General features: G+C 60.5%; 99 protein-coding genes. 56 read left to right on the top strand and 43 right to left on the bottom strand.

Features of this window, described 5'->3' with window-relative positions; all coding sequences use genetic code 11:
* Window positions 1-59: 59 nt before the first annotated feature.
* A complete protein-coding gene (locus ACQ4MY_RS10545) occupies window positions 60-1,337 on the bottom strand; it encodes an acetyl-CoA C-acetyltransferase (RefSeq protein ID WP_440094997.1) in 1,278 nt (425 codons plus the stop codon).
* Window positions 1,338-1,569: 232 nt separating this feature from the next.
* Here ACQ4MY_RS10545 and ACQ4MY_RS10540 point away from each other — a divergent pair, with 232 nt between their 5' ends.
* The 4 genes from ACQ4MY_RS10540 (at window position 1,570) to ACQ4MY_RS10525 (ending at window position 7,515) form a co-directional block, all read left to right on the top strand.
* Entirely contained in the window at window positions 1,570-2,922 is a 1,353-nt protein-coding gene (locus tag ACQ4MY_RS10540; RefSeq protein WP_440094996.1) for a 3-oxoacyl-ACP reductase, read from the top strand.
* Window positions 2,923-2,924: 2 nt separating this feature from the next.
* Window positions 2,925-3,779 carry a MaoC family dehydratase gene (locus ACQ4MY_RS10535; RefSeq protein ID WP_440094995.1) on the top strand — a complete coding sequence of 285 codons (855 nt, stop codon included), beginning with the start codon at window positions 2,925-2,927 and terminating at the stop codon, window positions 3,777-3,779.
* A 369-nt stretch (window positions 3,780-4,148) separates the two neighbouring features.
* Window positions 4,149-5,711: a collagen-like triple helix repeat-containing protein gene (locus ACQ4MY_RS10530; protein ID WP_440094994.1), complete on the top strand. Its 1,563-nt coding sequence runs from the start codon at window positions 4,149-4,151 to the stop codon at window positions 5,709-5,711.
* A 133-nt stretch (window positions 5,712-5,844) separates the two neighbouring features.
* On the top strand, window positions 5,845-7,515 hold the full coding sequence (locus ACQ4MY_RS10525) for a ShlB/FhaC/HecB family hemolysin secretion/activation protein (RefSeq protein ID WP_440094993.1): 1,671 nt from the start codon (window positions 5,845-5,847) through the stop codon (window positions 7,513-7,515).
* A 101-nt stretch (window positions 7,516-7,616) separates the two neighbouring features.
* Here the strand turns inward: ACQ4MY_RS10525 and ACQ4MY_RS10520 are convergent, their stop codons facing one another.
* The 11 genes from ACQ4MY_RS10520 to cpaB form a co-directional block, all read right to left on the bottom strand.
* Complete coding sequence (locus ACQ4MY_RS10520; RefSeq protein WP_440094992.1) at window positions 7,617-9,998, bottom strand: autotransporter outer membrane beta-barrel domain-containing protein; 2,382 nt, start codon at window positions 9,996-9,998, stop codon at window positions 7,617-7,619.
* A gap of 174 nt (window positions 9,999-10,172) precedes the next feature.
* Window positions 10,173-10,550: a DUF6124 family protein gene (locus ACQ4MY_RS10515; protein WP_440094991.1), complete on the bottom strand. Its 378-nt coding sequence runs from the start codon at window positions 10,548-10,550 to the stop codon at window positions 10,173-10,175.
* Window positions 10,551-11,039: 489 nt separating this feature from the next.
* Window positions 11,040-11,402: a DUF6124 family protein gene (locus ACQ4MY_RS10510; protein WP_440094990.1), complete on the bottom strand. Its 363-nt coding sequence runs from the start codon at window positions 11,400-11,402 to the stop codon at window positions 11,040-11,042.
* Window positions 11,403-12,697: 1,295 nt separating this feature from the next.
* A complete protein-coding gene (locus tag ACQ4MY_RS10505) occupies window positions 12,698-12,976 on the bottom strand; it encodes a DUF3613 domain-containing protein (RefSeq protein ID WP_440094989.1) in 279 nt (92 codons plus the stop codon).
* A gap of 11 nt (window positions 12,977-12,987) precedes the next feature.
* A complete protein-coding gene (locus tag ACQ4MY_RS10500; protein WP_008078264.1) occupies window positions 12,988-13,677 on the bottom strand; it encodes a tetratricopeptide repeat protein in 690 nt (229 codons plus the stop codon).
* Window positions 13,678-13,687: 10 nt separating this feature from the next.
* Window positions 13,688-14,578 carry a type II secretion system F family protein gene (locus ACQ4MY_RS10495; protein ID WP_440094988.1) on the bottom strand — a complete coding sequence of 297 codons (891 nt, stop codon included), beginning with the start codon at window positions 14,576-14,578 and terminating at the stop codon, window positions 13,688-13,690.
* Window positions 14,575-15,459 (bottom strand): type II secretion system F family protein, encoded by an 885-nt coding sequence (locus tag ACQ4MY_RS10490; protein WP_008078260.1) that lies wholly within the window; start codon window positions 15,457-15,459, stop codon window positions 14,575-14,577. Before ACQ4MY_RS10490 ends, ACQ4MY_RS10495 begins: the two co-directional genes overlap by 4 nt.
* A 10-nt stretch (window positions 15,460-15,469) precedes the next feature.
* A complete protein-coding gene (locus ACQ4MY_RS10485) occupies window positions 15,470-16,741 on the bottom strand; it encodes a CpaF family protein (RefSeq protein WP_008078257.1) in 1,272 nt (423 codons plus the stop codon).
* On the bottom strand, window positions 16,738-17,928 hold the full coding sequence (locus tag ACQ4MY_RS10480; RefSeq protein ID WP_008078255.1) for an AAA family ATPase: 1,191 nt from the start codon (window positions 17,926-17,928) through the stop codon (window positions 16,738-16,740). The genes ACQ4MY_RS10485 and ACQ4MY_RS10480 overlap by 4 nt, the downstream gene beginning before the upstream one ends.
* Complete coding sequence (locus ACQ4MY_RS10475) at window positions 17,925-19,172, bottom strand: type II and III secretion system protein family protein (protein ID WP_158829581.1); 1,248 nt, start codon at window positions 19,170-19,172, stop codon at window positions 17,925-17,927. Before ACQ4MY_RS10475 ends, ACQ4MY_RS10480 begins: the two co-directional genes overlap by 4 nt.
* Before the next feature lie 21 nt (window positions 19,173-19,193).
* Entirely contained in the window at window positions 19,194-20,144 is a 951-nt protein-coding gene (cpaB, locus tag ACQ4MY_RS10470; RefSeq protein ID WP_440094987.1) for a Flp pilus assembly protein CpaB, read from the bottom strand.
* Window positions 20,145-20,482: 338 nt separating this feature from the next.
* Between cpaB and ACQ4MY_RS10465 the strand changes: the two genes are divergently transcribed.
* Together ACQ4MY_RS10465 and ACQ4MY_RS10460 are read left to right on the top strand one after the other, a co-directional pair.
* The gene (locus ACQ4MY_RS10465; RefSeq protein ID WP_008078249.1) at window positions 20,483-20,683 is read left to right on the top strand and encodes a Flp family type IVb pilin; all 201 of its coding nucleotides are present in this window, start codon (window positions 20,483-20,485) and stop codon (window positions 20,681-20,683) included.
* Window positions 20,684-20,754: 71 nt separating this feature from the next.
* A complete protein-coding gene (locus ACQ4MY_RS10460) occupies window positions 20,755-21,162 on the top strand; it encodes a response regulator (protein WP_008078246.1) in 408 nt (135 codons plus the stop codon).
* A 36-nt stretch (window positions 21,163-21,198) separates the two neighbouring features.
* Here the strand turns inward: ACQ4MY_RS10460 and ACQ4MY_RS10455 are convergent, their stop codons facing one another.
* Window positions 21,199-21,975: a response regulator transcription factor gene (locus ACQ4MY_RS10455; RefSeq protein WP_440094985.1), complete on the bottom strand. Its 777-nt coding sequence runs from the start codon at window positions 21,973-21,975 to the stop codon at window positions 21,199-21,201.
* Window positions 21,976-22,100: 125 nt separating this feature from the next.
* Window positions 22,101-22,571 (bottom strand): A24 family peptidase, encoded by a 471-nt coding sequence (locus ACQ4MY_RS10450; protein WP_440094984.1) that lies wholly within the window; start codon window positions 22,569-22,571, stop codon window positions 22,101-22,103.
* A gap of 75 nt (window positions 22,572-22,646) precedes the next feature.
* Between ACQ4MY_RS10450 and ACQ4MY_RS10445 the strand changes: the two genes are divergently transcribed.
* Window positions 22,647-23,087, top strand: a complete 441-nt coding sequence (locus ACQ4MY_RS10445; RefSeq protein WP_008078239.1) for a TadE/TadG family type IV pilus assembly protein — start codon at window positions 22,647-22,649, stop codon at window positions 23,085-23,087.
* Complete coding sequence (locus ACQ4MY_RS10440) at window positions 23,084-25,819, top strand: PAS domain-containing protein (protein WP_440094982.1); 2,736 nt, start codon at window positions 23,084-23,086, stop codon at window positions 25,817-25,819. The genes ACQ4MY_RS10445 and ACQ4MY_RS10440 overlap by 4 nt, the downstream gene beginning before the upstream one ends.
* Here the strand turns inward: ACQ4MY_RS10440 and ACQ4MY_RS10435 are convergent.
* The 5 genes from ACQ4MY_RS10435 to ACQ4MY_RS10415 form a co-directional block, all read right to left on the bottom strand.
* The gene (locus ACQ4MY_RS10435) at window positions 25,816-27,804 is read right to left on the bottom strand and encodes a hypothetical protein (RefSeq protein ID WP_440094981.1); all 1,989 of its coding nucleotides are present in this window, start codon (window positions 27,802-27,804) and stop codon (window positions 25,816-25,818) included. The genes ACQ4MY_RS10440 and ACQ4MY_RS10435 overlap by 4 nt on opposite strands.
* 231 nt (window positions 27,805-28,035) lie before the next feature.
* Window positions 28,036-28,593 (bottom strand): DUF4136 domain-containing protein, encoded by a 558-nt coding sequence (locus ACQ4MY_RS10430; RefSeq protein ID WP_008078236.1) that lies wholly within the window; start codon window positions 28,591-28,593, stop codon window positions 28,036-28,038.
* A gap of 54 nt (window positions 28,594-28,647) precedes the next feature.
* A complete protein-coding gene (locus tag ACQ4MY_RS10425; protein WP_440094980.1) occupies window positions 28,648-29,262 on the bottom strand; it encodes a DUF4136 domain-containing protein in 615 nt (204 codons plus the stop codon).
* Window positions 29,263-29,274: 12 nt separating this feature from the next.
* Window positions 29,275-30,024, bottom strand: a complete 750-nt coding sequence (locus ACQ4MY_RS10420; protein WP_440094979.1) for a methyltransferase — start codon at window positions 30,022-30,024, stop codon at window positions 29,275-29,277.
* Window positions 30,024-30,326, bottom strand: coding sequence for a MazG-like family protein (locus ACQ4MY_RS10415; protein ID WP_053116915.1), 303 nt, complete (start codon window positions 30,324-30,326; stop codon window positions 30,024-30,026). Before ACQ4MY_RS10415 ends, ACQ4MY_RS10420 begins: the two co-directional genes overlap by 1 nt.
* Before the next feature lie 238 nt (window positions 30,327-30,564).
* Between ACQ4MY_RS10415 and ACQ4MY_RS10410 the strand changes: the two genes are divergently transcribed.
* Window positions 30,565-30,858: a hypothetical protein gene (locus ACQ4MY_RS10410; protein WP_007914623.1), complete on the top strand. Its 294-nt coding sequence runs from the start codon at window positions 30,565-30,567 to the stop codon at window positions 30,856-30,858.
* A gap of 245 nt (window positions 30,859-31,103) precedes the next feature.
* Window positions 31,104-32,453, top strand: a complete 1,350-nt coding sequence (locus ACQ4MY_RS10405; RefSeq protein ID WP_008078221.1) for an MATE family efflux transporter — start codon at window positions 31,104-31,106, stop codon at window positions 32,451-32,453.
* Here ACQ4MY_RS10405 and ACQ4MY_RS10400 read toward each other — a convergent pair.
* The 7 genes from ACQ4MY_RS10400 to ACQ4MY_RS10370 form a co-directional block, all read right to left on the bottom strand.
* Window positions 32,447-33,322, bottom strand: a complete 876-nt coding sequence (locus ACQ4MY_RS10400; RefSeq protein WP_440094976.1) for an alpha/beta hydrolase — start codon at window positions 33,320-33,322, stop codon at window positions 32,447-32,449. The two genes, ACQ4MY_RS10405 and ACQ4MY_RS10400, sit on opposite strands and share 7 nt — an antisense overlap.
* Window positions 33,323-33,340: 18 nt before the next feature.
* A complete protein-coding gene (locus tag ACQ4MY_RS10395) occupies window positions 33,341-34,135 on the bottom strand; it encodes a DUF4123 domain-containing protein (protein ID WP_440094974.1) in 795 nt (264 codons plus the stop codon).
* Window positions 34,132-35,478, bottom strand: a complete 1,347-nt coding sequence (locus ACQ4MY_RS10390; protein WP_440094973.1) for a contractile injection system protein, VgrG/Pvc8 family — start codon at window positions 35,476-35,478, stop codon at window positions 34,132-34,134. The genes ACQ4MY_RS10395 and ACQ4MY_RS10390 overlap by 4 nt, the downstream gene beginning before the upstream one ends.
* 232 nt (window positions 35,479-35,710) lie before the next feature.
* Window positions 35,711-37,624, bottom strand: a complete 1,914-nt coding sequence (gene speA / locus ACQ4MY_RS10385; protein ID WP_440094972.1) for an arginine decarboxylase — start codon at window positions 37,622-37,624, stop codon at window positions 35,711-35,713.
* 219 nt (window positions 37,625-37,843) lie between these two features.
* Window positions 37,844-38,215: a translation initiation factor Sui1 gene (locus ACQ4MY_RS10380; RefSeq protein ID WP_007914613.1), complete on the bottom strand. Its 372-nt coding sequence runs from the start codon at window positions 38,213-38,215 to the stop codon at window positions 37,844-37,846.
* Window positions 38,216-38,522: 307 nt separating this feature from the next.
* Window positions 38,523-39,080 carry an NUDIX hydrolase gene (locus ACQ4MY_RS10375; RefSeq protein WP_440094971.1) on the bottom strand — a complete coding sequence of 186 codons (558 nt, stop codon included), beginning with the start codon at window positions 39,078-39,080 and terminating at the stop codon, window positions 38,523-38,525.
* A 3-nt stretch (window positions 39,081-39,083) separates the two neighbouring features.
* On the bottom strand, window positions 39,084-40,151 hold the full coding sequence (locus tag ACQ4MY_RS10370) for a DUF2333 family protein (protein WP_008078193.1): 1,068 nt from the start codon (window positions 40,149-40,151) through the stop codon (window positions 39,084-39,086).
* Window positions 40,152-40,587: 436 nt separating this feature from the next.
* Between ACQ4MY_RS10370 and gcbA the strand changes: the two genes are divergently transcribed.
* The 13 genes from gcbA (at window position 40,588) to ACQ4MY_RS10305 (ending at window position 57,480) form a co-directional block, all read left to right on the top strand.
* Window positions 40,588-42,258 (top strand): diguanylate cyclase GcbA, encoded by a 1,671-nt coding sequence (gene gcbA, locus ACQ4MY_RS10365; RefSeq protein WP_440094970.1) that lies wholly within the window; start codon window positions 40,588-40,590, stop codon window positions 42,256-42,258.
* Between the two features lie 51 nt (window positions 42,259-42,309).
* Window positions 42,310-44,256 carry a methyl-accepting chemotaxis protein gene (locus ACQ4MY_RS10360; protein ID WP_440094969.1) on the top strand — a complete coding sequence of 649 codons (1,947 nt, stop codon included), beginning with the start codon at window positions 42,310-42,312 and terminating at the stop codon, window positions 44,254-44,256.
* 248 nt (window positions 44,257-44,504) lie between these two features.
* The gene (aroQ, locus tag ACQ4MY_RS10355; RefSeq protein WP_008078187.1) at window positions 44,505-44,957 is read left to right on the top strand and encodes a type II 3-dehydroquinate dehydratase; all 453 of its coding nucleotides are present in this window, start codon (window positions 44,505-44,507) and stop codon (window positions 44,955-44,957) included.
* A 48-nt stretch (window positions 44,958-45,005) separates the two neighbouring features.
* Window positions 45,006-45,464: an acetyl-CoA carboxylase biotin carboxyl carrier protein gene (gene accB / locus ACQ4MY_RS10350; RefSeq protein WP_008078186.1), complete on the top strand. Its 459-nt coding sequence runs from the start codon at window positions 45,006-45,008 to the stop codon at window positions 45,462-45,464.
* A gap of 17 nt (window positions 45,465-45,481) precedes the next feature.
* The gene (gene accC, locus ACQ4MY_RS10345) at window positions 45,482-46,840 is read left to right on the top strand and encodes an acetyl-CoA carboxylase biotin carboxylase subunit (protein WP_102899385.1); all 1,359 of its coding nucleotides are present in this window, start codon (window positions 45,482-45,484) and stop codon (window positions 46,838-46,840) included.
* A gap of 246 nt (window positions 46,841-47,086) precedes the next feature.
* Window positions 47,087-47,965 carry a 50S ribosomal protein L11 methyltransferase gene (gene prmA, locus ACQ4MY_RS10340; RefSeq protein ID WP_008078183.1) on the top strand — a complete coding sequence of 293 codons (879 nt, stop codon included), beginning with the start codon at window positions 47,087-47,089 and terminating at the stop codon, window positions 47,963-47,965.
* Between the two features lie 30 nt (window positions 47,966-47,995).
* A complete protein-coding gene (locus tag ACQ4MY_RS10335) occupies window positions 47,996-49,285 on the top strand; it encodes a DUF3426 domain-containing protein (protein WP_440094968.1) in 1,290 nt (429 codons plus the stop codon).
* Window positions 49,286-49,470: 185 nt separating this feature from the next.
* Entirely contained in the window at window positions 49,471-50,481 is a 1,011-nt protein-coding gene (gene dusB, locus ACQ4MY_RS10330; protein WP_008078180.1) for a tRNA dihydrouridine synthase DusB, read from the top strand.
* Complete coding sequence (gene fis, locus ACQ4MY_RS10325; RefSeq protein WP_003221275.1) at window positions 50,478-50,798, top strand: DNA-binding transcriptional regulator Fis; 321 nt, start codon at window positions 50,478-50,480, stop codon at window positions 50,796-50,798. Before dusB ends, fis begins: the two co-directional genes overlap by 4 nt.
* Before the next feature lie 83 nt (window positions 50,799-50,881).
* Window positions 50,882-52,489 carry a bifunctional phosphoribosylaminoimidazolecarboxamide formyltransferase/IMP cyclohydrolase gene (gene purH, locus ACQ4MY_RS10320; protein WP_440094966.1) on the top strand — a complete coding sequence of 536 codons (1,608 nt, stop codon included), beginning with the start codon at window positions 50,882-50,884 and terminating at the stop codon, window positions 52,487-52,489.
* Between the two features lie 174 nt (window positions 52,490-52,663).
* Complete coding sequence (gene purD, locus ACQ4MY_RS10315; RefSeq protein ID WP_008078169.1) at window positions 52,664-53,959, top strand: phosphoribosylamine--glycine ligase; 1,296 nt, start codon at window positions 52,664-52,666, stop codon at window positions 53,957-53,959.
* A 99-nt stretch (window positions 53,960-54,058) separates the two neighbouring features.
* Window positions 54,059-56,836: a response regulator gene (locus ACQ4MY_RS10310; RefSeq protein WP_440094965.1), complete on the top strand. Its 2,778-nt coding sequence runs from the start codon at window positions 54,059-54,061 to the stop codon at window positions 56,834-56,836.
* Window positions 56,837-56,883: 47 nt separating this feature from the next.
* Window positions 56,884-57,480, top strand: coding sequence for a MarC family protein (locus ACQ4MY_RS10305; protein WP_008078162.1), 597 nt, complete (start codon window positions 56,884-56,886; stop codon window positions 57,478-57,480).
* A gap of 35 nt (window positions 57,481-57,515) precedes the next feature.
* Here the strand turns inward: ACQ4MY_RS10305 and ACQ4MY_RS10300 are convergent, their stop codons facing one another.
* Together ACQ4MY_RS10300 and ACQ4MY_RS10295 are read right to left on the bottom strand one after the other, a co-directional pair.
* On the bottom strand, window positions 57,516-58,199 hold the full coding sequence (locus ACQ4MY_RS10300) for a hypothetical protein (protein ID WP_008078158.1): 684 nt from the start codon (window positions 58,197-58,199) through the stop codon (window positions 57,516-57,518).
* A 52-nt stretch (window positions 58,200-58,251) separates the two neighbouring features.
* Window positions 58,252-59,070, bottom strand: coding sequence for a hypothetical protein (locus ACQ4MY_RS10295; protein ID WP_440094964.1), 819 nt, complete (start codon window positions 59,068-59,070; stop codon window positions 58,252-58,254).
* 99 nt (window positions 59,071-59,169) lie between these two features.
* Between ACQ4MY_RS10295 and ACQ4MY_RS10290 the strand changes: the two genes are divergently transcribed.
* The gene (locus tag ACQ4MY_RS10290; RefSeq protein ID WP_440094962.1) at window positions 59,170-59,970 is read left to right on the top strand and encodes a hypothetical protein; all 801 of its coding nucleotides are present in this window, start codon (window positions 59,170-59,172) and stop codon (window positions 59,968-59,970) included.
* A gap of 64 nt (window positions 59,971-60,034) precedes the next feature.
* On the opposite strand, the gene ACQ4MY_RS10285 is transcribed toward ACQ4MY_RS10290, so the two are convergent.
* The 5 genes from ACQ4MY_RS10285 to cobG form a co-directional block, all read right to left on the bottom strand.
* Entirely contained in the window at window positions 60,035-67,156 is a 7,122-nt protein-coding gene (locus ACQ4MY_RS10285; protein ID WP_440094961.1) for a TcdA/TcdB pore-forming domain-containing protein, read from the bottom strand.
* Between the two features lie 432 nt (window positions 67,157-67,588).
* Window positions 67,589-69,289 carry a precorrin-3B C(17)-methyltransferase gene (gene cobJ, locus ACQ4MY_RS10280; protein ID WP_008078152.1) on the bottom strand — a complete coding sequence of 567 codons (1,701 nt, stop codon included), beginning with the start codon at window positions 69,287-69,289 and terminating at the stop codon, window positions 67,589-67,591.
* Entirely contained in the window at window positions 69,289-70,023 is a 735-nt protein-coding gene (locus ACQ4MY_RS10275) for a precorrin-2 C(20)-methyltransferase (protein ID WP_008078151.1), read from the bottom strand. Before ACQ4MY_RS10275 ends, cobJ begins: the two co-directional genes overlap by 1 nt.
* Window positions 70,020-70,646, bottom strand: coding sequence for a precorrin-8X methylmutase (locus ACQ4MY_RS10270; protein WP_440094959.1), 627 nt, complete (start codon window positions 70,644-70,646; stop codon window positions 70,020-70,022). The genes ACQ4MY_RS10275 and ACQ4MY_RS10270 overlap by 4 nt, the downstream gene beginning before the upstream one ends.
* A complete protein-coding gene (gene cobG, locus ACQ4MY_RS10265) occupies window positions 70,639-71,937 on the bottom strand; it encodes a precorrin-3B synthase (RefSeq protein WP_440094958.1) in 1,299 nt (432 codons plus the stop codon). Before cobG ends, ACQ4MY_RS10270 begins: the two co-directional genes overlap by 8 nt.
* 132 nt (window positions 71,938-72,069) lie before the next feature.
* Here cobG and cbiE point away from each other — a divergent pair, with 132 nt between their 5' ends.
* From cbiE to ureC, 21 genes are all read left to right on the top strand, one after another.
* Window positions 72,070-73,281 carry a precorrin-6y C5,15-methyltransferase (decarboxylating) subunit CbiE gene (gene cbiE / locus ACQ4MY_RS10260; RefSeq protein WP_440094957.1) on the top strand — a complete coding sequence of 404 codons (1,212 nt, stop codon included), beginning with the start codon at window positions 72,070-72,072 and terminating at the stop codon, window positions 73,279-73,281.
* Window positions 73,274-74,371 carry a cobalt-precorrin-5B (C(1))-methyltransferase gene (locus ACQ4MY_RS10255; protein WP_440094956.1) on the top strand — a complete coding sequence of 366 codons (1,098 nt, stop codon included), beginning with the start codon at window positions 73,274-73,276 and terminating at the stop codon, window positions 74,369-74,371. The genes cbiE and ACQ4MY_RS10255 overlap by 8 nt, the downstream gene beginning before the upstream one ends.
* Complete coding sequence (locus ACQ4MY_RS10250; protein ID WP_440094954.1) at window positions 74,368-75,093, top strand: cobalt-precorrin-6A reductase; 726 nt, start codon at window positions 74,368-74,370, stop codon at window positions 75,091-75,093. Before ACQ4MY_RS10255 ends, ACQ4MY_RS10250 begins: the two co-directional genes overlap by 4 nt.
* Before the next feature lie 56 nt (window positions 75,094-75,149).
* Entirely contained in the window at window positions 75,150-75,476 is a 327-nt protein-coding gene (locus ACQ4MY_RS10245; RefSeq protein ID WP_440094953.1) for a type II toxin-antitoxin system RelE/ParE family toxin, read from the top strand.
* Window positions 75,477-75,495: 19 nt separating this feature from the next.
* Window positions 75,496-75,819 (top strand): helix-turn-helix domain-containing transcriptional regulator, encoded by a 324-nt coding sequence (locus ACQ4MY_RS10240; RefSeq protein ID WP_008078139.1) that lies wholly within the window; start codon window positions 75,496-75,498, stop codon window positions 75,817-75,819.
* Between the two features lie 113 nt (window positions 75,820-75,932).
* Entirely contained in the window at window positions 75,933-76,331 is a 399-nt protein-coding gene (locus ACQ4MY_RS10235; RefSeq protein WP_440094951.1) for a DUF2946 domain-containing protein, read from the top strand.
* 48 nt (window positions 76,332-76,379) lie between these two features.
* Window positions 76,380-76,859, top strand: a complete 480-nt coding sequence (locus ACQ4MY_RS10230; protein WP_440094950.1) for a copper chaperone PCu(A)C — start codon at window positions 76,380-76,382, stop codon at window positions 76,857-76,859.
* A 21-nt stretch (window positions 76,860-76,880) separates the two neighbouring features.
* On the top strand, window positions 76,881-77,327 hold the full coding sequence (locus ACQ4MY_RS10225) for a DUF2946 domain-containing protein (RefSeq protein ID WP_440094949.1): 447 nt from the start codon (window positions 76,881-76,883) through the stop codon (window positions 77,325-77,327).
* A gap of 84 nt (window positions 77,328-77,411) precedes the next feature.
* Window positions 77,412-79,532, top strand: coding sequence for a TonB-dependent copper receptor (locus tag ACQ4MY_RS10220; RefSeq protein WP_440094948.1), 2,121 nt, complete (start codon window positions 77,412-77,414; stop codon window positions 79,530-79,532).
* Window positions 79,533-79,633: 101 nt separating this feature from the next.
* Window positions 79,634-81,013 (top strand): PepSY-associated TM helix domain-containing protein, encoded by a 1,380-nt coding sequence (locus tag ACQ4MY_RS10215; protein ID WP_440094947.1) that lies wholly within the window; start codon window positions 79,634-79,636, stop codon window positions 81,011-81,013.
* Window positions 81,014-81,311: 298 nt separating this feature from the next.
* A complete protein-coding gene (urtA, locus tag ACQ4MY_RS10210) occupies window positions 81,312-82,577 on the top strand; it encodes an urea ABC transporter substrate-binding protein (protein ID WP_397482639.1) in 1,266 nt (421 codons plus the stop codon).
* 238 nt (window positions 82,578-82,815) lie between these two features.
* The gene (gene urtB / locus ACQ4MY_RS10205; RefSeq protein ID WP_440094946.1) at window positions 82,816-84,318 is read left to right on the top strand and encodes an urea ABC transporter permease subunit UrtB; all 1,503 of its coding nucleotides are present in this window, start codon (window positions 82,816-82,818) and stop codon (window positions 84,316-84,318) included.
* Window positions 84,318-85,397 carry an urea ABC transporter permease subunit UrtC gene (gene urtC, locus ACQ4MY_RS10200; protein ID WP_008078130.1) on the top strand — a complete coding sequence of 360 codons (1,080 nt, stop codon included), beginning with the start codon at window positions 84,318-84,320 and terminating at the stop codon, window positions 85,395-85,397. Before urtB ends, urtC begins: the two co-directional genes overlap by 1 nt.
* Window positions 85,394-86,263 carry an urea ABC transporter ATP-binding protein UrtD gene (gene urtD, locus ACQ4MY_RS10195; RefSeq protein ID WP_008078129.1) on the top strand — a complete coding sequence of 290 codons (870 nt, stop codon included), beginning with the start codon at window positions 85,394-85,396 and terminating at the stop codon, window positions 86,261-86,263. The genes urtC and urtD overlap by 4 nt, the downstream gene beginning before the upstream one ends.
* A gap of 135 nt (window positions 86,264-86,398) precedes the next feature.
* The gene (urtE, locus tag ACQ4MY_RS10190; RefSeq protein ID WP_158830422.1) at window positions 86,399-87,097 is read left to right on the top strand and encodes an urea ABC transporter ATP-binding subunit UrtE; all 699 of its coding nucleotides are present in this window, start codon (window positions 86,399-86,401) and stop codon (window positions 87,095-87,097) included.
* Between the two features lie 43 nt (window positions 87,098-87,140).
* Entirely contained in the window at window positions 87,141-87,980 is an 840-nt protein-coding gene (locus tag ACQ4MY_RS10185; RefSeq protein WP_440094945.1) for an urease accessory protein UreD, read from the top strand.
* A gap of 143 nt (window positions 87,981-88,123) precedes the next feature.
* On the top strand, window positions 88,124-88,426 hold the full coding sequence (ureA, locus tag ACQ4MY_RS10180) for an urease subunit gamma (RefSeq protein ID WP_008085431.1): 303 nt from the start codon (window positions 88,124-88,126) through the stop codon (window positions 88,424-88,426).
* Between the two features lie 9 nt (window positions 88,427-88,435).
* Window positions 88,436-88,969, top strand: coding sequence for an N-acetyltransferase family protein (locus tag ACQ4MY_RS10175; protein ID WP_440094944.1), 534 nt, complete (start codon window positions 88,436-88,438; stop codon window positions 88,967-88,969).
* A gap of 5 nt (window positions 88,970-88,974) precedes the next feature.
* Entirely contained in the window at window positions 88,975-89,508 is a 534-nt protein-coding gene (locus ACQ4MY_RS10170) for a GNAT family N-acetyltransferase (protein ID WP_053116839.1), read from the top strand.
* Window positions 89,508-89,816: an urease subunit beta gene (locus ACQ4MY_RS10165; RefSeq protein ID WP_440094942.1), complete on the top strand. Its 309-nt coding sequence runs from the start codon at window positions 89,508-89,510 to the stop codon at window positions 89,814-89,816. The genes ACQ4MY_RS10170 and ACQ4MY_RS10165 overlap by 1 nt, the downstream gene beginning before the upstream one ends.
* A 132-nt stretch (window positions 89,817-89,948) precedes the next feature.
* Complete coding sequence (ureC, locus tag ACQ4MY_RS10160; RefSeq protein ID WP_008085435.1) at window positions 89,949-91,649, top strand: urease subunit alpha; 1,701 nt, start codon at window positions 89,949-89,951, stop codon at window positions 91,647-91,649.
* A 48-nt stretch (window positions 91,650-91,697) separates the two neighbouring features.
* Here the strand turns inward: ureC and ACQ4MY_RS10155 are convergent, their stop codons facing one another.
* Window positions 91,698-96,599 (bottom strand): NEL-type E3 ubiquitin ligase domain-containing protein, encoded by a 4,902-nt coding sequence (locus tag ACQ4MY_RS10155; protein ID WP_440094941.1) that lies wholly within the window; start codon window positions 96,597-96,599, stop codon window positions 91,698-91,700.
* 415 nt (window positions 96,600-97,014) lie between these two features.
* On the opposite strand from ACQ4MY_RS10155, the gene ACQ4MY_RS10150 reads away from it, so the two are divergent.
* Window positions 97,015-98,142: a sensor histidine kinase gene (locus ACQ4MY_RS10150; RefSeq protein ID WP_440094939.1), complete on the top strand. Its 1,128-nt coding sequence runs from the start codon at window positions 97,015-97,017 to the stop codon at window positions 98,140-98,142.
* A gap of 81 nt (window positions 98,143-98,223) precedes the next feature.
* Here the strand turns inward: ACQ4MY_RS10150 and ACQ4MY_RS10145 are convergent, their stop codons facing one another.
* The gene (locus ACQ4MY_RS10145; RefSeq protein WP_053116834.1) at window positions 98,224-98,529 is read right to left on the bottom strand and encodes a chaperone modulator CbpM; all 306 of its coding nucleotides are present in this window, start codon (window positions 98,527-98,529) and stop codon (window positions 98,224-98,226) included.
* 23 nt (window positions 98,530-98,552) lie between these two features.
* Window positions 98,553-99,503, bottom strand: coding sequence for a DnaJ C-terminal domain-containing protein (locus tag ACQ4MY_RS10140; RefSeq protein WP_440094937.1), 951 nt, complete (start codon window positions 99,501-99,503; stop codon window positions 98,553-98,555).
* Window positions 99,504-99,794: 291 nt separating this feature from the next.
* Here ACQ4MY_RS10140 and ACQ4MY_RS10135 point away from each other — a divergent pair, with 291 nt between their 5' ends.
* Window positions 99,795-101,069: an Hsp70 family protein gene (locus ACQ4MY_RS10135; protein WP_008085447.1), complete on the top strand. Its 1,275-nt coding sequence runs from the start codon at window positions 99,795-99,797 to the stop codon at window positions 101,067-101,069.
* A 123-nt stretch (window positions 101,070-101,192) separates the two neighbouring features.
* On the opposite strand, the gene ACQ4MY_RS10130 is transcribed toward ACQ4MY_RS10135, so the two are convergent.
* The 3 genes from ACQ4MY_RS10130 to ACQ4MY_RS10120 all read right to left on the bottom strand — a co-directional run bounded on the left by ACQ4MY_RS10130 (window position 101,193) and on the right by ACQ4MY_RS10120 (window position 103,533).
* A complete protein-coding gene (locus tag ACQ4MY_RS10130; RefSeq protein ID WP_008084262.1) occupies window positions 101,193-102,206 on the bottom strand; it encodes an AI-2E family transporter in 1,014 nt (337 codons plus the stop codon).
* A gap of 164 nt (window positions 102,207-102,370) precedes the next feature.
* Window positions 102,371-102,676, bottom strand: a complete 306-nt coding sequence (locus ACQ4MY_RS10125; protein ID WP_008086206.1) for a PsiF family protein — start codon at window positions 102,674-102,676, stop codon at window positions 102,371-102,373.
* Between the two features lie 62 nt (window positions 102,677-102,738).
* Entirely contained in the window at window positions 102,739-103,533 is a 795-nt protein-coding gene (locus tag ACQ4MY_RS10120) for an AraC family transcriptional regulator (protein WP_440094935.1), read from the bottom strand.
* Window positions 103,534-103,629: 96 nt separating this feature from the next.
* Here ACQ4MY_RS10120 and ACQ4MY_RS10115 point away from each other — a divergent pair, with 96 nt between their 5' ends.
* Entirely contained in the window at window positions 103,630-104,517 is an 888-nt protein-coding gene (locus tag ACQ4MY_RS10115) for a DMT family transporter (RefSeq protein ID WP_440094934.1), read from the top strand.
* A 116-nt stretch (window positions 104,518-104,633) separates the two neighbouring features.
* Here the strand turns inward: ACQ4MY_RS10115 and ACQ4MY_RS10110 are convergent, their stop codons facing one another.
* The 3 genes from ACQ4MY_RS10110 to ACQ4MY_RS10100 all read right to left on the bottom strand — a co-directional run bounded on the left by ACQ4MY_RS10110 (window position 104,634) and on the right by ACQ4MY_RS10100 (window position 106,548).
* Window positions 104,634-105,512 carry an alpha/beta fold hydrolase gene (locus ACQ4MY_RS10110; protein ID WP_440094933.1) on the bottom strand — a complete coding sequence of 293 codons (879 nt, stop codon included), beginning with the start codon at window positions 105,510-105,512 and terminating at the stop codon, window positions 104,634-104,636.
* Between the two features lie 91 nt (window positions 105,513-105,603).
* On the bottom strand, window positions 105,604-105,909 hold the full coding sequence (locus ACQ4MY_RS10105; RefSeq protein ID WP_008086196.1) for a DMT family transporter: 306 nt from the start codon (window positions 105,907-105,909) through the stop codon (window positions 105,604-105,606).
* Complete coding sequence (locus tag ACQ4MY_RS10100; RefSeq protein ID WP_440094931.1) at window positions 105,910-106,548, bottom strand: FMN-dependent NADH-azoreductase; 639 nt, start codon at window positions 106,546-106,548, stop codon at window positions 105,910-105,912.
* A gap of 121 nt (window positions 106,549-106,669) precedes the next feature.
* Between ACQ4MY_RS10100 and ACQ4MY_RS10095 the strand changes: the two genes are divergently transcribed.
* Together ACQ4MY_RS10095 and ACQ4MY_RS10090 are read left to right on the top strand one after the other, a co-directional pair.
* Entirely contained in the window at window positions 106,670-107,614 is a 945-nt protein-coding gene (locus ACQ4MY_RS10095) for a LysR substrate-binding domain-containing protein (protein WP_440094930.1), read from the top strand.
* A gap of 90 nt (window positions 107,615-107,704) precedes the next feature.
* Complete coding sequence (locus ACQ4MY_RS10090; RefSeq protein WP_008086191.1) at window positions 107,705-108,238, top strand: ferritin-like domain-containing protein; 534 nt, start codon at window positions 107,705-107,707, stop codon at window positions 108,236-108,238.
* An 89-nt stretch (window positions 108,239-108,327) separates the two neighbouring features.
* Here the strand turns inward: ACQ4MY_RS10090 and ACQ4MY_RS10085 are convergent, their stop codons facing one another.
* On the bottom strand, window positions 108,328-110,403 hold the full coding sequence (locus ACQ4MY_RS10085) for an AsmA family protein (protein WP_440094929.1): 2,076 nt from the start codon (window positions 110,401-110,403) through the stop codon (window positions 108,328-108,330).
* A gap of 389 nt (window positions 110,404-110,792) precedes the next feature.
* On the opposite strand from ACQ4MY_RS10085, the gene ACQ4MY_RS10080 reads away from it, so the two are divergent.
* The 6 genes from ACQ4MY_RS10080 (at window position 110,793) to ACQ4MY_RS10055 (ending at window position 114,656) form a co-directional block, all read left to right on the top strand.
* Complete coding sequence (locus ACQ4MY_RS10080; protein WP_440094928.1) at window positions 110,793-111,209, top strand: hypothetical protein; 417 nt, start codon at window positions 110,793-110,795, stop codon at window positions 111,207-111,209.
* Between the two features lie 168 nt (window positions 111,210-111,377).
* A complete protein-coding gene (locus ACQ4MY_RS10075; protein ID WP_008086186.1) occupies window positions 111,378-112,010 on the top strand; it encodes a TetR family transcriptional regulator in 633 nt (210 codons plus the stop codon).
* A gap of 248 nt (window positions 112,011-112,258) precedes the next feature.
* A complete protein-coding gene (ureE, locus tag ACQ4MY_RS10070; protein ID WP_008087160.1) occupies window positions 112,259-112,759 on the top strand; it encodes an urease accessory protein UreE in 501 nt (166 codons plus the stop codon).
* Window positions 112,756-113,430, top strand: a complete 675-nt coding sequence (locus ACQ4MY_RS10065) for an urease accessory protein UreF (RefSeq protein WP_440094926.1) — start codon at window positions 112,756-112,758, stop codon at window positions 113,428-113,430. Before ureE ends, ACQ4MY_RS10065 begins: the two co-directional genes overlap by 4 nt.
* Before the next feature lie 11 nt (window positions 113,431-113,441).
* A complete protein-coding gene (ureG, locus tag ACQ4MY_RS10060) occupies window positions 113,442-114,056 on the top strand; it encodes an urease accessory protein UreG (RefSeq protein ID WP_007939066.1) in 615 nt (204 codons plus the stop codon).
* A gap of 27 nt (window positions 114,057-114,083) precedes the next feature.
* On the top strand, window positions 114,084-114,656 hold the full coding sequence (locus tag ACQ4MY_RS10055; protein WP_440094924.1) for a HupE/UreJ family protein: 573 nt from the start codon (window positions 114,084-114,086) through the stop codon (window positions 114,654-114,656).
* The last annotated feature ends 60 nt before the right edge of the window (window positions 114,657-114,716 follow it).

Genomic DNA, 114,716 nt, shown 5'->3' with positions numbered 1-114,716 from the left:
AATACAGAGATCGAATCTGATGGCCTCATCGCGGGCAAGCCCGCTCCCACAGGTCCGATTCATCTTTCGATAATGGCGGTGACGCCTTGGCCGCCTGCCGCGCAGATCGAAATCAGGCCTCGGCCCTTGCCTGCTGCATCGAGCAGTTTGGCCAGGTTGGCGACGATACGTCCCCCCGTAGCGGCGAATGGGTGCCCTGCCGCCAGCGAACTGCCTTTGACGTTGAGGCGGCTGCGGTCGATCGAACCCAGCGGCGCCTCCAGGCCCAAGCGGGCTCTGCAGTATTCAGGATCTTCCCAGGCTTTCAACGTACACAGCACCTGCGCGGCGAACGCCTCATGAATTTCGTAGTAATCGAAATCCTGCAAGGTCAGCCCGTTGCGGGCCAACAAGCGCGGCACCGCGTACACCGGCGCCATCAGCAGGCCCTCGGCGCCGTTGACGAAATCCACCGCCGCCGCCTCGCCATCGCGCAGATACGCAAGGATCGGCAAACCGCGCTCCCTGGCCCATTCCTCACTGCCGAGCAGCACCACTGAAGCACCATCGGTGAGCGGCGTGGAGTTGCCCGCCGTGAGCGTGCCCTTGGCGCTTTTTTCGAACGCTGGCTTGAGCGAAGCGAGCTTTTCCAGGGTCAGGTCAGGGCGCAGATTGTTGTCGCGGGTCAGGCCGAGGAACGGAGTCATCAGGTCGTTGTGCCAGCCTTCGCTGTAGGACGCGGCCAGTTTGTGATGACTGTCGAGGGCCAGTTGATCCTGCTCTTCACGCGGGATGTTCCAGGTTTGCGCCATCAGCTCGCAATGCTGGCCCATCGACAGGCCGGTACGCGGCTCGCCGTTGCGCGGGAATTCCGGGATCAGGTGTTTCGGGCGCAGTTGCAGGAAGGTTTTCAGTTTGTCGCCGGTGGTCTTCGCGCGGTTGGCTTGCAGGAGGATTTTGCGCAGGCCTTCACTGACGCTGATCGGCGCGTCCGAGGTGGTGTCGACGCCCCCGGCAATGCCGCAATCGATCTGCCCGAGGGCGATTTTGTTGGCCACCAGCAGGGCCGCTTCAAGCCCCGTGCCGCAAGCCTGTTGAATGTCATAGGCCGGGGTGTCCGGCGACAGGCGCGAGCCGAGCACGCATTCACGGGTCAGGTTCATATCTCGTGACAATTTCAGCACCGCGCCTGCCACCACTTCGCCGATGCGCTGGCCGTGCAAGTTGTAGCGTTCGATCAGGCCTTCAAGGGCGGCGGTGAGCATCACCTGATTGCTGGCCGTAGCGTACGGGCCGTTGGAGCGGGCGAAAGGGATACGGTTACCGCCAATGATCGCGACGCGGCGCAGCTGACTCATGAATGACTCCTTTTCAAATTTCACATAGAACCCTGTGGGAGCTGGCTTGCCAGCGATGGGGCCAGCACCTCCAATATCTTCAGTGGCTGACACTCCGCCATCGCGGGCAAGCCCGCTCCCACAGGGACGGTGGTCTACTCTGCTGTTCTAGCGTAGGCCTTATTGCGTGGATCGAACGATTGATTGCCGTCGGTAGTCCACACTTTGAACCCCAACTTCTGGAGAGCGTTCCATGTCTGACCGCTATATCGACTTCGCCAACTCGTCCATCGGCCATCGCCTGGTCGGGGCACTGGGCCTGCCGTCGCCGGTGCGACTGGAGCGCTGGCAGGCCGGACGCCTGCGGCCGGTGGAAGGCGCGCTGCTGATTGGCGGGGGGCCGCTGGCCGAACGCGTCAGTGCCTTCGCCAACCGTTTGACCGAGAGCATCTACCGCTATGGCGAGCAGCCCGCGAGCGCCACCGAATGGATTCCCGGCCACGGTCCGAAACTCAAGGCCGTGGTGTTCGACGCCAGCGAGTTGCAGCACACCGACCAGCTCAAACAGTTGCGTGAATTCTTTCAGCCGTTGATGAAAAACCTTGAGCACAGCGCGCACCTGGTGATTTTCGGCCGCGCTCCGGAAACCCTCGACGATCCGTTTGCGTCCAGCGCACAACGAGCGCTGGAAGGCTTCTCGCGGTCGCTGGCCAAGGAGTTGCGCAGCGGCGGCACACTGCAATTGATCTACGTCGGTGACGGTGCCGAGGATCAACTCGAAGGCCCGCTGCGCTTCTTCCTCTCGCCGAAAAGTGCGTTCGTCTCCGGACAGGTGCTTCGCCTGACCGCCTGCGCGACGCCGGTAACCGACTGGACGCGGCCACTGGCCGGGCGCAAGGCGCTGGTCACCGGCGCAGCGCGGGGCATCGGCGCGTCCATCGCCGAAACCCTGGCCCGCGACGGCGCCGAGGTGATCCTGCTCGACGTGCCGCCGGCGAAAACCGATCTCGATGCCCTCGCCGCGCGTCTTGGCGGACGCAGCATCACCCTCGACATCTGCGCCGAAGACGCGGGCGCCCAACTGATCGAACAGTTGCCCGACGGCCTCGACATTCTGGTGCACAACGCCGGGATCACCCGCGACAAGACTCTCGCCAACATGACTCCGGAATTCTGGGACGCGGTGCTGGCCGTCAACCTCAACGCCCCGCAAGTGTTGACCAAAGCCCTGCTCGACAGCGGCACATTGCGCGACAACGCGCGGGTGATCCTGCTCGCCTCGATCAGTGGCATCGCCGGTAACCGTGGGCAAACCAATTACGCTGCGAGCAAGGCCGGCTTGATCGGCCTGGCCCAGGCGTGGGCGCCGACACTGCTGCCACGCGGCATCAGCATCAACGCCGTGGCGCCGGGTTTCATCGAAACGCAGATGACCGCGCACATCCCCTTCGGCCTGCGCGAAGCCGGGCGCCGTATGAGTTCGCTGGGCCAGGGTGGCTTGCCGCAAGACGTTGCCGAGGCTGTCGCATGGTTGGCGCAACCGGGCACCGGCGCGTTCACCGGGCAGGCGCTGCGGGTCTGTGGGCAAAGTGTTCTGGGGGCGTAAGCATGAGCATCGAATGGCACACGCTGGACCGTGAACCGAGTCTGCCCGGGCTGTACGCGCGGGCCGCGACACGGCGCAAAATAACCGGCACGCAACTGCCCTACAGCGGCTTGCGCTGTTGGGTCGACGTCGACGGCAAGCGCTTGGCGGACTATCGCAAAGTCTGTGGCTTTGCCGACGATGGCCTGCTGCCGCCGACGTATCCACACATCCTCGCCTTCGCCCTGCAAATGCAATTACTCACGGCGAAGGACTTCCCCTTTCCGCTGCTGGGGCTGATTCACCTGAGCAACCGCATTCGCGTGTTGCGGCCGATGGGCGCGATCAGTCGAGCGCAGGTCAGAGTGCGCGTGCATAACCTGCAACCGCACCCCAAAGGCGCGACGTTTGATCTGCTGACCACGCTGGACGATCAACTCGGGCCGTTGTGGGAGGCCGAAAGCCAGATGCTTTGTCGCGGCGTCAAGCTTGAGGGCGAGGCCGTCGAGCAGGCCTGGGAACCTGCGCAGTCGCTGGTGGAAGTGGCGCACTGGAAAGCCCCGGCGGACATCGGCCGGCAGTACGCCAAGGTTGCCGGCGACTACAACCCGATCCACCTCAGTGCGGCGAGCGCCAAACTGTTTGGTTTTCCGACGGCGATTGCCCATGGCTTGTGGAACAAGGCCCAAACACTCGCGGCGCTGGCCGATCATTTGCCCAAGGCCAACGTCGAGATAACGGTGCACTTTCGCAAACCGGTGCGTTTGCCGAGTGAGGTGACTTTACTGGCGAGTGCGCCGGGGTCCAGTGGTGAATTGCGACTGATCGGCGCGAAGGATCTGGAACACATGGTCGGCCAATGGCAGCCGATTGCCTGATCCCTCCACTCAGCTCTTTGTGGCGAGGGAGCTTGTGCCCTCGCCACAGGTTTACCTTAGCCATCGGAAGAGTGATGCGGCTGACCTGTTAATTGTGTGTATATCACTTAAGTTTTTCCCCACCCTGCCCCGGCAGATGGAAAACACCCAGCCTTGATTCTCAAGGCTTTTTTTTGCGCGTTTATATCTTGGGTATTAGTCCTTAGGCGTTGCACTGCGCCTTATATATAAAGGCGTTAATACCAACTTGAGAATGGTGGGATTCGCACCATCGGCTGAGATTGCAGCAACGGGCGAGGCATTGCCGGCGACAGATCGGCAGGCCATCGAAGGCAACGAACGTTGCGACAGGTGCAAGGAATCTCAATCATGAAAACTCAAGACGTGTGGTGCAAATCAGCAATCGCGCTGGCATTGATTCTCTCCCTCGGCCTTACCGGTTGCAGCAGCGGCGGTGGCGGCCATCACAGCAGCTCCGGCAGTTCTGCGCCGTCCAGCGATACTGCGGGCACAGGTGGAACCGGTGGTACTGGCGGCACCGGTGATACCGCAGGCACCGGCGGAACCGGTGGTACTGGCGGCACTGGCGGCACCAACCCAACTGATCCGACCAATCCAACCAACCCGACGGATCCTACCGATCCGACCAACCCAACCAATCCAACCCCGACACCGCTGGTGACCACCACGCTGGTGCAGGATGTCGGCACCACGGTTGCCGGCGTCGGCGATGGCGTTGGCCAGATCGGCGACTCTCTGAGCACCGTTCCGGTGGTCGGTGGCGTGGTGCAAAGCGCCGCCAACACTGCTGGCAACGTGGTCACCACCCTGGGTGACGGCGTGGCCAACGGCATTGGCAAACTGGCGACCGATCCTAAAGGCCTGACCACTACGGTTGCATCGGTTGGCGGAGTGGTCACCGATGTCGGCAACGGCGTGTCCGATCTCAGCGGCAAACTGGCGACGGCGACCGGCAGTGTTCCCGTGGTCGGTGGCGTGGTCACCAAAGTGGCGCCGCTGCTCGACGGCGTCGGCGAAAAAGTCACCATGCTCGGCAATACCCTCGACACCACCCTGACCAATGGCCCGACCAGCCAACTGACCAACAAACTTGGCAGCAGCCTGGTGCCAGTGATCGCCATGGTGGAGAGCACCACCGACAAACTCGGCAGCGCAACCGGTCTGGGCGATCCACTCAAAGGTGTGATTCAGAAAGTCGGCGATACCGTCAACGGCGTGGGTGACAAAGTGACTGACGCTGGCAACGGCAATGCCCTGACCAACACCCTCGGCGGAGCACTGAGCAATGCCGGTACTGCGGTCGGCAAGGCTGGAGGTCTGGTATCCAACGGCACTGGTTCCGGCTCTGGCGGCGGAGTTGGCGGAGGCCTCGGTGGTGGCCTCGGCGGCACCGGTCTGCTGCAAACTGTCGGTGGCGCAGTGGTCAACGTCGGCGCAGGCCTGAATGCCGGCAACACCAACGGCGTGGTCAGCGCCGGCGGCGTCAGCGCTGTCGGTCTGGGTAATACCGTCGCTTCGCTGAACACTGTGCTGGGCGGCTCGGGCTCACCGATCACCGCTACGACTTCACCACTGGCCACCGTGGGCGCCACTTTGGGCACAGCGCTGAACCCGGTTACCAGCGGCGTCACCAACGTGACCCAACAATTGGGCGCCGCCACCGGTATCGGCTCGCCAGTCGCCGGTCTCACCAGCCAGGTTGGCGGTGCGGTGGGCAACCTCGGTGGCGCGATTGCCGCCACCAACAATCCGGTTACTACCGCCGTCGGTGGGCTGGTAACCAACGTCGGCAGCACCGTCACCGCGGTCGGCGGGCTGGTCAACGGCGGTGCCAGCGGGGGCACCACCGGTGGCGGTCTGGGCGGTGTGCTCGGTGGTCTAACCGGCGCCCTTGGTGGCAACAAACGCTAAATTGCACCTGGCCGATTCGACGGCCTCACCTACAGCGCCTACGCTTGGTTGAGGGCGGAAGATTCCCACGAGTCTTCCGCTTTTTTCTTAGGAAAAAACAGCCCCGAGCTGCGACCTGACCATGGAGTGTCCTATGCGCGTTATGGCGTCCCTGCTGTTCCTCAGCCTCAGTTCCGCTGCCCTCGCCGACACCCTGCCCAGCTTCCTCAACAGCAACGAAACCATCCGCAACCTGCCCGTACCCAACTTGCCGGCCGACGCCTATCGCCCCAGCGCCGCCCCGGTGCAAGTACCGGATGCCGGTGCGACCGCGGCGCAGCCGTTGATGATGAGCACCAAAATCAGCCTCAAGACCGTGCAAATCGAAGGCGGCACGATCTACCCACTGAACGAACTGGCCGACAATTACAAACCGCTGATTGGCCACGAAACCAGCCTCGCCGACCTGATCGAAGCCACGCGCAACATCACCCGGCGCTATCAGCAGGACGGCTACCTGCTCTCCTACGCGTTTCTGCCACAGCAGAATTTTGATGACGGCGTAGCTCGCGTGGTGCTGGTGGAAGGCTATGTCCGCGATATCCAGATCCAGGGTGACATCGGCCGGGTCAAAGGCCTGCTCGACAAACTGGCGGCGAAAATGCAGGCCGAGCGGCCGCTGACGCGCAAGACGTTCGAGCGCTACACCACGCTGATGACGCGCATCCCCGGCGTGACCGTTCAGGCCCAAGTGCCACCACCGGGCACCACCGACGGCGCGACGACCCTGGTGGCCGAAGCCAGCCGCAAGCCGTTTACCAGCACGCTGAGCACCACTGAAGACAACCGCAACGGCACGCAGGCGCTGCTCGGTGTCAGCAGCAATTCGCAGACGTCGATGGGCGAGCAGTTGTCCCTCAGCGGACTGTTTCCGCCGGGCGACGACAAAGAACATTACTACCGTCTGGACTACAACCAGTTCTTCAACGACGAAGGCGCGCAACTGGCGTTGTCGGCTTCCCGTTATCGCGCCGACCCCGGCACCAACGTGCTGCTCAACAATGGCCTGGAGCTCAAACCACATCGCGAGAACGACCGCTATTCGATCGGCTTCACCCTGCCATTGATTGCCGCCTCCAACGAACTGCTCACCGCCGGTTCGCGGCTGTATGCGGTCAACGACAAGACCCGCTACAACGTCATCGGCTACCCGCTGAGCGTCGAAGAGCGCACCGACATCCGCGCCCTCGCCTTCGAAAGCGACTGGCGCAAAGCCGACGCCCGGCAACTGCGGATTTTGAGTGGCGGCGTGTATCAGGGCCTGGACAGCATGGGCGCAAAAACCAACAACAGCGCCATCGATCTGGACTTCTTCCGCGTGCGCCTGTCCGGGGTACAGAGCGACAAGTTCTTCGACAACTGGCAGGGCGTGTTGTCGGCGGCGCTGTACTGGAGCGACGACAGCTTGCCCGACAGCGAGCGCGCAGTATTCGGCGGGCAGAATTTCGGTCGCGGTTACCCGGATGATCAGGCGTCCGGCGACAAGGGTTGGGGCGTGGCGTATGAGGTCAACTACAGCTTCAACCGCGACGGCAACTGGGTGAGGATTCTGCAGCCGTATGTTGTGCTGGACCGCTCGCGCAGCTGGTTCAATGAACTGCCGGTACAAGCCAACAGCCTGTCATCGGCAGCAATCGGTCTGCGCTTTGGCGATGCCAAGTACTACAACATCGCCCTGGAAGCGGCGAAAGCCATGTCCGACGAAGCGCTCGACACCTTCAACCGCCGGCCGCGTTACAGCATCAGCTTCAGCTACCAACTCTAAAACCCTCCCCTGTAGGAGCTGCCGAAGGCTGCGATCTTTTGATGTTGTTTTTTTACAAAGCCAGATCAAAAGATCGCAGCCTGCGGCAGCTCCTACACCGGTTAGAAGGCGTAGCGCACTTTTGCCGTGAAACCGTCGGAATCAAAGCCGCTGGCCGTCACGTAGTTGTACGAGCCGCCGACACTCCAGGCGCCGACGCGATAGTTGGCCCCCAGACCCAGTTCATAACTGTCACGCACTGGAGTGGTGCCACGGCTGCTGAACGAATCGCCGCCCAGTACAAACGACGATGTAGTGCCGACCTTGTCACCGATAAAATCGTGCCAGGCCATAAGTTTCGCTTCAGGCTCAAGGCTGCCGTTGCCGACCGCAAACGCCGCCGCCAGACGTGTACCCATACCCATTTCAGCGACTTCGTAACGCTGGCTGCCGACATTCAACGACGCCGAACTGCCCTTCTCGCGATAAGCATCCATACCGACGTTGGCATAACGGGCACCGACCTGCGGCTCGATTACCACAGCAGGCAGCAGGTGCCAGCTGTAACCGGCCAGCGCGCTCACGCCGAACACGTCACTGTCGTAATCGCCCTTGGCGCGTGTGCCGGCGATGTAGCGTTTCGATTGGTTGTCGTTCCAGCCGTACATCAGCGACGAGTCGACGAACCAGTTGTCGTGCACCCAGTTGCTGTACACGGTCAGCGCATGCCCGGTGACTTGGGTCTTGTTGCCCAGATCGGATTTCACGTCGGTATCGAGGTAGCTGTACGCCAGGCCGAGTGTCGTATCGGCGTTCAACTGACCGTCGGCCCCCACCGCGATCCCGTGACTGTCGGCGTCGTACCCGCTCACGCCACGACGTTCATCCTGGTCGGCATCACTGCTCAAGGCTTGCAGCCAGACCCCTTTTTCACTGGAGCCCGATTGTGCGCGCGCGCGTGTGGAGCGCTCGTTGATCACAGCGGAAACCAGCGTCTGGCTGCTGGTTGCGGCATGCAGAACGCCACGGCTGACGTCCGGGCTGAGGGTCTCGGACAGGCGCGCCAACTCAGCATCGGTGTCGGCATTGGCGAAAGCCTGGTACACCGGATCCTGCTCGTCGAGTCGACTCATCAGCGAACTGGACAGACGACCGATCGCCCTGGCTGCGTTGACACTGCCGCCGACGGCCAGCGTGTTGTCTGCCAGTTCTTCAGCGGACTTGGTCGTCACCACTGTGGTGATGTCATTGCCTTCGACACCGAAGCTTTTCACATCCAGCAGCGCGGAGCTGGAGGTCACGGTCAGGTTGTTACCGCCGAGCAGATTACCCGAGCTGATCAAGGTGTAATGCGTGCCGCCGGGGGTCACACGGAAGTCACTGGAACGTGCGAGCAAACGTAACTGCGCGCCAGGCGCAATGTCGGTCGTCCCGGTAACTTTCAATACCGGCAGCGCAGAATTGGTGTCATTGCCCAGGTACAGCTCCAGCACCGAGTTGGCTTCTTCCATGTCGAAATCGCCGATGATCGTGGTGTGCGGGCGCACCAGCGTCAGGGTGCCTTCCTCGATCGTGACGTAACCGGACTTGATGGTCGAACCGTCGAAAGTTGCGTCGCCATCGACCAGCACGCCGGCCAAACCAAGCATATCGCCCTTGACGGTACCGCCGAAGAAGTCGAAATACGTTTGCCCGTCATCGACCTTGATCGCCGCCGTACCGCCCTCGATCAACCCCGTCAGTTGATAAATCCTCGACAGACCGCTGCCGGCTGTCTGGTCACTGACGTGAACACCAATCGACTCACCGGAAATGGTACCGCTGTTGTACAGCCAGCCACTGGAGGTGAACTTCACACCTTCCAGCGTCAGCGCTTGGGCATTGCTGCCGCTGGCGCGGATCACGCCAGCGTTGTAGATCGGGTTGGTGAGTGTGGCGCCGTCGAAAAACACGCCTAGCGCATCTGTACCGCTGGCGCTGATCGTGCCGCTATTGTTGATTCCGCCTAACGTGGTGTGCACCAGCATGACGCCGCTGGCGCGCTCGCCACTGACGTCGATAACACCAGTGTTTGAGATCGCCCCACCTATCGTGCTGCCGATATCGCCAATACCGGTGGAATCGCCGGAACCGCTCAATCCGTGAACCGAGATCGAGCCAGCGTTAATCAGGTTATCGGTAATTTTGCTTGGCACGGCGCCCGAGGAACCCAGGCTGATACCCACACCATGGTTGGCACCCTCAATGCGGATAGCACCGTTGTTGCGCAACTGGGTGGCCGTCAGTCCCGCGAACTGAGCGCCATAAGTGAACGTTGACGGCGCCCCGGGAGCCATCGTCCCGTTGCCGTTAAGCTCGATCAGGCCCCAGGTCTGCAGGTTACTGTTCAGCGGTCCGCCGCTGAGATCGTAGTTCAGGTCGGCGGCCACGGCGGCAGAGGTGTGCAGCGTCGCAGCGGCAATAGAGAGCGCCAGCAACGATTGGCGCAAGCGTGCGGTATTCAAGCGTGATTCCCTTCCAAAACTTTATGAAACAGTTTCAGCAGGGCTCACATACTTAACTGGCATCCCTACCGACCCTCCAGTAGGCCTGGTTCGGGCGCGGGGAATGTACATGAGCCATCATTTTGACACCACTTAAAAGTCAAAATGATGGCATCCGCTTGACCGACGGCATCCTTATCCAGGCAATCGACAGGTTTGCGTATCAATCCGATCCAGCGCTCGGCTCACCGCCAACTCAGCAAGCATCACAATCTGCTGAATCGCCAGCGCCGTGTTGCGCTGCGGGCGGCTGAGCTGGTCGGCGAAATCGCTGGCCATGACGTTGGCCGACGCCAGCGATTCACAGGCGTGGGCGAGCAGGCTTTCGGTGTCGATGTTTGGCTGCACGAGGAACATCGTGCTCGGCTGGTAGGGTTTTGCAGGGGTGGGGCACAGGTAGAAGTCGAGGGCGCGTTTGATCGCTTCGCGGTTTTTGACTTGATCGTCGATGCGGATGGCGTCTTCGAGTGGGGTGGTGAAATCTTGGGGTGGGTCGGGAATCAGCTTGTCCATTAAAACAATCTCCACAGTCTTTGGTGCTACCCATGGCCGTTCTCACGCAGCCCAAAGGTGGCAGCTATATGCGGGGTGAGAATACCGGTTATGGACACCCGGCCAGACCGAAGCCTGCCCGCACACAGCCGCCATGACGCATTACAGACAGCGGATAAGCTGGCGGCGATTATGCGTGCACAGACACTGGATGACCATAAGTTGCCGGATTCTCACACCCGATCGCTGAGTGTTCAGCGACGACCCAAGCCTAGAGAGCGCACGTCCGACGGACAACCTGAAAAGCTTGTGGGAAGGTTCCGGTAATTTCAAACACGCTTAAACAAGCGTAAGTGATGAGGTGCCTGGGCTGGCCCCTCGCGGGCGAGCCCGGCTCCGAAATTGACCGCGATCCATGTAGGAGCTGCCGCAGGCTGCGATCTTTTGACGTTGATTTTTAAAAAGCCAGATCAAAAGATCGCAGCCTGCGGCAGCTCCTACAGGGGTGGTTCAGGTTTGCGGATCAATCCGGTCGAGTGCGCGGCTCACTGCCAGTTCGGCGAGCATGACGATTTGCTGAATCGCCAGCGCCGTGTTGCGCTGCGGGCGGCTGAGCTGGTCGGCGAAATCGCTGGCCATGACGTTGGCCGACGCCAGCGATTCACAGGCGTGGGCGAGCAGGCTTTCAGTGTCGATGTTTGGATGGACGAGGAACATCGTGCTCGGCTGGTAAGGTTTTGAAGGGGTGGGGCACAGGTAGAAGTCGAGGGCGCGTTTTATGGCTTCGCGGTTTTTGACTTGATCGTCGATGCGGATCGCGTCTTCGAGTGGGGTGGTGAAATCTTGGGGCGGGTCGGGAATCAGCTTGTCCATGAAAAACTCCTACTTGGCTGTGGGAGCCAGCTCTTGTCGTTTCCACACGACAAAAGGTGGCAGCTATGCGCAGGGTGGAAATACCGATAAGTAGGCAACCGGCCAGACCGAAGTCTGCCCACGCACAGCCGCCGCGACACAGTTTGCAGACGAAAGAAGTCGCCGACAACGATTACGGTGATGGTGCTGTGCATCTACTTGAATTTCAGGTTTCCACACCTGGCCGCTGCAATGGCAGCGACGACCCAAGACTAGAGAGCGCACGTCTGACGGACAACCTGAAAAGCTTGTGGGAAGGTTCCGTGAATTTGAAACACGTTTAAACAAACGCAAACGATGAAACCGGGGACGGCTACTGTATTGGGAGAGGGGCATTCAGTTGGAGATTGGTTGGGTGTAAGGCCGCCTTCGCTGGCAAGCCAGCTCCCACAGGGATTGCATGCTGGCTGCAAGAAATGGGTGGGCCGGTAGGCGCCATCGCGAGCAGGCTCACTCCTACAGTTGGATCGGGTACATCAGTTGGAGATTGGTTGGCTGTCAGGCCGCCTTCGCGAGCAAGCTCAGCTCCTACAAAAAGCGAGAGCAGAACGCGCATCGCTTGTGCTTCTCACCACTCAACAGGATGAGCGTTAGCTCGGCTGCTGCTCTTGATCTTGATCTCCCACAGGGATTGCATGCTGGCTGCAAGCAATCGGTTGGCCGGTAGGCGCCATCGCGAGCAGGCTCACTCCTACAGTTGGACTGGGTTCATCCAGGCAGAAAATGGTCGTCCGTCAGGCCGCCATCGCTGGCAAGCCAGCTCCCACAGGGATTGCATGCTGGCTGCAAGGAATGGGTTGGGCGGTAGGCCGCCTTCGCGAGCAAGCTCAGCTCCTAAAAAAAGCGAGGGCAGAACGCGCATCGCTTTTGCTTTTCACCACTCAACAGGATGAGCGTTAGCTCGGCTGCGGCTCTTGATCTTGATCCACGGGCGACGTCGGAAGGCTGAGTGGAGGGATTGATTCGGGGGTGGGAGCGCAGCGACCGTTTGGCGCAGCCAAACACATCGAGAGGAGGTGCAGCGAAGCAAACCGTAGGCGATGCTCCCCGGATCGATCCCGGAGCGAAGGAACCCCGAGCTTTAGCGAGCGGGCCGTACGTAGGAGCAAGCCTTTTGGGTTACCTTTTCGGCGTTTGGAAAAGGTGACCCGCCGTAAGGGCGGAACCCAGAGCGGCCGTTACCGCAGCAACGGATATGTACTCGGTTCCCCTCCAAAAAGAGCAAAGATCGCAGCCTTCGGCAGCTCCTACATAGGTCAACCGCCGCTGCCGGAACCGCTGTCGACCTTACCCCCCTGCTCCTGATCGAAAAACTGCGGAATCTCATGTTGATAACTTTTCAGCCAGCGCTGCATGGCCAACTCGCGCTCGGTCGAAGTCACCGTTTGCGGTTTCGGCGAGGCAACCTTATTGCGCGCCTGCAATTGCAACCAGCCTTCAGTCTCCTGTTGCTGGGCCGAAGCCGGGCCCGCATCGATGGCATGACTGATCAACGGCACAGCGAGCAAACCAAGACAGACAAGGATGGCTTTCATCATCGCGCTCCTTACTTGAGCATCGCCGTGACGGCGACAGTGGATCGGTTCGGCAGCTTGAGCTTTTCCGCGCGACCTTGCGCTTCGCTAAATTGCGCAGGACTCAAACCAAGCCGGCTGACCAGTTCGGCAGCACGGTTCCAGTCATCCTGATACAGCAGCAACGTCACCAGATTCAGCGCCGCCAACTGATCGCTCTGCTTGAGCTCCATGGCGGTCAAAAACTCGAAACGCGCATCGTCGATACGCAGTTGATTGAGGTAAACCACGCCAAGGTCATTGCGGATTTTCTCGTCGGTAGGTGCCAGCCGCGCGGCGCGTTGCAAATGCGCCTGCGCCTGACCGTAATCGGATTTGGCCGCAGCGAGTTGCCCCAAACCGTGCTCGGCTTCGGCCGCCAGACACGAACCGAGCAGGCTGCGATACAACGGCTCGGCCTCGCTGCGCCCGAGCAAACGATAGACCTTGGCCTTGCGCAGACGCACGTCGGCGATGTTGTCCGGCAGACTTTGCAGATTCGCGAGGCTGGCGTGCAGCTTGCCATCGTTGGCCATGTCATCGGCGAGGTTCAGCGACAGTTGCTGATCGGAACTCAACTTGCCACAACTGGCCGAATTGGTCAGCGCATCCCACGGCGTTTGTCCGGTGTTGGCACAACCGCCGAGCAGCAAAAAACACGCACCTGCAATCATTGCTTTCATCACGATCCCTCTAGGCTCCCAGCGCTTTCGCCAGGGCGGTGAAGCCCGGGCCGGCCAGAACAATCAATAACGCCGGGAAGAGAAACAGCATCATCACGACGGACATTTTTGCGGACATCTTGGAGATGTATTCCTGCAGGCGCGTCAGGCGCCGGTCATCAAGCAGTTGCTTGAGCGCCAGCAGCGACTTCATCGCCCCGCCCCCCTGATACAGCAACTGCTGGAGAATCACGCAGGTGTCGGTGAACTCATCCACCGCCAGCAACTGCGTGGCTTTGTTCAGCTCTTCACCCAACTCCAGGCCGGAGTCGACACGGCTCAGCACCAGGCGCAATTCATACGTCAGCACCGGCAACAAGGCCTGACCTTCATGGCTGAGAACGCGCAACGCCTGCTCCACGGCCATGCCGGATTCGAAGAGGATGCGCAGCAGCGGAATGAACGTGCCGATCTCGCTGGCCAGTTGTTTTTGCCGACGCACTACGGCAATCACCAGCAGACGCTTGGGCAACAGATAGCCAACACCCAGCGCAAACAACGGCGCGATCCACTGCTTTTCCACCGCCGGGAAAAGCACCGATTGCAGCAACACCGTCAGCGCCAGCAGCAACAGCGGCGAGCCAATCTGGCAGGCCGCGAACAACGAACGCTGACGCGCACTGCGCCAACCGAGCCGATTGAGCAGCGACTGGGTTTCGTTATCGAGTTTGACGCTGCGTTGACCGACCTTGCTGTCGCCAAGCACTTGCAGCAGGTTGCCGAAACGATTTTCGCGAAGCAGATCGCCCTCCAGCCGACGACTGATCTGCCGCGCACGCCGGCGCTGTTCCAGCAGACTGGTGAGGAGTAACGCGGCGGCGCCGAGCAGAAACAACGCGCTGATCATCAAGGGTGTGGTCATAGGCTGCGCAACATCCGCCAGAGCAACAGACTGCCGATCACCTGCATGCCGAACGCCGTGGCCAGCATTCGCTGCCCGGACGGGTCATGCCACATGGCGACCAGATAAATCGGATTGGCCATCAGGAAATAACCGGCCATGACGATGGGCAGCAAGCCCAATACCCATGCAGTGAGGCGGGTTTCGCCGGTCATGGCGCGCAACTGGCGCGAGGCCTGATCGCGCTCGCGGATCATCTTGATGAGGTTTTCCAGCAGCTCGCTGGCGTTGCCGCCGTAACGGTGATTGACCTTGAGGCCGAGGGCGAACAAACGGAATTCATCACGCTCGTACAGCTCGGCCAAGTCCGACACCGCATCCGGCAGACTCACGCCCAACTGCACGTTGCGCTGCACCCGGCCCATGGCGTTTTTCAGCGGATCTTCGCTGGTCTCGATGCCACCCAGCACCGCGTCAGCCAAGGTCCGTCCGGACTTCAAGCTGCGCACGGTGTAGTCGAGCAATTGCGGCAGTTGTTCGATCATCCGCCGCAAGCGCCGTTGGTAACGCCAGCTGACGTACAACCGCACGGCCACTGGCGGCAGCACCAGCATCACCAGTACGCCAATCCATCCGGCGAGCGCCAGACTGAGCACGACGGCGAACATCCAGAGCAAAATCCATGCACCAAGACGCTCGGTCGGACGCCCCAGGCCTGCGCGCAAGAATGCCCGTTCGAGACCCGCCCAACCGGGTCTCGGCAAGGGGTCCTGCGGCTGTCCCTCATTCAATCGTTCCATCACCCGAGTGACGCCGCTCATACGCCATGCTTTATAGAACAAACGCATGGATTGCCCGAGCAAAGCCAGACTGAGCAGGTACAGCAGCAACGGTTTGAGCATGCCGTGGCCCTCAGTGCGCAAGCGTAGATTCGCGACGCAGCTTGTCGCCCGCCGGGTTGACCGCTTCGCGCAGGAAACCGAAGCCGGTGCGCCGGTCGAGGCGGAACAGCGTATTGGTCACATAGACGTCGTCACGCACGCCGACCACCTCGACCACTTCGCTGACGCAGCGCCGCCCATCAGGCATGCGCGTCAGTTGAATCACCACATCAAGGGCAGCGCAGATCATCTGCCGCAGGGTACGTTCGGCGATGGTGCGGCCGGTCAGGCCGACCAGGGTTTCCAGACGCAGCAAGGCATCCTGCGCGTTGTTGGCGTGGACGGTACTCATCGAACCGTCGTGGCCGGTGTTCATCGCGGTCAGCACGTCGACCACTTCGACGCCGCGAATCTCGCCGAGGATGATCCGGTCGGGGCGCATGCGCAGGGCGTTGCGGATCAGGTCGCTGGCCTTCACTTCGCCGTGACCTTCGGCATTCGGCGGACGGGTTTCCAGGCGCACGACGTGCGGGTGGCCGAGTTGCAATTCGGCGACGTCTTCGATGGTTACCAGACGCTCGTGCGGATTGATCAATTGGCTGAGAATGTTCAGCAGCGTGGTCTTGCCGGTGCCGGTACCGCCGCTGATAAGGATGTTGCAGCGCTTGCCCACCGCCTCTTCGATGAAATCGTAGATCGCCTGATCGATGGTTTGCATCGCCATCAGATCGGTGCTTTTGAGCATGTCCTTGCGAAACTTGCGAATCGACAGACAAGGCCCGTCGAGGGCAATCGGCGGGATGATCGCATTGACCCGGCTGCCATCCGGCAGGCGCGCATCGACCATCGGCGACGATTCGTCGAGACGTCGCCCGAGTGGCGCGAGGATGCGTTGCATGACCCGCTCGACATGGTGCGCGTCGATAAAGCGCAGGTCGCTCAAGTGCAATACGCCGTCACGTTCGATGAACACCCGGTGCGGGCCGTTGACCAGAATCTCGGTCACGGCGCTGTCGCGCAGCAGCACTTCGAGCGGGCCGAAACCGGTCAGCTCGTCGACGATTTCTTCAGCCAGACGCTCCATTTCATAACGGGAAATCGCCAGGTGCAGGCGCGCGATGTATTCGGCGACTTTGTCGATGACGAACTGCGAGAGCACCTGCCGCGAGCCTTCCAGCAGGTTTTTCCCCGACTCTTCGATGGCGTCGATGATGTAGCGGTGCAGCACCAGTTTCAGGCCATCGTGGTCGGTGTTGCCGCTCGCAGAGCGCTGCGGGCCACCGAACAGTTGCTCGCCGTTCATGAAGTGCCTCGCAGGCGGTTGAACCAGTTGGCCTTGGGTTTGGCCAAGCCTTCGGAGCGTTTCGCCAGACGTTCGCCGAGGGTGCGCAGGCTTTGGCTGATGGCCTCGCGCGGGGCCAGTTCGAACAGGGTTACGCCCTGGTTTTTCGCGTTGAGACGGACTTCCGGACTGTAGGCCAGCACGGCAATCACTTCCAGGCCAAAGGTCTTGCCGAGGGTCTCGGAATCCGGCGCAACGTTGCGCAAATAGCGGTCGATCAGCAGCCGGCCATGGTCGAGTTTCATGCCTTTCTCGCGCCACAGATTGAGCACCGCGAGATTGCGCCGACAGTCGAGGACGTTCTGATCGGTGTACCACAGCAGCTTGTCGCAATGGCTGACAAACGTGCGCAGCGCTTCGCTGTCGGGCTGGCCCGTGAGGTTGACGACGATGTGCTGGAAATGTTGGCGCAAGGCGCTGAGCAACATGTACAACTCGGCGGCGCTGGTGCGCTCCAGCGGCTCGTCGGACCCGGCGTAAGCAAGGATGCGCAAGCCTGCCTCGGCGCTGGTGAAGGCGCTGTCGATCAGCGTTGCATCGAGCCGGCGCAAGTGGCGCAGCGCGTCGCCGAAATGAAACGAGCTTTCCAGCCCGAGCAGGGCCAGGCTGTCGCCGCGCGGCAAGCCCAGATCGAGCAGCAACGTCTGCTGCCCGCTCTTCTGCACCACCAGCGCCATGTGGTTGGCCAACAGCGCGCCGTCAGCGTTGCTTTGCACGCCATAAAGCACGGTCAAACCACCGAGCTGGGTATTTGGCGTGACGGCTGGCAGGCGCTTGCTCAAGCGCCGCACCAGCCCGGCGACTTCACTGGAGCGCGAGCCGTAAGCGACGAAATCCCGCGCACCGGCACGCATCGCGTTGAGCACCAACTGATTGTCCATGCCGTCGCCAAGGGCGACGATGGCGAGCATCGGTTTGGCTTCAAGTACGCCTTCGATCAACGCGCTCTGCGCCACCAGATGATCGCGATCCAGCCCGACGAACACCAGGCTGGCGAAGGTCACGTCGACCAGCGCGAGCAACTCGTCAAGGCTGCCGCCGCCAGCACTGACCACTTGGCCAAGGGGTGCCAACGCGCCCTGCAACCACTCAAGATCGGTGTCGTTGCGGGTGATGGCGAGGAAGGTCTGACTGAGGCTCTGGCTCATTGCGATAACCCGCTGCGTTTATCGAAGTTGCCGTTTTCGAGGAAGTACAGGCGATACCAGTTCGGGTCGTAGTTGCGCAGTTTTTCCCCTGGCAGCGAAGGCAACGGCGCGTTGACTGCCAATGGCTGGACCAGGTGCGGGGTGACGATCATCAGCAGTTCGCGCTCTTCGCGATTGATCGACGAATTGCGGAAAAACGCGCCGAGCACCGGGATGTCGCCAAGCCCTGGGAACTTGTTCACCTGCGAAGCGTTTTGCGTGCTGATCAAACCGCTGATCACAAAGCTTTCGCCATCGGCCAGCGAGATGCTGGTGTCGGTGCGGCGGATGGTGAACGCCGGCACGGTGGTGCCGCCGATGGTCACGCCATTGTTGTAGTCCAGCTCGCTGACTTCCGGCGCGACCTTGAGGGCGATGCGGTCGCGGCCAACGACGGTCGGCGTCAGGGTCAGGCGAATGCCGAACTCTTTGTACTCGATGGAGTAGCTGTTGCTGTTGGCGCTCGGTACCGGAATCGGAATTTCGCCACCGGCGAGGAAGCTCGCGCTCTGCCCGCTCAACGCCACCAAGCTCGGCCGCGCCAGGGTGTAGGCGAAACCACTGCCTTCCAGCGCATTGACGATGCCGAGGAATTTGCTGCTGCCACCGCCCCAGACAATGTTGAACACATCGTTGGCCAGCGGAATGCTCGGCGCTACGCTCGGCACCAAACCGGGCCTGACACCGCTGCCTGGCACCGTGCCCGGTGCGCCGAACAGAAAGTTGTTCGAGCCCTTGCCGTAAATCGAGGTGCCGGCCTCTTTGAGTTTGGTGCGGCTGACTTCGACAAAGCGAATATCAGTCTGCACTTGCGAAGGCAGAGTCGGGTCATCAGTCGCCGGCAACGAGACCGTCATTGCCGCACTGGCCTTGCCCTGCACAAACACCATGCTCTGACGCGGCGCGCTGGCACAGGCCGTCCAGATCATCAGCGTGGTCGCGCCGGGCCCAACGCCGGTGAGCAACACGCCTTGATCGCCGGTCACGCGCACGTCGGCAATTTTCGGATCGCCCACTGCCACGCGGGTGATCGCCACGGGTGATTGCAATGCCTGTTGCAGACCTTCGCCGACTTCCAGAGCCGCCGGCAAGGGGCCGAGGGCGGCGCAATTGCCGACAGCGGCGACGGCGCTGCCGATCGAAGCAACGCTCAGCAGCGAGGCCCGGAGCAAGCCGTTGAACAGGGGCGTGAAGCGTATGCGCATGTAAAGGCGTCCTTGCTCGAATCAGGGAGTGGGTTGAGCGTTTTCGGCACCGCGGATGACTTCCACGGTCGGTTTGCGCGCCGTCGGCTGACCCGCCACGGCGAGTGGTCGGGGCGGCGGCGAGAGTGACAGTTGGCTGAACTCGATCAACTCGCGTCGTGGCGTATCGAGTTGTCTGGCGACATCGTTTTCACCGGCCCAGTATTTCGCCAGTTGCTGTTCATCGGCGCTGCGCACCGCCAGGCGCAAAACGCCGCTGCCGGACGCCAGCATCAAGCGGCTGAGCAACGGTTCCGGCACCGCCAGAATCACGCTGCGCGCAGCCATTCGTTGTTGTTCCTGTTTGAGTCGTTCATCGTCGCTACGCGCCGGGGTTGCCGGTTGACCGTCATTGGTCAGGCCCATCTGGCTGCCGACACCAAGCACGCGCACCGCCGGCACCACCAACTGCGCTGAAGGCTGTGGATTGTTTTCGTCCTTGCGCAAAAACAGCAGCACATCGACGTAATCGCCCGGCGCCAATTGCCCGCCGGCATTGATCACTTCATCCACGGCCACCGCCAGTGCACGCTCACCGGGGCGAATCATTCGCGCCAGTTGGCTGCCCGGTTCGAAGCTTTCTTCACTCAGCCAACTGCCGGCACTCAACGGCCGCCATGGCGTACGGCCGATGACTTGATCGACAGTGGCGAGGCTGCCGGCAGGAGCGGTGCGCAGTTTTTCCACAGCAACGTCAGCCGCGGTTATTTTCACGAAGGGCGCGATGTCGCGCAGCAACACCACCACCGGTTGGCGGGTCGGATCTTCAACAGGGGGCGCCGGTGCGGCGGCGGGTACCACTGACGTCTCCGCAACCGGTGCGGCAACAGGTTCGACGGCCGGTTGGCGGCTCAACGTCAGCCCCCAATATCCGGCGATGATCGCGCCCAGCAGAAATAATCCGGCCAGGCCCAGAGTGACGCGACTGTTCATGACGGCTCTCCCTTTCCCGCTGCGCGTTCTGTCTTTTGCAATGACCCGTAACTTTCAACGAGATAAATTCGCAATCAGGCAGCTATGAACAAGTAACTATTTCGCTATTTGACGGTAGTCCAGCGCGAACAAAACGCCATTAACAGCGATGAAATATCCAACGAAAGTAGGAGGCTAAAGCGCCAAACATGGTTTTTTAATGTAATTACGCCAACTAATACTTTCGGGTTAATTCGTTCTTACAGTTGTAGGGCCGGGGAATGCCGACAATGCTGATGCTGGCACAGGGAAATCATGTTGCGAACGCGCAACACCTGGCGTGCTCAAGGAGAGTCCTCATGTCGTATTCCCACATTGCGCAAAAAATCAAATCGCAAGTCGCCTTCTTCAAAGGCCTGGCCAAAGACACCGAGGGCGCATCCGCCATCGAATATGCGCTGGTGGTCGGCCTCGTGGCGCTGGTGATCGCAGCCTTCGGTAACGGCATCGGCACTCAGGTCACCGCGATCCTGACCCGGATCCAGACTGCACTCACCTGATCGGACCGATAACTTGTCAATGCGGCCATTGGGTTCTAACGTCAGCACTCAGTCCATTGCAGGTGTTGCCTATGAACTCTCCACACACTTCTCGCCAGCAGTTGCTCCTCGTCGACGATGAAGAGGACGCACTGCTGGAGCTGGCGGAGTTGCTGGAGGGCGAAGGCTTTACTTGTCATACCGCGACGTCGGTGAAACTTGCCCTGCACCATCTCACCCGCCATCCCGATATCGCGCTGGTGATTACCGATCTGCGCATGCCGGAAGAAAGCGGCATGTCGCTGATCAAGCGCCTGCGTGAACACACCTCGCGCCAGCATCTGCCGGTGATCGTGACGTCCGGGCATGCCGATATGGAAGATGTCAGCGACATGTTGCGCCTGCAGGTGCTCGACCTGTTTCGCAAGCCGATTTATCACGTGCGCCTGCTGGAAACCCTAGACAACCTGTTTCCCAAGGCCAAGGCGCATAGCGGTTGAGGGCTGGCACCCCGGCGGTGGCCGGGGTCAATTGAGTTAGTGCGCTGTCACTCGTTGGCGCATGCCAGAGTTGCTGGGCGATAACGCCAGGGCCAATTGAGTGCGGTTATGCATGTGGGTCAGGCGCAGCACTTGCGAGACGTAGAGTTTGACCGTGTTCTCGGTAATCCCCAGCTCACAGGCGATCTGGTAGTTGGTCTGGCCTTTGCCCACCAACCGCGCGACATCGAGCTGACGCGGCGACAACTGATTGAAGATCGCCGGGATCTCCACGCCTTCGCCCTCAGTGGGTACCTCATCGCTCGTTGGCGCCGGGCCACGGCGGACTTTGTCGAGGTCCTGGTAGAGGTCGTCGATCGACTCGGAGAGGTATTGCAGCTTCTGATTCAAATGCCCCAGTTGCAGGGTTTTCTGCCGCTCTTGCAGCACCGCTTCCTGACGACGCAGGCCTTCGAGCAGTTCGTTAAGGTCGACCGGTTTCTGGTAGTAGTCAGCGATGCCGGCACGCAACGCTTTGATCACGTCCTGCTTGTCGGCACGCCCGGTGAGCATGATGGCTTCGAAGATCCGCTGCTTGCCCGCCAGGCGTTGCAACTCCTGCACCAGCTGAATGCCGTCCATGTCCGGCATGTGCAGGTCACACAGCACCAGGCCGATGGCAGGATCTTGAGTGAATTGTTCGATCGCCTGCTGGCTCGATTCGCACGGCACACAGCGGTAACCGCTGCTCTCGATGAATTCGCAGAGTTCTTCGACAATCAGCGGCTGATCATCGACCACCAGAACTTTTACAGCAGACGTAAGCTTGTTCACTTGCTACTCCATGCCCAGGCCAAAGGCTGACCGTTCCTGTACTGACAGCGCGAAGCTGTACAACCGTTGATTTGAAAGTAGACCCACTTTCCGACTATGTACATAGCAGTAGTGGCACCGGACGACTAATGGATCCAAAGCAAAGTCAGGAGCATGCCAACGAGCACGAACGGCGCAAATGGCAGCTTTTTTGACTTTTCAGGGGCCATAAATCGAAGATGATCGCTAAGCCGTTGACGCATATGCAGCCAGAGTTTTGGCGCAAGCAATAGCCAGACGACGCTGGCGAGTGCCGCGCCGATAAACACGCCGAGCAGATGAGTACCGTCCGTCGCAAGGCCCAAAGCTGTCATTAATTTCACATCGCCGGCGCCGAAACGCTTCAGCGCATAGCCGGGCAATGTCAGCAATAGCGCGAGGATGACTGCCCAGCCGCCCTGCGCCGCGTCGGCGCCCAGCCAGGTGTGGCCGGTGACCAGAACATAGATGGCCGCCAACCCGCCCACTCCCAGGGTCAGCGCATTGGCGATATGGCGCTGCCGGGCATCCTGCGCCGCGCACAACGTCAGCCAGATCAGCAGGACAAAGCTGTGCATGCGGTAAAAACCGTCCGTTTTGGCCGAATGATTCTATGCTGATATTACGTAGTGATTGTCAGGGTAGACGCACTCATGAAATCCGGCCTCCCCCGCAAGCAAAAAGGCGCTGTCGCCATCGAGTTCGCCTTGGTGTTCGTCATCTTCTTCGCTGTGTTTTATGGCTTGGTGAGTTACAGCCTGCCGTTGTTGTTGATGCAGTCATTCAACGAGTCCACCTCTGAAGCGGTGCGCCGCAGTGTGGCGCTGGACCCTGCCTCGGCCAATTACTCGACCGCCATCACGGCGAACGCGCGCACCGAGTTGACCCGGCAACTGGCCTGGCTGCCCAACGCACTGAATTTCAATGCCGCCACCGACAGCACCATCACCTTCACCGGGGGGTTGCTGACGGTGACCATCAATTACCCCACGAGCAAATTGAATCAGGCCTTGCCGTTTCTGGTGCTGCCGGGCGTCGGCACAGTGCCGCGCCTGCCCGCGACCCTGCGCGCCTCGTCGAGCCTGCAATTTTGAGTTCCGGTGACAAGCTGTTCAGCCGCCTGCTCAATCGCCCTTCCGGCACCACCCAGCCCCAGCAAAGTCCGCTGCTGCCCAGCGTCGGCCTGCAGCTGTATCTGGACGGCGACGGCCAGGTCAATCACTTGGGCGGGCCGATACGGCATTTACTTGCGCAGCGCATGACCCGTACGCAGCCCGCGCACCTGCTCGATTACCTGTTGCCGCACAGCGGACTGGCCGTCGAAGGCCAACCGGCGGACTGGCAAGGGCAACTGCTCGATCTGGATTTTTTCAGCCTGGCCGGCCCGCCACTGCACTTGCGCGGCTGGCTGCAGGCGCAGGGCGACGGCTGGCTGTTGCAGATGCTCGACATCGGCGATTTGCTCGGCGAACGACGCCAGGCACGCAGCCGCGAACAGGCGCAATTACTGGCCACGCAGGTTCGCGATCAATTGCGCCTGTGCAGCCTCGCGCGTCTGCCAACGGTGTTGGGCGAACAATTGCAGCGCCTCAGTCAGCATCTGCACATCCCTTGTCTGGCAGTGGCGCTGCTCGATGAGCAAGGTCTGGGCTGGCAGATCCATCAGCGCTACACGGGGTTGAACGCGCCGCAGCTGTGGCGTGAACAGCAACAACTGGGCACCGGCCTCGACAGCCTCAACGGTGCGTCACCGCAGCGCTTTCTGGCCAGCGAACAGCCGCGCCTGAGCGCCATTTTCGGTCCGAGCGAAGGGTTTGCCGTGCCCTATCGCGACGCGCAGGGCGTGGCTGCCTGGCTGTTGTGCGCCGACTATAACGCGCCGCAACAGGCGCCCGACCTCAGCGATCACGACTGGCTTCTACTCGCCGCTGCCGTGGCGGCGCCGTTACTGGAACGGCTGCGCGAGCATCGTCATCAGCAACAGCTGGAACGCCTGGAAACCCTGCAAGCGTTGCTCGGCACCGGTTGGTGGGAAGTGTTCAGCGCCAGCAATCAGGTGCAACTGGCTCCGACACTGGCGCAGAGCCTGGGTTTGCCCACGGCGCCGTTACCGCTTCAGGACTGGTTCAATCAGGTCCACCCCGCCGACCGCGATGAACTGCGCAGCCACCTGCAAGCCTTGCAGGATGAAGGCACCCCACTGGAATTGTGCGTGCGCTGGCAAACCGCCGATCAAGCGCTGCCGCTGTGGTATCGCCTGCAAGGACGGTCGCTGGGCATCGGCGCCGAACGTCGGCTGATGGGGTTCATGCTCGACATCAGCGACATCAAGAATCAGCAACAACAGGCGGCCGCCGCCCATGCGCGGCTGGACAACCTGATCGCCAGCTCCCCCGCTGTGATTTATGTACAGCGCTATGCGGAAGGCGCGCTGCAACCGAGCTTTTTCAGCGCCAGCCTGCAAGCGCTTTTAGGCTGGAGTCTCGCCGACTGTGAAGACGGTCGACTGGTTGAACATGTGCACCCCGAAGACCGTCCGCACTATTTCGAACGCACCCGGCAGTTGTTGCGCGAAGGCTCGGTGAGTGCGCGCTATCGAGTGCTCGATCGCCAGGGCAATGTGCACTGGCTGCTCGACGAGGCCAAATTGCTGCGCGATGACCTCGGCCTGCCGGTGGAAGCCGTCGGCCTGTGGCTGGACGTGACAGACGCGACCCTCGCCGCTGAACAGGTCAAGGCCAGCGAAGAGCGTTACCGGATTCTGGTGGAAGACTCACCCGCGATGATTTGTCGTTATCGCCCGGACTTGACCCTGACCTTCGGCAACCGGCCATTGGCGACCTACCTGGAATGCACGCCGGCGCAATTGCCCGGGGTCAACCTGGGCAGCTGGATGTCGGATGAACAGCGCGAAGCCTTCGTCCAGCGTCTGGCGCAACTGACTCCGGAACTGCCCGTGAGCACGGCTGAAATCAACCTGCGCCTGCCCGGCCGTGAACATGCATGGTGGGTCTGGTCGGATCGCGGGGTGTTCGATGAGCACGGCACGCTGGTCGAAGTACAAGCGGTGGGCCGCGACAACACCGAAGTGCGGCGCTCGCAGCAGCAACTGACGCAGAGCGCAAAAATGGCCACCCTCGGCGAAATGGCCACGGGGCTTGCCCACGAAATCAATCAGCCGCTGAATGTGATGCGCATGGCCATCGTCAATGTGCTCAAGCGCCTGAGCAATGGCGATGTGCAGATCGACTACCTGACCGACAAACTCAACCGCATCGACGCGCAAGTGCAACGCGCAGCGCGGGTGGTCGATCACATGCGCGTGTTTGGGCGGCGCTCGGAAATCGAACAACATCCGTTCAATCCGCTCGATGCGATCGAAGGCACGCTGTCGCTGCTGTCGGAAGGCTTGCGCGGCAAAGGCGTTGAGCTGCGGATCAAAGAGGCCGGTTTCCAGGTTCAGGTGCGCGGCTACGTCGATCAACTGGAACAAGTGCTGATCAACCTGATGGTCAACGCCCGCGACGCGTTGCTCGGCAAGCGCGAAGCCAACCGCGATTTCCAGCCGTGGATCGCCCTGCATGCCGAGTGCGACGAGCACGTGGTGCGGCTGTGGGTCGAGGACAACGGTGGCGGCATTGACCCGCGTTTGCTGGAGCGGATTTTCGAGCCGTTTTTCACCACCAAACCGGTCGGCGTCGGCACCGGCCTGGGCTTGTCGGTGAGTTATGGCATCGTCGAGAACATGGGTGGACGCCTGAGCGTGCGCAACGGCGATGAGGGTGCGCGGTTCTGTATCGAGTTGCCGATTGCGCTGGCCGATTAGATCGCCAGCATGGGCTGCCCCGGTGGCTTGCAACTTAGGTTCGCGCCGACGTCGACCTTGTTCAGGGTAATGCCGAGGTTGGCCAGCAAGCCATCGAGAATCGGGTCGAGCACCGGGCTGAGCAGGTTGTCGATGACCACGCCCAGCGTGCTGTTGACGCTCGCCAGTACGTCCGCCGTGGTGCTGAGCAAACCGCCCAGCAGGCTCGAACCGGTGGGTTTGTACGCTTGCACCTGAACCCCGCTCAATGTGCTTTTCAGGCTATTGACCACGCCTTGTGTGCCGAAGCTGTAGTTCAGTGGCGGTTGCTTGATTTCCGGTGGCTGATTGTAAGTATGGATGTTCTGCATGCTCGCCACCGAGGTGTCGACCATCACCCCGAGGCCGCCGCCGTAAAACGGTTTGCGCGTGCTCTGATCGCAGGTTGCCGAGCCCAGCCCGAGCAGCGGAATGGTGCAGGTGATGACGCCAACATCGATCAACGCCAGTGGCTGCACGGTGACATCCGCCGAGGAGGAAAAGGCGTTGGTGGCGTCGATCTTGCCGACCTTGAGTTTGACCAGCGAGGAGTTGGTCTGGGTGGTCAGGCTTTTGCTGGCGTCGCTGACGCAGTTGAAGTCGGTGACATGGCTGTCGGCAGCGGCGGCCTCCAGCAGGATGTCGATGCTGGAGGTGGGCAGGATCTGCAGATTGGTGCGCTGACAGGTGCCGCCCAATGAGCAGAACAGCGAGTTCAGCGTGCCGGCAATGTTCAGGTGCAAGAGGTTGTTGAGGGTATCGGTCAGCCCGCCCACCAGCGGCGTGCTGACAATGGCATTGGCCAGGCCGGCCACCCCGGACAGCACCGGCAGGTTCAGCGAGATCAGTGTGCGTACCTGCGCGGTTTTCACATAGATGCGGTTGGCGCCCATCGGGTCGGCCTTGGCCAGCGCCGGATTGCCCACTGCCGATAACTGCGGCGGCTGGATCACTTTGACTTTGACCGAGCCGTTGACCAGCCCCGGAATGCTCAGCGGCACGGTGGCTGTCAGGGCGTTCTGACTGTTGGCCAGTTGCACGACGGCTTCGAGCAGCTGGAAAACTTGCAGATTGGCATTGAGGGCGGCGGAAGTTGCGCCGGTCTGCAATTGCAACAATTGCCCGAGTACCACTGAGGTGTTGCCGACGATGGCCTTCACCCCGAGCAAGCCACTGACCGCGACGCTGGTGGTAGTGCCGCCCTTGGTCAGCACGGTGATGGCGGTGTCGATCAGTTGTTTGATCTGCACGCTCTGACTCAATACCTGCGTGTAATTGCCGGCGTCCACGTGCAGATCGACGGCCAGTTGGTTGAGGTAACCGAGCAGGCTGATGTTGGTGTCGACCAGGCCTTGCCAACCGGCGACGCTGAGGTTGAGGCTGCCGCCGAGAAGGCCGCCCCACAGCGCATTCAGTGCCGCTGATTTGCTGGCATCGACAGTCAGGGCGGTGGTGCCGATGGTCAGTTGCGCCAATGGCGGCAGGGTGGCCGATGTACCGACCGCCGTCGCGTGCAGGCGCGTGGTGGGCGAGACACTGCCTGGCTGGAACAACGCGTAAAGCGCGGCGGCGACGCTGGTGGTCACGACGCGTGTGGCGACGACGCTGATCGCTGCTTTTTTGCTCGCATCCATGGTGAAGGCGCGAAGATTGTTGGCACCGGTTTGCACGGTGCCGCAGGTCACGGTGAGGGTTGTGTCCGGCGCCACGGCAAATCCGTTGCGCGCGGCGCTGGCGGTGGCATATGCCGCAGCACTGAGACCCGTCAGGCAATCGCCACTGCGTGAAATCGCCTCCAGCGCGGCAACATCGACCACCCGCTGCAAGCGGCGTTGCTCCATATACAGACGACCGCTGTCGACCACCAGCACCATGCACACCAGCGCCAGGCCGAGGGTCAGCGCCGCCATCAGACCGATCGCCCCGCGTTGCCGGGCCGGGCTGTTGAAATGCGAACGAGGCGACATGGCGCACTCCTTTGCCGTGACCTCCATTGATGCAGTTAAGTGTAGACGGGCTCAGTGAAGCTGCTGGCAACGCGCCAGCCATCAACACACATTTTCTGAACAACTCAAAACCTGTGGGAGCGGGCTTGCCCGCGATGGCGGACTGTCTGACACATCAATGTTGGATGTGCCGCCGTCATCGCGGGCAAGCCCGGCTCCCACAGTGACCGAGGCGACCTCAGGATCTGTATTTCAGCGTGGGGGGTAGTTGGTGAGGATGCGGGCGACCGTCTCGCGGATGGCGTTGCTGCGATCCTCGGGGTTGGGCTTGCTGGCGAGCATCTGCTCGTCGCTGCCGCGCCACACCAGTTTGCCGTCCTTGCCGTCGAGCAGGTCGATCTGGATGGTCGCGACCTTGTAGGTGATGTTGCGCGTTTCGTTGTACATCGGCGCGCCCCAGTAGCCATTCCATGGGCCGCCCCAGCCGCCGCCGTAATTGGTCGTCACTTGTTGCTGACGATCCTCGACGATCAGATAAGTCTGCACATTCAAATCACCTTTGGCGCCCGCAGCCGCCGGGCGCAGACCACGCTGATCAAGTTGATCTGTTACCGCCTGGCGAATGCGTTGCTCGGTCAGGTCGCTTTTGATCCGTGGATCATCGGGACGATATTGCAGGGCGGGGTCTTTCCAGCTCCAGCTGCGATAGGCGGCAAAGTCGCGGCTGGCGTCGAAGTCATGATTGACCTGGTTGGCGGCGCAGGCACTGAGCAGTGCGGCCATGGCCAGTAAAGCAAGACGGCGGAACATGATTTTTCTCCGGTTGAAGACATGAACCTGCTAGAGCTTCTCATTTGCAGCAAGCTAACTGGGAGGATACGCCGACATGGCCTTTTCCACAGCCTCGCGAATCGAATCCGTGCGGTCGATCTGACTGCCCTTGGCGCCGGTCTCCGCGCTGGCACTCCACACCGGTTGCCCCGTTCCGGCGTCGAACAGATCGACTTGCACCACCACGACCTGCTCGGAATAGGTGCGCACCACCGGCACGCTGTTGTACATGCCGTAGCCGCGCCCATAACGATCATAGCCGCCGTATCCGCCGCCGTAGTAGCCGTAATCGTCCTGCACCTGACGCAAGCGGGTTTGCAGGCTCAGATGGGCGCTGACCAACAGGTCGGCCGGACGATTGTCGTGCAGCGGGCGCAAACCTCGTTGATCCAGTGCATTGCTGACCGCCTCGGCCACTTGCGCCGAATCCGCCCACGCCGTACCCGGCGGCAGTTGCCCGTCCAGCCAGGCCCAACTGCGGTAGCGCCCGTAATCACGCGGCGGCGCCGGGTAAGCGCTGCGGTCAAAGGTGTTGGCGGCTTGCGGCGGTGCCGGCGGCAACGGCCGCGACTGCGCCACGTAAGGGTTGCTGCCCTGACAGGCGGCCACCCCCAGACAGATCAGCAATAACCCGGATTGAGCTTTCATGTCGCGCTCCGATCAGATCGGCCGGCAGATCCAGTGCAAGTAGCGCCCAAGCCCGGCGAAGCTTGGGTGACGACGATGAGCGAGCTCCATCTCGAGCAAATCGACAAGTTCGGCGCGGGCCTGAAACTCCACCGGCATGTAGTCGTGGAAAACCCGGATCCCGCTTTGAGTTTCGACCTGCCACAACCCTTCGAGTTGCGTTGCCAATTCGCGCGGATCGAGGGGTTGCTGCGGGGTCAGGCTCTGCTTTTCACCGGCCATGTCGTTCTTGCGCATTTTCTTGAAATGGCCTTTGAGCAGGTTGCGGTAGATCAGCGCATCGCGGTTGTAGAACGCCAGCGACAACCAGCCACCGGGCTTGGTCAATTGATGCAGCACCGGCAGGATCGCGTGGGGTTCGGCGAGCCATTCGAGGACGGCGTGGCAGATCACCAGATCGTAGGGTTCGGTGAGTTGCCCAAGCAATTCCTGCCACGGCGCCTGAATGAACGTTGCGGTCTGCCCGGCTTCGGCGAAACGCTGGCGCGCGCCGTCGAGCATCGGCTCGGCCGGCTCGGTGAAGGTCACGTCGTGGCCACGTTCGGCGAGCCACAGCGACATGTGGCCGAGGCCTCCGCCGATGTCGAGCACGCGCAACGGACGATCCGGCAGCGCTTCAGCAAGGTCTGCCTGCAACACCGCGAGGCGAATCGCGCCTTTGGCGCCACCGTAGATTTTTTCGGCGAAACGCGTCGCCAATTGGTCGAAATGCCGGTCGCTCATCAGCTGAACCGCCGTTCGCTGTCGGCGAGCTTGGCGCGCACCACTTCATTCATGTCCAACCCCAACTCGCTGCACAGCAGCAACAGGTACAGCACGATATCGCCGACTTCCTGCCCGGCGTGGGCGAGTTTGTCAGCGGGCAACTGGCGCGACTGGTCTTCGCTCAGCCACTGGAAGATTTCCACCAGCTCGGACATTTCGACGCTGGCGGCCATGGCCAGGTTTTTCGGGCTGTGAAATTGCCGCCAGTCATTGCGGTCGCGAATGGCGTGCAGGCGTTCGGTCAGTTCAACAAGGTTCATCGGGCTCTCCTGAAGGCGTATAGCTTCAAGCGGATATCGACCGAAGGCAAGGCCCATGTAGGAGCTGCCGCAGGTTGCGATCTTTTGACTTTGGTTTTGAAAAACACCATCAAAAGATCGCAGCCTGCGGCAGCTCCTACCGGTTTTCCGTTCGGCGCAGCATGGGCCATACTCGTGACAGGGAACTCGGCCACCTGCGTTGTGGCCCAAGGCTCAGCTCTTTCATCAGGATGAACACATGCAGGTAGAAAGCTTTTTCGAATGGCTCGGCCAGGCACTCGGTTCGGTCATCCGCTTTATCGTCGATGGCCTCAGCGGGCTGTTCAATATTTTGAGTAACGCCGGCGGCAATTTTGTCGACGGGCTGGCGAAGACCCTGGGCATGGACACGTCGATCATCAGCATCATTGCGCTGATCGTCGGGTTGATGCTGTTGTGGTCGGCGATTCGGGCGTTCATGAATGCGTCGATCATTGCCGGGATCATCTGGTTGCTGCTGGGGTTGTGGTTGCTGAGCTGGATCATCCACTGACACCCCAAAACCTTATAGGAGCTGCCGCAGGCTGCGATCTGTTGATCTTTAAGGCAACATCAAAAGATCGCAGCCTGCGGCAGCTCCTACCGGTTTATTCGGGGGCGCATAAATCCTCACCCACAACCTCCCGCACACAACTTCTCCCCTGCAGGAGTGTGGTGCAGTGGAAACATCTCTAGCTGTCCCACCGCCTACAGGGCATAGCGTTAATCGCTACAATGCCGCTCCCCCAAGGAGCCCGCATGTCCAACCTGATCGCCGACTGGCGCGACCGCCCGACTCACCGCAAGGTCTGGGCGCTGGCCGCGCCGATGATTCTTTCGAATATTTCCGTGCCGCTGGTGGCGCTGGTCGACAGCACCGTGATCGGCCACTTGCCCCACGCGCATCAATTGGGCGCGGTGGCAGTCGGCGCCAGCCTGTACACCTTTCTCGCCTGGGCCATGGGTTTTCTGCGCATGGGCACCACCGGTTTTGCCGCGCAAGCGGCCGGGCGCAGTGACGGCGCGGCGTTGCGGCAGATTCTGTTGCAGGGCCTGTTGCTGGCGATGGGCCTGGCAGTGCTGCTCGGCACCCTCGGCGTACCGCTGAGTGGCGTGGCGCTGCACTTCATGCAACCGTCGGCTGAGCTTGATCAGCTCACCCGGGATTTTTTCCATACGCGGCTGTTCGGTTTGCCGGCGGCGCTGGCCAGTTATGCGTTGGTCGGCTGGTTCCTCGGCACGCAAAATGCGCGGGCGCCGCTGGCGATTCTGCTCAGCACCAACCTGATCAACATCGCCCTGAACCTGTGGTTCGTCATCGGTCTGGACTGGGGCGTGGTCGGTTCGGCCCGCGCCTCGGTGATCGCCGAATGGAGCGGCGCCCTGCTCGGCCTGTTCATGACCCGCAAGGCCTTGCGCGCCTATCCGGGCCACATCGTCTGGGCCGCGCTGAAAGTCTGGCAGAGTTGGCGCCCGCTGCTGGCGGTCAACCGCGACATCTTCATCCGCAGCCTCGCCCTGCAATCGGTGTTCTTCATGATCACCGTGCAAGGCGCGCGTCTTGGCGATGCAACCGTCGCCGCCAATGCCCTGCTGCTCAACGGCCTGCTGCTGACTGCGCATGCGCTGGACGGCCTCGCCCACGCCGTCGAAGCCTTGTGCGGGCACGCCATTGGCGCTCGAGATCGCCTCGCGCTGCGCCGTTCGCTGGTGGTGGCCGGCGGTTGGTCACTGATCGCCAGCCTCGGTTTTGCCGCGTTGTTCCTGCTCGGCGGGCATCTGTTCATCGAGATGCAGACCAACATCCAGAGCGTGCGCGACACCGCGTTCATCTACCTGCCCTACCTCGCCGTGCTGCCATTGATTGCGGTGTGGAGTTATTTGCTCGATGGCTTGTTCATCGGCGCCACTCGCGCCCGCGAAATGCGCAACGGCATGCTGATGACGGTGGTTCTGCTGCTGCCGTTCGCCTGGGCGCTGCAAGGCCTGGGCAACCATGGCCTGTGGATATCTTTCCTGTTGTTCATGGTGTTGCGCAGCCTCACCCTCGGCGCGCAAGCCTGGTGGCTCAAGCGCAACGATGGCTGGTTTAGCGGTGCGGCTCACTGAGTCGGGGTGTGTTCGATGAAGCCGACCACTTGATCAAGGACCGGCGCCAGCCGCCGCAGCGGTCGTGAAAGAGTGGCCACCAGGGTGATGTGACTTGGCCGCGAGTAGTACAAATCCTGCACCGGCACCGAGGCTTCGCGCAGCTTGCTGGCGAGGCCGCCGGTGTTGCGCTTTGGGTTGACCAGGTTGTCCTTGCTCGCCGCAATCAACAAGGCCGGCGGCGCGCCCCGGCTGACGTGGTTGATCGGCTGCGATTGCGCTGGAGAATCCGGCCAGAAAAACACCGGACGCACGTCGGGGTTTTCGATCGGCAGAAAATCATACGGCCCGGCCAACCCGATCCAGCCGCTGAGGTCCTTGGGTGACATCCCGACCGCCCCGAGCAAATTGGTATCCAGCGCCAGCATTGATGCGTTGTAGGCACCGGAACTGTGGCCCATCAAATACAGGCGCTGCGGGTTACCGGAATACTCGCTGATGTGCGCCCTGGTCCACGCCACGGCGCGCGCGCCATCTTCCAGAAACAGCGGATAACGCACCTGCGGATACAACCGATAGTCGGCCAGCACCGCGACAATCCCGCGCGACGCCAGCGCCTCGCCGACAAAGGTGTAATCCCCACGATTGCCGCTGTTCCAGCTGCCGCCATAGAAGAACACCACCACCGGCGCGCCCTTGAGCGGATGGCGCGGCACATAGACATCGAGCTTCTGCCGTGGATCATCGCCATAGGCAATGCCCACGGCTTTATCGAAGGTGTCGTCCGGCGTCAGGGCATTGAGCACTTTCACCGGCGAGCAAGCGCCCAGCACCAGGAGCATAAGCCCGCCGATCAGTGCGCCGAACCGTTGCCCAAACGTACCTGCCATAAGCGCCGAACCTCTGTTTCACGGTTGATCGTTCTGCCATTGGCGGCGCACATGATCGAGCCCTGCCTGCTGGGTCAGCCCCGTTGGCGGCGGCACCAGCACAGCCCGCGGATGCAGCAAGCGTAGCCACAGCCAGCCATCGAGCACGTCACGATCGCTGAAACCCAGCGCCAGCCCCTGCTGAACATGGGAGGACAGCGTTACGTAATCGGTTCCCATTGATTGGCACCAGCGCCAGATGTGCTGCTCAAGCAGACAGCTTTGCAGACGCTCGCGTTGCCGCGCCGAGAGGTTTTCCTCAACGGCCAGCGGCGCCACCGCCAGGCCTGGGTTACGCAGTTGCTGCCAGCCCTGACTGCCGATCGCCCGGTCTGCCCACGTGCCGCCGAACCAGCGCAACTGGTCGATCGGCCCGAGCCAGCGGCTCAACTCACGGGCATCACAGGCATCGAAGAAGTAACTGGCAGTCTGCCGGTTGTAATAGCCGAGCATGGCGCGGTGGTGCAGGCCGAAGGACACGGTGAGCATGCGCCGCAAATGCGCGAGCAGCGCCGCTGTCGAAGCGGCGCTCTCCAGCAACAGGCCGCGCCAGAGCTGTGGGTCGCGCAGACATAACGCTTGCAGCGCTTCGCTGTCCTGCAATTCGATCAGCAACGGCCCTTGCTCACGCACGGTCTGAAACTCGGTGCTGTCGAACAGCCAGAAATACTTGAGCCCGACGAATGCCTGCCGCAACACCTTCAGCGCCTGTGGCGACTCCTGGACATCCAGCAACAACCATGACGACATCGGGTCAAGCGCTACGGCGCTCATCCGCGACCGCTCTGATCAAGCGCACTGACCAGCCGACAGCTGCAAACCGACTGCCGACAATGGTTGTAGCTGCCACCGCCAGGCATCAGGCACAACAGCACCAGCGGTTGCGCGCTCTTCAACAGTTGCGGCAAGCCTTCACTGTGCAAATGTTCCGGCAGCGGGGGCGGTTCCTGCGGTTTTTCTTCATCGGCAAGCGGCGCCTGCAGCACGCCACTGATCACCGGTTGATCCGGATCACCCTCAAGAAAACTCACCACCACCTCGACCCCTTCACGCAACCACGGCAATGCCTTGTCGGCCAGTGCTGGCGCCAACGGCAGCCAACAGTGGCTGGCGGCGGCGCCTTCGCCCTGATACAGCCAGTCGAATTGCACCGCCACCGGCCGCGAGCAGTCGGGACGAGGCTCATCCACTTCCACCACCCAGGCGCGTTGCAGGCTGTGCATCCGCGGCTTGACGGGTTGGAGGTCGGGGACACGCGATGGGTTATTAAGGGTGGCGAAAACCCGGTTGCCATACGGCGGGTCCAGCGAAAGATCAGCATGGTGTTCAACCCGCGACAACAGCCACTGGCGATTGCATTCGGCAAACGGATGCCCCGCCAGCGGCAACCAGCGTCCACTGCGCAGGCTCGGCACATCGGTTTCGCCCTCGGCCATTTGCGCAACTGGCACGCCGTGGGCATCGGGCGACCAGACATCCTGCAGGCGCCATCGGCGGACCGCTGGCGCCTCGTTCTCCGCCGCGCCAGCAAAACGCGCCGCCCCTGCGCGCGGCAGGCGCGCGACATCGTCGCCGAACACCAGGCAATGACCGTCGCGTCGATGCTCGAAGTGATAATGGATGCCGGCTTGCGCACACAAGCGCTGCAGCCATTGCAGATCCGATTCCCGGTACTGAGTGCAGAAAGCCAGCGCCGGATAGTCACCCGCCAACTCAAAGCGTCGCTGGGCACCGACGATCCCGTGCTCCTTGAGCACCTGCGCAAGAATGTGCGGTATCGAACAGGCACTGAACACCCGCTGACTGAAGCGCAGGTCCAGGCAGTTCAGCCTCGGGCCAAGCCGCACCCGGCACAGCCTCGAACCCTGGCCGTGCTCGTGCTGGACAACACTGTGCAATAGCCCGTGAACGCCGTTGCACGCGGCGCCGAACTGCAAAAACACCGAACGGTGCAACAAGCCAGCGAGATCCAGTTGCGCATCCTCGACCAACACATCGATGTCGAAGGCGAACGGCTCGCTGAGGGCCTCGCTACCGGAAAACGCCAGCACTTCGAAGGCGTCGGACAAGCCCGCTACATCGAGACGAAACATCGGCTCGTTGACTGGATCAAACATAGGCGGATCTCTACAGGAGGGGCGGCCGGGGATTCTCGCCGAGAGCCATGGCCGAGTAGAGTGCCGAAGTACAACTTAGGAAATGACCTACGAGAAAAGCAGACCAAATGAGTTTGCGGGCGGGGATAAGCGAGGATTTGGCAGGGAATTTAGGAGATATCCCACCGGGTTATCCGAATTTTCCACAGCGTGTGGGAAAAATTCAGACAACCCGGCGAAATCACAGCCGATGTCAGGAAGACAGGTAGGAGGAACGGGTCAGGCCCAGACGCAAGGCATCGAGGAACTGCGTGCGCTCGCTGGCACTGATGCGCGCACTGGCGCACTTGTCGCGGTAGTGGGTCATCAGTTCTTCCGGCGACAAGTGCACGTAACGCAGCATGTCTTCGATGGTGTCGTGGGTCTCGATGCCGGCGTGGTACACGCTGCCATCGGCGTTCTGATAGATGTTCACCGAGTCGGTGTCACCGAACAGGTTGTGCATGTCGCCAAGGATTTCCTGATAGGCGCCGACCAGGAACACGCCCAGCAGGTAGTCTTCGCCTTCGTTCAAACCGTGTACCGGCAGGCTGGTTTCGATGCTCTGCTCGTCGACGTACTGATTGATCTTGCCGTCGGAGTCGCAGGTCAGATCCTGCAGCACGGCGCGGCGCAGCGGCTCTTCGTCGAGACGGTGCAGCGGGATGATCGGCAGGACCTGATCGATCGCCCAAGTGTCCGGCAGGCTCTGGAACACCGAGAAGTTGCAGATGTACTTGTCGGCCAGCTTGTCGTTGAGCTCGTCGAGCACTTGGCGGTGCGAACGCTGACGGGCTTTCAGCGAGTTGTGCAGGCGACGGCACACCGCGAAGTAGCACTGCTCGGCCAAGGCTTTTTCAGCCAGGGTCAGTTTGCCGTCGGCGTACTGCGCGGCCACGTCGCTCATGTAGTGGGTGGCGCGCCAGTAGGTTTCGGTGACCATTTCGATGTCGGTCGGGCCGAGCAGGTCAACCAGCCACTGTACGGTTTCCGGCAGCGATTCCTTGTTTTCGATCTGCGGGATTTCGTCGTTGTGTTTCTCGACGTCGGTCACCTGCACCACCAGCATGGCGTGGTGCGCCGTCAGCGAACGGCCGCTCTCGGAGAAGATGTGCGGATGCGGCAGGGCCTGCGCGTCGCAGAATTCCTTGAGCATGCCGACCACGACACCGGCGTAATCGTCCATGTCGTAGTTGATCGAACTGGCGTTACGCGAGTGCGTGCCGTCGTAATCAACGCCCAGACCGCCACCGACGTCGATGTGATCGACCGGCAGACCGAGGTTGCGCAGTTCGCCGTAGTAACGAATCGCTTCCTTGAAACCGTGCTGATAGTCAGCCAGGTTGGCAATCTGCGAACCCATGTGGAAGTGCAGCAGGCGAATGCCTTGATCCAGGCCAGCCGCGCGGAAGCGCTCGACCACCGACAGCAACTGTGCTGCCGACAGACCGAATTTGGATTTCTCGCCACCGGTGTCCGCCCACTTCGACGACGCCAGCGACGATAGGCGCACGCGCAGGCCAACCTGTGGCTTGACCTTCAGCGAGGCGGCTTCTTCGATCACCAGGGCGACTTCGGATTCCTTCTCGATGACGATGAACACGTTGTGGCCAAGCTTCTGGCCCATCAGCGCCAGACGAATGAACTCGCGGTCCTTGTAACCGTTGCAGACGATGGTACCGCCCTTCGGCGCCAGCGCCAGCACGGCCAGCAGCTCAGGCTTGGAGCCGGCTTCCAGACCGATGGAGACGTCCTGGGTGGCGATGATGTTCTCGATCACCGCTTCTTGCTGGTTAACCTTGATCGGGTACAGCGCGGTGTACTTGCTCTGGTATTCCAGGCGCTCGATGTTCGCATCGAAGGCGCCGGTCAACTGGCGGACACGGTCTTGCAGGATGTCGGGGAAACGCACCAGCAACGGCAAGGACAAACCGCTTTTGCGCAGTTGGTCGACTTGCTCGAACAGGTCGATAGGCGAACTATTCGGGCCGTTCGGACGAACTTCGACGCGACCGGCTTCATTGATCGCGAAATACCCGGCCCCCCAATGGCGAATCCCGTAAACACTGCGGCTGTCCGCAACTGTCCATTGGCTGCCATCGTCTTTACGTGTGCGTCGTACGGACATCGAAGTCCCCTATAAAGAAGTCATAGTGCGTCGCCTGATTGCAGGCCGGCGCAGTCTAAAGAATGAAAATGACGATTCGTCAGCGCGGCGGTAGACCGCGCTGACCGCGTGGAGTTTAGAAACCGGTCATGAACAGGCTCTGTGAAAACCATGGAGACGACGCCGGATCTGAAGTATTTCAGCGCCGGATCAAGCCGCAGATGGATTTCACAGAGGCTGCTAGCCGCCGGACTTCTTCGCTTTGAAACCGTGCTTGATCAGCTCAGCCAAGAGTAGCTCGACATGATCGCCCTGGATTTCGATGATGCCGTCTTTTAACGCCCCGCCGGTGCCACAACGTTTCTTCAACGTTGTCGCCAACTCTTTGAGCGCGTCTTCGGCCAGGGGCACGCCGGTGATGGTGGTCACCGTCTTGCCGCCACGGCCCTTGCTCTCGCGTCGCACGCGGGCAATGCCGTCGCCGGCCGGGATCACGGTTTGTTTGCAGATACAGGCGTCCACCGGCTTACTGCATTCCGGGCAATGACGACCTGCGTCGGTGGAAAATACCAGGCCACCAAGGGCGGCGAAGGATGCGGCTTTTTTGGCCACCGGCAATCCTCTTGGGAGGACAAAGACTGATCGCAACCTTGGGCAAGGTCAGCGACCGCGAAGCCCCACTCAGGCAGGGGCAGCGCTACTGCACCGGATATCGATCATGGACTGCTGACATGTAGGAGCTGCCGAAGGCTGCGATCTTTTGATTTTGATTTTAAAAACCAGGATCAAAAGATCGCAGCCTTCGGCAGCTCCTACAGTGGGTCAGCAGGCCAACCTCAAACTATCCGGTGCAGTTTGAAAAAAGGTCGCGCAGTGTAACGGCAAAAATCCCGATTGCTAAGTGCCAATCGGCGCCAATTTATGTGTTCTTTGCGACGTCGCTTTGCTGCGCCTTCAGATAGCGCTTCAAAGCGGCCAAGGAGTCCGGGCAGTAGGGCTTTTGCTGGATTTCCTGCATCACCTGCCCGACCGGAATAAAGCGCGCTTCCAGCACTTCTTCCGGCTGCAGGATCAGCGGGCCGTCCCACACGGCGGAAAACGCCGAACACCAGAGCCGGTTACCGGTGTCTTCGAAAAAGAAATGGTCGTGCGCCGTGAGTTCCACGCCGCTCACGCCCAACTCCTCTTCCAGCTCACGGGCCGCCGACTCGGCGTAGGTTTCGTCGGCCTGCACCATCCCGCCCGCTGCGACGTCCCAGTAACCGGGATAAATCGCCTTGCTCAAGGTGCGCCGATGCACGCAAAGCTCACCGGCGGAATTGAACAGCATGATGTAAGTGCCCCGCCCGATCAGCCCGCGCTCGCGCAACTCGGAACGCACCAGCGCGCCGAGCAGGTTGTCCTGCTCGTCGACCCAGGCGATCTGTTCGGCATCCGAAGCGGCACGGTGCGCCGCTTCTTTCAGGCTATCGGACATGACTCATCCCTGATTGAGCAGTTGACGCAGATCGATCACAGCGGCGTTGGCACGGGAAATATAGTTGGCCATGACCAACGAGTGGTTGGCCAAGACGCCGAAGCCGCTGCCGTTAAGAATCATCGGGCTCCAGACCGGTTCCTGCGAGGCTTCCAGCTCACGGATGATCTGACGCACGCTGACCGTGGCGTTCTTCTTCGCCAACACATCAGCAAAGTCGACTTCAATCGCGCGCAGCAAATGCGACAGCGCCCAAGCCTGACCGCGTGCTTCGTAGAACACGTTGTCGATCTGCATCCACGGTGTCTCGACGACTTCTTCGTCAACCTGCGGCACTTCGCCGACCGCCGGAACCTCGGTTTTCAGCGCCGTATTGAGCTTGACCCGGCCAACGCTGGCCGACAGCCGTTGCGACAGCGAACCAAGACGAGTGCCGACATCGCCCAGCCAGTTGTTGAGGTTATCGGCGCGCGCATAGAACAGGGCGTTTTTCTGGGTAGGGTCAGACAGACGTGCCTGATAGCGGCTCAGGGAATTGATGCCTTCCTGATATTCCGACTCGCTGGACGGCAGGATCCAGCTCTTGTTGTCGAAGTTGAAGCGCGGCTCGGCCTTGGCCAGATCGGCATCTTCAGCCGACTGCGATTGCGAGCGGGCGAAGTCTTTGCGCAGGGCGCGCGTCAGGTCGCGGACCTGGACCAGCACGCCGTATTCCCAGCTTGGCGTGTTGTCCATCCACAGGCCTGGCGGGAAACGGTCGTTGGAAATATAACCGCCCGGCTTGTCGAGCAAGGTGCCGGCGACGGTCTTCAGGGTTTCCACCGTGGTGTAGCCGACCACCATTTTTTTGCCTTCTTTCTCGGCTGCCGCCTGGGCATTTTGCGCCACCGGAAACAGCGCGGGCTCCTGGCTCCAGTACCAGCCGAGGCCAATGGTCACCAGCAGGTAAATGCCGATCAAGGTGGCCAGTGCGCGGCTGAACAACAGCCCGCCAACGTAGCTGCGGGTGGCCGACTTGGGTTCAGCGGCACGTTCAGGCGCGCTGCCCGCGCGGTTTTTCCAGTCCAGCATGGCGATATCCTTTCAATCACTTGGGTTCAACGGTTCGACCACAACCATACAACAACGTGCCAAGGCCGGGCACCCGCCGGCAAAGATAAGCCGCAAATGATGTGGGCGAATGACGTATCGATCAGAACTAGGGGAATCCCTGAGGCCGCCATGTGTATCCGGGCTGATGCGGACCTTGGAAAATCCGCCAAACGCTCATTCAGCGCATGGATACGAACGCCCGCGAGAAATCACCCTGAGTTAAGCACCTGACCGGGAATACGTCCGGTTAGCGGGGACTTCGCCGACGAACAGGTCGAAAACAAGACTCTTCGGTCAGAAACTGAATTGTGTCGTACTGCAGATTATTGATGTACGACACTCGTCTAAGGGAAAAGAGGTGCTAGCATAGAGCCACCAGTCGATCTCAGCATGCAGCCTAACTAGTAGTCAGGATATGACCGAGCCAGAAGACCCCAGCCGTGAGCGTCTCAAGCACCACTTTGCCCAGCGGGTAATTCATCAGGCACGTCAGATTCTTGAGATATGGCAGCGCCTGCAACGCAGTGAATGGTCCACCGTCGACCTCGCCGAATTGAGCGAGGCGAACTTGCGCCTGCTGCGTTTTGCCGAGCGTTTCGAACAGCCGGAACACACGCAACTCGCGCACCACATCAGCCAGTCGCTGGAAGCGGTGGACGCCAATCGCGGCCGCCTCAGCAGCGGCCTGATCACCGACCTCAATCGCTTGATGCAGCGCTTGTCGCGCACCGGCCTGCGCCATGGCGATCAACTCGACCAGACGTTCCTGCCGCCGCTGCGCAAACCGATCTACGTGATGCTGCAGGATCATGACCGTGCCGAACGGCTGGCCAAGCAACTGGAATTCTTCGGGTTGAGCGCGCAGGCACTGGACAGCGTTTCCGCGTTTCGCTCCTCGATGGTCGAGCGCTTGCCAGCCGCCATCGTCATGGACGTGGACTTCAGCGGGGCCGGCATCGGCCTGAAGCTCGCCGCCGAAGCCCAGGTCGGTCTGGATGAACCGCTGCCGTTGCTGTTCTTCAGCCTGCATGAAACCGACACCCCGACCCGTCTCGCCGCCGTGCGCGCCGGTGGCCAGGAGTTCCTCACCGGCACCCTCGAAGCGTCGAGCCTGCTGGAAAAGATCGAAGTCCTTACCTGCGTCGCCCAGTACGAACCTTACAAAGTGCTGATCATCGACGATTCGCGCGCACAGGCCCTGCACACCGAGCGCCTGCTCAACAGCGCCGGCATCGTCACCCGCACCTTGATCGAACCGATTCAGGCGATGGCCGAGCTCGCGGATTTCCAGCCCGACCTGATCATTCTCGACATGTACATGCCGGCCTGCACCGGCACCGAACTGGCCAAGGTGATCCGCCACAACGACCGTTATGTCAGCGTGCCGATCATCTATCTGTCGGCCGAGGACGATCTGGACAAGCAGCTCGACGCGATGAGCGAGGGCGGCGACGACTTCCTGACCAAACCGATCAAGCCGCGCCATCTGATCACTACCGTGCGCAACCGCGCCGCCCGCGCGCGCAATCTGAAAGCACGAATGGTCCGCGACAGCCTCACCGGTTTGTACAACCACACGCACATTCTGCAATTGCTCGAAGACTGCTCGTTCCGCGCACGCCGCGAGAACAAGCCGCTGAGCTTTGCCATGCTCGACATCGACCACTTCAAACGGGTCAACGACAGCCACGGCCACCCGATGGGCGACCGCGTGATCAAGAGCCTCGCACTGTTCCTTAAACAGCGCTTGCGCAAGACCGACTTCATCGGCCGCTATGGCGGTGAAGAGTTCGCCATCGTCATGCCCGACACCGATATGGAAGCTGCGCACAAAGTGCTCGACGAAATCCGTCAGCGCTTCGCCGAGATCCATTACCCGGCGCAACCGCAGGATTTGTGGTGCACCTTCAGCGCCGGCGTGGTGGAGATGCATGACGATTGCGACAGCCTGATGATGGCCAACCAGGCCGATGAGGCGCTGTACCGTGCCAAGGGTGCCGGGCGCAATCGTGTGCAGACCGCGCGCGAATCAAAGCAAAGTGCCACTTTTTCATCGGATTCCACCGAATCGGTCATAACCCTGTAACAGAACCGCAATAAATTCAGTCGCTTACCATTTCTGCCGTTGGTAGCCGTCATGCGCCTGAAGTTGCTCACCAATCTCAATACGCTGCTGCTGGTCGCCGTGTGCCTCGCACTCGGCGCCACGTTGTGGTGGTCGCAAAAAGCCCTCGAACGCCCGTATCTGTTGATGGAGCGGTATCTGGGGTTGTCGCAGCAATTTCAGAATGAGGTGGCGCGCAACGTCGAGGATTACCTCGCCAGCGGTGACGCCTTGCGCCTGAGCGCCGCCAGCCAAGCCATCGCCGGCCTGCAGACAGAACTGAATGAATTACCGCCAGCGCTGGCCGACACCCTGCGTCCGAGCCTGACTGGCCTGGAAGAATTCAGCAAAACCGACCTGCTCGCTGCCGGCAAACTGGCCGGTGACCCGCAAGCCTTGTTGTTGCAGGCCGAACGTGAACTGAGCGCCAGTCTCGATCAACTCAGCACCTACGCCAATGGCAATGCGGCTTATCTCACGCCGCTGCTCGCCGCTTCGCAGCACCTGGGCAAACTGTCGTTGGCACGGGACAAACTGGTCAGCAGCGGGCGCAGTGAACTGGCCGCCGACGTTGAGCGCGAAGTCACTAATATCCGCTCCCAGGCTCAAGCAATCGATGCCCTGCCCTTGCTCGGCGTCGTCGCCAACAACGAATCGGGCAGCGACGATTTCGCCGCGATGATGGGCATCGAAAGCAGCGAAAAAACCGTCGCCGAAGATGCCGGTGTCGGCCTCAAACGTGAACTCAACAGCCTGCTCGGGCGCTATCCGGCGGAGCTGGCGCGTACCCGGGAGCAGATCCAGAAACGCACTGAGCTCAGTACCGCCACCCACCAGAAAATCACCGCTGTGCAGCAGGCCATCGCCGGCCTGGAACCGGTGGTGCGGGCGCAACATGGGCAAATTCAAGGCGAAGTACGTCTGATGCAAGATGTGATGATCGGCCTGATTCTGCTGATCGCGTTGCTGATCGATACCTTGCAGCGGCGGCTCTCGCGCACCCTGACCAATCTCGCCCCGGCGCTTTCAACCTGGGCCGAGGGCGACTTCAGCCGCGACATTCATTTGGGTAAGACCAACCGTGAACTGCACGACATCGAGGCTTCGCTCAATCGCTTGCGCGCCTATCTGGTGGACCTGGTCGGCACCATTCGTGGCAATGCTGAACAAGTCGCGGGCAGCAGTCGCACCCTCGCCGAACTGAGTAACGATCTGCACAGTGGCGCCGAACATCAGGCCGGCGATACCGCGCTGATCCGCGACTCCCTCGGTGAACTGGAAGCGACCATTCAGCAAGTGGCCGGCGATGCGCAGCAGGCAGCCGATGCCAGCCGTCATGCCGGACTGGCCGTCGAACACGGCCAAACCGTGATCGGCCAGAGCCTGACCGGGCTGCATGCCTTGGTCGGTGAAGTACAAGGCAATGCGCAGATGATCGAACATCTGGCTGAGGAGTCAGCGACCATCGGTGGCGTGCTGACGGTGATTCGCTCGATTGCCGATCAGACCAATTTGCTCGCGCTGAACGCGGCGATTGAAGCGGCGCGGGCTGGGGAAATGGGTCGTGGTTTTGCTGTGGTCGCCGAGGAAGTACGCTCACTGGCGCAGCGCACCGCCGGGGCTACGGCGGAAATTCAGACGCTGATTGCCGGACTGCAAACGGCGGCGCGGCAATCGGTCGAAGGCATGCGCGCACAGGTCGAACACGCCGAAGCCACGGCCAATCAGGCGCAGGCGGCGGATGGCGCGCTGGATAAAATTGTCGGCGCGATCCAAACCATCTCCGACACGGCCATCCGCATTGCCGACGTTACGGCGCAACAAAGTGGCGCAGTCAGCGAGATTCGCAACCACAGCGAGCGGATTCATCAGTTGGGTGGGGATAACTTGCTGCGGATCGGCCAAGGTCGCGAACAGGGCGAGAACTTGCTGGTACTTGGCGGCCAACTGCATACAGCCGTGCAGGCCTTTCGCGTCTGACGAAAATCCCTGTAGGAGCTGCCGAAGGCTGCGATCTTTTGATCTTGCTTCTAAAAATCAACAGATCGCAGCCTTCGGCAGCTCCTACAGGGATTACCGCAAATGACCGGATCTAATCACTCGGTCACATATTTTGCGCAATCATCGGCCATCGTGCTGGCTATTGCATAGAACTGGACAGTCACAAAGTCTTTGCGGCATAGTCGCCGGGTTCTGAACTTTGCTCACCCATAACAAGGACAACGCAGATGGCAACCCTTCTGGTGCTGCACGGCCCCAACCTGAACCTGCTCGGCACCCGCGAACCCGGTACTTACGGTTCTACGACCCTGGCGCAGATCAATCAGGATCTGGAGCGCCGCGCCCGTGAAGCCGGCCATCATCTGCTCTATCTGCAAAGTAATGCCGAGTACGAATTGATCGACCGCATCCACGCCGCGCGCGGCGAAGGTGTGGATTTCATTCTGATCAATCCAGCAGCTTTTACACACACAAGTGTCGCATTACGTGACGCGTTGCTGGGAGTGAGCATCCCATTCATCGAAGTGCATTTGTCCAACGTGCACAAACGCGAACCTTTCCGCCATCACTCTTACTTCTCCGACGTAGCGGTGGGAGTGATCTGCGGCCTTGGCGCCAGCGGTTACCGCCTGGCCCTGGAGGCTGCACTAGAACAGCTTGAAACACCGGCAACGACTTGAAATACAAGCGTTAAGCGCCCCTGACCGACCCTTGGGAGTTGATGATTCATGGATATCCGTAAAGTTAAGAAATTGATCGAATTGCTGGAAGAGTCCGGCATCGACGAGCTCGAGATCAAGGAAGGCGAAGAGTCCGTACGCATCAGCCGTCACAGCAAGACCCCGGCTCAGCAGTACTACGCGCCGGCTCCGATGCAAGCGCCGGCTGCCGCACCTGTTGCTGCTCCGGTAGCGGCTGCAGCCCCGGTTGCCGCTGCTGCGCCAGCGCTGAACGGCACTGTTGCCCGTTCGCCGATGGTCGGCACCTTCTACCGTAAATCTTCGCCAGCCTCGCCAGCCTTCGTTGAAGTCGGCCAGACCGTGAAGAAAGGCGACACTCTGTGCATCGTCGAAGCCATGAAGATGATGAACCACATCGAAGCTGAAACCAGCGGTGTGATCGAGTCCATCCTCGTCGAAGACGGCCAGCCGGTTGAGTACGACCAACCGCTGTTCACCATCGTTTGAACTGCGGAGAGCCTTTGATGACTGCGAAGTTGGAAAAAGTTCTGATCGCGAACCGCGGTGAGATCGCCCTGCGGATTCTGCGTGCCTGCAAAGAGATGGGCATCAAGACCGTCGCCGTTTACTCCAAGGCCGACAAAGAGCTGATGCACCTGGGTCTGGCAGACGAATCCGTCTGCATCGGCCCGGCGTCTGCCGCTCAGTCCTACCTGCACATCCCGGCCATCATCGCGGCCGCCGAAGTGACTGGCGCTACCGCCATTCACCCAGGCTACGGTTTCCTCGCGGAAAACGCTGATTTCGCCGAGCAGGTCGAGAACTCCGGCTTCGCGTTCATCGGCCCGAAAGCCGACACCATTCGCCTGATGGGCGACAAGGTATCGGCCAAGCACGCGATGATCGAAGCGGGCGTTCCTACCGTTCCAGGCTCCGACGGCCCACTGCCGGAAGACGAAGAAACGGCGCTGCGCATTGGTCGTGAAGTCGGCTACCCGGTGATCATCAAAGCCGCTGGCGGCGGTGGTGGTCGCGGCATGCGCGTGGTGCACAAGGAAGAAGACCTGATCGCCTTCGCCAAACTGACCCGCACCGAAGCTGGCGCGGCGTTCGGCAACCCGATGGTCTATCTGGAAAAATTCCTCACCAATCCACGTCACGTGGAAGTCCAGGTTCTTTCTGACGGCCAGGGTCATGCGATCCATCTGGGCGACCGCGATTGCTCGCTGCAACGTCGTCACCAGAAGGTTCTCGAAGAAGCACCGGCACCGGGCATCGACGAGAAAGCGCGCGAAGAAGTACTGGCTCGCTGCGTCAAGGCGTGCATCGACATCGGCTACCGCGGCGCGGGTACTTTCGAGTTCCTGTACGAGAACGGTCGTTTCTACTTCATCGAAATGAACACCCGTGTTCAGGTGGAGCACCCGGTTTCGGAAATGGTCACCGGTATCGACATCGTCAAGGAGATGCTCAGCATCGCCGCTGGCAACAAGCTGTCGTTCACTCAGGATGATGTGGTTATCCGCGGTCACTCGCTGGAATGCCGGATCAACGCTGAAGACCCGAAAACTTTCATGCCGAGCCCGGGCACGGTCAAGCATTTCCACGCTCCAGGCGGCAACGGCGTTCGCGTCGATTCGCACCTGTACAGTGGCTATGCCGTTCCGCCGAACTACGACTCGCTGATCGGCAAGCTGATCACTTACGGCGCGACCCGCGACGAAGCCATGGCACGCATGCGCAATGCCCTGGACGAAATCGTGGTTGACGGGATCAAAACCAACATCCCGCTGCACCGCGATCTGGTTCGTGATGAAGGCTTCTGCAAGGGGGGTGTGAACATTCACTACCTCGAGCACAAGCTGGCTGGCGAGAAGCACTAAGCTTCAGCCCGCACCAGACAAAGCCGCCTTCGGGCGGCTTTGTTGTTTCTGCAGGTTTCAAAAGCCCGCTATGGAAGTCACCGTGCAAGTCACCATGGAAGTCGCTGCACTCCCCCTGTAGGAGCTGCCGAAGGCTGCGATCTTTTGATCTTCAACCATGTTCGTGTTCTGCGCCGCGCTCGCGTAAACTTGCGCGCTTCTCGCCGGCCGCTAGGCTGCAATCAATATTTTTCAAAGGTGCCCGCCATGCCTTGGCTGCAAGTACGTCTCGCCATCAGCCCGGAACAAGCCGAAACCTACGAAGACGCTTTCCTTGAAGTGGGCGCCGTGTCGGTGACCTTCATGGACGCCGAAGATCAGCCGATCTTCGAGCCGGAACTCAATACCACCCCGCTGTGGGCGCACACGCATCTGTTGGCGCTGTTCGAAGGCGGCACTGAACCGGCACCGGTTCTGGCGCATCTGGAACTGCTGACCGGCAGCCCGCTGCCCGAGCATCACAGCGAAGTCATCGAAGATCAGGACTGGGAACGCAGCTGGATGGACGGTTTTGAGCCGATGCGTTTCGGTCAGCGCCTGTGGATCGTGCCGAGCTGGCACGCCGCGCCGGAACCTGACGCAGTCAACCTGCTGCTGGATCCGGGTCTGGCCTTCGGCACCGGCACCCACCCGACCACCGCGCTGTGCCTGGAATGGCTCGACGGTCAGGACCTGAAAGACTGCAACGTGCTCGATTTTGGTTGCGGCTCGGGGATTCTGGCCATCGCTGCCCTGCTGCTCGGCGCGAAAGAAGCTGTTGGCACCGATATCGACGTGCAGGCGCTGGAAGCGTCGCGCGACAACGCCGGGCGCAACAATATTGCCGAAGCACTGTTCCCGCTGTACCTGCCGGAAGATTTGCCGCAAGTGCAAGCCGACGTGCTGGTCGCCAATATTCTCGCCGGCCCGCTGGTTTCGCTGGCGCCGCAACTGTCCAGCCTGGTGAAATCCGGTGGCCGTCTGGCGCTGTCGGGCATCCTTGCCGAGCAAGGCGATGAAGTCGCCGCCGCTTACGCGCAGGACTTCGATCTCGATCCGATCGCCAATCGCGATGGCTGGGTGCGCATCACCGGCCGTCGGCGCTAGAATGACCGCCTGCATAATCCGGATCGCCGCATGACCGACAGCTTCGTCACCCAGTGCCCGCATTGCCAAACCAGCTTCCGTGTCAGCCATGCTCAATTGAGCGTGGCCCGCGGGGTGGTTCGCTGCGGCTCCTGCCTGCAAGTGTTCAACGCGGCCAAACAGCTGCTGGAACAACACGCCGGCAAGGACGCGGTGACAGCGGTCGCGCCGCCGCTTGCCGAGCTGCCTGCCGCCGAGCCGCCGAGCCTGGCCAAGCTTCCCGTTGTCGAGCCGCCAGCTATTGAGCCAGTGGCGCCGCGTGCCATCAGCCAGAAGCAGTGGAGCGCCTCGGAACTGGATCTCGACAGCCTCGATCTGGACGAAGAACTCGCTCGCCTCGAACAACGGGAAATCCAGCCGACCACCGAATTCGGTCGTCAACGCGAAGATTCCCTGAGCGCACGCCGCGATAGCCCTGAACCGGATGAAGCGCTTTGGCGCGACAGCCTGTTCAGCGCACGCTCCGATGAGCACACTGCCGAACACGAAGAAGAAGACGAGCCAGAAACCGTCGACATCGAGCAGGTCAAAGCCGCACGCACTGAGCCTTCGCTGTCGCTGGAACCGGTGGATCTGGACGACGAACCGGCCATTCCGCAACTGCGCCTGCACGATCCGATTGACCCGAAGGCCCGTCGCGAACGCTTCACGGCCAGCGACGAAAGCGATGACGACGACCTGCCGACGATCGAACCGTCGCGCAAAAAACGTGACCGCGCCGAACCGGGCGTCCGCGCTGAAGTATTGCAAGACCTGACCGACGACCCGCTGCAACTGGACTGGCAGAAGCGCCGTTCGCCATGGGGCCGACGCCTGCTGTGGCTATTGTTGGTGCTACTGGCGGCGGGCGGTCTCGTCGCCCAATACGTGTCTTATCATTTCGACGAACTGGCGCGACAGGATCAATACCGTCCGTGGTTCCAACAGATTTGCCCGCAGATCGGCTGCAGCGTGCCGTCGAAGGTAGACATCGCCAGGATCAAGAGCAGCAACCTGGTGGTGCGCAGCCATCCCGAATTCAGTGGCGCCCTGGTGGTGGACGCAATCATCTATAACCGTGCGACGTTCTCCCAGCCGTTTCCGCTGCTGGAGCTGCGTTTTGCCGATCTCAACGGCCATCTGATTGCCAGTCGTCGCTTCAAACCCGGCGAATACCTCAGCGGTGATCTCGAAGGCCTGGCGGAAATGCCGCCGCAGACGCCGATCCACATCGCGCTGGATATTCTCGATCCAGGCCCCAAAGCGGTGAATTACAGCCTGAGTTTCCACTCGCCCGAGTGAATCGCTTCACCGTTTCTGAATTGACGGCAGTTTTCTGACTTTGCAGCGCGCAACCAAACCGCTGGCAATAACAGAATAACTGTTCAGATTTTGTTCAATTCAGCCTTTATCCAGTCATCGAGAGCGGGTATCATGCCAACCCTTTTTCGAACTCTCATGATCCGGCCCCACTTCAGGGAAGTCCTATGTCGGCGGTACGCATCGGCCCATACACATTGCAGAACGGCTTGATTCTCGCCCCGATGGCGGGTGTCACCGATCAGCCCTTTCGTCAGCTGTGCAAGCGTCTGGGCGCAGGGCTTGTTGTCTCGGAAATGGTCACCAGCGACATGAGCTTGTGGAACACCCGCAAGTCGCGCATGCGCATGATCCACGAAGGCGATCCCGAGCCACGCTCGGTACAGATTGCCGGTGGCGACGCGCAGATGCTGGCGGATGCAGCCCGGGCCAACGTAGAGCTGGGCGCACAGATTATTGATATCAACATGGGTTGCCCGGCAAAGAAGGTCTGTAACAAGGCCGCCGGTTCCGCGTTGTTGAAAGATGAAGCACTGGTGACCGAGATCCTGCAGGCCGTTGTGGCTGCGGTTGATGTGCCGGTCACCCTGAAGATCCGCACCGGTTGGGATCGCGACAACAAGAACGGCCTGACCGTGGCGAAGATCGCCGAGCAGGCCGGGATCACCGCGCTGGCCGTGCATGGCCGCACGCGCGCCGATCTGTACAAGGGTGAAGCCGAGTACGACACGATTGCCGCGATCAAGCAGGCCGTGTCGATCCCGGTGTTTGCCAATGGCGATATCGATTCGCCGGAGAAGGCCCGTTACGTGCTTGATGCGACCGGTGCCGATGGCCTGTTGGTAGGCCGCGCCGCCCAAGGGCGGCCATGGATTTTTCGCGAGATCGAACACTTCCTGCGTACCGGCGAGAAATTGCCGGCGCCGAAGCTGATCGAGGTGGAACACATACTGCTTGAGCATCTGGCCGCACTTCACGCTTTCTATGGGGACGTGATGGGCGTGCGAATTGCTCGGAAGCATGTGGGCTGGTATCTCGCAACCTTGCCGGGCGCCAAGGAGTTTCGCGCCCACTTCAATCGTTTGGATGGTACGGAAACACAATGCGCCAATGTTCGGGAGTTCTTCGCCGAGCATTACAAGAGCCTGACAGGGGACGAAGAAGGGGTGGCCGCATGACGATGATGACCGAGACTTTAGTGAGTGGAACAGCACCCGTGAGCGACAACGTGAATTTGAAACAGCACCTCAATACCCCGAGCGAAGAAGGCCAGACCCTTCGCGGGAGTGTCGAGAAGGCGCTGCACAATTATTTCGCCCACCTTGAGGGCGCATCCGTCACGGATGTGTACAACCTGGTGCTCTCCGAAGTCGAGGCGCCCCTGCTCGAAAGCGTGATGAACTACGTCAAGGGCAACCAGACCAAGGCCAGTGAGCTGCTCGGTCTCAACCGCGGCACGCTGCGCAAGAAACTCAAGCAGTACGATCTGCTGTAAGCATTCAATCAAACCAGAAAGGCGCCCGCGTAAAAAACGGTCGCCTTTTTTGCTGACTTCCTTTGCTTTTGATGGAAATTGAGATGACCGACCAGACTACCCGCCTGCCGATCCGCCGCGCCTTGATCAGCGTTTCCGACAAGACCGGGATCCTCGAATTCGCCAAGGAGCTTGAAGCTCTGGGCGTCGAGATCCTCTCCACCGGCGGGACGTTCAAGCTACTGCGTGACAACGGCGTTGCCGCAGTGGAAGTCGCGGATTACACCGGTTTCGCCGAGATGATGGACGGTCGGGTGAAAACCCTGCACCCGAAAATCCACGGCGGCATCCTCGGTCGTCGCGGTATCGACGACGCAATCATGAGCGAGCACGGCATCAAGCCGATCGATCTGGTGGCAGTCAACCTGTACCCGTTCGAAGCCACCATCAACAAGCCAGGCTGCGACCTGCCGACCGCGATCGAGAACATCGACATCGGCGGCCCGACCATGGTCCGTTCGGCAGCGAAAAACCATAAAGACGTCGCGATCGTGGTGAATGCCAGCGATTACGCCAGCGTGCTGGAAGGCCTCAAGGCCGGCGGCCTGACCTACGCTCAGCGTTTCGACCTGATGCTCAAGGCCTTCGAACACACCGCTGCCTACGACGGCATGATCGCCAACTACATGGGCACCGTGAACCAGGCCGCTGAAACCCTGAGCACTGAAGGGCGCAGCGAATTTCCGCGCACTTTCAACAGCCAGTTCATCAAGGCGCAGGAAATGCGCTACGGCGAGAACCCGCACCAGAGTGCAGCGTTCTACGTTGAAGCCAAGCCTGCCGAAGTCGGCATCGCCACCGCGACCCAACTGCAAGGCAAAGAGCTGTCGTACAACAACGTGGCCGACACTGACGCTGCGCTGGAATGCGTGAAGAGCTTCGTCAAGCCAGCCTGCGTCATCGTCAAGCACGCCAACCCGTGCGGCGTGGCGGTCAGCCCGGACGCTGAAGGCGGCATCCGTCAGGCCTACGAACTGGCCTACGCCACCGACACCGAATCGGCGTTCGGCGGCATCATCGCTTTCAACCGTGAACTGGATGCCGAAACCGCCAAGGCGATCGTCGAGCGTCAGTTCGTGGAAGTGATCATCGCCCCAAGCGTCAGCGAAGAAGCCCGCGCCATCGTTGCGGCCAAAGCCAATGTGCGCCTGCTGGCCTGCGGCGAGTGGTCGGCTGACCGCGCTTCGGCTTGGGACTACAAACGCGTCAACGGCGGCCTGCTGGTACAGAGCCGTGACATCGGCATGATCAGCGCTGATGACCTGAAAGTCGTGACCAAACGTGCGCCGACCGAGCAGGAAATCCACGACCTGATCTTCGCCTGGAAAGTTGCCAAGTACGTTAAATCCAACGCCATCGTCTACGCCAAGAACCGTCAGACCATCGGCGTCGGCGCGGGCCAGATGAGCCGCGTAAACTCGGCGCGTATCGCGGCGATCAAGGCTGAGCACGCTGGTCTGCAAGTGGCCGGTTCGGTGATGGCCTCGGACGCGTTCTTCCCGTTCCGCGACGGTCTGGATAACGCCGCCAAGGTCGGCATCACTGCGGTGATCCAGCCGGGCGGCTCGATGCGTGATGCTGAAGTGATTGCCGCCGCTGACGAAGCCGGCATCGCCATGGTCTTCACCGGCATGCGCCACTTCCGTCACTGATTCCCCGCTCCCTCTGCACGCAGGAGCCATGTAGGAGCTGACGAGTAAAACGAGGCTGCGATCTTTTGATCTTGTTTTTGAAAAGCAAGATCAAAAGATCGCAGCCTTCGGCAGCTCCTACAGGGTTTGAATGCTGAGGTTTGGTAGCGCCCACAGAATTTTGAGGTTTTTGAAATGAATGTTTTGATCATTGGCAGCGGTGGCCGTGAACACGCCCTGGCCTGGAAAGTGGCTCAGGATCCGCGCGTGCAGAAGGTTTTTGTCGCGCCAGGCAACGCTGGCACCGCCATTGAAGCCAAGTGCGAGAACGTCGCCATCGACGTGCTGGCCCTTGAGCAACTGGCCGACTTCGCCGAGAAAAACGTTGCCCTGACCATCGTCGGCCCGGAAGTGCCGCTGGTGGCTGGCGTTGTTGACCTGTTCCGCGCCCGTGGTCTGGATTGCTTCGGCCCGACTGCCGGTGCTGCACAGCTGGAAGGTTCGAAAGCCTTCACCAAGGATTTCCTCGCCCGTCACAAGATCCCGACGGCCGACTATCAGAACTTCACCGAGATCGAGCCGGCCCTGGCTTACCTGCGTGAGAAAGGCGCACCGATCGTGATCAAGGCCGATGGCCTGGCCGCCGGTAAAGGCGTGATCGTCGCCATGACTCTGGCTGAAGCCGAGGACGCGGTGCGCGACATGCTGGCTGGCAACGCTTTCGGTGACGCCGGTTCACGCGTGGTCATCGAAGAATTCCTCGACGGCGAAGAAGCGTCGTTCATCGTCATGGTCGACGGCAAAAACGTTTTGCCGATGGCCACCAGCCAGGACCACAAACGTGTTGGCGACGGCGACAGCGGCCCGAACACGGGCGGCATGGGTGCTTACTCCCCTGCCCCGGTGGTCACCGCCGACGTACACAAACGCGTGATGGATCTGGTGATCTGGCCGACCGTGCGCGGCATGGCTGAAGAAGGTAACGTCTACACCGGCTTCCTGTATGCCGGTCTGATGATCGACAAGGCCGGTAACCCGAAAGTCATCGAGTTCAACTGCCGCTTCGGCGACCCGGAAACCCAACCGGTGATGCTGCGTCTGCAATCGAGCCTGGTGCTGCTGGTCGAAGCCGCTCTGGCGCAAGCACTGGACAAGGTTGAAGCGCAGTGGGATCCGCGCCCGAGTGTCGGCATCGTACTGGCCGCTGGCGGCTACCCGGGCGACTACGCCAAAGGCGCGGCGATCAACGGTCTGGATGCTGCAGCGAAGCTGGAAGGTAAAGTCTTCCACGCCGGTACCGCACTGAAAGACGGCAACGTCGTCACCGCCGGCGGTCGCGTACTCTGTGCCACCGCGATGGGTGCAAGCGTGGGTGAAGCTCAGCAGCAAGCGTACAAGCTGGCAGCGGCCATCGACTGGGAAGGCTGCTTCTATCGCAAGGACATTGGCTACCGCGCCATTGCCCGTGAACGTGGCGAAACCCAGGAATAAGCTGTCGATCAAGCCTGGCGGGGGAGGTCATTCCCTGCCGGGCTGTTCCGCCGCCGCGCATCGTTATATTCTGGCATCAACCTACGAAGGGATTTCGCCGTGCGCTGGCTCAGGATTGCCATAAGCTTCACCGTCACGCTGCTGACTTTGCTCTGCATGCTTCCGGCCCAGGCCGCGCAAGGCAGTGGCTGGTCGGTATTGCTTGACGATCAGGGCAATTTGCAACTTAGCGACATCCGTTCCGCCCGCTACACCAATCAATTCAGCCCCATTGAACTTGATCGCCTCACCGCGTCCGAGCCCAATGGCGCACAGTGGCTGCGCTTTCGGTTGGCACCGGGCAAGCATGAACAAGTGCTGCGTATCTTTGCCCCCGACCTGTCGCAGCTCAGTCTGTACGTGCTCGACGGCGACAAGCTGATCGAACAACGCAACACCGGCACCGACCAGCCCCAGGCCGAACGGCCGTTGCCGAGCAGCGACTTCCTGCTGGCGCTGCCGCAAAGCGACAAACCCCTCGATATCTATTTGCGCATGGTCTCCGACCATCAGTTGCGCCCGCACGTCACCCTGCAATCGGCGGTGATGAGCGCAGCCAATCACAACCAGACGCTGATCTTCGGCCTGCTCTTCGGCTGCCTTGGCATGCTGCTGTTGCACAACCTGGTGCGCTACGCCTATTCGCGCTCGCGCAGCAGTCTGTGGCTGGCGATTTGCGAAGGCCTGCTGGGGCTCAGTCTGCTGCTGCTGCTTAACCTCGCCGGCCCCTGGCTGCCGAACTGGCATGCAATCCAGACGCCGGGCGCCTACCTGGCCCTGCTGCTGACGGCCCCGGCCGGGTTGATGTTTGCCTACCGCTTCTTCGCCCCGCTCGGCCCGCACCCGCTGAACAAGCTGCTGTTGGGCGACATCCTGTTTATCGTGACATGCAGCCTGCTGTTGTTATTCGTCAACACGCTGCCGCTGAACATCATCACCTACGCGCTGGTGGCACTGGCCGGGCTGAGCATGTTGTTCGTTGCGTTCTATCACTGGCAGAAGGGCTACCGCCCGGCGCGCCTGTTCGTCGCCGCCATGGTCGTGTTCAACATCGGCACGCTGATCATCCTGCCTGCGCTGCTGGGGCTGACACTGGTGTCGCCACAGGGACTGATCATGACGCTGATGGCGTTCATCTGCATCAGCGGCCTGCTGATGAGCATCGCCCTCGGCGAGCGTCAGCGCAGCATTACCGAAAGCCGCTTCAGCGTCAGCCGCGACCTCGCCGCGAGCAACGCCGAGATCAACGCCAAGGCCGAATTCCTCGCCAAGATCAGCCACGAAATCCGCACGCCGATGAACGGCGTGCTGGGCATGACGGAACTGCTGCTGGGCACGCCGCTGTCGGTCAAGCAACGCGACTACGTGCAGACCATCCACAGCGCCGGCAACGAGCTGCTGACATTGATCAACGAGATCCTCGACATCTCCAAACTCGAATCCGGGCAGATTGAACTCGATGACGTGCAGTTCGACCTCAACGCCCTGATTGACGATTGCCTGAGCATCTACCGCGCCAAGGCCGAACAGCAGAATGTCGAGCTGATCAGTTTCATCCAGCCGCAAGTGCCGCGCGTGATCAGCGGCGACCCGACGCGTCTGCGCCAGACACTGTTGAGCCTGCTGGAAAACGCCCTGAAGAAAACCGAGGAAGGTGAAGTGCTGATCGTCGTCGCCCTCGACGAGCGCAGCACTAAACCGCGTCTGCGCATCGCCGTGCAGGACAGCGGCGCACCGATGGAACAGGAAGAGCGCGACGCGCTGATGCACGCCGAACTGCACAGCAAGCACTTCCTCTCGGCCAACCGTCTGGGCGGTAACCTCGGCCTGGTCATCGCCCGCCAGTTGATTCGTTTGATGCATGGCGAATTCGGCATCAAGAGCGGCGCCACTCAGGGCAGCACCTTGTGGCTGACCCTGCCGCTCGATCCTGATCGCCTCGAACACCCGACCTCTGACCTCGACAGCCCGCTGCAAGGCGCGCGCGTGTTGGTGGTCGACGACAACGACACGTGCCGCAAAGTGCTGGTCCAGCAGTGCAGCGCCTGGGGCCTGAATGTCAGTGCCGTGCCGTCGGGCAAGGAAGCGCTGGCGCTGTTGCGCACCAAGGCGCACCTGCGCGATTACTTCGACGTGGTGCTGCTCGATCAGAACATGCCCGGCATGACCGGCATGCAACTGGCCGCCAAGATCAAGGAAGACCCGAGCCTCAATCACGACATCCTGCTGATCATGCTCACCGGCATCAGCAATGCGCCGAGCAAGATCATCGCGCGCAACTCGGGGATCAAGCGCATTCTGGCCAAACCAGTGGCCGGGTATACCCTCAAGACCACGCTGGCGGACGAGCTCAACCAGCGCAACAAAGGTCAGGTGGTGTTCCAGCCGCAGGTGGTGACCGCCGCCACGGCCGCCAAAGTACCCAGCGACTTCCGCATCCTCGTCGCCGAAGACAACACGATTTCGACCAAGGTGATTCGCGGCATGCTCGGCAAGCTCAACCTGCAGCCGGACACCGCCAGCAACGGCGAAGAAGCCCTGCAAGCGATGAAAGCCCAGCGTTACGACCTGGTGCTGATGGACTGCGAAATGCCGATCCTCGACGGGTTCTCCGCCACCCAGCAACTCCGCGCCTGGGAAGTCAGCAATCAGCGTATCCGCACGCCGATCGTCGCGCTGACCGCGCATATCCTCGCCGAACACAAGGAACGTGCACGCCAGGCCGGAATGGACGGGCACATGTCCAAACCGGTGGAGTTGTCGCAGTTGCGTGAGTTGATCGAGCATTGGGTGGCTGAGCGCGATCAGCAGAATCGAGCGACAACCCAACCGTCGTAGCGCCTGATAGACTCCCCCACGACTACCCTCGCCAGTGAGCCAGCACCATGCTCCACGTGTTGTTCAGTGTTTACCTGAAGATGCTGGTGCTCTACAGCCCGTTCTTCGTGTTGTCGTGCTTCATTACCCTCACCCGTGGTTATTCACGCAAGGAACAACGGCGCCTGGCCTGGAAAGTGGCCCTCGCCACGCTGATCTCCAGTGTCCTGCTGTACTTGTTCGGGCGGGTGATTTTCGACGTCTTCGGCATTACCGTTGACGCGTTCCGGATCGGCGCCGGTAGCGTGCTGTTCATTTCGGCGCTGGGCATGGCGCAGGGCAAATCAGCGGTGCAGGCCGATAACGTGCAGCAGGACGTGACCATCGTGCCGCTGACCATTCCGATCACGGTCGGCCCCGGCACCATCGGGGCGCTGTTGGTGATGGGCGTGAGCCAGCCGCACTGGGACGACAAGCTCACGGCAATTCTGAGTATTGTGCTGGCCAGTTTCACCGTCGGCGTGGTGCTGTACCTGTCGAACCGGATCGAGAGAATTCTCGGCGATCAGGGTCTGCAGATCGTCAGCCGTTTGATGGGCCTGTTTGTCTGTGCGCTGGCCGCGCAAATCATCTTCACCGGGGTCAAAGGCTACCTGGTGCCATAAGCCCCGAACGTCGAGGTGTGTCGTCACGCGACAGGTCAGTGCTTTTCGCTGAACAACGGGCCGATCTCGACCGAGGGTGGATGTAACTCAGCCGCCAGCCACTCCCGCGTGTCGGCTCTGAATTCGTCGTATAAAGCCTGATTGAAACGGGCCGAATAACCACGGCGAATGACGTTGCCGACGGGCGTGTGCCGCGCAGCCCCACTCTCCCAATAACACGGGTCAATTTTGCCTTGCGTGTCGAATGACACGGACACCATGCCGAGAAAACCACCCGCCTCGACCACCCCGGCCATTGCCCTGAACCGCACGCTCCCGGCCTCTGCGGACAAGCAATGACGCTTGAGGCTTTGCATCAGCGCCGCATCGCTGGAGGCTGACGCCAGCCTGCGCAAAGCCGCCGAGATCAACAGCCCCTGCCCGGAAGGCAAATGGGTTTCAGCCAACTCGAGCATTTCCTCCTGGCCTGAAACAGTCGACTCCGGCCCCAAAAGGGCTAGATCAGTCTGCTGCTCGGCGAAAAAACTCCAGCCACAGGCCGACAGGATCCCCGAGTAGATGTCGAACCACCGTGAATCCTGCACCCCCTGCGGCACATCTTCGTCAGCCGCCAGCCGGGCAAATGCCAACGTGTCCAGCACATCCTGTTTGATCGTCGACGGCAAGGCGCTGGATACCACCAGAAGCACGCCCGCATTGACATAAACCGAGTAGTTCATCTATTTGCTCCGATAACTGCCGGCGATAGTGCCGGCAGCCTGTCTCTACGGATTACTTGGTTTTACGGCGCTGGAAGCGTTTGCTCAGTGCGGCCTTGAAGTGCTCGCCCAGGTACTCTTCAAGATCGCCTTTCAAGTCTGCATAACGCAACGGATTGAAAGTGATGTAAGCACTGCCGCGAAAGATGCTGCGATTGGTTGTTTTCCAGTTGAAAAACAACGGCGAAGTTTCATTCCCTCCGCCCACACTGTCGATCGACGACAGCGACGTCAGGATAATTCCATTCTTTAGTTGATCACACGGCATTACCGACAGCCGCACACCTTTATCCTTGGTCACTTCACGGTTCAGCAGATTGATAGCTTCCGGCTCTTTCTTCAAAGCATCCAGTGTTGAATCGGTAATTGCCGAGAGCACTGTTGCCCCGGGAATGGCCGCTTTTGCCGCCGCGACGCCGGCCTTGACGATATCAACAACAATATTATCCATGGTCAGTTGCTGAGTGCTTTTCTTGTACACGGTATAACCCGAGTCGGCGACAAAACAGCCGGCGTCTTCCATGCATTGTACAAAGGCGCGATACCACGCTTCAGGCTCGTTCCCTGGAACTTCAAAGTTGGCTTCAAGCTTGGAGAACTTGATGATGTTTTCGATGATCGCCATGTTCTCCAGAGAGATATTGTCACCGTAACCCACCAGGGTATTGGCCAATACGATAGCGTCCAGATCCTTGGTCGGGCTGTTTGGATCGACGGCGCCGAACGCCTGCACACGGGCGCTACGGAAAACTTCCACAGGCAGCGACTGGCGTTTGCCAATACGTGCCTTGACCAGTGCGTTGCTTTCTTTACACGAAATCTTGCATTCCATAAAAATTCAAACTCCTTTTGATTAATAACGCATCGAAGTGACAGCGCAAAACGAAACTAACCCATCAAACAAAAACCAACAACATCAAGTTAATTCACAATGTTATTAACCACCCTAGAGCGCCAACACAACCAACAAATAATTTCTCACAACAACTTCAAGCCAGAAATAGTAATACTTGCCAATATCAACCACAACAAACAGCCACCACACCGAACAGAACTTAACCCTAAAGAGAAAACAATGAACAACGAAACACCAACGGGCATCCTCGAAAACCACAACTTGATCTCGCTCATCGGAAGCCTGCCGATAGAAGATTATGACTACCTGACGGATTGCACTCGCATCGTAACAATGCTCTCCGAAAGAAGTACCAGTCGTTTTGGCGACTCTCTGGAGTGGGCTCAAGAGTACTATTCCAACCTGCAATATTTTGGATGGAAAGCCTTGGACGGGGGGCGATATACAGAGACCCAAAAACACAATATCTCCGGGACCATCGCCGATCATTTGGTGCAAAATATTGAAGTATTCAATGGTCGCCCTCAGGGAAACGCGATGATTGATACCTTGGACGCATTGAGTTCGGACGAGACGGCCCTGGTTTCATTCGATAAAGAGAGTTCCATGGGGCGGCGCTTTCAAGTGGCCCCCACTCATTATGATTCCAAAGGAAATCTTCATCTGGCGGTCTTCCAACTCGAACTGATCAGCAAAGTGAAGCAAAGCAAGTTTCTATTCTGGAAGTGGGAGGAGACCTCGACGACCCTCCTTCAACGCAAGGCTTTTTTTGTTCTTGATCGAAATATCCTTGATGAACAAAAAATGCGTCTATTTGAAGTTTTACGCAAAAAACTGACTGCGCAGCGCTTTGCCTTGCGCAAGAAACGCTCATAAACCGGCCAGGAAAACCCGGTTTGGCGGCGCTGGCCAAACCGGGGCACGCACAATGGCGTCATTTTCAATCGATCAAGGCATCCAGATCGGCAGGCGCCACCTCGACCGAATTGGTCGCACGCCCCACCAGTTCTTCCAGCGACACGCCTGTTGCGGCGGCCCCCAAATCAGCGATCGCCGCGACCAGCGCAGACACAAGCAGCGAGCGATAGCCGGCAAACGCCAGGACAACCTCGCCACGCAAGCTGACATCAGCTGCGCAGGCTTCCCGGATGATCACCGCGTGACCACTGTCCGGTTCGATCAGCACCAGATGTTCGCCAACGATGCTCAGCAGCAACTTGCCGGGATCATCCAGCTCCCAGATCAACTTGCCGGGAATCGCTGGCTTACCGGCCAAGGCCGGTCGGCAATCGAGCACCAGCGAATCCAGCCTCAGCCAGGCCCCCCGCGACAGTCGATACGTCACGGCGCCCTGCCCCAGGCGCAATACCAGGGTTTTGACATCGTCGGGAAGCAAAGGCAAAACATCGCCGATCAACTGCTGACCTTCCAGCGTCATCACGTCAGTGTCACGTCGAGCATAAGGCAGTGGCCCGATTCGGGTTTCGCCGGGAAAGGCTTGAACCACACCCCGCGCCGGGTCATGAATCATCAGTGCATGGCCTTGCTGCCGCGTCCCAAGCAAAGCACTGGAAGGCTGCAGCAAGGCACGATCAACCCCGAGCAACTGCCCGCTGGCGGCCACGTACCATTGGACTTTCTGCGGCGTGTCGACGGACAGGAAATCCACGTGTCGATGGGAGTTCGCCAGTGCCGCAAGGTCAGCCAGCAACCTGTCTTCATGCGTCGAAACCCACTGGCTTTCGACGCCGGTCAGCAACGCGGGCTGGTCCTGTTGCAAGGTCAACATCAGACCTTGCGCGGTAACGCCTCTAAGCTCTGCACCCTTGGCTGTCACATCGACAAAAGGCCAATCCGCCCATAGCCGTTGGGGTGCCGGCAGTCTGTCAGCCTGTAACAGCCGAGTCCCCTGACCGAACGCTGCTGACAGTCGATCAGCCGCGATGAAACCCTGGCGATAGATGGCGCCGCTATCAACCTCGAACAACCAGGCGGCCTGCCGGTCCGGCGTAACCCCGAGCAGACGCACATGGGCACCCGGCCCCAGGTCGGCGAGCAACAAACGATCGTCGACGTACCAGGCACACAACTTTGCATCACCGGCGGCGTTGCTCAATCCCAGCAGCGCAAAACGGGTAACGGGATGTTGCGCCGCGACCTCTGCCAAGCGCGCCCACCACTCAGGGCGCTGTTTGAACCACGATTCGGCCAGGCCACTGAGCGCCAGCTGACCATCATTCGTCACGTCGAAGCACAGCCCGTTCTCACTCAGCGCCACGTAACCGTGGTCTGAGGCCAGAATGTTTTGCAATCCGTCGACCCAGATATTTGCCTTTGACCAGTGTGCCCCCGCTTGCTCGCTCTGATTGCGCTGCAAGCGCAACAGGCGTTTGTGCAGTTTGTCGTACACGACGAACAGATCCTGCTGTCCGTCTGCGGGCACTATCAACAACAGGTCCTGCATATTCTTGATCAAGTCGGCCCAACCACGGTCATGGTGCCGCCGCGCCGGCGGACGAATGATCAAACGATCCTCATGACGCACCCACGCCATATCGCGCTGGTTCGAATCGATCGCCCAGCAGACCGAGATGATCGGCGCGGGCTGCCAATTGACGACGACAGCGGTTGCGGTGTGTTCGCGCTCGCGCAATTTATAGAATTCACCGAGCACCAGCGACCAGTCGGACAACGTCGGTGTCGCACTGAAAAGCGCCTGCAATGCACTGTCCGGCCCGCGTACCAATGAAGTCAGATACACCTCGCCATCGCGGATCAGGTAGCTCAGCACATCTGCAGCCTGACCGGCGCGAGGTATCTCCTGCGTCACCTGTACGGCGCCACCGGCAACAGGCTCGCAGCGAGTGATGCGGCTACCCGTGACGCTCGCCAGCAGACGGTAGTGATGGCTGATCAGACCGGTGACGACATCGACCTGCCAGACCAGGAAACTGTCGGGTTGATAAAAGAACGCATCCTGGCCCATGACCATACCCAACTGGGCCTCATCGGCTAACGGCAGGTCTTCATCGCGAATGTAGATGAAGCGATCCTCCCGGGCGTCGTAGAACGCCGTCGTGTCGCGCGGTTGGCCAGGGTCTTCGAAGGGCACCCGATAGTTATGCACCGGCGTATAGGGCAACGCCAGGCGATGCTCATGGGCGAGTTTCTTGAAGTGCCCATGCAGCGTGCGCGGGTCCATCATGCCCGGCTGCAGATCTGCTGAAACCAGCAGCAGCGTCTGCTGCGTGAAGTCGATACGCAGGACCTGATCGGCCAGTTTGAGGCTAACCTCATGCAGATTGACGTCGTCGAAGCACAGACTCATCTCACCGATATCCAGCCGGTCGCCGGACAAGCTGACATCAGCTTGCGTCGCCCAACTCGCCAGCAATGTCCAGCGCGTGGTGGCCATATGAGTGCCGGCGAATGACAGGCTGACCCCGGGATTGAGCAACAAAGTACACGGCGCTCCACAGCCCTCAATGTCGTAACTGATCAAGCCGTGCCAGTTTTTCGGCAACACCGGCACCACCAGCGTTCGTTCGACAGTGTCCAGCCGCACTTCAATCGATGAGGGTTTGTAGACCGGCGCCATGTCTGCGACCAGATACTCACTTGGAAACGAGTAGAACGAGAACAAAAACCTGCGTTTTCCATCAGCCCCGGGCTCCTCCAAGCGGCGCGCCAGGTCAAAACCTTCAGCGTGCTTTTCATTGGCGAACGGAAAGGCTTTGTAGCCGTAGCCATACCAGGTTTTCGGGGTACAGGGCAGGACGATCAAGTCGCCTGCCTGCGGCGAAAAAGCCAACGTCTGCGGCAACTCCAGGCCTTGGCGAATATCCACACTACGGGTGAAATCAACCTCGTAGTCCGGAACCCCGAAATGATCACGCAGCGGAAACAGTTGAGGGCTGCCCAGACGTAGCTGACCGGTCAGCAGGTCAACGGACTCGACCACCAACGAGGCGTGGGCCGACCACGCCTTGCTCTGCGGATCCAGACGATAACCGCCCTGCCGCACGGCCTCATCGAACTCATAGAAGAACAACCCGACTTGTCTGGCCCGTTCAAAAATACCGGCGAATCCTTCAACCAATGCGCCGACACCGATGGCCAGTCCGCCCAGAATCACCCCGGCGCCGCCGAGCACCGCCGCCGCCGTGCCTGCGCCGGCGGCTGCCGCGATCAGTCCGGAACCGGTGACCAGCAAACTGGCGGAGTCAAACGCCAGTTGGGTGCCGAAGCGCGCCTTCTCGGCATCACTGCCCGCCTCGCTCAACTGATAGATATCAAACCCGACGTTGGCCAGGCCCAATACCGCGCCAACGCCTTCGCCGGCGGCGTGCCCGAGGGCTTCGCCGATCACCGATGTACTGGTCTGGGCGATGAGTTTTTCCTGCGCCAGCGCCTGACGCACCAATTGGATGACACCGGCGATATCCACCAGGTTGCCGTGCAGCAACTGCGCGTAGTTGATGTAGGCGTGCAAACGCACCGCCATGGTCAGCTCCCGCGTATCACCCTCGCGCGAACGGAGTGCATGCATCAGTGCCTGAATGGTAAACCCGGCGTTGAGGGTGTGGACGCTGCCGGCTTCGGTCGGATCCGGCGGACTGCCAGCGGACACAGGCTGTCGGGCGAGACTGGCAAAACGCTCGCTCAAGAACTGTTTGATGCGCAAGAACCCATGATCGCGGGTGGTGACTTTCACCCACTGCTGCGGATCCTCGAGGTTGACCAGGCTGAGGTGATAGTCACCGGTCGGCGTCACCTCCAGCGAATCAAACACCGGCGCAAAGCTTGCTGTCAGCTGGTTGTCGATTTGCAGTTGGCGGGTGGCCTGCTCGATCTGTTGCGCCCACCAGTGACCGTCCAGATCACGCAGACTGTTGCCCAGATTGATGTTGCTCACCAGCGACTGCCCGCGCGCACTGGTCAGGCGCTGGCGCCCGGGCAACAGCGGCCTTTCGCGCAGTGCTCCCGGCGCCAGCAGTTCGTTCACCTGCAACCCCGACGGCACGACGAGCGCCCCGACGCGTTCAGCATTCAGCTCGATCAGATCAAATGTCGGTGCGGACAATTCGCCGAACGTGGCGTAGTGACGAGCCATTTCATGCTCAATGAAAAAGCGTTCCAGCGCCTCGCGAAACGGCTGCGCCTGGGCAAATTCGAAGACGCCAAAGTTGGGATCGTAAAAGTGATAGGCGCTGCCCTCGCCAGTCCGCGTTTTAGCGACCAGCATGGCGTGATTGTCAGAGTTGAGCATGATCGTGCGAGTAGCATCGGCGTCCTCCAGCAGGCCCACCACCTGCTCCAGCGTGGAACGCTCAAGGGCGCTGCCGGAATCAGCCAGGCTTTCATCGCGCAGTTCTTCAAGTACTTGCAAAAACGCCATCGAGTCGCGATCAGAAGGCTCGATCACGCCCAGGTAGAAACGCTCGCGCAGGGTGTTCATGGCGTCAGCGCCCTGATGCAGGGCAGCCGCCATCACCAGTGCCAGCGGGTAGCAGCGGCCACCGATGGTGTCGCCCGCCCCTTCCAGCAACAGATCCTGAGGCACCAGTTTGGTGTCGGCACCGTGGAAGCTGTCGAGCACATCACTCAGGCGCTCGACGATACGGTCGCGAAACTCGAGCTTCGCCACCTGCTGGATGCGCGCGACATGTTCCCCCCACTGACTCAGTGTCAGTGGTTGCTCCAGCGCATACTTCTTCAACGCCAATGCCGTTTCATCATGGGCCGGAGGCGAGGCCGGCGGGCGTTTCAGCCCGGCGAGAAACGCCGGTGCCTGACGCTTGAACAGCTCACGCTCGATGACCGCATAACGATTTGAGATGCCCAGCTCCGAAACACCGTTGGCGATGTTATCGAGTTCCACGACAAGCGCTTCAAAGCTGTGTTTGTCCAGGCTCGGCGCACCCAGCAACGAGCCGAGCAACAGGCGCTGGCAAGGACTGAGTTGCTCTAGCCCGAACGTGCCCTTGGCGTATCGCTGCAGGAATTCATCCAGTGGCAGATCGCGCGTCTCTGCGGTAGCGCCTGAAGCAGGGGCGAAGACGTTGGCCTTCTGCGCGACAATGGCCTGACGCTGATCAAAACCCAGCGGCACCAGACGGGCAAAGCCCACGGTGCCGGTGAAGCCTTCACGCATCGCCCGCAAGAAAGGTTCGCCAAGCCCTTCGGCGAGGTCCTGAAGGATATCGGTTGCCAGCACATAACGACCTTCGATGACGGGCCAGCCTTCATCGAATTCGATGCTCTGGCGTTTGAGCAGCTCAGCGACATCGCCGACATAGCGGGCCTTGAATACGCCTTCCTGCGATTTTTTCTGTTCACTCAAACGCCACTGTTCGAAGTCAGAAAACTTCTCGTGCCAGCTGTGATCCTGCTCTTCTTCAGTGAAGTAGTTGAACCCGTCCTGCAACTTCGCCTGCTCGCTGAACACCGCTGCAGCGCGGGGCGTGAAATGGGCTGCTTCGTAGACTGACATCCCCGTGCGCATGACGCCCGGCCCGGTCAAATGAATGGTGCCTTTGGCATTGGGTGTCACCCCTTCGCCAAAGTAACCGAGGAGATCTTGTATTCGAGCCTGAAGGTAGTGCTGAATTTCACGAGGTAGCTCATTAAACCCCGGTGCGCCAACGATCACATCAGTAGCAATCCGAATTTGGGTGTCACCGTCGAGCGCAGGTACTCGCTGCTCAATCAATGCATCTCTGTACTGATCCATCAACTCGTACATGAATCGCACACGCGATGTAACAGCCTCCAAACTCGCCGCGCCTGCGTGAGCGATCAAAAAAGCATTGCTCAAAGCGGAATTATCAACGTAAGCAGCCCGCAATGCGTCTGGAATGGCTACACGAGGTTCGGGGGCGGCAAACACGTCCTTCAACAAAGGGCCGCTGGCAGCAAACGCCTCAATTTCAGGTAATAACTCCGCCGGAATATCCTCTGCATAACTGTTGTAGCGGTCGCGTAAAGCCTGACGACCAGGCATAAAATGCGGGTTACGATCAAGGATCAATTGCAGTACCGCCAGCGCGGGCTTATCTCCCCGGATCATATCGACGTGAACTTCGCCCAGCATCTTCTTGAACGGCGGCAAGTAATCTACATCGCTGTAAGTTCCGCCTTCATTGAATAACACCTGGTAGCGTAGAACATCGCCCGCCGCCGCCAGATTGCCACGCATGTTCAATTCACGTTCATAGATATCCACAAGCGGGAATGAATAGTCCTTCTCACGCACATCAACTAACCGCAAAAAATCCTGGTTCATGGCCTGCAGTGTCACCAGGTTCTTCTGCCGCAGCTCTCGTAGCCTTGTTTCGTCCTGACCGTAAGCACGTACCAGCAAGTCTATTCGCGCTTCATCGGCGCCAGATTTTCCCGCCTGCACATGCTCGAACAGTTGTAGTTTCAAAACTTCCAGACGCGCTTCGTAGAGATCGGCCAAATCATATCCCGCGGAAACGCTTGCGCCTCCGGCCGCCATGGCATCAGCCTTTGCCGCTTCCACCACAATCCGATTGGTTTCATGAACCAGCAGTGCATCACTGTCGTACCAAAGCTTGAAGGCATAGCCTTCGGGGCCCAGCACCTGCGTCCAGACATTGATGTAATCACGCTGGATATCGCCGATCCCGCCGCCAAGCCAGACAAAGTGCTGCAACTTCACCACTTCCCTGGCCGAGGCATTCAGTTGCTCGACGCTATTGGCCAGGCGAGTGGCGTATTCATCGATTCTGTTGCTGATAACCGTCAACTCCGCATCAGCCTTGGTTTCTTCCGCTACAGGAGCAGCGGGCTCTGTTGAACGTCGACGGCGACCACCGGGAGAATCAGTCAACGAGGCAAGCGCCTGCTGTAACAATCTCACCGGCTCAAGTAATTCAGAGGCCGTATCTGCCGCAACGCAGCCGGCGTAATAACGCAAGATCGCGTCATGCTGCTTACTGCTTTTATAGGCCGACAATGCATCTTCCAGCGTTTGCAGTTTGAAAAGTTCTAAAAATTCAACATAGCCGTTCGCCGGCGAGACTTCTGACTCACTCATACACTAAAATCCCTTTTATCAACCATTGACTTGAAGTGACACAAGGCCGCTTTGACCTTTTAAACAAGGAAAAACTATTCCTCCCCGCCAATGCGATCAAGCCACAAGGAATTCAATTGTTTTCAGGAACACGGCTACATATCGAATCAATAAACAGCGGCATGGAAATACAATAAACAATATGAATTTCAAACCAGCACGCAAATAGCGCTCACAGCGTAAAACAACAAAAACATTACTTACATCTGCAATCAGTCGGAAACAACTTCAATCAAGGCAGTAAATAGACTGACAACCCAATGTAAAAAAACCTGCACCCGCCAGCTGGCTTTACGTCGGCATTCAGGAAGATGCCTACAGCGATAAGCGAATAAATACCTGAGCGAGGCTGACGCAGGAAGGGATAGGCGGCCCAGCGCGGGCCGCATGATTTCAGGAGGCGGGTTTTTCACCGTACCAGCGTGGGGTGTAAACCCAGCTGCTACCGTCGGCACGCGGGAACGTGCAGGTGGTGGACGAGCCGATCAGCACCATCGTGCGCATGTCCACCTGATCCGGGGTCAGCGCCCCCAGCGTCGTGGCGCGCAGTGTCTGCCCTGGTCGGCCGATGTCGCGCCCCAGTACCACCGGGGTTTGCGCTGTGCGGTGCTGGCCGACGATTTCCAGCGCGCGGCCCAACTGCCACGGCCGAGCCTTGGAGATCGGGTTGTAGAAGGCCAAGGCCAGATCCGCCTCCGCAGCCAGGTCCAGACGTTTCTCGATGATCGACCACGGCTTGAGGTTGTCCGACAGCGACATCACACAGAAGTCGTGCCCCAGCGGCGCACCGGCCTGTGCTGCAGTGGCCAGCGATGCCGAGACACCCGGCAGGATTTCCAGGTCGACGCTGTGCCAGGCCGGATCATCCGACTCGTGCAACGCTTCGAGCACCGCCGCCGCCATGGCGAATACGCCCGGATCACCCGACGACACCACGATCACCGAACGGCCCTCGGCCGCCAGCCTGAAGGCGTGGCGGGCGCGCTGCATTTCTTCGCGGTTGTCGGTGCAATGTTGCACCTGGTCATCGCGGAACGGGCCGGCCATGCGTACGTAGGTTTCATAACCGAGCACGTCAGTGCAGCGCGCCAGTTCGGCTTTGACCGCCGGCACCATCAGTTCGGCAGCACCGGGGCCGAGGCCGATGACGGCGAGACGCCCGCGTCGACGACCGATCGTTGCAACGTCCAGCGGTTGCTCGGCAATCGCGACGGCAAGGTTGTCGGCAGTGACGATCTTTGCGTCAGATACGGCAACGGCTGCCAATGCGGCAAGGTCACTTTGCGCGGCGACAAACCGCAGCGGTACGCCGAGTTCAAGCGCCGCCTCGTGCAAGTTCATCGAGGCCATTTCAGTGTCGGCGGCCAGCAGGCAGGCGAGCGATGGCAGCGCAATGTTCGCGTGCAGCAAAGCCGCGCGAACGGCTTCCGGCAGATCCCCAACGTCGGCACTGATCGCCACCGCCACACTGCGCGGATAGATCAGCAGTTCATTGGCGCTCGCTTGACGCGCGGCACTGCCCACATGAATCGAACGCTGCGCCTGTGGATCTTCCGGCAACTGCGCCTGATCCAGCCACGGCGCCGCGCCTTCGATACGCACGCTGTGCCCGGCCAACAGATCCGAGACAAAGCGCTTGCCCGACTCCAGGTCCGCCAGCGCATAACCGCTGGGCGGGTTGAGCAGGCACGTGCCAAAGCGCAATTCGCCGCTGGTGGTGATGGCGGCGGCGACTTGCAACGCCGCCGCGATTTCCCGCGCCATGACGTTCACCCCGCCCAGGCCACCGAGCAGCGGCACCACAGCGCTGCCATCTTCAGCCACGGCGAGCACGGCAGGCTCGGCGCCCTTCTCCAGCAACAGCGGCGCCAGCGTGCGGATGACAATGCCGGCGGCGCACAAGGCAATGATCGGCGTGTCCTGCTGATACAGCGCGCGCAGGGTTGCGCCGAACTCCTGATAACTGCAATCGGCGCCCTCGACCCGCCCGGCGAGGCCATGGATCTGCGCCGCCGGATAGACTTGTTGAACGCGACGGGCCGTGGCCAGGCTGCCCTGACCGAGAATGACAATGGCTGGCGTTGATTGAGTCATCAGCCTTGCCACCGTTCGCCGGGCACGATGATCAGCGAGAAATACGGCGAGGACATCGGCTCGACCTGATCCATCGGCACAATCTTCTGATTGGCCATGGTCGCGCGTTCGACATACAGCGCACGCTCGGCCAGACCGAGTTCTTCGAGCACCTGACGGACTTTCGGGAAGTTGCGCCCCAGCTTCATGATCACGGCGGCGTCGGCATCGGCCAGACGGCGTTTCAGTTCTTCATGGGGCAACACGCCGGAGAGTACCGACAGGCTCTGGTTGCGATACACCAACGGCGCGCCCAGCACCGAAGCGCCGCCGAGCATCGAACAGACGCCCGGCACCACTTGCGCTTCATAGCGCGTGGCGAGGCGATCGTGCAGGTACATGTAGGAACCGTAGAAGAACGGATCGCCTTCACAGATCACCGCGACGTCGCGACCGGCATCCAGGTGCGCGGCCACCGTTTCGGCGGCTTCATCGTAGAAATCGCTGATCACCTGTTCATAGGAGAGCGGCGCCGGCAGCGCTTCGGTGGTCACCGGGTAGACCAGCGGCAGCAGGTTCTGCGCTTCCTGCAAATGGGCTTCGATGATGCCGAAAGCATTGCCCTTTTTGCCCTTGGCGACGAAGTACGCGACCACCGGCGACTCACGCAGCAAACGCAGGGCCTTGACGGTAATCAGTTCCGGATCACCGGGGCCGACGCCCAGGCCAATCAAACGTCCTTGAGCCTGCATCATTCGATCTCCGTGGCGAGGGCGTTGACGGCAGCCGCAGCCATGGCGCTGCCACCGAGGCGGCCTTGCATGATCACGAACGGCACGCCGCGGCTGTCGGCGGCCAGTGCCGCTTTCGATTCGGCAGCGCCGACGAAGCCCACCGGGAAGCCGAGGATCAGCGCCGGTTTCGGTGCGCCGGCATCGAGCATTTCCAGCAGGTAAAACAGCGCGGTCGGCGCGTTGCCGATCACCACGACGCTGCCTTCCAGATGCGGACGCCAGAGCTCCAGCGCTGCCGCTGAACGGGTGTTGCCCAGTTCACGCGCAAGTTCCGGCACGCTGTCGTCGCGCAGGGTGCAGATCACTTGGTTGTTGGCCGGCAGACGCGCACGGGTCACGCCTTCGGAGACCATCCGCGCATCACACAGGATCGGCGCGCCAGCGGCGAGCGCCTCGCGCCCGGCCTTGCCGGCACCTTCGGAAAATTGCAGACCGTCAATGGCCTCGACCATGCCGCAGGCGTGGATCACCCGCACCGCGAGTTTTTCCAGATCGGCCGGGATTCGCGCGAGATTGGCCTCGCTGCGAATGATCGCGAAGGAGTTGCGATAGATCTCCTGACCGTCGCGGATGTAATCAAGCATCAAGGGGGCTCCGAGCGCGGACGTCGAGCAATATCGCGGCCGCTTCAATAGTAAGGTTGCGTGCGTGCAACGCGCCGAAACCCGGCTGCGTTGCATCGCGAAAATAGAGGTCGTAATGACCGGGGCTGACCGCCAGCAGGGTCACCGGTGCACGATGGGCGGCAGCACAGGAACGCGGGCAACCGCTCAGGTGCACACTGACGCCCGATGGCAACAGCGTGGCCAAATGGCGCGCGTCCTGTTTGGTGTCAGCGAGGCCTTTGCCGCATCCGCTGGCACCGGTGCAGGCGATCAGACGGGTCAGCGGTTCGCTGGTGCGGGTCAGCAGGTTCGACTGTTCAAGCGCCTCAAGCACAGTCGCCGCGTCGGCCGTTTCAACATTCGGCAGCAGCAGGCTTTGCCATGGGGTGAAGCGCAGGCTGCCGTCACCATACTGGCGAGCCAGTTGCGCCGCCGCGCGCAACATCGCCGGATGAAGACGCCCGAGCGCTGGCACGGCGCCGATGTACACCCGCCCCGAGGTATTTTGCGGATGAACGCCAATGTGCAGATCTTGCGCAACGGCGCAGCGCTGCCAATCGCCGATCGGCTTGATCGGCAAGCGCGTTTTCAGTGTGTCGAGAAAGGCCGGCATCGGCCGTTCATCGAGCAAATGCCGCATCCGTGTTTGCTCGGGGCGGGCCAGTTGCAGGAACAACTCCAGCACAGCGACCACCAGCGCATGGCCATGGTCCGCCGCCACCGCACCGATGGCGCGATCTGTCGGGCATCCGGCCAGGCCAAACGCCCACAATCGTTCACCGTCGCGCTCGAACGCCGACAACCACAGGTCATGCGGATGTTCGAGCATCGCCAGCGCTTCGCCGCCGTCCAGTTGCACGGCGAATTTGGCGCTCAACTCCAGGAAGCGTGGATGGCTCTGCAAGGTGTCGAGGATTTGTTCGGCCAGTGCGCGGGTATCGACGCGCATCTGCCGATCGATGCCGGCAGCCGGGCTGAGCATCAGGTTACGCACGTCATCACCGGCGGCGGTGCGCGGGCCGAGCCCGGCGGCGAGCAGACGCTCGATCAGCGCAGCGGATTGCTCACCGATCCCGCGAATCTGCAGATTGGCCCGGTTGGTTGCCTCAATGGCACCGCCAGCAAACTGCTCGGCGGCCTCGGCCACCGCGTCAGCCTGATCGGCGCTGATCGAGCCGCCATTGAGCTTGATCCGGCAGATGCCGCCATCCAGTGCCTGGACGATACGCAGCAACCCCGGGCAGGCCGAGGGGCGTAAGGCGGTGGACATCGGGCGTTCGTTCAAGGGGCGGACCGGCTGCGTGGGAAAGGCGCTTCGCGGGCGAAGGCGCGGTATTATGCCTGCTTTGTCCGGTGGCATGAAAAGTCTGCCCGTCGGAACGGCGTGTTTAGAGGAATATAGATGTCACCCTGGCTGACGGTAGTGGGAATCGGTGAAGACGGCTTCAAGGGCCTGGGCAAAAACGCCCGGCGTGCCCTGATGGGCGCCTCGCGGATCGTCGGTGGCCAGCGTCAACTGGATTTGCTGCCGGTGTGTATTCGCGGCGAGCGGCAGTTGTGGCCGAGCCCGTTTTCTCTCGCGCCGGTGCTGGAGCAACGTGGCGAAGCAGTCTGTGTGCTGGCCAGCGGTGACCCGATGTTCTACGGCGTCGGTGCCAGCCTTGCCCGCCAGGTGCCGAGCGAGGAGATGCTGATTCTGCCGGCACCGTCGTCCTGCTCACTGGCCGCCGCACGTCTCGGCTGGCCGTTGCAGGACCTGGTGACGCTGTCGCTGGTGGCCCGACCACTGGCCGCGCTCAATGCCCAATTGTTCAGTGGCGTGCGGTTGTTGTTGCTGAGCAACGACGGTCAGAGCCCGGCGGCGGTTGCGCAATTGCTCCGCGAGCGCGGTTTCGGTTCGAGTCGCCTGAGCGTGCTGGAACATTTGGGAGGCAGCGCCGAACGTCGCGTCGACGCTAGCGCATCCGAGTGGAATGACCCGTTGATTGCCGATCTCAATGTGATCGCCATCGAATGCCTGGCCGATTCTGGCATTGGCGGCCTGTCGCGCCTCGCCGGGCTGCCCGACTCGGCATTCCAGCATGACGGCCAACTGACCAAACGCGACGTGCGCGCCATCACCCTCGCCCGCCTCGCCCCGAGACCCGGCGAACTGCTCTGGGATGTCGGCGCCGGCAGCGGTTCGATCGGCATCGAGTGGATGCGCGCGCACCCCAGTTGCCGCGCCTTGGCCATCGAAGCCGATGATGGCCGTCAGCAATTGATCGAGCATAACCGCGATGCGCTGGGCGTGCCCGGCCTGCAGCTGATTCGCGGCAAGGCCCCGCAGGCATTGGCCGGACTGGAGCGCCCGGACGCGATTTTCATTGGCGGCGGCGTGACCCGTGAAGGAGTCTTCGAAACTTGCTGGGAACACCTCAAACCCGGTGGCCGACTGGTCGCCAACGCGGTGACCCTGCAAAGCGAAGTCACCCTGATGAGCTGGCGTGAACGTTACGGTGGCGAGCTGACGCGTATCCATATTGCCCAGGCGCAGCCGCTCGGCGAGTTTGACACTTGGCGTCAGGCGTTGCCGATCACCCTGCTCGATCTGGTCAAACCCCTCGATGCGTGACGAAACCGCCGAACAACCCGCGCCTCTGCGCAGCGGCCTGACCACCGGCAGTTGCGCCACCGCCACCAGCCTCGCCGCCGCACGCCTGTTGCTCGGTGGGTTGTCGGCCGATGCCGTGCAAATTGTCTTGCCCAAAGGCAAGCAGGTGCAGATGCGCCTGGAGTTCTGCCGATTGACCGAGGACGGTGCCGAGGCCGGCACGATCAAGGATGCCGGCGACGATCCCGATGTGACCCACGGCGCCCTGCTCTATTCGCGGGTACGGCTGATGGCCGAGCCGGGCATTCGCTTCAATGCCGGTGCCGGCGTGGGCACCGTGACCCGGCCGGGACTGGTGCTCGGCGTCGGTGAGCCGGCGATCAATCCGGTACCACGCAAAATGATCAGCGATCACCTGACACTGCTCGCCGCCGAGACCGGTTATGCCGGCGGTTTCGACGTCACGGTCAACGTCGAGGGCGGCGAAGCGCTGGCACTGAAAACCATGAACCCGCGTCTGGGTATTCTTGGCGGGCTGTCGATCCTCGGCACCAGCGGCATCGTCCGGCCGTTCTCCTGCGCGGCGTACATCGCCTCGATTCATCAGGGCATCGATGTGGCGAAAACCAACGGTTACTTGCACATCGCCGCCTGCACCGGCAACGCCAGTGAAGACACCATGCGTCGGGTCTACGATATGCCGGAAATCGCCCTGATCGAAATGGGCGACTTCGTCGGCGCGGTGCTCAAGCATTTACGCAAAGTACCTGTGGATAAACTCAGCCTGTGCGGCGGCTTCGGCAAGATCAGCAAACTGGCCGCGGGGCACATGGATCTGCATTCGCGGCATTCGAGTATCGATTTGCCGCAACTGGCGGAGTGGGCCGCCGCGATTGGCGCCGATGAGGCGTTGCAGCTAGGCATTCGTGAAGCCAATACCAGTCAGCAGGCGTTGGCGATGGCCAGTGCGGCGGGGATCGCGCTCGGCGATGAGGTCTGTCGACATGCGTTGAATTTCGCCCGCAGCGTGGTGCCGGCGCAGGTGCAGGTCGAGGTGTTTGCGATTGATCGTCAGGGCGGCATTGTCGGGCATGCCGGAGGTTTTGCATGAAGCGGATTCTGCTGCTGGGCGGCGTCACGGAAGCGCTGGCGATTGCCCGGATGCTCGGGCCGGAACATATCTATAGCCTCGCCGGTGTTGGCCGGGTGCCGACAGATCTGACCTGTCAGGTGCGCGTCGGTGGTTACGGTGGCGCTGAAGGTCTGGCGCAGTTCATTCGCGACGAAGGCATCGACCTGCTGCTCGATGCCACACATCCCTATGCCGCACAGATCAGCCAGAACGCTGCGAACGCCGCACAACTGACCGGCATCCCTTGCTGGGCATTGCGCCGTCCGGCGTGGCAGCCGCAGCCCGGAGATGACTGGCGCGAAGTCAGCGACTGGGCTGAGCTGATCACTGCGCTCAAGCCGTTTCGCCGACCGCTGTTCACCCTCGGCCGCGAACCACTGCAGCACCTCAATGAAATCCCTCAGGATCAGTTCTGGACTCTGCGCGCCCTCGACGTCTACCCCGGCAACCAACGCTGCGAAGTCATCGGCGCGCGCGGGCCGTTTCTGCTTGAGGATGAGCGAGCGCTGTTCGAGCGGCGGCAGATCGATGTGTTGATCAGCAAGAACAGCGGCAGCACCGCGACCGAGCCGAAGCTGGAAGTGGCGCGCGAGCGTGGGGTGCCGGTGATTGTGTTGAAGCGGCCGGAGTTGCCGGGGGTTGATCGGGAGTTTCTGTCGCTTCAAGAAACAGTTGCTGCGTTGGCGGAGTTCAACTCATAGGGCAAGATCCACTGCTTGCATGATAAGTAACCTATTTGTTACCTTCAGGGCTAGCCGTGATCACACTCGAAGAATATCTACAAGAAGACGAATCAAGCCCATTTGGTCGGTGGATCTCCACTTTGAGCGTGCAGGCTGCACTGAAGGTCTCAAATGCCATGGTCAGGTTGGAATTGGGCAATACTTCCAATATCAAATGGTTCGATGGCTTGGGTGAATACAAAATCAATTGGGGGCCAGGGTACCGGATCTACCTCATACAAGAAGGAAAACGTCTGATCATTTTGTTTGGTGGCGGCGACAAATCGACTCAAAAGAAAGACATCAAACAGGCGAAAGCCTTGATAGCCGAATTCCGAATTCCGAATTCGAAAAAAAGCTGAACAGAACCGGAGGTAATTGATGGTTCTCACTCGTAGCTACAAACATTCAATCGCAGAACGCGCCCAACGTGATCCGGAGTTTGCTCAAGCATTACTGGATGAGGCCGCGACTCTGTTCCTGAATGGCGAGCCAGAAATGGCCAGAATAATTCTGCGCGATCTCGTCAATGCGACTGTCGGCTTCGAGGAGCTCGCAAGGGAGACCGAAAAACCGAGTAAAAGCTTGCATCGAATGCTTTCAGCCAAAGGCAATCCGAGCATGGATAACTTGGCCAAAATATTTTCGGTAATCCGCGCTACGCTTGGTGTAGATATGCAAGTTCATGCCGTACCCGCGAATTGAGTGAGTAATTGACGAGTTCGCTGCGACACCAAACCGCACGAGGCTTTTTTACTTATCGGCCCTGATCAGGCTAAATAGCCCGCGCCTGATCGCCCACCCAATGGATCTGTCCCATGAACCGACACCGGCTAGCAATTGCCTGGATCGCCTGCTTTGCAGTGCTGTTCAACATGCTCGCCATGCCGATGACCGGGGCGATGGCGCAGGCGGCCAATTCACCGGCCGAACAATTGCTCTGGAGCAGTTTTTGCACCGGCAGCGGGACCAAGATGGTGGCGATCAACATCGGCACCACCGAGCAAAAAGCCCCGGGCAACGACACGCATTCGAACATGCAGCATTGCTGGTGCTGCTCGGGCTCGGCGCCATTGGTGGCGCTGCCGGGGCATTCGCCGCAGCTGTATTTCGCCCGCTACGAAAGCAATCGCAGCGTCGCGCCCGCCTTGCTGCAAACACCCACGCCGCGCCAGCAATGGCCGAGTCTCAATCCCCGCGCCTCCCCTCTGGTTTGATTTGTTCGCGCAATTGACCTGCGTTTCAAATCGTTCTGGAGAACTGCCATGTTGAACAAATTCATCGTAATCGCTGCGCTGCTGCTGCCGGCGTGCTTTGCCCATGCTCACGAATACAAGGCCGGCGAGCTGGAAATCGCTCATCCGTGGTCGCAAGAGCTGCCGCCGAATGCACCGACGGTCGCCGCTTATTTCATCATTCACAACGCCGGCAAGACGGACGACCGCCTGCTCAGCGTCGACTCGCCCATCGCTCCAGAGGCGCAACTGCACGAACACGTCATGCAGGGCGATCTGATGAAGATGCAGCAAGTGCCTAGCGTGGAAATCCCGGCCGGCGGCAACGTGACGTTTGCGCCGATGGCCTATCACGTGATGCTGCTCAACCCGACCGATCGCAGCCTGCTCAGCGACGGCAAACGCTTCCCGCTGACCCTGCACTTCGAGAAGGCCGGTGACGTCACCGTCGAAGTCTCGGTGCAGAAGAAACCGCCGGAAACCACGCAGGCTCACGCGCACGCTCAGTAAGCCCTCCGGCAGACTCCGCCCATGCGCCCGCTGAGCGCCAGGCCGCCACTGCAACGCCGTCAGACTCAAACCCTGACCCGCGGCAGCTGGATCGCCCTGTTCGCCATGTTGATGATCTTCATCGGCCCACTGATTTCTCAGTCGATGCCGATGGATCAGCACGCCTCGACCTCCATGGCGATGAGCATGGACATGTCGATGGCCATGCCGGGCATGGATCACAGTGGCCATGACGCGAAACCAAATGCCGAACACTGCCCGCCGCAATCCTCGCACCACGTGCTGTGGGAAAAGTGCGGCTATTGCAGCCTGCTGTTCAACTGCCCGGCGCTGACCGGTGGCGGCGATTTCGTTGCCTTCAATATTGCGCCGCTGAACACCTTCACCCCACCCTCGCCGCGCCTGGGCCACGCCCGGCGGACCTTCTTCCCCGGCGCCCGCACCCGCGCCCCGCCCATCGCCGCGTAAACACGCACCTTTGATTGCACACGGTTGAGAAGACAGCTCGAGGCTGCCGGCCGTGTCGTTTACGACTGTTTGATGGAAATTGTCATGTCCAGGTTTGCTGCTGTTCCACGCTCGGGTTCTGCCCCGGCGTCCTTCGCTTTGAACGAATCGCGGATTCGTTTCAGGCACGCTACCGCCGTCCTTTGCGGCGTCCTGCTGTCCCCGCTGGTGCTGGCCGATGATCACGCCGGCCACAATGATGAACTCAGTCCGACGGTGATCACCGCGATCGCGCCGAGCTCACCACTGACCATCGTCACCAATCCCAAGGACCCGCGCCAACCGGTGCCGGCCAGCGACGGCGGTGATTATCTGAAGACCATTCCGGGCTTCGCGCTGGTGCGCAATGGCGGCACCAACGGCGATCCAGTACTGCGCGGCATGTTCGGCTCACGTCTGAACATCCTTACCAACGGCAGCATGATGCTCGGTGCCTGCCCGGGTCGGATGGACGCACCGACCTCGTACATCTCGCCGGAGACCTACGACCAACTCACCGTGATCAAAGGCCCGCAAACCGTGCTTTGGGGTCCGGGCGCATCAGCGGGCACGGTGCTGTTTGATCGCGAGCCGGAAAGCTTCGGCGAACTCGGTACTCGAGTGAACGCCAGCGTACTGGCTGGTTCTCACGGACGCTTCGACAAAGTCGTCGATGCTGCTGCAGGCGGGCCGTTGGGCTACGTGCGAGTAATCGGCAACACCGCGCACTCCGACGACTACCGCGACGGCAACAACGACATCGTCGCCTCGCGTTACGACAAGTGGAACGGCGACGTCGCCGTCGGCTGGACCCCGGATGCCGACACCCTGATCGAGCTCACCGCCGGCAAGGGCGACGGTGAAGCACGCTACGCCGGACGCGGCATGGACGGCTCGCAGTTCCTGCGCGAAAGCCTCGGCCTGCGTTTCGAAAAATCCAACATCACTGACGTACTGGAGAAACTCGAAGCGCAGGTCTACTACAACTACGCCGACCACGTGATGGACAACTACACCCTGCGCACACCGTCCGGCACCGGCATGATGGCAGGTCCCATGGCCTCCAACGTCGACCGCCGCACCCTCGGCGCGCGGATCAAGGCGACCTGGCGCTGGGCTGATATTCAACTGATCACCGGCCTCGATGCGCAGACCAACGAACACCGCCAACGCAGCGGCATGGGCATCGATACTTACAAGAATCAGCCGTACACCAAGGACGCCGACTTCCATAACTACGGCGTATTCAGCGAGATGACCTGGTACGCCGCCGACCGTGATCGCCTGATCACTGGCGCCCGCGTCGACCGCGCTTCGGCCAAGGATTATCGGCAGACCTCTGGCTCGGGAATGATGAGCCGACCGAATCCGACCGCCGACGATACCCGCTTCGACACCCTGCCCAGCGGTTTCGTTCGCTACGAGCATGACCTTGCCGGCAGCCCGACCACGCTTTATGCAGGGTTAGGCCACGCGCAGCGCTTCCCGGATTACTGGGAGCTGTTTTCGCCCAAGTCCGGCCCGGCGGGATCGGTCAACGCGTTCGATTCGATCAAACCGGAAAAAACCACGCAGCTGGATTTCGGCGTGAACTACAAGAGCGCCGAACTCGAAGCCTGGGCGTCGGGCTACGTCGGTGTGGTCCGCGACTACATCCTCTTCGACTACACGCCCGGGATGATGGGCATGAGCACCTCGCGCGCCGAGAACATCGACGCGCGAATCATGGGCGGTGAACTCGGTGCCGCGTACAAACTCACCGATCACTGGAAAGCCGATGCGACCCTGGCCTACGCCTGGGGCAAAAACAGCAGCGATGGCAAAGCTCTGCCGCAGATGCCGCCTCTGGATGCACGCTTCGGTCTGACCTATACCAAAGACAACTGGAGCGCCGGCGCACTGTGGAGGGTGGTTGCCGCGCAAAACCGTATCGACCAGAACAAGGGCAACGTGGTCGGCAAGGATTACGACAAGAGTTCGGGCTTCGGCGTGTTCTCACTCAACGGTGCCTACCGGATCAACAAACACTGGAAGGTGAGCAGCGGCGTCGACAACCTGTTCGGCAAGGCTTACGCCGAACACCTGAACCTGGCGGGCAACGCCGGCTTCGGCTACCCGGCCAACGACCCGCAAGCGATCAATGAGCCGGGGCGCACGCTCTGGACCAAGGTCGACATGAGTTTCTAACAAGAAAAGTCAAAAGATCGCAGCCCGCATGCACCCCTGTAGGAGCTGCCGAAGGCTGCGATCGCTTGATCTAAAAAAATTCGCCAAGCGGAGCACACGTGATGAAACAGCCCAAACCGAATTTCTACAACCTGGCCTGGCGTTGGCATTTTTACGCCGGTCTCTTCGTTGCCCCCTTCATGGTGATGCTGGCCCTGACCGGCATCATCTACCTGTTCAAACCGCAGCTCGATTCACTGATGTACAGCAGCCTGCTCAACGTCCCGGCCGGCCATCACACCGTCTCGGCCGATGACCTGCTGCAACGGGTGAAGAGCGCTTATCCACAAGGCCAGGTCACCCAATACCTGCCACCGGTCAACGCCGAACGCAGCGCGCAATTCGTCGTGACCAACGCCGGTCACGAACTCAATGTGTTCGTCGATCCGTACCATGGCGACATCCTTGGCGAACAGGATGCCAAGCAGAACCTGCAAGCCATCGCCCGCGCCATCCACGGCGAATTGATGATCGGCACCGTCGGTGATCGGCTCATCGAAATGGCCGCCGGTTGGGGCGTGGTGCTGGTGGTGTCCGGGCTGTTCCTGTGGTGGCCGCGCGGTCAGGCCGCAGGCATTTTGTGGCCACGGCTGAACAGTCGCGGCCGCGTGCTGTGGCGTGATCTGCACGCGGTCACCGGTTTCTGGGGCGCGACATTGCTGCTGGTGATGCTGCTCAGTGGCATGACCTGGACCGGTTTCTGGGGCAAGCAATACGCGCAAGTGTGGAACGTCTTCCCGGCAGCGATGTGGGACAACGTGCCGACCTCCGATGTTGAAGCGCGAACCCTTAACAGCGCCACGCGTCAGACCGTGCCTTGGGCAATGGAAAACACGCCGATGCCGATGTCCGGCGACCACGCCGAACACATGGCCCACGGTGGCGCCAACGCAGGCCCGGCGGCACCGACCATCAGCCTGCAAAACGTGCAGAACATCGCCGCCGGACGCAACGTCGAACCCGGCTACAGCATCACGTTGCCGACCACCGCCACCGGCGTGTTCACCATCGCCGTGTTCGCCGATGACCCACGCAATGACGCCACCCTGCACGTCGATCAGTACACCGGCAAAGTGCTCGCCGATGTGCGTTTCGAGCAGTACGGCGCAGTAGCGCGTGCCACGGAAATTGGCGTGATGCTTCACGAAGGCAAAATGTTCGGCACCTTCAATCAGATCGTTGTGCTGCTGATCTGCCTGATGATTCTGCTCAGTGCCGTCAGCGGCGTGGTGATCTGGTGGAAGCGCCGGCCACAGGGCAAAGTCGGCGTACCGCCGCTGCGCCATGACCTGCCGAGGTGGAAAACCGGCGTGCTGATCATGCTCGCGCTGGCGGTGATTTTCCCGCTGGTGGGGGCTTCGCTGGTGGTGGTGTGGTTGCTGGATCGCCTGCTGCTGTCGCGCCTGAGCAGGCAAACCGAGTCCACCTCGACTTCATCCTGATCCACCCCATGTAGGAGCTGCCGCAGGCTGCGATCTTTTGATCTTGTTTTAAGAGCAAGATCAAAAGATCGCAGCCTTCGGCAGCTCCTACACATGATTTTTCGCGCCCCAAAGTGGCGCGACCGCATGCACCAACGCGCCCTGCGCGTCCCTTCGTGGTGCAGCGCAAAACCGCGCAAGCGCTCTAACACGACATTTTCCTGCCTGAACCCGACCGGGCACAGCCCTTGCAAAACACACCTTCAGTCGTCCGCATCTGCCAACCATAAAAAACTTTAACGTTCATGGAGATCGCACAATGAAGCGTCGCAGTTTGATCAAGGCTTTCACACTCTCGGCATCGATTGCCGCGATGGGCATGACCTGGACTGTCCAGGCCGCCGAGACCATCAAGGTCGGGATTCTGCATTCGTTGTCCGGCACCATGGCGATCTCCGAAACGTCGCTCAAAGACATGGCGCTGATGACCATCGACGAGATCAACGCCAAGGGCGGCGTCAACGGCAAGATGCTCGAGCCAGTCGTTGTCGACCCGGCATCCAACTGGCCGCTGTTCGCCGAAAAGGGCCGGCAGTTGCTGACTCAGGACAAGGTTGCCGTGGTGTTCGGCTGCTGGACCTCAGTGTCGCGTAAATCGGTGTTGCCGGTGTTCGAAGAGCTCAACGGCCTGCTGTTCTACCCGGTGCAATACGAAGGCGAAGAGATGTCGCCGAACGTCTTCTACACCGGCGCCGCGCCGAACCAGCAAGCGATCCCGGCGGTGGAATATTTGATGAGCGAAGAAGGCGGGAGCGCCAAACGCTACTTCCTGCTCGGCACCGACTACGTCTACCCGCGCACCACCAACAAAATCCTGCGTTCGTTCCTGCACTCCAAAGGTGTGGCCGACAAGGACATCGAAGAGGTCTACACGCCGTTCGGTCACAGCGACTATCAAACCATCGTCGCCAACATCAAAAAATTCTCGGCCGGCGGCAAGACTGCGGTCATCTCGACGGTCAACGGCGACTCCAACGTGCCGTTCTACAAAGAACTGGCCAACCAAGGCCTGAAAGCCACCGACGTACCGGTGGTGGCGTTCTCGGTCGGCGAAGAAGAACTGCGCGGCATCGACACCAAACCGCTGGTGGGCAACCTCGCGGCATGGAACTACTTCGAATCCGTCGAGAACCCGCAGAACAAGAAATTCGTCGCTGACTGGAAAGCCTACGCGAAGAAACACAACCTGCCGGGCGCGGACAAAGCCGTGACCAACGACCCGATGGAAGCCACTTACGTCGGCATCCACATGTGGGCGCAGGCAGTTGAAAAAGCCAAATCCACTGACGTCGACAAGGTGCGTGAAGCGCTGGCCGGGCAGACGTTTGCGGCGCCATCGGGCTACACGCTGACCATGGACAAGACCAACCACCACCTGCACAAACCGGTGATGATCGGCGAGATTCAGGCCGATGGTCAGTTCAACGTCGTGTGGCAAACCGAAGGGCCGATCCGTGCGCAACCGTGGAGCCCGTTCATTCAGGGCAACGACAAGAAGCCGGATTATGCGGTGAAGAGCAACTGAGTCACTGGATGCCGGGCTGACGAGGATTATCGGCCCGACACAATCCCCCTGTAGGAGTGAGCTTTTGTGGTGAGGGGATTTATCCCCGATCGGCTGCGAAGCAGTCGCGAAATCAGTCGACGCGATCAATCTGATACACCGCGACTGCTGGATTAGGGGCTGCTTCGCAACCCATCGGGGATAAATCCCCTCGCCACAAAAGCTCGATCCGACAATGTCCGCGTCAAGGCGACTGACTATGCCCACTGCTCTCTACCGCTTTATCTGTGCCATCGCACTGTTGCTGCCGATGCTCGCCCACGCCGGCGATGCCGAAGACTTTGTCGCGGCCAATCCCGTGCAACAGGCCAAACTGCTGGAAACCTGGGCCGCGCAGCCCGACCCGGCGCGTATCGAGTTGATCAACGCCCTGCAACAAGGCGAGTTGACCATCGACGGCCAACCGAAAACCCTGCGCCTGAACAATCGCCTGCGGGGTCTGATCGACACCGCCATGGCCAGCCATCAATTGCTCGCCGCCGACGCCAAAATCCGTCTGACTGCCGCGCAGCAATTGCAGAAAAGCGCGAAACCCGCGCAGCTCAAATTCCTCGACCAGCAACTCGCGGGCGAAAGAGATGAAAGCGTCCACGCCGCCCTGAGCCTGGCGCTGGCCAACCTGCAACTGGTCGACACTGACCCCGCCGTGCGCCTAGCGGCGGTGAGGTTGCTCGGCGAAACCGGCGATCCACTCGCCCGCACTCGCCTCGAGGGTTTGCTCGAACCCGGCGTCGAAGCCGACACCAACGTGCGCACCGCCGCCGAAACCAGTCTCGCCCAGGTCAAACGCAAACTGCTGATCGGCGAGATCCTCGGTCAGGCCTTCAGCGGCATGTCCCTCGGTTCGATCCTGCTGTTGGCGGCACTCGGTCTGGCGATCACGTTCGGCCTGCTCGGCGTGATCAACATGGCCCACGGCGAGATGCTGATGCTCGGCGCCTACTCGACGTATGTGGTGCAACTGATGTTCCAGCGCTACGCACCGCAAGCGATTGAGTTCTACCCGTTGATCGCGCTGCCGGTGGCGTTCTTCGTCACGGCGGCAATCGGCATGGCACTGGAGCGCACGGTGATTCGTCACCTCTATGGCCGACCACTGGAAACCCTGCTCGCCACGTGGGGCATCAGCCTGATGCTGATTCAACTGGTGCGCCTGTTGTTCGGCGCGCAGAACGTTGAAGTCGCCAACCCGGCGTGGCTGTCCGGCGGTATTCAAGTGCTGCCGAATCTGGTGCTGCCGTACAACCGCATCGTCATCATCGCGTTCGCACTATTCGTGGTGGTGCTGACGTGGCTGCTGCTGAACAAAACGCGCTTGGGCCTCAACGTCCGCGCCGTCACTCAAAACCGCAACATGGCAGCTTGCTGCGGCGTGCCGACCGGGCGCGTGGACATGCTCGCCTTCGGCCTCGGCTCGGGCATCGCCGGGCTCGGCGGCGTGGCGCTGAGCCAGATCGGCAACGTCGGCCCCGACCTCGGTCAGAGCTACATCATCGACTCGTTCCTGGTGGTGGTACTCGGCGGCGTCGGCCAGTTGGCCGGTAGCGTGCTCGCAGCATTCGGCCTCGGCATCGCCAACAAGATTCTCGAACCGCAGATCGGTGCGGTGCTCGGCAAGATCCTGATCCTCGCGCTGATCATTCTGTTTATCCAGAAACGTCCGCAAGGCCTCTTCGCACTGAAAGGACGGGTGATCGACTGATGAACCAGCCTCTGTTAGTCACGGCCACGCAAAAGGCCGGGCCGAAAGTCACCATTGCCATCGGTGCGGTAATCCTCGCCCTGCTGATCGCCTTGCCGCTGCTGTCGTTGTTGTCGCCCGACAATGCGCTGCACATCTCGGCGTACACCCTGACGCTGGTCGGCAAAATCCTCTGCTACGCCATCGTCGCTTTGGCGCTGGATCTGGTCTGGGGTTACGCCGGTTTGCTCTCGCTAGGCCACGGTCTGTTCTTCGCCCTCGGCGGTTATGCGATGGGCATGTACCTGATGCGTCAAGCTGCCGGCGATGGTCTGCCGGCGTTCATGACCTTCCTGTCGTGGAGCGAATTGCCGTGGTACTGGACCGGCACCAGCAGCTTCCTCTGGGCGATGTGTCTGGTGGTGTTGGCGCCGGGTTTGCTGGCGCTGGTGTTCGGTTTCTTCGCCTTCCGCTCGCGGATCAAAGGCGTGTATTTCTCGATCATGACCCAGGCCCTGACCTTCGCCGGCATGCTCCTGTTTTTCCGCAACGAGACCGGGTTTGGTGGCAACAATGGTTTCACCAATTTCCGCACGATTCTCGGTTTCGGCATCACTGAACCGGGCACCCGCGCGGTACTGTTTCTGGCGACGGTGTTGTTGCTGGTAGCGAGCCTGTTCATCGGCTGGCGTTTGGCGCAGAGCAAGTTCGGTCGCGTGCTGACCGCGTTGCGCGATGCGGAAAACCGCTTGATGTTCTGCGGCTACGATCCGCGCGGTTTCAAGCTGTTCGTGTGGGTGTTGAGCGCGGTGTTGTGCGGTCTGGCCGGCGCCTTGTATGTGCCGCAAGTGGGCATCATCAACCCGAGCGAAATGTCGCCGACCAACTCGATTGAAGCGGCGGTTTGGGTGGCTCTTGGCGGTCGTGGAACTCTAATCGGGCCGTTGCTCGGTGCCGGTGTGGTCAACGGCATGAAGAGCTGGTTCACCGTGGCGTTCCCGGAATACTGGCTGTTCTTCCTCGGCGCGCTGTTCATCGTCGTGACGCTGTACCTGCCCAAAGGCGTGATCGGCCTGCTGAAGAAACGAGGTGAACAATGAGAGTCACAGCGAGCGCTGAATTCATGTTGGAACCAGCCTTTTTTCCCGTCGAACCGAACAAGGACGCCGGCACCAGCCGCGATTCCATCGGCCTTGGCCAGCGGGTCGGACCGGGGCTGGATACCCGTCACGGCACGATCCTCACTCTGGAAGACATCAGCGTCAGCTTCGATGGCTTCCGCGCGCTGAACAATCTGAATCTGTACATCGGCGTCGGCGAATTGCGCTGCATCATCGGCCCCAACGGTGCGGGCAAGACCACGCTGATGGACGTGATCACCGGCAAGACTCGTCCGAGTCACGGCAAGGCGTGGTTCGGTGAAACCCTCGACCTGACGCAGATGAGCGAAGTGCAAATTGCTCAGGCCGGCATCGGTCGCAAGTTTCAAAAGCCGACGGTGTTCGAGGCTTTGAGCGTGTTTGAAAATCTTGAACTGGCGCAGAAAACCGACAAGTCGGTGTGGGCCAGTTTGCGCGCGCGGTTGAGTGGTGAGCAGAAGGATCGCATCAGCGAAGTGCTGGAGACGATTCGCCTGACCACCTCGGTCAATCGCCCGGCAGGGTTGTTGTCCCACGGGCAGAAGCAGTTTCTCGAGATCGGCATGTTGCTGATGCAGGATCCGCAATTGCTCCTGCTCGATGAACCGGTGGCGGGGATGACCGATGCCGAAACCGAGTTCACCGCTGAACTGTTCAAGAGCCTGGCGGGCAAGCATTCGCTGATGGTGGTGGAGCATGACATGGGCTTTGTCGGCTCGATTGCTGACCATGTCACCGTGCTGCACCAGGGCAGCGTGCTGGCCGAAGGCTCGCTTGAGCAAGTGCAGGAAAACGAGCGCGTGATCGAGGTCTACCTCGGCCGCTGAAGACCTAGATCGTTCCCACGCTCTGCGTGGGAATGCATCCCGTGACGCTCCGCGTCACACAAAAGCGGACGCAGAGCGTCCATGTCGGCATTCCCACGCAGAGCGTGGGAACGATCACCGGGGGAGATTTTGGACATGCTGCAAGTCGACAAGCTGCATCAGTACTACGGCGGTAGCCACATCCTGCGTGGTCTCTCATTCGACGTGAAAGTCGGCGAAGTCACCTGCCTGCTCGGCCGCAACGGCGTCGGCAAGACCACCCTGCTCAAATGCCTGATGGGCCTGCTGCCAGCCAAACAAGGCGCAGTGAACTGGGAAGGCAAACCGATCACCACGTTCAAGCCGCACCAGCGCGTTCACGCCGGAATTGCCTACGTGCCGCAGGGCCGGGAAATCTTCGGGCGCCTGACTGTGGAAGAAAACCTGTTGATGGGCCTGTCGCGCTTTCCCGGCAGTGAAGCCAAAGAAGTGCCAAGTTTCATTTATGAATTGTTCCCGGTGCTGCTACAAATGAAGCAGCGTCGCGGCGGTGATCTTTCTGGCGGTCAGCAACAGCAATTGGCGATTGGTCGCGCACTGGCCAGCCGTCCGCGTTTGCTGATCCTCGACGAGCCCACCGAAGGCATTCAACCGTCGGTGATCAAAGAGATCGGCGCGGTGATCAAGAAACTCGCGGAACGCGGCGACATGGCGATTTTGCTGGTCGAGCAGTTCTACGATTTCGCCGCGGAGCTGGCCGATCAGTACCTGGTGATGTCCCGGGGCGAAATCGTGCAGCAGGGTCGCGGTGAAAATATGGAGGCCGAGGGTGTGCGCGGGCTGGTAACGATCTAGTACAACGAACTAATCTGTAGCTTCCTAACGATAATTACACACCATGAATTCGACTGTTGCACCTGCCCTGTTTACCCCGAGCTGGCACGCCGAGCTGGAACTCGCCTACGCCCGTTTCGGCGATTGCACACGCCCGGTCATGCGCCGGCACCTCGGCCCGCTGCGGGTGCAAAAGCACCTCTACGCCGAAGGCCCCGAAGTCTGCCAGCACATCATCGTCCACCCGCCGGGCGGGATTGCCGGCGGTGATCGTCTCGATATCAGCGCCCGTGTCGAACCAGGCGCCTGGGCACAGATCACCAGCCCCGGCGCGGCCAAGTGGTATCGCGCAGGCGGGCCGGCCTACCAGAAGCTCGATTTGAAAGTGGCTGCCGGGGCGACGCTCGAATGGCTGCCACAGGAAACCATCGTCTACAGCGCCGCCCAGGCTGAGCTGAGCACGTCGATTGATCTTGAAGGTGATGCGCGGCTGTTTTACTGGGACGTGGTGGCGTTGGGTCGCCCGGCCAGTGGCGAGCGCTTTGATCGCGGACATTTTCAGGCGCATCTGGATATTCGCCGCGACGGCCGATTGCTCTGGCATGAGCGCCAGCGCATTGTCGGCGGTGATGGTTTGCTTGATTCGCCGATCGGGCTGGATGGCCATCCGGTGTTTGCGACGTTGTTGGTCACCAGTGAGGTTGAGGCTGAATTGCTCGAGCGCTGCCGCTCGCTGGACCATGACGTGCGCGGGGATTTGACCCAGTTGCCCGGCCTGTTGGTTGCTCGTTGCCTGGCAGGCGAAGCGCTGTTGGCACGCGCCTGGCTCATCGATTTATGGCGCTTGCTACGCCCGGTGCTACTGGACCGCGAAGCCCAGCCACCCCGAATCTGGAACACCTGAAATGCATTCCCCTGTAGGAGCTGCCGAGTGAAACGAGGCTGCGATCTTTTGATCCTCAACAGCAAGATCAAGAGATCGCAGCCTGCGGCAGCTCCTACAGGGTGTACGACATTATTTTTAACTGCCGATACTGGATTTGCACAATGGACCTGACCCCACGCGAAAAAGACAAGCTGCTGATCTTCACCGCCGGCCTCGTCGCCGAGCGGCGTTTGGCGCGCGGCGTGAAACTCAATTACCCGGAAGCCATGGCCTACATCTCCGCCGCACTGCTTGAAGGCGCGCGTGACGGCCGGACGGTGGCCGAGCTGATGCACTTCGGCACTACCCTGCTCAGCCGCGAACAAGTGATGGAAGGCATCCCGGAAATGATCCCGGAGATCCAGGTTGAAGCGACGTTCCCCGACGGCACCAAACTGGTCACCGTCCACCAACCGATCGTCTGAGGCCGCGCCATGACCTACTCCATTCGCGATGCCCTGCATGCCGATCTGCCAGCGATCCGCGATATCTACAACGATGCCGTGCTCAACACCACAGCGATCTGGAATGAACAGGCCGTCGACCTCGGCAACCGCCAGGCGTGGTTCAGCGCCCGTCAGTCTCAGGCCTATCCGATTCTGGTGATCGTCGACGCCGACAACACTGTGCTCGGCTACGCTTCGTTCGGTGACTGGCGGCCGTTCGAGGGTTTCCGCCACACCGTCGAGCACTCGGTTTATGTGCGCAGCGACCAGCGTGGCAACGGCCTCGGCCCGCAACTGATGACCGCACTGATCGAACGGGCGAAGAACTGCGGCAAGCACGTGATGGTCGCCGCCATCGAAAGTGGCAACGCCGCTTCGATTCGCTTGCACGAGCGAGCCGGTTTCATCACCACCGGGCAGATGCCGCAAGTCGGCACCAAGTTCGGCCGCTGGCTCGACCTGACCTTTATGCAACTGACCCTCAATCCTGGCGCGGAGCCGCCTGAAACAATCAAGGAGTGACACCGATGAACGCCGCCCAACTGCGCCGCGTCAACGCTGAAAGCTTTGCCCATTATCGTCAGGGCCTGATTGATCTGCTGCTGGACGCGGTGGGTTATGGCGCCAGCGTCGGTTTCATGGCCGACCTCGATGCGGTACAGGCGCGCGCATATTTCGATGAGGTTCAGGACAACGTCAACAAGGGCAGCGTGCTGCTCTGGGTGGTGGTCAAAGACGAAGAAGTGCTGGCCAGCGTGCAACTGGGCCTCTGCCAAAAGGCCAACGGCTTGAACCGCGCCGAGGTGCAGAAACTGCTGGTGCGCGAAGACGCGCGGCGTCGCGGCCTCGGTCAGCAATTGATGAGCGCGCTGGAACTCGAAGCGCCGAAGCACAAGCGCGGCATGCTCTACCTCGACACCGAAGCGGGTTCGCCCGCCGAAAATTTCTATCAGGCATTGGGTTACACCCGCGCGGGTGCCATCCCCGATTACGCCTGCGACCCGAACGGCACCTATCGACCGACCGCCCTCTATTACAAGATTCTGCAAGGAGCCCAGTGATGATTCCTGGCGAGTACCAGATCCAGCCCGGCGACATCGAACTCAACGTTGATCGCCGCACTATCCGCCTGAAAGTCGCCAACAGTGGCGACCGGCCGATTCAGGTGGGGTCGCACTATCACTTTTTTGAAACCAACGACGCGCTGGCGTTTGATCGCGCGGCCAGTCGTGGCATGCGCCTGAACATTCCGGCAGGGACAGCGGTGCGTTTTGAACCGGGGCAGAGTCGCGAGGTGGAACTGGTGGATTACGCCGGGCATCGGCGGGTGTTTGGGTTTGCCGGAAGAATCATGGGTGATCTCGACTGATTGATCGTTCCCACGCTCTGCGTGGGAATGCATCCCGTGACGCTCCGCGTCACATAACGGCGGACGCAGAGCGTCCATGGCGGCATTCCCACGCAGAGCGTGGGAACGATCATTGAATCCCAAGGCAAGCACATGAAGATTTCTAAACAAGCCTACGCCGACATGTTCGGCCCCACCGTCGGCGACAAGGTGCGCCTGGCCGACACCGAACTGTGGATTGAAGTCGAAAAAGACTTCACCACCTACGGCGAAGAAGTGAAATTCGGTGGCGGCAAAGTCATCCGTGACGGCCAGGGCCAAAGCCAATTGCTGGCCGCCGAAGTCGTCGACACACTGATCACCAACGCACTGATCATCGACCACTGGGGCATCGTCAAAGCCGACGTCGGCCTCAAGGACGGGCGCATCGCCGCGATCGGCAAGGCCGGTAACCCGGACGTGCAGCCCAACGTGACCATCGCCATCGGCGCCGGCACCGAAGTGATCGCCGGCGAGGGCATGATCCTCACCGCTGGCGGCATCGACACGCACATCCACTTCATCTGCCCACAGCAGATCGAAGAAGCGCTGATGAGCGGCGTCACCACCATGATCGGTGGCGGCACCGGCCCGGCCACGGGCACGAACGCTACAACGTGCACTTCGGGCCCGTGGCATCTGGCGCGCATGCTTCAGGCCGCCGACGCCTTTCCGATGAACATCGGCCTCACCGGCAAGGGCAACGCCAGCCTGCCGGAACCGCTGATCGAACAGGTCAAGGCCGGCGCCATCGGCCTCAAGCTGCACGAAGACTGGGGTACCACACCGGCGAGCATCGACAACTGCCTGACTGTCGCCGACCAATACGACGTGCAGGTGGCGATTCACACCGACACCCTCAACGAGTCCGGCTTCGTCGAAACCACCCTCGGCGCGTTCAAGGGCCGCACCATCCACACCTATCACACCGAAGGCGCCGGTGGCGGCCACGCACCGGACATCATCAAGGCTTGCGGCTTCCCCAACGTGCTGCCAAGTTCGACCAACCCCACCCGCCCGTTCACCCGCAACACCATCGACGAACACCTCGACATGCTGATGGTCTGCCATCACCTCGACCCAAGCATCGCCGAAGACGTCGCATTCGCCGAAAGCCGTATCCGTCGCGAGACGATTGCCGCCGAAGACATCCTCCACGACCTTGGCGCGTTCTCGATGATCAGCTCCGACAGCCAGGCCATGGGCCGCGTCGGCGAAGTCATCACGCGCACCTGGCAGACCGCCGACAAGATGAAAAAACAGCGCGGCCCACTGCCGCAGGACGGCGCAGGCAACGACAACTTCCGCGCCAAACGCTACATCGCCAAATACACGATCAACCCGGCGATCACCCACGGCATCAGCCATGAGGTCGGTTCGATCGAGGTCGGCAAATGGGCCGACCTGGTGCTCTGGCGTCCGGCGTTTTTCGGCGTAAAACCGACGCTGATTCTCAAGGGCGGGGCGATTGCCGCGAGCCTCATGGGCGACGCCAACGCTTCGATCCCGACGCCGCAACCGGTGCATTACCGCCCGATGTTTGCCAGTTACGGTGGCTCGTTGCATGCCACCAGCCTGACCTTTATCAGTCAGGCGGCAGAGGAAGCCGGACTGCCTGAAGCATTGGGACTGAAGAAGAAAATCGCTGTGGTCAAAGGTTGCCGCGACGTGCAGAAAACCGACCTGATCCACAACGACTACCTGCCGAACATCGACGTCGACCCGCAGACTTATCAGGTCAAGGCCGACGGCGTATTGCTATGGTGTGAGCCCGCGGAAACATTGCCGATGGCGCAGCGCTACTTTCTGTTTTGAACCACTGAGGCAAAGCACCTGGAGGCGCCCCAACGCCTCCAGATTTTATTACGGCTGAACCGTAAACGGCGGATACACCGTTTGCAGCTTCGCACGATCAATCGCTTTTTGCGTCAGGCTTTTCTCCAGCGTCTGCAAGGCTTCGAACTGCGCCATATCGTCCTCATCCTTGAGAGAGGTCAGCAACTCATCGAACTCTGTGCGGTAAGTACGCTTGAGGAATTGCTGCCAAAACGGCTGTTCAAGAATTCGTGGCGCCAGCAGCTCTCCCTCCTCCAGCGCGATCACTCGCTGATAAGCATCCTCGATCATCTTCTCGGTGACGCCGGCGACTTTGCGGAACAACATGCCGCGCGACTGCCACGGTAGGTCCAGGCGGTCGGCCAGATCGGTCATGTAGGCCATATGAACCTCCACTTCATCAATGCTGCCGGTAACTCCGTCAGCATTCTCGCGGCGAAATGTCTCGCCAGCTTTCAAGCGATCGGCCACACGCTGTCGGGCGATCAACCCCAACTCGTCGAGGCGCGATTTACCTCGAGCCAGCGCCACCAGTTCGGCCTCCACCAGATCGGTGCTGATCAACCCGTAGGCCTCATGCACCAGCACCTCGACGCCCATTGCATTGAAAAACTGCGCACCGGCATCCGCACAGGTTGTGGAGGCGACGGCCTCGGCGAAAATTTTCTCGCGCAGCGCGGTGTTCTCGTTCATGGCGAAAATCATTCGCCAGACCTTGGCCGTGAGGTCGGTTCGGTAAATCGAATCCGTGGTACCGAAGTCGGCGGAGGCCGTCAGCTTGCGCAACTCGTTAAAGAACGGCTCGGCACCGAACTCATCTTCGACCTCATCCCATAACGGCTGGCGTGCATTCCATTCAGCCTCACTCATGCCTGCATCCCAGTAGGAGCTGTCGATGGTGCCCCGCGACGGATAGGGACGGTCCGGGTCGAGTCCGACAGACTCGATGTACCGCTTGAGCTTCTCGAGATTCTCTGCAGACAGATGGAAGGCGTCACGACTGACGTTGGTGCGCGCGATCAGTTCGGCGTATATCGAACCTGGCGCAACGTCCGGAAGCTCGCTGATCTGATTGAAGCGCAAGTCCAGATACAGATTGCGCGGACGTTGCTTGGCAAACAGCCCGATCGGCCAGGTGTCGATACCGGTACTGTCCAGGGACAGTATCAGCAAGGCCGGCATTTGGCTGATGTCCGGCACTTGCCCAAGTGGATTGCCATCAAGCTTGAGCACATGCAACCGACTCATTGCGCGCAACCTTGCGGCGCTTTCAGCGGTCAGCGAGATCTGATTGTCCGAAAGCGTCAGCACGCGAAGGTACGCCATGTTGCTGATGACCTCTGGAAAATCGCTCAAGCGGTTCTTCCACAGATCGAGGTCGCGCAACTGACGAAAGCTGCCAAGAAAATGTTGCTGGTCGCTGAGAATCTGGCCGTTCTGCAGGCTCAATGAAGTGACATGATCGAAACTGGCGGTGAGCCGGGGCATCGTCAGCAGATGACGGTCCATCGGCAGGCCATTAAGTACCAACGCCTGCGCGCGGATCACTCCCGATGCCGGGGGGCCAGCAGGGCCGGTGCGTTGCCAGCATTGGCGCAGAAGCTGATAGACCCGGTTGCGCGACGTCCACTCCGCCACGCCTTCGGGGCTGAAGCGATAGGCCAGGCTCATGTCGTTCAACCAGCGCTGGAACGCCAGGTTGAACCTGCTGAACTCTTTTTCCAGCGCCGCTACACGCATTTCCATCACGTTGGCGCCGAAGCCGTCGAGCAGGCTTTCCACCTGTGCGTCCGTGAAGGCGGGATACAGCGACCCGACTCGGCGCTTGAGCGCTGACCAGTCTTTAGGCCGTAGCGGATAACCTTGCATACCGCCACGCAAGCGCATGTTTTCGGGATCATAAGCGGGCTTGCGAACAGGGTTTTCCAGCAGCACCTGTTCGAATTGCTCGTGACTCAGAGGCGAACGCTGAATCGCCTGTTTCAGCAAGTCCCCCTGAAAAATGTCGAAACCCAGCGCCTGACGCTGCGCATCGGGCAAGGCGTGCAGTACCGCGCTATAAAGATCCTCGGCACTGTGCAGCTGCAATCCTTGTTCATCGCGTGCACTGTAGAGGCCGTCCTCATCAGCGATCAGCACTTTGCGAATCGGCGCATGCGCCGCGCCAACGCTGGCCTGCAACCGGCCGTCGAAAGCAAGCTCGCGAATGTCGATGCGCACTTGCGCCGACCAGCCCGGCAGGCTCTCCATCGAACGCAGCACCAGGCGATGGCTGTCCGTACTCTCCAGTTGTTCCAGGTACAAACCTTCGTAGGCGCGATTCAGACGAACCTTTTCACCCGCCGTGCGCAGTTGCTGACGCAGCTTGAGGACGACCTGCCCGCTCTCCTCGAACACCCGCACACTCTGCGGGTCGGCGTCCTTGAGCACTTGTTCGATCACACTGCAGGGTAACTCGGGGTAATCGCTGTGCAATCTGCGCACACGCATGTCGGCGGAAACATCCGAGGTTTTGTATTGCGACTCGAACACCCGTGAAGCACGCTTGGTGGCACGCTGCGCCAGCGCTTCACGCAATGCCTGGATACGCACGGTTTTGTCGGTGGAGATGGCGCGGCCGAGCAGCGCTTCGATTTCCGTCTCATCCAGAAACGCCAGTACCCGGCCTTCAAGATTGCCCGTCTGAATGTCTTCCTGGCTGACGATAAGCGTGTCGACCGCAGCGGCGTTGGAGTTGCCGTAGGTGATCGAGTCTCGACCGGTCGGCAGCGGATCTTTCAGGGTGATGGCTTTTGACTCGGGCCAGCGCGGCAACTCAGTCAGCAGCCCCGGCAGATAACCGCTCAGGTGATCGCTGATGTGGCCGTTGCGGATCTGTTCACCGAACTGGCTGATCGAGGCGTAGAGATCGAAGCGATTAAGGGTATCGGTCAACAAGGGCGGCGGCAGCTCATGTTCGACATGCAGGCGGCGCAGCACACCGTCATCGATACCGCTGACCTTGAGCACTTGTGCCAGCGTTGATTCACTGAAGGTGGCGGCCAGCGGATTGAGACGGCGCAACAACTGAATCTGTTCCCACTCAAGCGGACGTTCGACTTCGCTCTTCCAGGCGCCCGCCCGGTTGTGCTCGACCCGAGGCGCATAGGCGTCGGCTCGCGTCGGGTGTTGCATGCGGAACTGGCCGTTGAGTGGATCCTCCTTCACCACGTACTGCCTGCCCTGCAGGTGCAACACTTTTTTTCCTTGATGCGGATACAGCCCGGACTCGTCAGCCCAAGTACCGGCAGGAAGCGCCAGATTGTGCGCATAGGGGGCCAGATCGGGGTTCCACATTTTCGTGCGGCCATCGGCCAGGGGCACCGCCTTGAGGTTGTCGACAAAAGACGAAGGTTTAATGGCTACAGCGCCTTTGGGCAGAATATGCCCGGCGCTCATCAATGCCAGTTGCGTAAAGTTGAGGATCACGCTGTTGATGTGTGCGCACGCCTCCTCCTTGTCACCGTGACTCCAGTCCTCGATGCCCTCGGCAAATTCGGCCAGCAACTGGGCGACCATCACCCCGAGCATTACCTCGCCGACGCCCGGTACCAGCATCACGACGAAGTTGAAGATGTTCCAGCCATAGTCCAGATAGCTGATCAGTCGGTTCCAGCGGCTTTTAGCATCTTCATCCCCCGTAGGCACAGCGATCAGTCGTGCATCGCTGATCGACTTGTCGCGTTTGCGCAGGTACAGGTGCTCCCAGAGACCGCCCTGGATCGGCACGGTGATCGGTTCCGCATGGGGGGTTTCAATCGGTGTCTCCCGCCACCACGGTCCCATGTCGAGAGGCTCGCGCTGATGCCAGGTGATTTCCTTGAGACGCTCATTGACCCGTCTGAAAAATTTCGGCTTGTCCTTCTGCGCCACAAACCGACTGAAAAACTGTTGATAGGATTTTTCCAGCAACTGCGTGGCCAAGGCTTTCATGAACGCGGTCAGCGACGGGTATTCTTTCAATGGATGCAGCGGATCATCCGGGATATAGGCAACCAACGGCCCATTCAGAATACTTTGATCGTAGAAGTCGTTACGCCGGGACATTTCGTCAGTGACAGCACTGGGTCCATTGGCGAACACATCACTGAGCACTTTGTATTTTTCATACAGATTATCGTTGAGGCCGGGGATACGCCGCGACCAGTCAAACAGGAACTGAAGTTCTGGCGATACTAGCCCCAGCAGGAATTTCTCGATCTCGTTTTTTTCTGCAACGGCACTGAACAGCACGATCCCGGACAACTCCAACCCCATGATCCGCAAACGATGCGCCTTCAACGCACGCCCGTGAAAGCTGATCGATCGTTGTCCGCTGATCACGTCGCTGATGACGGCCTGAGCGTGCATGCCCAGATCGGCGTTCATTCCGGCAATGGCCGCGGCGACTTCCAGCGCGGACTTTTCGACCGCCACCGATTGCGTTCTCAATGTCGCTTGCTTCGTCACATCGTCGGGCAGCAACAACGCCTTGAGGTGTTGCTGATATTGCGCGCCAATATCCAGCGAGCGGCAGACGCTGGCAACCTCACCGACCGTGATAGCGTGCTGCACAGGCGCGCCGTCAGGGTCGGCGACGTACACACCGGAGCCACTGCGAAAGTAGCCGTCCTCGGTTTCCGCCTGTTCGAAATTGTGCAACGCCGCGTACAGCAATGTGGAGTGCTGCGAGCGCGTGGCCCCTCGGTCGATGCCGAAGATGATTTTGTCCGGGACGTAAAGCCTGAGCATCGTCGCGTCGACGTCCAGATCGACCTTCAATTGGCTTTTCAGGGCCTCGGTCAGCAAGGGCCGGGCAAAGTCTTCGATGTTCTGTTCAAGGTGCTTCAGGGAGGCATCGACGTCCCCCTGAAGCTGCCAATGGGTGTGTACCAGTTGCTGCAAACGCACGCGGCCTGCTGCTGGCCATGACGAATACTGTTTTGCAACGTTGAGGTTCGCTTCCAGCGATTGAAGCCGATGGGCCGGAGCCTGTTTGATAGCCTCTGGAATAAGCCCGATTAATACATCGTGATGCGGGCCGTTATCTGTCGAAACTGTGTTTGTCACAATATCCATATTGAGAACCTCGTCATCCAATAACTGGCGCTCAGATTACGGATGACGAGAAAAAACAAAAAACCAAAATCCTGCTCAAGAACACGCTGAAAAAGCCATAACCGCGCAGTTATTAAAGAGCCGAAAATACATATGTACCGCACTAAAAAAAATTCCCCGGGAGCCGGGCACCAGCGGTCGTGTATTTCTCGCCAGAGAGGCTAATATGCGAATCGCCGTCCATCGATTCATACGCAGGTAACCGCTTATGCGCCTTTCCGAATTCATCGTATGCAACGTGGATCCCATCGTCGCGGAGTGGGAGCAGTTCGCCGCCTCTATCACTCCCGCTGCCGATTACATGGACGCAGAAGGCCTGCGTGATCACGCCAAAGCCATTCTGTTGGCCGCCGCCCGTGACATGAACAAACCGCAGAGTGCCAACGAACAAGCAGCCAAAGCCAAGGGCGAAGGCCCGGAGAAAACCCCAAGCCTGGATCAGGCCGGCGCCAGTCATGGTGAGTTGCGCCACATCGCGGGCTTTGATCTGGTACAGATGACCTCGGAGTTTCGTCATTTGCGCGCCTGTGTGATCCGCCGCTGGGTCGACAGCCTCAAATCACCGGACATGACTTACTTTCAGGACATGATTCGTTTCAATGAAGCCATTGATGAAGCGCTGGCCGAGTCGACGGCGGCGTACGCAGAACAGGTCAACCGCTCGCGGGACATCTTTCTGGCGATCCTTGGCCATGACCTGCGCGCGCCGCTGCAAGCGGTGAGCATGTCCACCGAGTTGCTATTACGCAAAGCGGCGCTGGAAGGCGAGGCGCTGACCTGCGCCCACAACATCAAGCGCGGCGCTCGGCACATGGCCGCGATGGTCAGTGATTTGCTGGAGTGGGTGCGCAGTCGCCTCGGCAAAAGTCTGCCGATCGAACCGGCACCGATGGATCTGGCCGAAGCGGCGCGAGCGGCGATCGCCGAGGCGTGCGCCGGCAACCCGAATTGCTCGCCAGTGCTGCACATTCACGGTGATACGCAAGGTATGTGGGACGCGGGGCGCATCGATCAATTGCTGCAGAACCTGATTGGCAATGCGCTGCAGCATGGCTCGAACACGCAACAGGTGACGCTGACGTTGCAGGATGAGGCGGACGCGGTATGCCTGTCGGTGCACAACTTCGGCACACCGATTCCGGAAGACGCGCTGGCGACGATTTTTGATCCGTTGGTGCGCAGCGCCGATGAAGCACTCGGGCAGCCTTCGACCAGTCTGGGATTAGGCTTGTTTATCGTCAGGGAAGTGGTCAATGCCCATGGCGGGACGATTGAAGTCAGCTCGAATGAGGCTGACGGCACACGGTTCAGCGTGGTGTTACCGCGAACCCTGTAGGAGCTGCCGAAGGCTGCGATCTTTTGATCTTGTCTTTAACAAAATCAAAAGATCGCAGCCTTCGGCAGCTCCTACAGGGGGTTATTCGATGACCAGGCGTGCCAGGCGTTGTTTGAGCATGCGATTCTCGGCGCGCAACTCGCGAACCTCTTCCAGCAGATCGAGCGCCAGCGCCACACCTTCCCACTCCAGCTCCAGATCGCGCCGCAGCTTCGCGGCGCGTTTGGCCAGGGCCAGTTCGTAGTCGGTGAAGCGCCATTCCCGGGGCTGCGCACCCTGAGGTTCGAGGATGCCGTGTTCGACGATTTCGATCACGTAGACGTCCGACAAATCGGCCGCCTCACAGAATTCTGCCAAGTCCAGTTGAACGATCAGGGGGCTGCTCATGATGGGCTACTCCGTCGTCGAATTCAGAAGTTCTCTCGCGGATTGAAAGCGGCTTTCTTCGCCAGTTCCTGCCACAGTGCCTTGACCTCATCGTCGGACGTTTTCGGCATCACGGCTTTGAGCTGCACGAACAGATAACCGCGCTCACCGGCCTTGTTTTTCAGGCCATGGCCTTTGGCGCGCATGCGCTGGCCGTTCTGGCTGCCGGCCGGGACTTTGAGGTTGATCTTGCCGGTCAGGGTCGGCACGGCCACCTCAGTGCCCAGCGCCAGTTCCCACGGCGCCAACGGCAAGGTGATGATCAGGTTTTCACCTTCAACATCGAATTTCGGATGCGGCGCAAAACGAATGGTCAGGTACAGGTCGCCATTCGCCCCGCCACCGACGCCCGGTGCGCCCTGGCCCTTGAGGCGAATGCGCTCGCCGTCGGTCACGCCCGCCGGGATCTTCACGTTCAGGCTCTTGCTGGTGTTGCTGACGTGCTGGCCGTTGGCGTTGTATTGCGGCACCTGGAAGGTGACTTTCTTCGATTCGTTGGCGAGCGTCTCCTCGAGGAAGATCGGCAGTTCCATTTCCACGTCTTGCCCTCGGCGCCCTGCACTGCGTTGTTGCCGACCTTCACCGCCACCGAAACCGGGGCCGCGATTGCCGAAGATCGAACTGAAGAAGTCCGAGAAGTCGCCGGTGTCAGCACCGCCGCCGCCAAAGCCGCCACGGCTCTGCCAGCCCGGTGGCCCCTGGAACGGCTGACCATGCTGGCCATAACGGCGCAGCTCGTCGTATTCGGCGCGTTTGTCGGCGCTTTTCAGCGCTTCATAGGCTTCCGAGGCGTCCTTGAATTTCTCCTCGGCGTCTTTTTCCTTGCTGACATCGGGGTGGTATTTGCGCGCCAGCTTGCGATAGGCAGCCTTGATTGCCTTGTCGTCTGCTGTCGGCTCCACGCCGAGTATCTTGTAATAGTCTTTGAAGTCCATCGAAGGAGTCACCGTCCGTTATCGATTTCGCGCCGATGCCAGCATGCGCCGATTCGCGCGTGCCAGGTTGACCGATCTCAAGGTTGTGACCGGGTGGCGCAGCAGAAGTTTATCGGCAGTGGACGGCGGTTCTTGTGACCGCCGGTGGTTCTGCCGGCCCATGCCAGCAAGTTTGGGGCGAAGCTGCGATTTTCAACCAGTTTAGTCGTGAAATAGCAGATGACCGGCCTTCGATTCTGGCGCGCACTGACATACACTGCGCGGCCGTTTTTTTGACCGGAACCGAAAGACATGAAAGACGCCTCTCCAGCCCGTGCCTGCGGCATCGACTTCGGCACGTCCAACTCCACCGTCGGCTGGCTGCGCCCCGGCATGGAAACGATGATCGCGCTGGAAGACGACAAGATCACTCTGCCGTCGGTGGTCTTCTTCAACATCGAGGAACGCCGCCCGGTTTACGGTCGTCTGGCGCTGCACGAGTACCTGGAAGGCTATGAAGGCCGGCTGATGCGCTCGCTGAAAAGCCTGCTCGGTTCCAAGCTGATCAAGCACGACACCAGCGTTCTCGGCACCGCAATGCCGTTCAAGGACTTGCTCGGTCTGTTCATCGGCCAACTGAAGAGCCGTGCCGAAACTGCCGCCGGTCGGGAATTCGAGCAAGTGGTGCTCGGTCGCCCGGTGTTCTTTGTCGATGACGATCCGCTGGCGGACCAGGAAGCTGAAGACACTTTGGTCGACGTGGCGAAGAAGATTGGCTTCAAGGAAGTGTCCTTCCAGTACGAACCGATCGCCGCGGCCTTCGACTACGAGTCGACCATCGAAAAAGAAGAGCTGGTGCTGATCGTCGACATCGGCGGTGGTACCTCCGACTTCTCGCTGGTGCGCCTGTCGCCCGAGCGTCGTGGTCTGGATAACCGTCACGACGACATCCTCGCCACTGGCGGTGTGCACATCGGCGGGACCGACTTCGACAAACAGCTGAGCCTGCAAGGCCTGATGCCGCTGTTCGGCTACGGCAGCCGCATGAAGAGCGGCGCCTACATGCCGACCAGCCACCACATGAACCTGGCGACCTGGCACACCATCAACTCGGTGTACTCGCAGAAATCCAGCCTGGCGCTGGGCAGCATGCGCTACGACATCGAAGACACCGGCGGCATCGATCGCCTGTTCAAGTTGATCGAACAGCGCGCCGGCCACTGGCTGGCGATGGAAGTCGAGGAAACCAAAATCCAGCTGACCCACACCGACAGCCGCCATGTGCCGCTGGATCGCATCGAGGCCGGGTTGAGCGTGGAATTGAGCCGCGCGCTGTTTGAATCGGCGATCGATGCGCTGCTGGAGCGGGTACGCGGCAGTGTTACGCAGCTGTTGAACGATGCTGGCGTGGCGGTCGATCAGGTCGACACGGTGTTCTTCACCGGCGGTTCGAGCGGGATTCCGGCGCTGCGTAACAGCGTCTCGGCGATGCTGCCGAATGCGCGGCATGTTGAAGGGAACATCTTCGGCAGCATTGGTAGCGGCTTGGCGATTGAAGCGATGAAACGCTACGGCGCCATGAACTGATGATCGTTCCCACGCTCCGCGTGGGAACGCCGCCATGGACGCTCTGCGTCCGCTGTTGAGGCTGTGACGCGGAGCGTCACGGGATGCTTTCCCACGCAGAGCGTGGGAACGATCACGGGGTGGTTACACCATCCCGCCCAGCTTCAACTCACTCTTCAGATACGCGTAATAAATCGGCCCCGCCACCACCCCCGGCAGGCCGAACGCGGCCTCGAACACCAGCATCGCCAGCAACAACTCCCACGACTTGGCACTGATCTGCCCGCCGACAATGCGCGCGTTGAGGAAGTATTCGAGCTTGTGGATAACGATCAGATAACCCAACGCCGCCACCGCCACCCAGATCGACAGTGACAGGCCGACGATGGTGATCAGTGTGTTGGAAATCAGATTGCCGATCACCGGCAGCAAGCCAAGCAGGAAGGTCAGCACGATCAGGGTTTTGGTCAACGGCAGCTTCACGCCGAACATCGGCAGGATCACCGCGAGGAAGATCCCGGTGAAAAAAGTGTTGAGCAAGGCGATCTTGATCTGCGCGAAGACAATATTGCGAAACGCCTGAACCAGCAGGTGCAGACGGTCGAACAGCGCCGCCGCCAGGGGTTTGCGCTTGGTGACGTCGGGCACGCGCTGCAGGGCGATGATCGCGCCGAGCACCATGCCGATCAGCAGCGTCACAAACATGTGCGCCGCGTCTTTGCCGACCAGTTGCAGTTCGGAGAGATGCTTGCTCAGCCATTCGCCGATCGCTACACGGAATTCACCGGCACTAGCGGGCAGATAGGCGTCGATGAACGGCGGCAATTGCCCGCGCGCACGATCAACCACGCCCATGAATTTATCCAGTGAGGCACCGGGGTTTTCCGCTTCGTGCAGCAGGAAACTGATCGCGCCGGCAAAGAGCAGCGCCAGCACACTGACTACCAACGTACCCAGTAGCGCCACCGCCAGCCAGCGCGCACGTCGACCTTCAATCAACCGCTGCAATTGCGGGGTGAGCATGTTGACCAGTTCGAACACCAGCAACCCGGCCAACAGGCTCGGCAACAAGCGCAACGGCAACACCAACAGCAATCCGCCGAAAATGATGATGCAACTGACCCAGAACACAACATGACGCTCAGAAAACGTTGGCATACAGCCTCAAAACGAACGGCGTAAAAGGATTGGCAGTCTGCCAGCGTTCCGGCGCCGAAGCGAGCACAGGCCCGGGGTGCCCGTCGCGCCGAAAAGATCGCAGCCTGCGGCAGCTCCTACATTAATCTCCTGTAGGCGCTGCCTCAGGCTGCGATCTTTTGATCTTATTTTTTCTTCAGGCAATCACTCATGAAGGTCTTGCGCGCATCGCCGGTCAGCGCTTTGGTTTTCGCATCGGCGTTGCAGGTTTTCATTTTTTCCTGCTGCGGGGTCAGGGCCTTGCCATCGTTGGCCGCAGGCGCTGCCTTCAGGCAAGTGCTCATAAAGGTTTTGCGTTCATCGCCCTTGAGGCTCTTGGCGGTCGCATCGGCATTGCAGGTGGTCATCTTGTTCTGTTGCGCCGTGGCGGCGAAACCCTGAGAACACAGGAGCAAACCAATCATCAACAAAGGCACACGCAACATCTTCATGGAGTTTTCTCCTGTCGCCGCACCGAGGGGGGCGGCCTCTGCCGAAGTGTAGTCAAAGCTTGTTACACCTTCCTGCCCTCACGGTGGCTGCGTCGATACTGCTCCGGCGTGCAACCGGCCTGGCGGGCGAACATGGCGATAAACGCCGAGCCGCTGCTGTAGCCGAGGTCGAAGGCAATTTCCTGCACGCTGCGCGAAGACTCCAGCGCTTCGATTGCCGCGAGATAGCGCAGCCGCTGGCGCCATTCGCCAAAACTCATGCCCAACTCGCGCACAAATTGCCGCGCCAGCGTGCGCTCGCTGACATGCACCTGCAGCGCCCAGTGTGCCAGCGGCTGGTTGTTGCCCGGCTCGGCTTGCAGGGTTTCGAGGATCGCCAGCAATCCCGGACTGCTCGCATAGGGCAGATAGCATTCATGCACCGGCGCCTGCTGCAATTGATCGACCAACACCTGCGCCAGTCGCTGGTCGGCGTCGAGTACGGGAATCTTCACGTCACGGGCGGCGAAGTCCTTGAGAATCGCCTTGAGAATGTCGCTGATCGCCAACGTGCAGGCACGCCGGGGCAAATCGGCGCAGACCTTGGGATCAAGGCACACCGCACGATAGTTGACCGGTTGATGGCTGTAAAAACTGTGCTCGACCTGCGGCGGCACCCACACCGCGTATTGCGGCGGCGACATGAAGCGACTGCCGTCGACGTCCATGTGCAGCACGCCGTGCGCCGCGTATTCCAGCGTGCCCCACGGATGACGGTGCGGTGCGGCGAATTCATGGGCGTTGAAATCGGCGTAACGGAAGTACACCGCCGACGGCAGCTCGCTGAAATCCAGCAGATCGATGTGTTTACTGTTCATGCTGTCCGGTTTCAGAGGCAGGTTGTCCGGTTTGAAGTATAGGCCTGTATCCAGACAAGGGATAATTGCGACTCATCAACGTACTGGTTTCAACTCATGCAATACGCGTTTCCGCTGCTGGCGATTTTTATCTGGGCCGGCAATACCGTGATCAACAAACTGGCGGTCGGGGCGATTTTCCCCGCCGAGATCGGTTTCTATCGCTGGCTGCTCGCCGGGTTGTTGTTCACCCCGTTCATGCTCAAAGCGGTGATCGCGCACTGGCCGCAGATTCGCCCGAATCTGAGCAAGATCTTCGTCCTCGGCGTGCTTGGCATGGCGGTGTATCAGAGCCTCGCTTACTTCGCCGCAACCCTGACCACCGCGACCAACATGGGCATCATTCTGTCGCTGATGCCGTTGATGTCGCTGGCCATGGCGATCATCAGTCTCGGTCAGCGCCTGACTGCCGGCGCATTGGTGGGCGCGGTGCTGTCGTTTGCCGGCGTATTGGTGGTGGTGTCGTCCGGCAGCCTCGGCGCATTGCTGCAGCACGGCGTGAACATGGGCGATGCGATGATGTTGATCGCGACCCTGGCTTACGCGATTTACAGCACGTTATTGAAGAAATGGCAGCTGCGCCTGCCGCCGCTGGTGTTGCTGTACTTGCAGGTGCTGGTGGCGATTGTCGTATTGTTTCCGTTGTATGCGGCTTCACCGAAAACCGGTTTGACCCTGCAGAACATTCCGCTGGTGTTGTATGCGTGTCTGTTGGCTTCGATGCTTGCGCCGTTGGCGTGGATGCAGGCTGTGCAACGCCTGGGGCCGAGCCGAACGACGTTGTTTTTCAATCTGCTGCCGTTGATTACTGCGCTGATTGCGGCAGTGGTACTGAAGGAGCAGTTGGCGATGTATCACCTGGTCGGCGGATTGCTGACGTTGGCTGGGGTGATTCTGTCCGAGCGTTGGACCACCGTGTTGGGCCGCCAGCCCCGCATTGCCTGATGCCTATACCTTTGTGGCGAGGGGATTTATCCCCGTTGGGTCGCGTAGCGGCCCTAAAAAAAGCGAGGGCCGCTGCGCAACCCAACGGGGATAAATCCCCTCGCCACAAAAGCGATTTAAAGGCCTGCCGCTTCTAGTCGCGCCGCATGCTCGACAAACAGCCGCACCGGCTCCGCGCCCTTCCCCACCAGCCCCAGCGACTGGTTGACGATGTCGAAATGATCCAGTGGATAGTCATCGCCAATCACCGTGCCCAGATGCGAGCTGTAGCGCCCGACCATCCCGTCGCACTGCCCCGACTCACGCACGAACGTCCTGGCAAACAGTCGACAGCTGCGGTTGGTCCCATCGAACAGATTGCCGCCGCGATCGGTCTTGCCCGGCTGCAACGTCCCCGACCACGAGTAGTACCGCACACCGTTGACCTCTTCCGGCCCGTGCCCGCCCCAGGTTTCGGGCAGGCCCTGTGGATAACGCTGGTTGAACAGCGCCACGCCGTCAGTGGTCAGCGACTGGTGCGAGGCGCGGATATCCACCGGCAGTTTCGGCCCGCGATAGCCGGTGTCCAATAACGCCATCAGCCACCCGATAAAACGCAGCAGCACCTCCAGCAAGCGCCCCTTGGCGCTGTTGGCCGGGTAGTGTCGTTGCAGATAATCGGCCAGTTCCGAACCATGATTGGGCCCGGCCACCGACGTCACCGAGGCGACCAGATCCGGCCGCTTCGCCGCCGCATACCGCGCCGTCAACGAGCCCTGACTGTGGCCGAACAAGTTGACCTTCTGCGCGCCGGTGTCGCGCAGGATCTCGTCGATGCGCGCCAGCAACTGTTCGCCGCGCACCTCAGTCGAATTGAGCGGCGACACCTGCACGGCAATCACCGTTGCACCTCCACGGCGCAACGCTTTGACGATTCCATACCAATACGGATAAAGCACCAGCCGGATAAACCCGAGCATGCCCGGGACCAGCACCAGCGGATAACGCGTGGACATGGGCAGACATCCTTGTGGTCGGTGAGTGGATGCAAGGCCTGCAAAACGCTCGCCAAGCATCCTCCGTGATCATGACAACTCAACCACCAGCCTACTTCAGCCCCACCACCCCCGCCACAATCAGCCCGACCGACAGCAGTTTGACCAGCGTCAGGCTCTCGCCCAGCAGAGCAAAACCGAGGAACACCGTGCCCAGCGAGCCGATGGCCGTCCAGATCGGATAAGCAATGCTGACCGGCAATTCACGCATGGCCAGCGTGAGAAAGTAGATGCCGCCTACTGCCGCAATCACCGTGATCACCGACGGCCATGGCCGGGTGAAACCTTCGGCGTATTTCATGCCCATGGCGAAGGTGACTTCGAATCCGGCGGCGATCAGCAAGCACAGCCAGGCCACCTAGAACGTCCGGGCGAGGTCGAGCAGACGCTGCTCGGCATCGGCCACCGACACCGCGAAGGTGCGCTCGGCGGATTCTTCGCCCTCGGCGGCGACCACGCTGATGTCGTTGATGCCGACGAAGCCCAGCGCTGTGCGCAGCCATGGATCGGCGTGATTCAGCGCCTCCAGCTCGCCACCCGGGCCGAAGCCGAAACCGCCGCGACTGGTGACGATCAAGGCTTTCTTGCCCTGTAACAGCGGCGTGTATTGAGCAACGCCGTTGTCCAGGGTGTGATCGAAGGTCAGGCCCAGCCGCACGATCTGATCGACCCAGGCCTTGAGGCCACTGGGCACGCTGAAGTTGTACATCGGCGTGGAAATCAGCAGCAGATCATGCTCGAGCAACTCGCCAACCAACTGGTCGCTGAGTGCCAGGTCGGCCTGCATCGACAGTGGTCGCGCCTCGGGTTCCGGGTAAAACGCTGCCGCCACGAACGCCTCGTTTACAGCTGGAATCAGTGCCCGGCCAACTTCACGACGGGTGATGTGAGCCTGCGGATGGCGCGCCTGCCAGGCGCTCAAAAAACTTTCCGCCAGACGGCGCGACGTTGAACGGTCACCACGCGGACTGGCATGAATCGCAAGAATCTTACTCATCTGTATATCCTCAGGACTAGAATCAAACGGCTTGTAGCTCGCAGCTTGAAGCGCGTCACTGCGTGCCTTCAAATGAGTAAAAATCAGTCGAGATGAATTTATTTCACCCATGGAGTATTGAATGTTCGCCTCGCTGCCACTGACCGCCCTGCGCGCCTTCGAATCCGCTTCGCGGCTGTTGAGTTTCAAGGCGGCGGCCGAAGAACTGTCGGTGACGCCGACTGCCATTTCCCATCAGATTCGCGCGCTGGAAGACTGGCTGGGGGTCGCGCTGTTCGAACGCCTGCCACGCCAGGTGCGCCTGACCGAGGGTGGCGAGCGGCTGTTTCGCAGCCTGCACGGCGCGCTGCTGGAAGTGGCGCAAAGCGTCGACACCCTACGCCCGCAACGCAGCGGCAGCAGCCTGACGCTGTCGACCACCGCCGCCTTCGCGGCGCTGTGGCTGGTGCCGCGTCTGGGGCGGTTTTATGCGCAGCACCCGAATATCAATGTGCGCCTTGATACCCATTGCGAAGTCATCGACTTGCACCAGGACGCCAGCGTCGATCTGGTGTTGCGTTACAGCCTCGACGATTACCCCAACCTGTATGGCCTGTGCCTGTTCGATGAGTCATTCGGCGTTTACGGCTCGCCCGAGCAAGTGGCGCTGGCCGCACGGCGTACGCCGACATTGATCAGCGTGCATTGGCACAACTCGAAGCTCTACGCTCATGGCTGGGAAGCGTGGTGTGCAAAGTCCGGCGAAAATTGGTTGAAGCCGCAGCCGGCGATCCGTGAATACGACGAAGAGCATTACGCCCTGCAAGCGGCCATTGCCGGGCAAGGGTTGGTGCTGGCGAGCAATATTCTGGTCTCGGAGAGCGTCGCAAGCGGCTTATTGGTGCCGTACAAGGGCGAGGTCGTGGTCGATGGCGCGGGTTACAGCGCGTTGTGTGTGCCGGGCCGCGAGCGACATCCGCCGGTGCGGGCGTTTTTTGCCTGGTTGCGTGAGGAGGCGTTGTTGTCGGGGCTGGCGCCAAGATCGCAGCCTTCGGCAGCTCCTGCTGGGGTGGTGCAAAACCGATAAAACTTTTTCCTTCGCTCATGACTCACAACTTGGGTAGCGACCACGGCCGCAGAACGTGGCGCCCATCGGATTAGCCTCCAGGAGATTGAAATGAGCGACGACCTGCATCTGTCAGATGTCCAAACCCTGCGCGATCGTGCGCGCCAACACGTCGAGAACGGCGCCGTCACCGAGGGCTACAGCGCCGACCGTGAAGAGGTGCTGCGCTTGCTCAACGAATCGCTGGCCACCGAACTGGTCTGCGTGTTGCGCTACAAGCGCCACTACTTCATGGCCAATGGCGTGAAAGCCCACGTGGCCGCCGAAGAATTCCTCGAACACGCGAATCAGGAAGCCGAGCACGCCGACCGTCTGGCCGAGCGGATCGTGCAATTGGGCGGCGAGCCCGAGTTCAACCCCGACCTGCTGTCGAAAATGTCCCACGCGCAATACGTGGCCGGGAACACCCTCAAGGAGATGGTCTACGAAGACCTCGTAGCCGAGCGGATCGCCATCGACAGCTATCGCGAGATCATTCAGTACATCGGCGAGAAAGACCCGACGACCCGCCGGATCTTCGAAGACATTCTCGCGCAGGAAGAAGAACATGCCGATGACATGGCTGACATCCTGAACGACCTCTAACCCTTAAAAGCAAAAGATCGCAGCCTTCGGCAGCTCCTACACGGTTCTATGTAGGAGCTGCCGAAGGCTGCGATCTTTTGATCTTGCCCTTATTTAGTGGGTTTAACCGTTACCGGGGCTTTCCCTTCCTTCATCTGCTCCAGCAGCGGCGCACACTGATTCGGCTCGCCGCCACTTGGTGCCACCAGCGCCAACAGCCCCGCCGCCGGCGCTGCAATCACACCCAAGGCAACCATCCCCGCCCCACGCAACATCAGCGGCACGGCCTTCACCCCGGCGTCCGGCTTGATGAACTTGCCGCGCACGTACAGCGGCGAACGCAGGGAGATCAAACGCCAGCCCTTCGATTCCGGCGTCACTGTCAGGTCGAGTTGCTCGGTAGCCATGTTCGCCGTGCCATCGATATAGATGATCGCGTTCTCGGTATCGAAGACAAACAGCTGCGTGGTGGCCAAACCGGTCTTGATATCGAAATCCGCCGCCGCGCAGTTGATCTTCACTTCCTTGTCGCCAAAGATCTTGCCGACTACGTAGTTGCCGACGTTGAGTCCGGCCAGCTCCATCAGTTCACGGCTGATCGCGCCGTCGTTGATCAACATCTTCAGCTTGCCGTTGGCGCCGCCCAACAGCGCCGCCACCGAATTGCCACGCCCGCTGATATCGGCATCGCCATTGAGTTCGCCGAAACTGGTCTTCATCGGTTCAAACGTCGGGAACAGTTCTTTGAGCTTGAAGCGGCGTGCGGTCAGTTTGGCCCGGCCTTCCATGGGCTCGGTGCGACCGTTGAGACGAATCTGCGCATCAAGATTGCCGCCAGCGACGCCAAAGCGCAGCGGCTGCAAACTCAGTTCGCCGTCGTTCAATATCAGATGGGTATAGAGATCATTGAACGGCAGCTTCTCGCTGTGGACGATGCGCTTGCCGGTGAATTCAACGTCGGCATCCATCGCGCGCCAGCGGTCAGTCTTGAATTCCTCAACCGGCAGCACTTTGTCCGCCGGTTGCTTGCTGTCGCCGCCACGGGCCTTCTGCTTGTCATTCGAATCGGCGCCGATCAGCGGCGCGAGGTCGGCAAATAACAGTTGATTAGAAACCAGCGCACCGCTGAGTTTTGGTCGCGGCTGGGTTGCGGCGTAAGTCAGGTCGCCGTGGATGTCGCTGTTACCGATCTTGCCGTTGAATTTTTCGTAGGTGAATTTCGCGCCAGCAGGGTCATGCAGTTTGGCGATGAAATGACCGTCGGTGGAATACGGTGGCGTATCGGGCAGCGTGACGCCGGTCAGCGGATAGAGATTGCCGAGGCTGTCGCCGGCCAGCTTCAAACGCAGGTCAAGGGCGCCGAGATTCATCGGGTCGGTCAGGGTGCCGGCCAGTTCGATGCGGGTGTCGCCGATCTTCGCCTGGGCTTGCAGCGGGAACGGCTTGCTCGCGTCCTGCAAGGCCAGCAGCCCGCCGATCTTGCCTTGGCCGCTGAGGCTCTGGCCGTGGTATTGGCCTTTGACCTTCAGCGCAAATGCATAGTCTTGCGGTGCGCCGCCCTTGTCCTGCGCGGTTTTCGCCGCTTTGTCACCGACGATGTCGCTGTACGGAATCGGCTTGCCCAGTGGATCGATCAGCACATCCAGATTAGTTTTCAGGGTCTGATCATCAAGGGTGACGTGGCCCTTGTCGAAACCGATGGCGCCGATGTCGACCACCCAGCTCGACGGCTCGGCGTTCGGGTCTTTGGGATCGAACTTGAATACCCAGTTGGCGCGGCCATCCGCCAGCCGTTGCAGATCGGCGTTGGGCTCGGTCAGGTCGATGCGCGGAATCACCACGCGTTGCGCCAGCAGCGCCAATGGCGAGATGCGCAGTTCGACGCGCTTGAGGGTGACCATCTGCGGTTTCTTCGACCAGTCCGGATTGCCCAGGCTCAAATCTTCAGCAACCACGTGCGGCCACGGCACCCAGGCGCGCCAACCGCCCTCGTCGGGCTCGCGCTGCCAGATCACTGCGAGGTTGCCATTGATGGCAAACGGTCGATGCAGTTCTTCCGAGACTTTGGCGTTGAGCGGCGGTTTGATCCGGTTCCAGTCGAAGAACACGATGATCAGTACCAGCACGGCCAGTAGCAGCACGAGGGTGGCGAAGGTCCAGCTGAAGATTTTTCCAGTGCGCGTCATGCACAAAGCTCCTGATCACGACCACTCACCCTTAAAGAAAGCGGCGAACGGCTGAAACGGCGGGCCAAAGCGGCCCCTATGAAAACTGTGACTGGCAAAAGGCCCGCAGGTTTAACCGAAAAGTCGATTAAGACGGAAAAACCCGGGTGAATTCTGACCGGTCAGTCGAACAGCGTTACCGCGACCCGCACGTTTGCGAGGCACGAGTGGGTCGAAAATACCCACCTCGGTGCAAAACCGATGCTCTGAAAGGCCCGATCTAGAGCCTCGCGCCAGAACAATCAATTCTGTTGATTATTACCATTGCGTTTATGAACTTTTATATCGACTTATCGAGAGTAGCATTGCCCTCGTACCCACTTTATCGCCCTCCCAAGGAGCAACCCATCATGAAACGCCAATTACTGCTTAGTCTTACCCTCTCGATGCTGGCCAGCACTGCTTTCGCCCTGCCTGCTGCCGACCAAGCCACGCCACAAGTCAAAACCAGCTACTCGGTGTTCAGCCAGACCGTGGCCGCTGATGGTTCCGACCACACCAAAGGCACCCTTGCTGAAGATGGCTACGACAAAACGCCACAAGGTCAGTCGGTAGCGGAAAACGGTCGCAACCGTCTGGAAGAAAAAGGTCTGGTCGAAGACGGCTACGACAAAACCCCTCAAGGCCAGGCTGTCGCCGAAAACGGTCGCAACCGCCTCGAAGAAAAAGGTCTGGTTGAAGACGGCTACGACAAAACCCCACAAGGTAAGGCTGTTGCCGAAGGTGGTGGTGACCGTGTGATCGAACGCAACAGCGCTGTGAGCTGAGCCCATGGTGGCCCGGAAAAAAAGCCCAATCGACGGATTGGGCTTTTGACTTTTCAGGTTCTGGTAAACGCCCCGTAAAAACCCTCGCTTTACTGCCCCGCCGTTCGACGCCGATAAAGCCGATTTGCTAGAGTGCGGCGCTTGTCCTGCCGAAGAACACACCCTGCGATGCTGCCCCGCGCCGAACAGAAGCAACAGACCCGCAACGCCCTGATGGACGCTGCCCGCCATTTGATGGAAAGCGGCCGAGGATTCGGCAGCCTGAGCCTGCGCGAAGTCACCAAGACCGCCGGGATCGTGCCCACCGGTTTCTACCGGCATTTTGCCGATATGGACGAATTGGGTTTGGTGCTGGTCAGTGAAGTCGGCCAGACCTTTCGCGAAACCATCCGCCTGGTACGCCACAACGAATTCGTCATGGGCGGCATTATCGATGCCTCGGTGCGGATCTTTCTCGATGTGGTCAGTGCCAACCGCTCACAATTTCTGTTTCTCGCCCGCGAACAGTACGGTGGCTCGCTGCCGGTGCGTCAGGCGATTGGTCGATTGCGTGAAAACATCAGCTCCGACCTTGCATCGGACCTGACGATGATGCCCAAACTTCAGCATCTGGATGCCGAGGGCCTGAGTGTGATGGCTGATCTGATCGTCAAATCGGTGTTCGCTACCCTCCCAGACATCATCGACCCGCCCGCTGAAGCACTGCCGGAGCATCTGACGCCGCAGGCGAAGATCACTCAGCAGCTGCGTTTTATCTTTATTGGCCTGAAGCATTGGCAGGGCCTGGGCAGTACTGAGTAAAGATCAAAAGATCGCAGCCTTCGGCAGCTCCTACAGAGATTGCGTTTCATGTAGGAGCTGCCGAAGGCTGCGATTTTTTTTGCCCGCTGCAAATTGGTGCATGTAAAAACCTTCATGCACCAAAACCTTCCAAACCTCCGCAACATCTTGAAACATCCACTACGCTCCGACAGGGATTTCCTACATCTCGTCCGATTGGCAAGCCCCTTGCTCTAAACCAATCATTGTCCATAGCTGGAAGTTTCCCGATGCTGGTGATTCACCGCAGAATCGACCCTCAACCCGTATGGGCCGCCGAGTTGCACCTGACCTTCGAAGCGCGGAGCAAAAGCCGTCTGCGCTGTTTCAGTGCTGAAGGTGAAGACGTCGGGTTGTTTTTGGAGCGTGGCCAGCCGCCGCTGTATGACGGCGAATGCCTACAGGCTGAAGACGGTCGCATCGTTCGCGTCTGTGCCCGCCCCGAGCAACTGCTGCATGTCACTTGCGCCAACGCTTTTGAATTGACTCGCGCCGCTTATCACTTGGGCAATCGGCATGTCGCTCTGCAAGTCGGCGATGGCTGGCTGCGCCTGCTCGATGATTACGTGCTCAAGGCCATGCTCGAACAGCTCGGCGCACAGGTTGAGGCGATCGAAGCACCGTTCCAGCCGGAACACGGTGCTTATGGCGGCGGCCACCACCATTCACGCCACGGCGACGAAGACTTCAACTACGCGCCGAAACTCCATCAGTTCGGCGTACGCCTGTGAATCCGGCCTGGGCGCTGCTGCGCCTGGCCAGTCCGCAATTGCCGATTGGCGGCTACAGCTATTCGCAAGGCCTGGAAATGGCGGTGGATAACGGCCGGGTGAAAAACCCGGACGACGCCCGCCGCTGGATCAGTGATCAGTTGCTGCTGAATCTTTCGCGCTTTGAGGCGCCGTTGTTGCTTGCGCATTGCCAAGCGGCGGCGGATGAAAACTGGAGCGAGTTGCTGATCCTCTGTGAGAGCCACCGCGCCAGCCGCGAGACTCGCGAGTTGCATCTGGAAAGTCGGCAGATGGGCTATTCGTTGCAGCAACTGCTCAACGGTTTGCCGGAGCTCGACGCCTGCGCTCGTGACTTTCTCGATCAATGCACCGAACCGCATCTGGCCTTGTGCTGGGCGCTCGCCGCACGCGCGTGGGGCATCAGCCCGCAGGACGCGCTCGCCGCGTGGCTATGGAGCTGGCTGGAAAACCAGCTCGCCGTGCTGATGAAAACCCTGCCGCTGGGCCAGCAAGCCGCCCAGCGCCTGACCAGCGAATTGCTGCCGTTACTGCAACAGGCACAGCAGGACGCGACCCGAATCAATCCCGAACACATCGGCAGCGCCGCGTTCGGCCTGTCCCTGGCGTGCATGGCCCACGAGCGCCAGTACAGCCGCCTCTTTCGCTCCTAGGAGAACCATTCATGAACACACAACCTCTGCGCGTCGGCATCGGCGGCCCGGTCGGTTCCGGCAAAACCGCATTGACCCTGGCCCTGTGTCTGGCCCTGCGCGAACGCTACAACCTCGCCGTGGTGACCAACGATATCTACACCCGCGAAGACGCCGATTTCCTCGTGCGCAATGAAGCCCTCGCCCCCGAGCGGATCATCGGCGTGGAAACCGGCGGCTGCCCGCACACGGCGATTCGTGAAGACGCCTCGATCAACCTTGAAGCGGTCGATCAACTCAATCGGCGTTTTCCGGGGCTGGATCTGATTCTGGTGGAGTCCGGCGGCGACAACCTGTCGGCGACCTTCAGCCCGGAATTGTCCGACCTGACTATCTATGTGATCGACGTCTCGGCCGGCGACAAGCTGCCGCGCAAGGGCGGGCCGGGGATCTGCAAGTCCGACCTGCTGGTGATCAACAAGATCGACTTGGCGCCGCTGGTGGGCGCCTCGCTGGAAATGATGGACAGCGACACCCAACGCATGCGCAACGGCAAGCCGTTCGTCTTCAGCAACCAGAAAACCGGTCAGGGCCTTGAAGCCATCATCGCCTTCATCGAACGCCAGGGCCTGCTGACCGCAGCCTGATTCACTGCTCAACAAGGAAGCTTATCCATGACACTCAAACGTATTCTTGGCGCGGTTGCGCTGCTGCTGACTCCGGCCTTGGCCTTTGCCCACCCGGGGCATGGCGACAGTGGCTTGATCGCGGGTATCAGTCACCCGATCGGTGGTCTCGACCATTTGCTGGCGATGGTTGCGGTCGGACTTTGGGCAGCGCAGCAGCAAGGCGCGGCGCGTTGGGCGCTGCCGTGCACGTTTGTCGGCACCATGCTGATGGGCGGAATGCTCGGTTTTGAAGGGCTGCAATTGCCGGCGCTGGAAAGCGGGATTGCTGCATCGGTGCTGGCGCTGGGCCTGGCGGTGGCATTGGCGGTGCGTCCGCCGTTGGTCATGGCGGTGGTGGCGACGGCGGTGTTTGCGTTGTTCCATGGTGTTGCGCATGGCCTGGAGTTGCCGGACATGAGCAGCCCTTGGGCGTATGCGGCCGGTTTCGTCGCCGCGACAGCTGCGCTGCATGCCGCTGGTTATGCCGTAGTGCGTTTCCTGCCTCAAGCTGCTGCACCGTTGGTGCGTCTTGCAGGTGCGGCTTCGGCGGTGACTGGGACCTGGTTGTTGGCCGGCTGATTTTTTAGCGCCTGCTCCGGCCACATCGCTGGCAAGCCAGCTCCCACAGGTTATTCGGTG

The organism is Pseudomonas sp. SM4 (assembly GCF_051913165.1).
GTDB lineage: Bacteria > Pseudomonadota > Gammaproteobacteria > Pseudomonadales > Pseudomonadaceae > Aquipseudomonas.
The sequence above is the reverse complement of the archived record's forward strand: the minus strand, read 5'-3'. Positions and strand labels throughout refer to the sequence as shown.

What these genes read in the sequence shown, in the direction of transcription:
- ACQ4MY_RS10115 (WP_440094934.1), top strand. Translation starts at nt 103,630, where the DNA reads ATGCAATACGCGTTTCCGCTGCTGGCGATTTTTATCTGGGCCGGCAAT.
- ACQ4MY_RS10430 (WP_008078236.1), bottom strand. Translation starts at nt 28,593, where the DNA reads ATGTTCCGCCGTCTTGCTTTACTGGCCATGGCCGCACTGCTCAGTGCC.
- ACQ4MY_RS10130 (WP_008084262.1), bottom strand. Translation starts at nt 102,206, where the DNA reads ATGCCAACGTTTTCTGAGCGTCATGTTGTGTTCTGGGTCAGTTGCATC.
- urtB (WP_440094946.1), top strand. Translation starts at nt 82,816, where the DNA reads ATGCCCACTGCTCTCTACCGCTTTATCTGTGCCATCGCACTGTTGCTG.
- ACQ4MY_RS10360 (WP_440094969.1), top strand. Translation starts at nt 42,310, where the DNA reads ATGCGCCTGAAGTTGCTCACCAATCTCAATACGCTGCTGCTGGTCGCC.
- ACQ4MY_RS10170 (WP_053116839.1), top strand. Translation starts at nt 88,975, where the DNA reads ATGAACGCCGCCCAACTGCGCCGCGTCAACGCTGAAAGCTTTGCCCAT.
- ACQ4MY_RS10375 (WP_440094971.1), bottom strand. Translation starts at nt 39,080, where the DNA reads ATGTCCGATAGCCTGAAAGAAGCGGCGCACCGTGCCGCTTCGGATGCC.
- ACQ4MY_RS10290 (WP_440094962.1), top strand. Translation starts at nt 59,170, where the DNA reads ATGTTATTAACCACCCTAGAGCGCCAACACAACCAACAAATAATTTCT.
- ACQ4MY_RS10095 (WP_440094930.1), top strand. Translation starts at nt 106,670, where the DNA reads ATGTTCGCCTCGCTGCCACTGACCGCCCTGCGCGCCTTCGAATCCGCT.
- accC (WP_102899385.1), top strand. Translation starts at nt 45,482, where the DNA reads ATGACTGCGAAGTTGGAAAAAGTTCTGATCGCGAACCGCGGTGAGATC.
- ureC (WP_008085435.1), top strand. Translation starts at nt 89,949, where the DNA reads ATGAAGATTTCTAAACAAGCCTACGCCGACATGTTCGGCCCCACCGTC.
- purH (WP_440094966.1), top strand. Translation starts at nt 50,882, where the DNA reads ATGACCGACCAGACTACCCGCCTGCCGATCCGCCGCGCCTTGATCAGC.
- ACQ4MY_RS10275 (WP_008078151.1), bottom strand. Translation starts at nt 70,023, where the DNA reads ATGATGCAGGCTCAAGGACGTTTGATTGGCCTGGGCGTCGGCCCCGGT.
- ACQ4MY_RS10335 (WP_440094968.1), top strand. Translation starts at nt 47,996, where the DNA reads ATGACCGACAGCTTCGTCACCCAGTGCCCGCATTGCCAAACCAGCTTC.
- ACQ4MY_RS10445 (WP_008078239.1), top strand. Translation starts at nt 22,647, where the DNA reads ATGAAATCCGGCCTCCCCCGCAAGCAAAAAGGCGCTGTCGCCATCGAG.
- ACQ4MY_RS10390 (WP_440094973.1), bottom strand. Translation starts at nt 35,478, where the DNA reads ATGTTTGATCCAGTCAACGAGCCGATGTTTCGTCTCGATGTAGCGGGC.
- ACQ4MY_RS10235 (WP_440094951.1), top strand. Translation starts at nt 75,933, where the DNA reads ATGAACCGACACCGGCTAGCAATTGCCTGGATCGCCTGCTTTGCAGTG.
- ACQ4MY_RS10215 (WP_440094947.1), top strand. Translation starts at nt 79,634, where the DNA reads ATGAAACAGCCCAAACCGAATTTCTACAACCTGGCCTGGCGTTGGCAT.
- ACQ4MY_RS10400 (WP_440094976.1), bottom strand. Translation starts at nt 33,322, where the DNA reads ATGGCAGGTACGTTTGGGCAACGGTTCGGCGCACTGATCGGCGGGCTT.
- ACQ4MY_RS10075 (WP_008086186.1), top strand. Translation starts at nt 111,378, where the DNA reads ATGCTGCCCCGCGCCGAACAGAAGCAACAGACCCGCAACGCCCTGATG.
- ACQ4MY_RS10460 (WP_008078246.1), top strand. Translation starts at nt 20,755, where the DNA reads ATGAACTCTCCACACACTTCTCGCCAGCAGTTGCTCCTCGTCGACGAT.
- ACQ4MY_RS10080 (WP_440094928.1), top strand. Translation starts at nt 110,793, where the DNA reads ATGAAACGCCAATTACTGCTTAGTCTTACCCTCTCGATGCTGGCCAGC.
- ACQ4MY_RS10535 (WP_440094995.1), top strand. Translation starts at nt 2,925, where the DNA reads ATGAGCATCGAATGGCACACGCTGGACCGTGAACCGAGTCTGCCCGGG.
- ACQ4MY_RS10100 (WP_440094931.1), bottom strand. Translation starts at nt 106,548, where the DNA reads ATGAGTAAGATTCTTGCGATTCATGCCAGTCCGCGTGGTGACCGTTCA.
- ACQ4MY_RS10165 (WP_440094942.1), top strand. Translation starts at nt 89,508, where the DNA reads ATGATTCCTGGCGAGTACCAGATCCAGCCCGGCGACATCGAACTCAAC.
- dusB (WP_008078180.1), top strand. Translation starts at nt 49,471, where the DNA reads ATGTCGGCGGTACGCATCGGCCCATACACATTGCAGAACGGCTTGATT.
- ACQ4MY_RS10090 (WP_008086191.1), top strand. Translation starts at nt 107,705, where the DNA reads ATGAGCGACGACCTGCATCTGTCAGATGTCCAAACCCTGCGCGATCGT.
- prmA (WP_008078183.1), top strand. Translation starts at nt 47,087, where the DNA reads ATGCCTTGGCTGCAAGTACGTCTCGCCATCAGCCCGGAACAAGCCGAA.
- ACQ4MY_RS10505 (WP_440094989.1), bottom strand. Translation starts at nt 12,976, where the DNA reads ATGAAAGCCATCCTTGTCTGTCTTGGTTTGCTCGCTGTGCCGTTGATC.
- ACQ4MY_RS10285 (WP_440094961.1), bottom strand. Translation starts at nt 67,156, where the DNA reads ATGAGTGAGTCAGAAGTCTCGCCGGCGAACGGCTATGTTGAATTTTTA.
- ACQ4MY_RS10110 (WP_440094933.1), bottom strand. Translation starts at nt 105,512, where the DNA reads ATGTCCACGCGTTATCCGCTGGTGCTGGTCCCGGGCATGCTCGGGTTT.
- ACQ4MY_RS10510 (WP_440094990.1), bottom strand. Translation starts at nt 11,402, where the DNA reads ATGGACAAGCTGATTCCCGACCCGCCCCAAGATTTCACCACCCCACTC.
- ureE (WP_008087160.1), top strand. Translation starts at nt 112,259, where the DNA reads ATGCTGGTGATTCACCGCAGAATCGACCCTCAACCCGTATGGGCCGCC.
- ACQ4MY_RS10540 (WP_440094996.1), top strand. Translation starts at nt 1,570, where the DNA reads ATGTCTGACCGCTATATCGACTTCGCCAACTCGTCCATCGGCCATCGC.
- ACQ4MY_RS10525 (WP_440094993.1), top strand. Translation starts at nt 5,845, where the DNA reads ATGCGCGTTATGGCGTCCCTGCTGTTCCTCAGCCTCAGTTCCGCTGCC.
- ACQ4MY_RS10450 (WP_440094984.1), bottom strand. Translation starts at nt 22,571, where the DNA reads ATGCACAGCTTTGTCCTGCTGATCTGGCTGACGTTGTGCGCGGCGCAG.
- ACQ4MY_RS10230 (WP_440094950.1), top strand. Translation starts at nt 76,380, where the DNA reads ATGTTGAACAAATTCATCGTAATCGCTGCGCTGCTGCTGCCGGCGTGC.
- ureG (WP_007939066.1), top strand. Translation starts at nt 113,442, where the DNA reads ATGAACACACAACCTCTGCGCGTCGGCATCGGCGGCCCGGTCGGTTCC.
- ACQ4MY_RS10475 (WP_158829581.1), bottom strand. Translation starts at nt 19,172, where the DNA reads ATGCGCATACGCTTCACGCCCCTGTTCAACGGCTTGCTCCGGGCCTCG.
- ACQ4MY_RS10305 (WP_008078162.1), top strand. Translation starts at nt 56,884, where the DNA reads ATGCTCCACGTGTTGTTCAGTGTTTACCTGAAGATGCTGGTGCTCTAC.
- ACQ4MY_RS10225 (WP_440094949.1), top strand. Translation starts at nt 76,881, where the DNA reads ATGCGCCCGCTGAGCGCCAGGCCGCCACTGCAACGCCGTCAGACTCAA.
- cbiE (WP_440094957.1), top strand. Translation starts at nt 72,070, where the DNA reads ATGTCACCCTGGCTGACGGTAGTGGGAATCGGTGAAGACGGCTTCAAG.
- ACQ4MY_RS10420 (WP_440094979.1), bottom strand. Translation starts at nt 30,024, where the DNA reads ATGAGCGACCGGCATTTCGACCAATTGGCGACGCGTTTCGCCGAAAAA.
- ACQ4MY_RS10220 (WP_440094948.1), top strand. Translation starts at nt 77,412, where the DNA reads ATGTCCAGGTTTGCTGCTGTTCCACGCTCGGGTTCTGCCCCGGCGTCC.
- ACQ4MY_RS10135 (WP_008085447.1), top strand. Translation starts at nt 99,795, where the DNA reads ATGAAAGACGCCTCTCCAGCCCGTGCCTGCGGCATCGACTTCGGCACG.
- speA (WP_440094972.1), bottom strand. Translation starts at nt 37,624, where the DNA reads ATGTCCGTACGACGCACACGTAAAGACGATGGCAGCCAATGGACAGTT.
- ACQ4MY_RS10250 (WP_440094954.1), top strand. Translation starts at nt 74,368, where the DNA reads ATGAAGCGGATTCTGCTGCTGGGCGGCGTCACGGAAGCGCTGGCGATT.
- urtA (WP_397482639.1), top strand. Translation starts at nt 81,312, where the DNA reads ATGAAGCGTCGCAGTTTGATCAAGGCTTTCACACTCTCGGCATCGATT.
- purD (WP_008078169.1), top strand. Translation starts at nt 52,664, where the DNA reads ATGAATGTTTTGATCATTGGCAGCGGTGGCCGTGAACACGCCCTGGCC.
- cobG (WP_440094958.1), bottom strand. Translation starts at nt 71,937, where the DNA reads ATGTCCACCGCCTTACGCCCCTCGGCCTGCCCGGGGTTGCTGCGTATC.
- ACQ4MY_RS10435 (WP_440094981.1), bottom strand. Translation starts at nt 27,804, where the DNA reads ATGTCGCCTCGTTCGCATTTCAACAGCCCGGCCCGGCAACGCGGGGCG.
- ACQ4MY_RS10480 (WP_008078255.1), bottom strand. Translation starts at nt 17,928, where the DNA reads ATGAGCCAGAGCCTCAGTCAGACCTTCCTCGCCATCACCCGCAACGAC.
- ACQ4MY_RS10140 (WP_440094937.1), bottom strand. Translation starts at nt 99,503, where the DNA reads ATGGACTTCAAAGACTATTACAAGATACTCGGCGTGGAGCCGACAGCA.
- ACQ4MY_RS10085 (WP_440094929.1), bottom strand. Translation starts at nt 110,403, where the DNA reads ATGACGCGCACTGGAAAAATCTTCAGCTGGACCTTCGCCACCCTCGTG.
- ACQ4MY_RS10490 (WP_008078260.1), bottom strand. Translation starts at nt 15,459, where the DNA reads ATGCTCAAACCGTTGCTGCTGTACCTGCTCAGTCTGGCTTTGCTCGGG.
- ACQ4MY_RS10145 (WP_053116834.1), bottom strand. Translation starts at nt 98,529, where the DNA reads ATGAGCAGCCCCCTGATCGTTCAACTGGACTTGGCAGAATTCTGTGAG.
- aroQ (WP_008078187.1), top strand. Translation starts at nt 44,505, where the DNA reads ATGGCAACCCTTCTGGTGCTGCACGGCCCCAACCTGAACCTGCTCGGC.
- urtE (WP_158830422.1), top strand. Translation starts at nt 86,399, where the DNA reads ATGCTGCAAGTCGACAAGCTGCATCAGTACTACGGCGGTAGCCACATC.
- ACQ4MY_RS10495 (WP_440094988.1), bottom strand. Translation starts at nt 14,578, where the DNA reads ATGACCACACCCTTGATGATCAGCGCGTTGTTTCTGCTCGGCGCCGCC.
- cobJ (WP_008078152.1), bottom strand. Translation starts at nt 69,289, where the DNA reads ATGACTCAATCAACGCCAGCCATTGTCATTCTCGGTCAGGGCAGCCTG.
- ACQ4MY_RS10300 (WP_008078158.1), bottom strand. Translation starts at nt 58,199, where the DNA reads ATGAACTACTCGGTTTATGTCAATGCGGGCGTGCTTCTGGTGGTATCC.
- ACQ4MY_RS10370 (WP_008078193.1), bottom strand. Translation starts at nt 40,151, where the DNA reads ATGCTGGACTGGAAAAACCGCGCGGGCAGCGCGCCTGAACGTGCCGCT.
- ACQ4MY_RS10295 (WP_440094964.1), bottom strand. Translation starts at nt 59,070, where the DNA reads ATGGAATGCAAGATTTCGTGTAAAGAAAGCAACGCACTGGTCAAGGCA.
- ureA (WP_008085431.1), top strand. Translation starts at nt 88,124, where the DNA reads ATGGACCTGACCCCACGCGAAAAAGACAAGCTGCTGATCTTCACCGCC.
- ACQ4MY_RS10055 (WP_440094924.1), top strand. Translation starts at nt 114,084, where the DNA reads ATGACACTCAAACGTATTCTTGGCGCGGTTGCGCTGCTGCTGACTCCG.
- urtD (WP_008078129.1), top strand. Translation starts at nt 85,394, where the DNA reads ATGAGAGTCACAGCGAGCGCTGAATTCATGTTGGAACCAGCCTTTTTT.
- ACQ4MY_RS10150 (WP_440094939.1), top strand. Translation starts at nt 97,015, where the DNA reads ATGCGCCTTTCCGAATTCATCGTATGCAACGTGGATCCCATCGTCGCG.
- ACQ4MY_RS10415 (WP_053116915.1), bottom strand. Translation starts at nt 30,326, where the DNA reads ATGAACCTTGTTGAACTGACCGAACGCCTGCACGCCATTCGCGACCGC.
- ACQ4MY_RS10530 (WP_440094994.1), top strand. Translation starts at nt 4,149, where the DNA reads ATGAAAACTCAAGACGTGTGGTGCAAATCAGCAATCGCGCTGGCATTG.
- ACQ4MY_RS10395 (WP_440094974.1), bottom strand. Translation starts at nt 34,135, where the DNA reads ATGAGCGCCGTAGCGCTTGACCCGATGTCGTCATGGTTGTTGCTGGAT.
- ACQ4MY_RS10125 (WP_008086206.1), bottom strand. Translation starts at nt 102,676, where the DNA reads ATGAAGATGTTGCGTGTGCCTTTGTTGATGATTGGTTTGCTCCTGTGT.
- ACQ4MY_RS10545 (WP_440094997.1), bottom strand. Translation starts at nt 1,337, where the DNA reads ATGAGTCAGCTGCGCCGCGTCGCGATCATTGGCGGTAACCGTATCCCT.
- ACQ4MY_RS10175 (WP_440094944.1), top strand. Translation starts at nt 88,436, where the DNA reads ATGACCTACTCCATTCGCGATGCCCTGCATGCCGATCTGCCAGCGATC.
- gcbA (WP_440094970.1), top strand. Translation starts at nt 40,588, where the DNA reads ATGACCGAGCCAGAAGACCCCAGCCGTGAGCGTCTCAAGCACCACTTT.
- ACQ4MY_RS10255 (WP_440094956.1), top strand. Translation starts at nt 73,274, where the DNA reads ATGCGTGACGAAACCGCCGAACAACCCGCGCCTCTGCGCAGCGGCCTG.
- ACQ4MY_RS10425 (WP_440094980.1), bottom strand. Translation starts at nt 29,262, where the DNA reads ATGAAAGCTCAATCCGGGTTATTGCTGATCTGTCTGGGGGTGGCCGCC.
- ACQ4MY_RS10120 (WP_440094935.1), bottom strand. Translation starts at nt 103,533, where the DNA reads ATGAACAGTAAACACATCGATCTGCTGGATTTCAGCGAGCTGCCGTCG.
- ACQ4MY_RS10410 (WP_007914623.1), top strand. Translation starts at nt 30,565, where the DNA reads ATGCAGGTAGAAAGCTTTTTCGAATGGCTCGGCCAGGCACTCGGTTCG.
- ACQ4MY_RS10465 (WP_008078249.1), top strand. Translation starts at nt 20,483, where the DNA reads ATGTCGTATTCCCACATTGCGCAAAAAATCAAATCGCAAGTCGCCTTC.
- fis (WP_003221275.1), top strand. Translation starts at nt 50,478, where the DNA reads ATGACGATGATGACCGAGACTTTAGTGAGTGGAACAGCACCCGTGAGC.
- ACQ4MY_RS10515 (WP_440094991.1), bottom strand. Translation starts at nt 10,550, where the DNA reads ATGGACAAGCTGATTCCCGACCCACCCCAAGATTTCACCACCCCACTC.
- ACQ4MY_RS10270 (WP_440094959.1), bottom strand. Translation starts at nt 70,646, where the DNA reads ATGCTTGATTACATCCGCGACGGTCAGGAGATCTATCGCAACTCCTTC.
- ACQ4MY_RS10240 (WP_008078139.1), top strand. Translation starts at nt 75,496, where the DNA reads ATGGTTCTCACTCGTAGCTACAAACATTCAATCGCAGAACGCGCCCAA.
- cpaB (WP_440094987.1), bottom strand. Translation starts at nt 20,144, where the DNA reads ATGAACAGTCGCGTCACTCTGGGCCTGGCCGGATTATTTCTGCTGGGC.
- ACQ4MY_RS10485 (WP_008078257.1), bottom strand. Translation starts at nt 16,741, where the DNA reads ATGAACGGCGAGCAACTGTTCGGTGGCCCGCAGCGCTCTGCGAGCGGC.
- urtC (WP_008078130.1), top strand. Translation starts at nt 84,318, where the DNA reads ATGAACCAGCCTCTGTTAGTCACGGCCACGCAAAAGGCCGGGCCGAAA.
- accB (WP_008078186.1), top strand. Translation starts at nt 45,006, where the DNA reads ATGGATATCCGTAAAGTTAAGAAATTGATCGAATTGCTGGAAGAGTCC.
- ACQ4MY_RS10500 (WP_008078264.1), bottom strand. Translation starts at nt 13,677, where the DNA reads ATGAAAGCAATGATTGCAGGTGCGTGTTTTTTGCTGCTCGGCGGTTGT.
- ACQ4MY_RS10405 (WP_008078221.1), top strand. Translation starts at nt 31,104, where the DNA reads ATGTCCAACCTGATCGCCGACTGGCGCGACCGCCCGACTCACCGCAAG.
- ACQ4MY_RS10185 (WP_440094945.1), top strand. Translation starts at nt 87,141, where the DNA reads ATGAATTCGACTGTTGCACCTGCCCTGTTTACCCCGAGCTGGCACGCC.